The organism is Anoxybacteroides tepidamans (assembly GCF_014201465.1).
GTDB classification, from domain to species: Bacteria; Bacillota; Bacilli; order Bacillales; family Anoxybacillaceae; genus Anoxybacteroides; species Anoxybacteroides tepidamans.
Map to the genome: position 1 here is coordinate 1 of NZ_JACHEP010000005.1, position 115343 is coordinate 115343.

126 protein-coding genes, 1 tRNA gene, 1 other RNA gene, 1 pseudogene and 1 riboswitch (1 of these 130 running past the window's edge) are annotated in these 115343 nt (G+C 44.1%); of the genes and pseudogenes, 107 read left to right on the forward strand and 22 right to left on the reverse strand.

The window, feature by feature from the left end; translation table 11 throughout:
- Positions 1-384: 384 nt before the first annotated feature.
- Both HNQ34_RS06680 and HNQ34_RS06685 read left to right on the forward strand, forming a co-directional pair.
- Entirely contained in the window at positions 385-1050 is a 666-nt protein-coding gene (locus HNQ34_RS06680; RefSeq protein ID WP_183252876.1) for a phosphatase PAP2 family protein, read from the forward strand.
- A gap of 380 nt (positions 1051-1430) precedes the next feature.
- Complete coding sequence (locus HNQ34_RS06685) at positions 1431-2879, forward strand: S41 family peptidase (RefSeq protein WP_183252879.1); 1449 nt, start codon at positions 1431-1433, stop codon at positions 2877-2879.
- A 53-nt stretch (positions 2880-2932) separates the two neighbouring features.
- Here the strand turns inward: HNQ34_RS06685 and HNQ34_RS06690 are convergent, their stop codons facing one another.
- From HNQ34_RS06690 to HNQ34_RS06700, 3 genes are all read right to left on the reverse strand, one after another.
- Positions 2933-3913, reverse strand: a complete 981-nt coding sequence (locus tag HNQ34_RS06690) for a glycosyltransferase family 2 protein (protein ID WP_183252881.1) — start codon at positions 3911-3913, stop codon at positions 2933-2935.
- 14 nt (positions 3914-3927) lie between these two features.
- On the reverse strand, positions 3928-5616 hold the full coding sequence (locus HNQ34_RS06695) for a DUF6044 family protein (protein ID WP_183252883.1): 1689 nt from the start codon (positions 5614-5616) through the stop codon (positions 3928-3930).
- 164 nt (positions 5617-5780) lie between these two features.
- Entirely contained in the window at positions 5781-6281 is a 501-nt protein-coding gene (locus tag HNQ34_RS06700; protein WP_183252885.1) for a MerR family transcriptional regulator, read from the reverse strand.
- Between the two features lie 211 nt (positions 6282-6492).
- On the opposite strand from HNQ34_RS06700, the gene HNQ34_RS06705 reads away from it, so the two are divergent.
- The 27 genes from HNQ34_RS06705 to HNQ34_RS06835 all read left to right on the forward strand — a co-directional run bounded on the left by HNQ34_RS06705 (position 6493) and on the right by HNQ34_RS06835 (position 30897).
- The gene (locus HNQ34_RS06705; protein WP_183252888.1) at positions 6493-7686 is read left to right on the forward strand and encodes a PDZ domain-containing protein; all 1194 of its coding nucleotides are present in this window, start codon (positions 6493-6495) and stop codon (positions 7684-7686) included.
- A gap of 16 nt (positions 7687-7702) precedes the next feature.
- Positions 7703-7924, forward strand: a complete 222-nt coding sequence (locus tag HNQ34_RS06710; protein ID WP_183252890.1) for a CsbA family protein — start codon at positions 7703-7705, stop codon at positions 7922-7924.
- Between the two features lie 129 nt (positions 7925-8053).
- Positions 8054-10033 carry an excinuclease ABC subunit UvrB gene (gene uvrB / locus HNQ34_RS06715; protein ID WP_183252892.1) on the forward strand — a complete coding sequence of 660 codons (1980 nt, stop codon included), beginning with the start codon at positions 8054-8056 and terminating at the stop codon, positions 10031-10033.
- Between the two features lie 10 nt (positions 10034-10043).
- Positions 10044-12908 (forward strand): excinuclease ABC subunit UvrA, encoded by a 2865-nt coding sequence (gene uvrA, locus HNQ34_RS06720; RefSeq protein ID WP_183252894.1) that lies wholly within the window; start codon positions 10044-10046, stop codon positions 12906-12908.
- Positions 12909-12996: 88 nt separating this feature from the next.
- On the forward strand, positions 12997-13326 hold the full coding sequence (locus tag HNQ34_RS06725) for a DUF4870 domain-containing protein (protein WP_183252896.1): 330 nt from the start codon (positions 12997-12999) through the stop codon (positions 13324-13326).
- Positions 13323-13520 carry a PspC domain-containing protein gene (locus tag HNQ34_RS06730; RefSeq protein WP_183252898.1) on the forward strand — a complete coding sequence of 66 codons (198 nt, stop codon included), beginning with the start codon at positions 13323-13325 and terminating at the stop codon, positions 13518-13520. The genes HNQ34_RS06725 and HNQ34_RS06730 overlap by 4 nt, the downstream gene beginning before the upstream one ends.
- Positions 13517-13861 carry a phage holin family protein gene (locus HNQ34_RS06735; RefSeq protein WP_183252900.1) on the forward strand — a complete coding sequence of 115 codons (345 nt, stop codon included), beginning with the start codon at positions 13517-13519 and terminating at the stop codon, positions 13859-13861. Before HNQ34_RS06730 ends, HNQ34_RS06735 begins: the two co-directional genes overlap by 4 nt.
- Before the next feature lie 86 nt (positions 13862-13947).
- The gene (hprK, locus tag HNQ34_RS06740) at positions 13948-14883 is read left to right on the forward strand and encodes an HPr(Ser) kinase/phosphatase (RefSeq protein ID WP_183252901.1); all 936 of its coding nucleotides are present in this window, start codon (positions 13948-13950) and stop codon (positions 14881-14883) included.
- 19 nt (positions 14884-14902) lie between these two features.
- The gene (gene lgt / locus HNQ34_RS06745) at positions 14903-15712 is read left to right on the forward strand and encodes a prolipoprotein diacylglyceryl transferase (RefSeq protein WP_221277332.1); all 810 of its coding nucleotides are present in this window, start codon (positions 14903-14905) and stop codon (positions 15710-15712) included.
- Positions 15713-15729: 17 nt separating this feature from the next.
- A complete protein-coding gene (locus tag HNQ34_RS06750) occupies positions 15730-16665 on the forward strand; it encodes a nucleoside recognition domain-containing protein (RefSeq protein ID WP_183252905.1) in 936 nt (311 codons plus the stop codon).
- Complete coding sequence (ppaX, locus tag HNQ34_RS06755) at positions 16665-17306, forward strand: pyrophosphatase PpaX (protein ID WP_183252908.1); 642 nt, start codon at positions 16665-16667, stop codon at positions 17304-17306. Before HNQ34_RS06750 ends, ppaX begins: the two co-directional genes overlap by 1 nt.
- A gap of 3 nt (positions 17307-17309) precedes the next feature.
- Positions 17310-17810 (forward strand): acyltransferase, encoded by a 501-nt coding sequence (locus HNQ34_RS06760; protein ID WP_183252910.1) that lies wholly within the window; start codon positions 17310-17312, stop codon positions 17808-17810.
- Between the two features lie 113 nt (positions 17811-17923).
- Complete coding sequence (locus tag HNQ34_RS06765) at positions 17924-19102, forward strand: ATP phosphoribosyltransferase regulatory subunit (RefSeq protein ID WP_246363912.1); 1179 nt, start codon at positions 17924-17926, stop codon at positions 19100-19102.
- Between the two features lie 3 nt (positions 19103-19105).
- Positions 19106-19741, forward strand: a complete 636-nt coding sequence (hisG, locus tag HNQ34_RS06770; protein WP_183252913.1) for an ATP phosphoribosyltransferase — start codon at positions 19106-19108, stop codon at positions 19739-19741.
- Positions 19738-21003 (forward strand): histidinol dehydrogenase, encoded by a 1266-nt coding sequence (gene hisD / locus HNQ34_RS06775; RefSeq protein ID WP_183252915.1) that lies wholly within the window; start codon positions 19738-19740, stop codon positions 21001-21003. The genes hisG and hisD overlap by 4 nt, the downstream gene beginning before the upstream one ends.
- Positions 21004-21019: 16 nt before the next feature.
- Positions 21020-21604, forward strand: a complete 585-nt coding sequence (gene hisB / locus HNQ34_RS06780; RefSeq protein ID WP_183252917.1) for an imidazoleglycerol-phosphate dehydratase HisB — start codon at positions 21020-21022, stop codon at positions 21602-21604.
- On the forward strand, positions 21605-22240 hold the full coding sequence (gene hisH, locus HNQ34_RS06785) for an imidazole glycerol phosphate synthase subunit HisH (protein ID WP_183252919.1): 636 nt from the start codon (positions 21605-21607) through the stop codon (positions 22238-22240). It begins immediately after the preceding gene.
- A complete protein-coding gene (gene hisA / locus HNQ34_RS06790; RefSeq protein WP_183252921.1) occupies positions 22240-22977 on the forward strand; it encodes a 1-(5-phosphoribosyl)-5-[(5-phosphoribosylamino)methylideneamino]imidazole-4-carboxamide isomerase in 738 nt (245 codons plus the stop codon). Before hisH ends, hisA begins: the two co-directional genes overlap by 1 nt.
- Complete coding sequence (gene hisF, locus HNQ34_RS06795; protein WP_183252924.1) at positions 22974-23732, forward strand: imidazole glycerol phosphate synthase subunit HisF; 759 nt, start codon at positions 22974-22976, stop codon at positions 23730-23732. Before hisA ends, hisF begins: the two co-directional genes overlap by 4 nt.
- On the forward strand, positions 23729-24358 hold the full coding sequence (gene hisIE / locus HNQ34_RS06800) for a bifunctional phosphoribosyl-AMP cyclohydrolase/phosphoribosyl-ATP diphosphatase HisIE (protein WP_183252926.1): 630 nt from the start codon (positions 23729-23731) through the stop codon (positions 24356-24358). Before hisF ends, hisIE begins: the two co-directional genes overlap by 4 nt.
- Before the next feature lie 131 nt (positions 24359-24489).
- On the forward strand, positions 24490-25953 hold the full coding sequence (locus tag HNQ34_RS06805) for a tetratricopeptide repeat protein (RefSeq protein WP_183252928.1): 1464 nt from the start codon (positions 24490-24492) through the stop codon (positions 25951-25953).
- A 122-nt stretch (positions 25954-26075) separates the two neighbouring features.
- A complete protein-coding gene (gene trxB, locus HNQ34_RS06810; RefSeq protein ID WP_183252930.1) occupies positions 26076-27023 on the forward strand; it encodes a thioredoxin-disulfide reductase in 948 nt (315 codons plus the stop codon).
- Positions 27024-27271: 248 nt separating this feature from the next.
- A complete protein-coding gene (locus HNQ34_RS06815; RefSeq protein WP_183253127.1) occupies positions 27272-27730 on the forward strand; it encodes an 8-oxo-dGTP diphosphatase in 459 nt (152 codons plus the stop codon).
- Between the two features lie 16 nt (positions 27731-27746).
- Entirely contained in the window at positions 27747-28640 is an 894-nt protein-coding gene (gene rapZ, locus HNQ34_RS06820) for an RNase adapter RapZ (RefSeq protein ID WP_183252932.1), read from the forward strand.
- The gene (locus HNQ34_RS06825) at positions 28637-29596 is read left to right on the forward strand and encodes a gluconeogenesis factor YvcK family protein (protein WP_183252933.1); all 960 of its coding nucleotides are present in this window, start codon (positions 28637-28639) and stop codon (positions 29594-29596) included. Before rapZ ends, HNQ34_RS06825 begins: the two co-directional genes overlap by 4 nt.
- A gap of 60 nt (positions 29597-29656) precedes the next feature.
- Entirely contained in the window at positions 29657-30619 is a 963-nt protein-coding gene (gene whiA / locus HNQ34_RS06830) for a DNA-binding protein WhiA (protein ID WP_183252935.1), read from the forward strand.
- Between the two features lie 20 nt (positions 30620-30639).
- On the forward strand, positions 30640-30897 hold the full coding sequence (locus HNQ34_RS06835) for an HPr family phosphocarrier protein (protein WP_183252937.1): 258 nt from the start codon (positions 30640-30642) through the stop codon (positions 30895-30897).
- 96 nt (positions 30898-30993) lie between these two features.
- Here HNQ34_RS06835 and clpP read toward each other — a convergent pair whose 3' ends face one another.
- Entirely contained in the window at positions 30994-31584 is a 591-nt protein-coding gene (clpP, locus tag HNQ34_RS06840) for an ATP-dependent Clp endopeptidase proteolytic subunit ClpP (protein ID WP_004892507.1), read from the reverse strand.
- A 228-nt stretch (positions 31585-31812) separates the two neighbouring features.
- Between clpP and HNQ34_RS06845 the strand changes: the two genes are divergently transcribed.
- From HNQ34_RS06845 to HNQ34_RS06970, 26 genes and pseudogenes are all read left to right on the forward strand, one after another.
- Positions 31813-31884 (forward strand) — tRNA-Arg (locus HNQ34_RS06845).
- A 359-nt stretch (positions 31885-32243) separates the two neighbouring features.
- On the forward strand, positions 32244-33548 hold the full coding sequence (gene rpoN, locus HNQ34_RS06850) for an RNA polymerase factor sigma-54 (protein ID WP_183252940.1): 1305 nt from the start codon (positions 32244-32246) through the stop codon (positions 33546-33548).
- 13 nt (positions 33549-33561) lie between these two features.
- On the forward strand, positions 33562-33807 hold the full coding sequence (locus tag HNQ34_RS06855; RefSeq protein WP_183253129.1) for a glutaredoxin family protein: 246 nt from the start codon (positions 33562-33564) through the stop codon (positions 33805-33807).
- Between the two features lie 138 nt (positions 33808-33945).
- Positions 33946-34965: a sugar-binding transcriptional regulator gene (locus tag HNQ34_RS06860; protein WP_183252942.1), complete on the forward strand. Its 1020-nt coding sequence runs from the start codon at positions 33946-33948 to the stop codon at positions 34963-34965.
- 44 nt (positions 34966-35009) lie between these two features.
- Positions 35010-36017 (forward strand): type I glyceraldehyde-3-phosphate dehydrogenase, encoded by a 1008-nt coding sequence (gap, locus tag HNQ34_RS06865; protein ID WP_183252945.1) that lies wholly within the window; start codon positions 35010-35012, stop codon positions 36015-36017.
- A gap of 119 nt (positions 36018-36136) precedes the next feature.
- Complete coding sequence (locus tag HNQ34_RS06870) at positions 36137-37321, forward strand: phosphoglycerate kinase (RefSeq protein ID WP_183252947.1); 1185 nt, start codon at positions 36137-36139, stop codon at positions 37319-37321.
- A gap of 16 nt (positions 37322-37337) precedes the next feature.
- Complete coding sequence (gene tpiA / locus HNQ34_RS06875) at positions 37338-38093, forward strand: triose-phosphate isomerase (RefSeq protein ID WP_183252949.1); 756 nt, start codon at positions 37338-37340, stop codon at positions 38091-38093.
- Positions 38090-39625: a 2,3-bisphosphoglycerate-independent phosphoglycerate mutase gene (gpmI, locus tag HNQ34_RS06880; protein WP_183252952.1), complete on the forward strand. Its 1536-nt coding sequence runs from the start codon at positions 38090-38092 to the stop codon at positions 39623-39625. The genes tpiA and gpmI overlap by 4 nt, the downstream gene beginning before the upstream one ends.
- 14 nt (positions 39626-39639) lie before the next feature.
- A complete protein-coding gene (gene eno, locus HNQ34_RS06885; RefSeq protein WP_183252955.1) occupies positions 39640-40932 on the forward strand; it encodes a phosphopyruvate hydratase in 1293 nt (430 codons plus the stop codon).
- Positions 40933-41475: 543 nt separating this feature from the next.
- Positions 41476-41709, forward strand: a complete 234-nt coding sequence (gene secG / locus HNQ34_RS06890; protein ID WP_183252957.1) for a preprotein translocase subunit SecG — start codon at positions 41476-41478, stop codon at positions 41707-41709.
- A 74-nt stretch (positions 41710-41783) separates the two neighbouring features.
- Positions 41784-42521 (forward strand): alpha/beta hydrolase, encoded by a 738-nt coding sequence (locus tag HNQ34_RS06895; protein WP_183252959.1) that lies wholly within the window; start codon positions 41784-41786, stop codon positions 42519-42521.
- Positions 42522-42543: 22 nt separating this feature from the next.
- Entirely contained in the window at positions 42544-44832 is a 2289-nt protein-coding gene (gene rnr, locus HNQ34_RS06900; protein ID WP_183252961.1) for a ribonuclease R, read from the forward strand.
- A gap of 81 nt (positions 44833-44913) precedes the next feature.
- The gene (smpB, locus tag HNQ34_RS06905) at positions 44914-45381 is read left to right on the forward strand and encodes an SsrA-binding protein SmpB (protein WP_183252964.1); all 468 of its coding nucleotides are present in this window, start codon (positions 44914-44916) and stop codon (positions 45379-45381) included.
- 96 nt (positions 45382-45477) lie between these two features.
- Positions 45478-45830: a transfer-messenger RNA gene (ssrA, locus tag HNQ34_RS06910) on the forward strand.
- A 512-nt stretch (positions 45831-46342) separates the two neighbouring features.
- Positions 46343-46768, forward strand: coding sequence for a MerR family transcriptional regulator (locus HNQ34_RS06915; protein WP_221277334.1), 426 nt, complete (start codon positions 46343-46345; stop codon positions 46766-46768).
- Positions 46769-46797: 29 nt separating this feature from the next.
- The gene (locus HNQ34_RS06920) at positions 46798-47487 is read left to right on the forward strand and encodes a zinc metallopeptidase (RefSeq protein WP_183252966.1); all 690 of its coding nucleotides are present in this window, start codon (positions 46798-46800) and stop codon (positions 47485-47487) included.
- A 67-nt stretch (positions 47488-47554) separates the two neighbouring features.
- Entirely contained in the window at positions 47555-48889 is a 1335-nt protein-coding gene (locus HNQ34_RS06925; protein ID WP_183252968.1) for a hemolysin family protein, read from the forward strand.
- 621 nt (positions 48890-49510) lie between these two features.
- Positions 49511-50302, forward strand: coding sequence for a TerC family protein (locus tag HNQ34_RS06930; RefSeq protein WP_183252971.1), 792 nt, complete (start codon positions 49511-49513; stop codon positions 50300-50302).
- 151 nt (positions 50303-50453) lie between these two features.
- Positions 50454-51059 carry a DedA family protein gene (locus HNQ34_RS06935; RefSeq protein WP_183252973.1) on the forward strand — a complete coding sequence of 202 codons (606 nt, stop codon included), beginning with the start codon at positions 50454-50456 and terminating at the stop codon, positions 51057-51059.
- An 817-nt stretch (positions 51060-51876) separates the two neighbouring features.
- Positions 51877-52008 (forward strand): annotated as a pseudogene (locus HNQ34_RS06940) (CNNM domain-containing protein); the annotation flags it as partial.
- 329 nt (positions 52009-52337) lie between these two features.
- On the forward strand, positions 52338-54161 hold the full coding sequence (locus tag HNQ34_RS06945) for a pyruvate kinase (RefSeq protein ID WP_183252975.1): 1824 nt from the start codon (positions 52338-52340) through the stop codon (positions 54159-54161).
- A gap of 66 nt (positions 54162-54227) precedes the next feature.
- Positions 54228-55412: an HD-GYP domain-containing protein gene (locus tag HNQ34_RS06950; RefSeq protein WP_246363917.1), complete on the forward strand. Its 1185-nt coding sequence runs from the start codon at positions 54228-54230 to the stop codon at positions 55410-55412.
- Between the two features lie 126 nt (positions 55413-55538).
- Positions 55539-56252: a dethiobiotin synthase gene (gene bioD, locus HNQ34_RS06955; RefSeq protein ID WP_183252978.1), complete on the forward strand. Its 714-nt coding sequence runs from the start codon at positions 55539-55541 to the stop codon at positions 56250-56252.
- Entirely contained in the window at positions 56242-57612 is a 1371-nt protein-coding gene (gene bioA, locus HNQ34_RS06960; RefSeq protein WP_183252981.1) for an adenosylmethionine--8-amino-7-oxononanoate transaminase, read from the forward strand. Before bioD ends, bioA begins: the two co-directional genes overlap by 11 nt.
- 134 nt (positions 57613-57746) lie before the next feature.
- Entirely contained in the window at positions 57747-57974 is a 228-nt protein-coding gene (locus HNQ34_RS06965) for a hypothetical protein (RefSeq protein ID WP_183252983.1), read from the forward strand.
- 36 nt (positions 57975-58010) lie between these two features.
- Positions 58011-58181 (forward strand): hypothetical protein, encoded by a 171-nt coding sequence (locus tag HNQ34_RS06970; RefSeq protein ID WP_183252985.1) that lies wholly within the window; start codon positions 58011-58013, stop codon positions 58179-58181.
- A 41-nt stretch (positions 58182-58222) separates the two neighbouring features.
- Here HNQ34_RS06970 and HNQ34_RS06975 read toward each other — a convergent pair whose 3' ends face one another.
- The 3 genes from HNQ34_RS06975 to HNQ34_RS06985 all read right to left on the reverse strand — a co-directional run bounded on the left by HNQ34_RS06975 (position 58223) and on the right by HNQ34_RS06985 (position 59300).
- Positions 58223-58555 carry a spore coat protein gene (locus HNQ34_RS06975; RefSeq protein WP_183252987.1) on the reverse strand — a complete coding sequence of 111 codons (333 nt, stop codon included), beginning with the start codon at positions 58553-58555 and terminating at the stop codon, positions 58223-58225.
- A gap of 15 nt (positions 58556-58570) precedes the next feature.
- Positions 58571-58831 (reverse strand): hypothetical protein, encoded by a 261-nt coding sequence (locus tag HNQ34_RS06980; protein WP_183253135.1) that lies wholly within the window; start codon positions 58829-58831, stop codon positions 58571-58573.
- A 322-nt stretch (positions 58832-59153) separates the two neighbouring features.
- Positions 59154-59300 (reverse strand): YuzL family protein, encoded by a 147-nt coding sequence (locus HNQ34_RS06985; RefSeq protein WP_183252989.1) that lies wholly within the window; start codon positions 59298-59300, stop codon positions 59154-59156.
- Between the two features lie 188 nt (positions 59301-59488).
- Between HNQ34_RS06985 and HNQ34_RS06990 the strand changes: the two genes are divergently transcribed.
- The 23 genes from HNQ34_RS06990 (at position 59489) to HNQ34_RS07100 (ending at position 81900) form a co-directional block, all read left to right on the forward strand.
- A complete protein-coding gene (locus HNQ34_RS06990; protein WP_183252991.1) occupies positions 59489-61873 on the forward strand; it encodes a 3-hydroxyacyl-CoA dehydrogenase/enoyl-CoA hydratase family protein in 2385 nt (794 codons plus the stop codon).
- 38 nt (positions 61874-61911) lie between these two features.
- Positions 61912-63087: an acetyl-CoA C-acetyltransferase gene (locus HNQ34_RS06995; RefSeq protein ID WP_183252994.1), complete on the forward strand. Its 1176-nt coding sequence runs from the start codon at positions 61912-61914 to the stop codon at positions 63085-63087.
- A gap of 61 nt (positions 63088-63148) precedes the next feature.
- Entirely contained in the window at positions 63149-64933 is a 1785-nt protein-coding gene (locus HNQ34_RS07000) for an acyl-CoA dehydrogenase family protein (protein WP_183252995.1), read from the forward strand.
- 52 nt (positions 64934-64985) lie between these two features.
- Positions 64986-65345 carry an arsenate reductase family protein gene (locus HNQ34_RS07005; protein ID WP_183252997.1) on the forward strand — a complete coding sequence of 120 codons (360 nt, stop codon included), beginning with the start codon at positions 64986-64988 and terminating at the stop codon, positions 65343-65345.
- Positions 65346-65419: 74 nt separating this feature from the next.
- A complete protein-coding gene (gene gcvH, locus HNQ34_RS07010; RefSeq protein WP_183252999.1) occupies positions 65420-65803 on the forward strand; it encodes a glycine cleavage system protein GcvH in 384 nt (127 codons plus the stop codon).
- A 116-nt stretch (positions 65804-65919) separates the two neighbouring features.
- Positions 65920-66261: a toprim domain-containing protein gene (locus HNQ34_RS07015; RefSeq protein ID WP_183253001.1), complete on the forward strand. Its 342-nt coding sequence runs from the start codon at positions 65920-65922 to the stop codon at positions 66259-66261.
- A gap of 20 nt (positions 66262-66281) precedes the next feature.
- Entirely contained in the window at positions 66282-66587 is a 306-nt protein-coding gene (locus tag HNQ34_RS07020; protein WP_183253004.1) for a thioredoxin family protein, read from the forward strand.
- Between the two features lie 181 nt (positions 66588-66768).
- Positions 66769-67116, forward strand: a complete 348-nt coding sequence (locus HNQ34_RS07025; protein WP_183253006.1) for an SCP2 sterol-binding domain-containing protein — start codon at positions 66769-66771, stop codon at positions 67114-67116.
- Between the two features lie 363 nt (positions 67117-67479).
- A riboswitch (SAM riboswitch) is annotated at positions 67480-67586 on the forward strand.
- An 81-nt stretch (positions 67587-67667) separates the two neighbouring features.
- Positions 67668-68693 carry a methionine ABC transporter ATP-binding protein gene (locus tag HNQ34_RS07030; protein WP_183253007.1) on the forward strand — a complete coding sequence of 342 codons (1026 nt, stop codon included), beginning with the start codon at positions 67668-67670 and terminating at the stop codon, positions 68691-68693.
- Positions 68686-69351, forward strand: a complete 666-nt coding sequence (locus HNQ34_RS07035) for a methionine ABC transporter permease (RefSeq protein ID WP_183253009.1) — start codon at positions 68686-68688, stop codon at positions 69349-69351. The genes HNQ34_RS07030 and HNQ34_RS07035 overlap by 8 nt, the downstream gene beginning before the upstream one ends.
- Positions 69352-69370: 19 nt before the next feature.
- Positions 69371-70198, forward strand: coding sequence for a MetQ/NlpA family ABC transporter substrate-binding protein (locus tag HNQ34_RS07040; protein ID WP_183253011.1), 828 nt, complete (start codon positions 69371-69373; stop codon positions 70196-70198).
- A 321-nt stretch (positions 70199-70519) separates the two neighbouring features.
- Positions 70520-71299 (forward strand): Fe-S cluster assembly ATPase SufC, encoded by a 780-nt coding sequence (gene sufC / locus HNQ34_RS07045; protein ID WP_183253013.1) that lies wholly within the window; start codon positions 70520-70522, stop codon positions 71297-71299.
- Positions 71300-71319: 20 nt separating this feature from the next.
- Positions 71320-72630: a Fe-S cluster assembly protein SufD gene (gene sufD, locus HNQ34_RS07050; RefSeq protein WP_183253016.1), complete on the forward strand. Its 1311-nt coding sequence runs from the start codon at positions 71320-71322 to the stop codon at positions 72628-72630.
- The gene (locus HNQ34_RS07055) at positions 72630-73850 is read left to right on the forward strand and encodes a cysteine desulfurase (protein ID WP_183253018.1); all 1221 of its coding nucleotides are present in this window, start codon (positions 72630-72632) and stop codon (positions 73848-73850) included. The genes sufD and HNQ34_RS07055 overlap by 1 nt, the downstream gene beginning before the upstream one ends.
- Complete coding sequence (gene sufU / locus HNQ34_RS07060; RefSeq protein ID WP_183253020.1) at positions 73840-74277, forward strand: Fe-S cluster assembly sulfur transfer protein SufU; 438 nt, start codon at positions 73840-73842, stop codon at positions 74275-74277. Before HNQ34_RS07055 ends, sufU begins: the two co-directional genes overlap by 11 nt.
- A 29-nt stretch (positions 74278-74306) precedes the next feature.
- On the forward strand, positions 74307-75704 hold the full coding sequence (gene sufB, locus HNQ34_RS07065; protein ID WP_066322855.1) for a Fe-S cluster assembly protein SufB: 1398 nt from the start codon (positions 74307-74309) through the stop codon (positions 75702-75704).
- A gap of 80 nt (positions 75705-75784) precedes the next feature.
- A complete protein-coding gene (locus tag HNQ34_RS07070) occupies positions 75785-76633 on the forward strand; it encodes a DUF72 domain-containing protein (RefSeq protein WP_183253022.1) in 849 nt (282 codons plus the stop codon).
- Positions 76634-76647: 14 nt separating this feature from the next.
- The gene (locus HNQ34_RS07075; protein ID WP_183253024.1) at positions 76648-77466 is read left to right on the forward strand and encodes a sulfite exporter TauE/SafE family protein; all 819 of its coding nucleotides are present in this window, start codon (positions 76648-76650) and stop codon (positions 77464-77466) included.
- Between the two features lie 15 nt (positions 77467-77481).
- Entirely contained in the window at positions 77482-78861 is a 1380-nt protein-coding gene (locus HNQ34_RS07080) for a bifunctional metallophosphatase/5'-nucleotidase (RefSeq protein WP_183253026.1), read from the forward strand.
- Positions 78862-78917: 56 nt separating this feature from the next.
- The gene (locus HNQ34_RS07085; protein WP_183253137.1) at positions 78918-79220 is read left to right on the forward strand and encodes a YunC family protein; all 303 of its coding nucleotides are present in this window, start codon (positions 78918-78920) and stop codon (positions 79218-79220) included.
- A gap of 60 nt (positions 79221-79280) precedes the next feature.
- A complete protein-coding gene (yunB, locus tag HNQ34_RS07090) occupies positions 79281-80024 on the forward strand; it encodes a sporulation protein YunB (RefSeq protein ID WP_183253028.1) in 744 nt (247 codons plus the stop codon).
- Between the two features lie 255 nt (positions 80025-80279).
- A complete protein-coding gene (locus tag HNQ34_RS07095; protein WP_183253030.1) occupies positions 80280-81788 on the forward strand; it encodes a sodium-dependent transporter in 1509 nt (502 codons plus the stop codon).
- Positions 81789-81792: 4 nt separating this feature from the next.
- Positions 81793-81900: a methionine/alanine import family NSS transporter small subunit gene (locus HNQ34_RS07100; protein WP_183253031.1), complete on the forward strand. Its 108-nt coding sequence runs from the start codon at positions 81793-81795 to the stop codon at positions 81898-81900.
- A gap of 20 nt (positions 81901-81920) precedes the next feature.
- On the opposite strand, the gene HNQ34_RS07105 is transcribed toward HNQ34_RS07100, so the two are convergent.
- On the reverse strand, positions 81921-82898 hold the full coding sequence (locus HNQ34_RS07105) for a M23 family metallopeptidase (RefSeq protein ID WP_312856106.1): 978 nt from the start codon (positions 82896-82898) through the stop codon (positions 81921-81923).
- 197 nt (positions 82899-83095) lie between these two features.
- Here HNQ34_RS07105 and lipA point away from each other — a divergent pair, with 197 nt between their 5' ends.
- Positions 83096-83992 carry a lipoyl synthase gene (lipA, locus tag HNQ34_RS07110; protein WP_183253034.1) on the forward strand — a complete coding sequence of 299 codons (897 nt, stop codon included), beginning with the start codon at positions 83096-83098 and terminating at the stop codon, positions 83990-83992.
- Positions 83993-84287: 295 nt separating this feature from the next.
- Here the strand turns inward: lipA and HNQ34_RS07115 are convergent, their stop codons facing one another.
- Positions 84288-84959: a YhcN/YlaJ family sporulation lipoprotein gene (locus tag HNQ34_RS07115; RefSeq protein WP_183253036.1), complete on the reverse strand. Its 672-nt coding sequence runs from the start codon at positions 84957-84959 to the stop codon at positions 84288-84290.
- Positions 84960-85062: 103 nt separating this feature from the next.
- Between HNQ34_RS07115 and HNQ34_RS07120 the strand changes: the two genes are divergently transcribed.
- Positions 85063-85338 (forward strand): YutD family protein, encoded by a 276-nt coding sequence (locus HNQ34_RS07120; RefSeq protein ID WP_181556433.1) that lies wholly within the window; start codon positions 85063-85065, stop codon positions 85336-85338.
- Positions 85339-85382: 44 nt separating this feature from the next.
- Here HNQ34_RS07120 and HNQ34_RS07125 read toward each other — a convergent pair whose 3' ends face one another.
- On the reverse strand, positions 85383-85634 hold the full coding sequence (locus HNQ34_RS07125) for a cytosolic protein (protein ID WP_183253038.1): 252 nt from the start codon (positions 85632-85634) through the stop codon (positions 85383-85385).
- A gap of 59 nt (positions 85635-85693) precedes the next feature.
- Entirely contained in the window at positions 85694-85963 is a 270-nt protein-coding gene (locus HNQ34_RS07130; protein ID WP_183253040.1) for a DUF3055 domain-containing protein, read from the reverse strand.
- 115 nt (positions 85964-86078) lie between these two features.
- Between HNQ34_RS07130 and HNQ34_RS07135 the strand changes: the two genes are divergently transcribed.
- The 3 genes from HNQ34_RS07135 (at position 86079) to HNQ34_RS07145 (ending at position 88101) form a co-directional block, all read left to right on the forward strand.
- The gene (locus tag HNQ34_RS07135) at positions 86079-86516 is read left to right on the forward strand and encodes a DUF86 domain-containing protein (protein ID WP_183253042.1); all 438 of its coding nucleotides are present in this window, start codon (positions 86079-86081) and stop codon (positions 86514-86516) included.
- A 76-nt stretch (positions 86517-86592) separates the two neighbouring features.
- Positions 86593-87228, forward strand: coding sequence for a helix-turn-helix transcriptional regulator (locus tag HNQ34_RS07140; protein WP_246363933.1), 636 nt, complete (start codon positions 86593-86595; stop codon positions 87226-87228).
- A gap of 102 nt (positions 87229-87330) precedes the next feature.
- Positions 87331-88101 (forward strand): TIGR01457 family HAD-type hydrolase, encoded by a 771-nt coding sequence (locus HNQ34_RS07145; protein ID WP_183253046.1) that lies wholly within the window; start codon positions 87331-87333, stop codon positions 88099-88101.
- Between the two features lie 109 nt (positions 88102-88210).
- Here HNQ34_RS07145 and HNQ34_RS07150 read toward each other — a convergent pair whose 3' ends face one another.
- Complete coding sequence (locus HNQ34_RS07150; RefSeq protein WP_183253048.1) at positions 88211-88708, reverse strand: phosphatidylglycerophosphatase A family protein; 498 nt, start codon at positions 88706-88708, stop codon at positions 88211-88213.
- A gap of 218 nt (positions 88709-88926) precedes the next feature.
- Here HNQ34_RS07150 and yutH point away from each other — a divergent pair, with 218 nt between their 5' ends.
- The 5 genes from yutH (at position 88927) to thrB (ending at position 94463) form a co-directional block, all read left to right on the forward strand.
- The gene (yutH, locus tag HNQ34_RS07155; RefSeq protein WP_183253050.1) at positions 88927-89931 is read left to right on the forward strand and encodes a spore coat putative kinase YutH; all 1005 of its coding nucleotides are present in this window, start codon (positions 88927-88929) and stop codon (positions 89929-89931) included.
- Positions 89932-90020: 89 nt separating this feature from the next.
- Positions 90021-91013 carry a 2-hydroxyacid dehydrogenase gene (locus HNQ34_RS07160; protein WP_183253053.1) on the forward strand — a complete coding sequence of 331 codons (993 nt, stop codon included), beginning with the start codon at positions 90021-90023 and terminating at the stop codon, positions 91011-91013.
- Between the two features lie 179 nt (positions 91014-91192).
- On the forward strand, positions 91193-92491 hold the full coding sequence (locus HNQ34_RS07165) for a homoserine dehydrogenase (RefSeq protein ID WP_183253055.1): 1299 nt from the start codon (positions 91193-91195) through the stop codon (positions 92489-92491).
- Positions 92491-93552 carry a threonine synthase gene (gene thrC / locus HNQ34_RS07170; protein WP_183253142.1) on the forward strand — a complete coding sequence of 354 codons (1062 nt, stop codon included), beginning with the start codon at positions 92491-92493 and terminating at the stop codon, positions 93550-93552. The genes HNQ34_RS07165 and thrC overlap by 1 nt, the downstream gene beginning before the upstream one ends.
- Positions 93549-94463: a homoserine kinase gene (gene thrB, locus HNQ34_RS07175; protein ID WP_183253057.1), complete on the forward strand. Its 915-nt coding sequence runs from the start codon at positions 93549-93551 to the stop codon at positions 94461-94463. The genes thrC and thrB overlap by 4 nt, the downstream gene beginning before the upstream one ends.
- Before the next feature lie 249 nt (positions 94464-94712).
- Here thrB and HNQ34_RS07180 read toward each other — a convergent pair whose 3' ends face one another.
- Positions 94713-94949, reverse strand: coding sequence for a NifU family protein (locus HNQ34_RS07180; RefSeq protein WP_183253059.1), 237 nt, complete (start codon positions 94947-94949; stop codon positions 94713-94715).
- 94 nt (positions 94950-95043) lie between these two features.
- On the opposite strand from HNQ34_RS07180, the gene HNQ34_RS07185 reads away from it, so the two are divergent.
- Positions 95044-95379 (forward strand): YuzD family protein, encoded by a 336-nt coding sequence (locus HNQ34_RS07185; RefSeq protein WP_183253062.1) that lies wholly within the window; start codon positions 95044-95046, stop codon positions 95377-95379.
- 141 nt (positions 95380-95520) lie between these two features.
- Here the strand turns inward: HNQ34_RS07185 and HNQ34_RS07190 are convergent, their stop codons facing one another.
- Positions 95521-96591: an NAD(P)/FAD-dependent oxidoreductase gene (locus tag HNQ34_RS07190; protein ID WP_183253064.1), complete on the reverse strand. Its 1071-nt coding sequence runs from the start codon at positions 96589-96591 to the stop codon at positions 95521-95523.
- Between the two features lie 335 nt (positions 96592-96926).
- Between HNQ34_RS07190 and HNQ34_RS07195 the strand changes: the two genes are divergently transcribed.
- A complete protein-coding gene (locus tag HNQ34_RS07195) occupies positions 96927-97166 on the forward strand; it encodes a YuzB family protein (RefSeq protein WP_183253065.1) in 240 nt (79 codons plus the stop codon).
- A 32-nt stretch (positions 97167-97198) separates the two neighbouring features.
- On the opposite strand, the gene HNQ34_RS07200 is transcribed toward HNQ34_RS07195, so the two are convergent.
- Positions 97199-97894 carry a DUF2225 domain-containing protein gene (locus HNQ34_RS07200; protein WP_221277336.1) on the reverse strand — a complete coding sequence of 232 codons (696 nt, stop codon included), beginning with the start codon at positions 97892-97894 and terminating at the stop codon, positions 97199-97201.
- A gap of 193 nt (positions 97895-98087) precedes the next feature.
- On the opposite strand from HNQ34_RS07200, the gene dapF reads away from it, so the two are divergent.
- The 3 genes from dapF to HNQ34_RS07215 all read left to right on the forward strand — a co-directional run bounded on the left by dapF (position 98088) and on the right by HNQ34_RS07215 (position 99867).
- On the forward strand, positions 98088-98942 hold the full coding sequence (gene dapF / locus HNQ34_RS07205) for a diaminopimelate epimerase (RefSeq protein WP_183253067.1): 855 nt from the start codon (positions 98088-98090) through the stop codon (positions 98940-98942).
- Between the two features lie 176 nt (positions 98943-99118).
- The gene (locus HNQ34_RS07210; RefSeq protein ID WP_183253069.1) at positions 99119-99481 is read left to right on the forward strand and encodes a HesB/IscA family protein; all 363 of its coding nucleotides are present in this window, start codon (positions 99119-99121) and stop codon (positions 99479-99481) included.
- A gap of 86 nt (positions 99482-99567) precedes the next feature.
- Positions 99568-99867, forward strand: a complete 300-nt coding sequence (locus HNQ34_RS07215) for a lipopolysaccharide assembly protein LapA domain-containing protein (protein ID WP_183253071.1) — start codon at positions 99568-99570, stop codon at positions 99865-99867.
- A gap of 40 nt (positions 99868-99907) precedes the next feature.
- Here HNQ34_RS07215 and HNQ34_RS07220 read toward each other — a convergent pair whose 3' ends face one another.
- On the reverse strand, positions 99908-100900 hold the full coding sequence (locus HNQ34_RS07220) for an NAD(P)/FAD-dependent oxidoreductase (protein ID WP_183253073.1): 993 nt from the start codon (positions 100898-100900) through the stop codon (positions 99908-99910).
- Positions 100901-101164: 264 nt separating this feature from the next.
- Here HNQ34_RS07220 and HNQ34_RS07225 point away from each other — a divergent pair, with 264 nt between their 5' ends.
- The 4 genes from HNQ34_RS07225 to HNQ34_RS07240 all read left to right on the forward strand — a co-directional run bounded on the left by HNQ34_RS07225 (position 101165) and on the right by HNQ34_RS07240 (position 103927).
- Complete coding sequence (locus tag HNQ34_RS07225) at positions 101165-102388, forward strand: NAD(P)/FAD-dependent oxidoreductase (RefSeq protein ID WP_183253075.1); 1224 nt, start codon at positions 101165-101167, stop codon at positions 102386-102388.
- A gap of 214 nt (positions 102389-102602) precedes the next feature.
- A complete protein-coding gene (locus tag HNQ34_RS07230; protein WP_183253077.1) occupies positions 102603-102725 on the forward strand; it encodes a YuiA family protein in 123 nt (40 codons plus the stop codon).
- Between the two features lie 70 nt (positions 102726-102795).
- Positions 102796-103119: a YuiB family protein gene (locus HNQ34_RS07235; protein WP_183253079.1), complete on the forward strand. Its 324-nt coding sequence runs from the start codon at positions 102796-102798 to the stop codon at positions 103117-103119.
- 106 nt (positions 103120-103225) lie between these two features.
- Positions 103226-103927 (forward strand): 3D domain-containing protein, encoded by a 702-nt coding sequence (locus HNQ34_RS07240; protein ID WP_183253080.1) that lies wholly within the window; start codon positions 103226-103228, stop codon positions 103925-103927.
- Between the two features lie 33 nt (positions 103928-103960).
- On the opposite strand, the gene HNQ34_RS07245 is transcribed toward HNQ34_RS07240, so the two are convergent.
- Positions 103961-104773, reverse strand: a complete 813-nt coding sequence (locus HNQ34_RS07245) for a cobalamin-binding protein (RefSeq protein ID WP_183253082.1) — start codon at positions 104771-104773, stop codon at positions 103961-103963.
- A gap of 78 nt (positions 104774-104851) precedes the next feature.
- Between HNQ34_RS07245 and HNQ34_RS07250 the strand changes: the two genes are divergently transcribed.
- From HNQ34_RS07250 to HNQ34_RS07265, 4 genes are all read left to right on the forward strand, one after another.
- Entirely contained in the window at positions 104852-105223 is a 372-nt protein-coding gene (locus tag HNQ34_RS07250) for a DUF309 domain-containing protein (protein WP_183253084.1), read from the forward strand.
- Between the two features lie 67 nt (positions 105224-105290).
- Entirely contained in the window at positions 105291-106784 is a 1494-nt protein-coding gene (locus tag HNQ34_RS07255) for a leucyl aminopeptidase (protein ID WP_183253086.1), read from the forward strand.
- A 175-nt stretch (positions 106785-106959) separates the two neighbouring features.
- Positions 106960-107580 (forward strand): DUF47 domain-containing protein, encoded by a 621-nt coding sequence (locus HNQ34_RS07260; protein ID WP_183253089.1) that lies wholly within the window; start codon positions 106960-106962, stop codon positions 107578-107580.
- A 17-nt stretch (positions 107581-107597) separates the two neighbouring features.
- Entirely contained in the window at positions 107598-108596 is a 999-nt protein-coding gene (locus HNQ34_RS07265; protein ID WP_183253091.1) for an inorganic phosphate transporter, read from the forward strand.
- Between the two features lie 28 nt (positions 108597-108624).
- Here HNQ34_RS07265 and HNQ34_RS07270 read toward each other — a convergent pair whose 3' ends face one another.
- Entirely contained in the window at positions 108625-109218 is a 594-nt protein-coding gene (locus tag HNQ34_RS07270; RefSeq protein WP_183253092.1) for a biotin transporter BioY, read from the reverse strand.
- Positions 109219-109353: 135 nt separating this feature from the next.
- Between HNQ34_RS07270 and HNQ34_RS07275 the strand changes: the two genes are divergently transcribed.
- On the forward strand, positions 109354-109500 hold the full coding sequence (locus HNQ34_RS07275) for a hypothetical protein (protein ID WP_183253093.1): 147 nt from the start codon (positions 109354-109356) through the stop codon (positions 109498-109500).
- 21 nt (positions 109501-109521) lie between these two features.
- On the opposite strand, the gene HNQ34_RS07280 is transcribed toward HNQ34_RS07275, so the two are convergent.
- The 3 genes from HNQ34_RS07280 to HNQ34_RS07290 form a co-directional block, all read right to left on the reverse strand.
- Positions 109522-109869, reverse strand: a complete 348-nt coding sequence (locus HNQ34_RS07280) for a hypothetical protein (RefSeq protein ID WP_183253094.1) — start codon at positions 109867-109869, stop codon at positions 109522-109524.
- A 94-nt stretch (positions 109870-109963) separates the two neighbouring features.
- Positions 109964-111259 (reverse strand): ArsB/NhaD family transporter, encoded by a 1296-nt coding sequence (locus HNQ34_RS07285; protein WP_183253144.1) that lies wholly within the window; start codon positions 111257-111259, stop codon positions 109964-109966.
- Between the two features lie 47 nt (positions 111260-111306).
- Positions 111307-111729 carry a hypothetical protein gene (locus tag HNQ34_RS07290; protein ID WP_183253095.1) on the reverse strand — a complete coding sequence of 141 codons (423 nt, stop codon included), beginning with the start codon at positions 111727-111729 and terminating at the stop codon, positions 111307-111309.
- A 262-nt stretch (positions 111730-111991) separates the two neighbouring features.
- Here HNQ34_RS07290 and kapD point away from each other — a divergent pair, with 262 nt between their 5' ends.
- The 3 genes from kapD to HNQ34_RS07305 all read left to right on the forward strand — a co-directional run bounded on the left by kapD (position 111992) and on the right by HNQ34_RS07305 (position 113443).
- A complete protein-coding gene (gene kapD, locus HNQ34_RS07295; RefSeq protein ID WP_409978360.1) occupies positions 111992-112567 on the forward strand; it encodes a 3'-5' exonuclease KapD in 576 nt (191 codons plus the stop codon).
- Between the two features lie 92 nt (positions 112568-112659).
- Positions 112660-112866 carry a hypothetical protein gene (locus HNQ34_RS07300; protein ID WP_183253097.1) on the forward strand — a complete coding sequence of 69 codons (207 nt, stop codon included), beginning with the start codon at positions 112660-112662 and terminating at the stop codon, positions 112864-112866.
- 61 nt (positions 112867-112927) lie between these two features.
- Positions 112928-113443, forward strand: coding sequence for a superoxide dismutase family protein (locus tag HNQ34_RS07305; protein WP_183253098.1), 516 nt, complete (start codon positions 112928-112930; stop codon positions 113441-113443).
- 34 nt (positions 113444-113477) lie between these two features.
- Here HNQ34_RS07305 and HNQ34_RS07310 read toward each other — a convergent pair whose 3' ends face one another.
- Positions 113478-114644 carry a MalY/PatB family protein gene (locus HNQ34_RS07310; protein WP_183253099.1) on the reverse strand — a complete coding sequence of 389 codons (1167 nt, stop codon included), beginning with the start codon at positions 114642-114644 and terminating at the stop codon, positions 113478-113480.
- Positions 114645-114726: 82 nt separating this feature from the next.
- On the opposite strand from HNQ34_RS07310, the gene HNQ34_RS07315 reads away from it, so the two are divergent.
- Positions 114727-114987, forward strand: coding sequence for a DUF1871 family protein (locus HNQ34_RS07315; RefSeq protein WP_183253100.1), 261 nt, complete (start codon positions 114727-114729; stop codon positions 114985-114987).
- A gap of 78 nt (positions 114988-115065) precedes the next feature.
- Positions 115066-115343 carry the 5' portion of an Lrp/AsnC family transcriptional regulator gene (locus tag HNQ34_RS07320; protein WP_183253101.1) on the forward strand. Its footprint extends 223 nt past the window's final position, so the window shows 278 of its 501 coding nt (coding positions 1-278); its start codon is at positions 115066-115068; its stop codon lies off the right edge, out of view.

Consider the following 115343-nt stretch of genomic DNA (forward strand, 5'->3'; position numbering starts at 1 on the left):
AGGAAAACTGTCTAAACAACCAGATGACACGGAGAAGCTGGCACGATTTTCACCATTCGACCTCGAGTCCCTAAAAGAGCTTAGCCGGCCTCTGCCTGGTGAAGAGACCGAACGAAGGAATGTTGGCACACGGATGCCCAGAGACATGGGAGGGTTCGTCCTCATCAGCTATGCAGAGATCCAAGGTGCATCGCATACACATTCCCCCCACTGGTATAAAAAATACAAAAATACCCAGTGGCCGCGAAGCGCACCCATGGACTGTTAGATATCAACAAAAATTCAAAAGTATGTGATGAGCTTTGTCGAAAAATATTTTTTTGGCACCCCTAAGATGCCAAGAAACCTTGATATATCAACATTTCTAGAGGGAGGTGGAATCAAATGAACTTAAAACTTGAACTTACACGAGCTTTTTTCTTGAGTCTATTTTCAGCAATTGTTTTCGGCTTGACGGCTTTTCTTGTCAGTGGTAGTCAGGTGGATCATTTTGACGGAGTTGTCATATCTTTCATTCAAAGATTTGAATCGCCTGCCTTAACTTCAGTGATGAAATTTTTTAGTTGGATCGGATCAGGAAGAATCGTAACTATAATTTCATTGATTGCCCTGTTTGTTCTATACAAAGCATGGAAGTATCGTTCTGAGTTGGTGTTATTCGTTACTGTCGTTGCGGGATCATCGATCTTGAATCAGCTGTTAAAAAGCCTGTTTCATCGTGCCCGTCCGAGTTTGCATCGCCTTGCTGAAGCGAGTGGATTTAGTTTTCCAAGTGGACATTCAATGGAGGCGGTTGCCTTATATGGTATTCTAGCGTTTCTTCTATGGCGTCGTATAGATCATCGTTTCGGAAGAGTTTTTCTTATTTTTATTAGTTTTTTCATGATTATGGGTATCGGTGTCAGCCGTATTTATTTAGGTGTCCATTATCCAAGCGACGTTATTGGCGGGTACTTTGCCAGCAGTTTTTGGCTCTTTGCAGCTATCTGGTTTTATCAGCGTTACAAGGAGAGAAGTTTTGAGAAAACCCAGTTTGAGAAAACCCACTAATTGTTTTCGTGTGTTCGTAAAAAATTATTATTTCCATCATTTACCTGTTCCGTAAGAACGACACGGAAGTCTATTGATTCCTTACGGCAGCTTGTGGAAACTCTCCGTTGATTTGGCATTTATAATCGTATTGGCGAACTTCCTAGAGGTTCTCTCTATGCATAATCTGCCATACTTTCGCATCAAAAAATTGTCTCAGAGGAAGAACGACTGAGTTAAATCGATCATATCAGTTGAGAAAATGATCGCAACCGTGTAAACTGATATTGCATACACGTGATCATACTTTGTACAAGCCATTCATATAATGATGATAAAAGGCATCGCACGGCACGTTGTGTGGTGCCTTTCCTTGCATGGTGTAGGTGAGGAGGAGAAAAATGAAGAAGCAAACGATAGCGCTACTTATGGCTTTATCGATGTTGATCGGAGCAGGTGGAACGTACGCTGGCATGCAATTTGCCGAGCGAAATGCGGACAGCACGCTGATCATTCCATCGGAACAAGCGACAAAAGAAACGACGAAAAGCGGGGAAGAAGAGTTAAAGAAAGTAGAGCAAGCCTATAAACTTATCAAAAATCGGTACGTGCAAAAAGTGGATGACAAAAAATTAATCGAAGGTGCCATTCAAGGGATGATTAGTACGTTAAACGATCCGTATTCCGTCTACATGGATGAAGAAACGGCTTACCAATTTAACGAGTCATTAAATTCTTCGTTTGAAGGGATCGGCGCTGAGGTGAGCATGGTGAATGGCAAAGTGACGATTGTCGCTCCGTTTAAAAATTCGCCAGCGGAAAAAGCAGGATTAAAGCCAAATGATCAAATATTGAAAGTGGACGGTCAAAGTCTTGAAGGACTTGATTTGTATGAAGCCGTATTGAAAATTCGTGGAAAAAAAGGAACGACTGTTCGTTTAGACATTCTCCGTCCCGGTGTGAAAGATGTCATTAAAGTGAGCGTCGTTCGCGATGAAATTCCGCTTGAAACCGTCTATGATTCGGTGAAAACGTACAACGGCAAAAAAGTAGGGTATTTAGAAATCACGTCGTTCTCGGAAAATACGGCACAAGATTTTAAAAAGAAACTCGCGAAATTGGAAGCTGAAAAAATTGATGGGCTGATTCTTGATGTGCGTGGTAATCCAGGCGGATATTTACAGAGCGTCGAAGAGATTTTGAAACAGTTCATTCCGAAAAATAAACCGTATGTGCAAATTGAAGAACGCAACGGCCATAAGCAGCAATTTTACTCCGATTTAGCGGTGAAAAAACCGTATCCGATCGTCGTGCTCATTGATAAAGGAAGCGCTTCGGCATCGGAAATTTTAGCAGGTGCGATGAAAGAAGCGGGCGGTTACAAGCTTGTCGGTGAAACATCGTTCGGGAAAGGAACGGTGCAACAAGCGATCCCGATGGGGGATGGCAGCAACATTAAACTTACGCTTTATAAATGGTTGACTCCTGACGGACATTGGATTCATAAAAAAGGAATTAAACCGGATGTAACGGTACAGCAGCCGGAATACTTCCGCGCCACTCCGATTGATATCGACAAAGAGCTTGTATACGATATGAATAATGAACAAATTAAAAGTGCGCAACAAATGTTAAAAGGGCTCGGATTTGATCCAGGACGCGAAGACGGATATTTCAGCAAACAAACGGTCGCGGCTGTGAAGGAGTTTCAAAAAGCAAACAAGCTACCGGTAACCGGAAAAATTGATAAACAAACGGCCGAATTGCTCGAAACAAAAGTGCTTCAAGCCGTTCGTGATGACAGCAACGACGCACAATTAAAAGCAGCGATGAAAGTATTGTTTCAATGAACAATAAAGGGCCTATCCAATCGGATAGAGCCCTTTGTTGCAAAAGAAAGCATTCATACGTTCACCCGTTCTTTCTGCTGCGTATTATTGTATAGATTTTCTTCAATCGTAAACCGTGGCCGCCGCTTCACTTCTTGATAAATTTTACCGATATATTCTCCAATTAAACCCATACTCATTAATAAAAGCCCCCCGATCAACCAAATCGAGATCATCAACGATGTCCATCCTGATTGGGCATGTCCTAATAGTTTGACGATTAACGCATAAATGCCGGCGACACTGCTGAGAAGGAATGAAAGGAAGCCGATGAGCGTAATGAAACGAATCGGCGCCACGCTAAACGATGTCATTCCATCAAAGGCAAAAGCCAACATTTTTTTCAGCGGGTATTTCGACTCGCCGGCGAAGCGTTCTTTCCGGTCATAGAACACTTCCGTCGAACGGAACCCGAGCAATGGAACGATACCGCGCAAAAACACATTTGCTTCGCCGTAGCGGCTTAATTCTTCTAGGGCCCGTTTGCTCATTAAACGAAAATCGGCGTGGTTGTAAACAAGGTGAATTCCGATTTTTTTCATCAAACGGTAAAAGCCTTGTGCAGTTGCCCGTTTGAAAAATGTATCGGTTTCCCGGCTGCGGCGTACACCGTACACAATATCGAAGCCTTCCCAATATTTCACGACAAACTCTCGAATGACGCGAACATCGTCTTGTAAATCCGCATCAATCGAAATGACGCAATCGGAATATTCTTTTGCTGCTTCAAGCCCAGCAAGAAGCGCCCGTTGATGTCCGAAATTGCGCGATAGTTTTACGCCGGTTACAAACGGGTTTTTTTTGCTCTCTTCCACAATGAGTGACCATGTTCGGTCACGGCTTCCATCGTCGACAAACAGAAGCTTGCTTTCCGGCGCAATAAGGTGTTCTGTTTGCAAATTTTGTAACACTGCTGTTAGTTGTCTTGCCGTTTCTTGAAACACATCTTCCTCGTTATAACATGGTACAACGATCGTTAACACAGGTTTTTTCACAAGATCTCCCCCCTTTACTCGACTTGATATAAATAAATTTTCCAGACAGATTGTGAGTCTTCAAACGTTTTCAGCAAGCGAAGATGGTTTTCTTTTGCATTCATAATTGGCACGGACGAAAAGAGGTAGCGTCCTCCCATTTTTTTAAATACGGCTGTATTCAATTCTAAATGGCGAATTTTTTTATGGGACGTTTTGCGAAAATCGTAATGTTTTCCTAACTCAGCCGAAAAAATGTATACGCGATTCCCCCAATGATCGAAGTAGTCTTTCAGCTCTGGACTTTTATCCAGTTCTTTTGCAATGATTTTGCGAAATTCATGTTTGTAAGACAACGGGTAAAAGTTGTTATACGTATCAAGCGTATAAAAGCCATTATATTGCGCAATGACCGGATGCAGCCCGATGCTGGCGACACGATAAGAACTTTGCGGTTTTCCAATATACTGTTTGATTTCACGCAACAAATGTTCGGCATAAAATTGTTTAAACGACGGAGTGCCGATGATTCGATAGCGAATTTCTTCGTTAAACGCCCCAAGCAGCACCGTTTGCAAAATAAGGGCAACAATGGCAATCTTCCGCCATTTTTCTTTTCGCTGCCAAAGAATTTGCAATGCCAACGCAAAATCTAAATAGATGACGAGCGGACGCAGAAAGTGAAAACGCGCAAAATTAAACGTATTTAACAACGCAAACCGCTCTTTCAGCGGCTGCCATCCTTTATAAAACCAAAACGCATACCAGACCGATAAGACGAAATTCAAAATAAATAAAAATAAGAACCGTTTTTCCAGTGTTCCTTTTTGACTTTTGATGACAAAAGCGAAAGCAATAAACAGAATAGGCAAAATGATAAAAGTGTGCAACGTCATCACATGAGTATGTCCGAGCAAATAGTTTTTAAAGACGAGGCGGATCGTACGCCAAAAATCGAGTTTGGAAGAAACGAATTCATTTCGGCTTGTTGGTTCTTCCCCAAACAGCAAGGAATGAACAAGGCGATATTCAATCGCTAAAAACACCCCTGTCATGAATGCGATGCTGCCGAGAAACGGGAAATTCCATTGCTTTTTGACAACCGCATCACGCAACCAAAGAAGAAACATCGCTGTTAAAAAGAAGAAAAAGCCAAGCACAAAACTCGCATAAAACGGAAGAAGGGCAAGAACGAGCCATTCTTTCCATGATGCTTGCCGCTGCCGAATGGTTAGAAACGCCCAAAGCGCAAGCGGCATGCCGAGCGTACTTAACATGCCGGACGGCCAAAAAGGGGTCAGAGCGAACGTCAATGCTACTCCGACACGAATGAGATACGACTCTTTTTCCGGCAAGAAATGACGTCTTAATAACCAATACATGCCGAAAAATGCGAACACGCGCGTAATCGTTTGACTTAAAGCGTACGCGACCATGGATGGAAATAGCGCATGGAGCCAGACGATGCCGCTAAATTCGGTTCCGTAAGCGTTACGTGGCAATCCGTTGATGACTTGCGGAATTTTTGCATCGATAGGTCCGAACAACTCCCCGCTTCGTGTGAGCACCTTATACCAAGCAATATTGGAATCTAAATTATCGTGAACGCGAATGTGAGCATTTTCCCCAAGAATATAAAGTGGAGAAAGATAAAGAGCTAAAAGGAAGATTGCGATCCATATGGTCATTCGTTCTTTTCTTTCGAGTGGGTAGTTGTCTTGCATGAACGTTCTCCACCCCTTTCTGCGTTATATTAGTTTTTCACAGAGCGGGATTCATTATAAATAAAAATGATTAAAAAAAAATAAGAAATGTATGAGAAAAAAAGAAGAACCCTCTCAATTTTTTGTGAAAAGATTGTGAGGGCATATGGGTGAGAAGTGATCGTTTAAACAAACATGTTCATAATGCGGCTCATGCCGCGGCGTTTTTGTTTTTTTGACAAGGTGTCATCAGTTTCTTGCTTTTGATTCATTTGTTCTAACAGAGCAAGACGTTGTTCTAATTGACGAATGTAAGCGTTGAGTTCTTCAATTTCTTGGCGGTGCTGCAAAATCTGGAACGAAACGACTTCGTCTGCTTTTTGGTCCATCTGTCGTTCGACGCGTTGCAGGCGTGAGGTGAATTTGTCAAGGTGCGGTTGGATATAGGTGGAGAAAAATGTTTCTGGACATAGAACTTTTTCCTTTTCTTCTTCGATCTCAAATTCTTCGAGAACGGCACCGTGTTCAAATTTAATTTGTTCGAGCAATGCGATCGTTTCGGCATCAAATACGTAATGGCCGGCCTCATTTTTTTGGCACGGAATGTTATACCTTTTCACCCAGCGCTGAACGGTTTTTGGCGACACCCCAAGACGTTTGGCGACATTGCTTGTTTTCAATTCCATTGTTCTTTCCTCCTCTTTATTTTCTTGTTTATATCATTTTTTCATCGGAATGATATTTCCTTTCAGCTTGACAAAACTAGTGTTCATTCGGCAAAGAAAGTGGGAATGCGAAACGATTCGCCAATATATTGAAAAAAATATGCAGGCTGTTATCGGATTTGATAGAATGGATAGTAGTTGAGAGAAGCGTTTACTTATAGGGGGTGAAACAATGGCGTCTGAATGGTTGTGGGAGCTGCTTACGGGCATCGGTCGGGTATTGACGCAGCCGTTGTTGTATTATGGAATGTTGCTTGCGGGTTTTGTCGGATGGCGTCGGGTGAAAACGGAACGCCGCCATTTTCATATTCGCGTGTATGATTGGTTTCATGAGAGCAAGTTTTTTTGGCGGAGCGGACTTGGAATCGGTCTTCTTCTTTCGTTTGCGACTGTTGCAGCAGGAGTGATCGTTTCGCCTGATTGGGTAATGTTGCTTTTTTATGTGACGGTTTTGCTTAGTTTCACGTTGCATATGCGGTTGTTGTCGCCGGCCTATACGATCGGCCTAACGATTTTGCTTGTGGCTGTTTTGGCCAAATACGAAAAAACAAAGCCATTTTTTGCGACGTATTTTCCGAAGCTACAGGAAACGAACAGTTCGGCTTTAACGTTATTGCTTGCGCTACTTTTGCTGGCAGAAGCGTTTCTCATTTTGCGAAACGGAGCGGAAGGGACGTCGCCGCAATTGGCGAAAAGTAAGCGAGGATTTGTTGTCGGTGAACATTGGACGGAAAGGCTTTGGCTTATTCCGGTGCTGCTTCCAATTCCAAGCGGCGCCATCACTTCTCCGTTTTCGTGGTGGCCGCTATTTCCGGCAGGCGATGATTCGTATTCGTTCATGCTTGTTCCGTTTTTGCTCGGTTTTTCGCAGCGCATTCAAGGAATGCATCCGCATGTTTCGATCCGGCTTACCGGTCGGCGGGTGATGTGGCTGGCAATCGTGGTCGGAGGTCTGGCGGTGGCGAGCTATTGGTACAATTTGCTTGCGATTGTTGCGGCCGCGCTTTCATTGATCGCACGAGAATGGCTGGCGTTTTGGCAACATGTGCAAGATCGGTCGCAGCCGCCGTATTTTTCAAAGCGTGCGCACGGGCTTATCATTTTAGGGATTCTTCCTAATTCCAAAGCCGAAAAAATGGAGTTGAAAATTGGCGAGGTCATTGTGAAAGTGAACGGAATGACAGTGAAAACGGAAGAGGAGTTTTACGAGGCGTTGCAGCACAACCGTGCCTATTGCAAGCTGGAAGTGTTGGATGAAAATGGGGAAATTCGGTTTGTTCAAGGGGCGCTATATGAAGATGAACATCATGAATTAGGCTTACTGTTCGTGCAAGAGCGGAAAAAATGGACAACAGAAGCTGTTTAGATAAGGGGTTTTGTTTATGTGGTTTATCATTGCGTTAATCGTGCCGTGTTTGTTAGTGCTGTTATTTACGCGCGTCACGTATAATCGTTATGTCGGGACGCTGCTTACGGTCGCTTTATTAGTTGCCTCTTATGTGAAAGGGTATACGAACGAACTTCATGAAATTTTAGCCGACATCGTGTCTACGACCGTAGGGTTTTTGTATGCGAAAAAAATGGTAAAGAACTTCAAGAAATAAGGTGCTTTCCGGTTTGGAAGGCGCTTTTTTTGGAAGAGAAAACGAATATCAGTTCGTATTTTTGTGCATCTTTCAGTTTGATGTGATACAATGAAAAATAGGATGAATGCGGATAGGGGGCTTTTTGCAATGGGAGATCGTTTTGAGTTAGTGTCAGCCTATGAGCCGCGGGGCGATCAGCCGAAAGCGATCGCCAAGCTTGTCGAGGGGATTCGACGCGGAGTAAAGCACCAAACGTTATTAGGAGCAACGGGAACAGGAAAGACGTTTACAATTTCCAACGTCATTCAGCAAGTGAACAAACCGACGCTCGTCATTGCCCATAACAAAACGTTAGCCGGCCAGCTTTACAGCGAGTTAAAAGAATTTTTCCCGCACAATGCGGTTGAATATTTTGTCAGCTATTATGACTATTATCAGCCGGAAGCGTATGTACCGCAGACGGATACATACATCGAAAAAGATGCAAGCATTAACGATGAAATTGACAAATTGCGGCATTCGGCGACATCGGCTTTGTTTGAACGGCGCGATGTCATTATTGTTGCCAGCGTTTCCTGCATTTACGGATTAGGTTCTCCGGAAGAATATCGCGAGCTTGTCGTATCGTTGCGCGTCGGGATGGAGATTGAGCGGAACGAACTGTTGCGCCGTTTAGTGGACGTGCAATATACGCGAAATGACATTGACTTTCACCGCGGAACGTTTCGCGTGCGCGGCGATGTCGTCGAAATTTTTCCGGCTTCGCGCGATGAGCATTGTATTCGCGTCGAATTTTTCGGCGATGAGATTGACCGGATTCGCGAAGTGGACGCGCTGACGGGAGAAATCATCGGTGAGCGGGAGCATGTGGCGATTTTTCCGGCGTCCCACTTCGTTACGCGCGATGAAAAAATGCAGCTGGCGATTCAAAGCATCGAAAAAGAACTGGAACAACGGCTGCAAGAACTGCGGGAGCAAGGAAAGCTGTTAGAAGCGCAGCGGCTTGAGCAGCGGACGCGTTACGATCTTGAAATGATGCGGGAAATGGGATTTTGTTCTGGTATTGAAAACTACTCCCGTCATTTAGCATTGCGTCCGCCCGGTTCGACGCCGTATACGTTGTTAGATTATTTTCCAGACGACTTTCTCATCGTCATTGATGAGTCGCACGTGACAGTGCCGCAAATTCGCGGCATGTATAACGGGGATAAGGCGCGCAAGCAAGTGCTCGTCGACCACGGCTTCCGCTTGCCGTCGGCGCTCGATAACCGCCCGCTCACATTTGAAGAGTTTGAGAAAAAAATTAATCAAGTCATTTACGTATCGGCAACGCCGGGCCCATATGAATTAGAGCATAGCCCGGAAGTCGTCGAGCAAATTATCCGTCCAACCGGACTGCTTGATCCGACGATTGATGTTCGTCCAATTCAAGGGCAAATCGACAATTTAATCGGGGAAATTCATGAGCGCATTAAGCGGAACGAACGGACGCTTGTAACGACGCTCACGAAAAAAATGGCTGAAGATTTAACCGATTACTTCAAAGAAATTGGAATGAAAGTAGCGTATTTGCATTCGGAAGTAAAAACGCTCGAGCGCATTGAAATTATCCGCGATTTACGCTTAGGCAAATACGATGTGCTCGTCGGCATTAACTTGTTGCGGGAAGGATTGGACATTCCTGAAGTGTCGCTTGTGGCGATTTTAGATGCCGACAAAGAAGGGTTTTTGCGTTCGGAGCGATCGCTCATCCAAACGATCGGCCGCGCCGCTCGCAATGCGAACGGCCACGTGATCATGTATGCCGATATGTTGACGAAATCGATGGAAATCGCCATTAACGAAACGAAGCGGCGCCGGGCGATTCAAGAAGCGTATAACCGCGAACACGGCATCGTGCCGCAAACGATCAAAAAAGACATTCGCGATGTCATTCGCGCTACACACGCAGCCGAGCAGCAAGAAACGTACGAATCGAAACAAAACTACAGCAAACTGACGAAACAAGAACGGGAAAAACTCATTGCAAGCTTGGAAAAAGAGATGAAAGAAGCGGCCAAAGCGCTTGATTTTGAGCGTGCGGCTGAACTGCGCGATTTAATTTTTGAGCTTAAAGCGGAAGGATGATCGAAAACGTATGGCAATGGACAAAATTATCATTAAAGGAGCACGGGCGCATAACTTAAAAAATATGGACGTCGAAATTCCGCGCGATCAGCTTGTTGTGTTGACAGGCTTATCCGGTTCGGGAAAATCGTCGCTCGCATTTGATACGATTTACGCCGAAGGACAGCGCCGCTATGTCGAATCGCTGTCAGCATACGCCCGCCAGTTTTTAGGGCAAATGGACAAACCGGATGTCGATGCGATTGAAGGGTTGTCGCCAGCGATTTCGATCGATCAAAAAACGACAAGCCGCAACCCGCGCTCGACGGTCGGAACGGTCACCGAGATTTATGACTATTTGCGTTTACTGTTTGCCCGCATCGGCCGCCCGGTTTGTCCGGAGCACGGGATTGAAATTACGTCGCAAACGATCGAGCAAATGGTCGACCGCATTTTAGCGTATCCAGAGCGGACGAAAATCCAAGTGCTGGCGCCGGTCGTATCGGGGCGAAAAGGAACGCATGCGAAAACGCTCGACGACATCAAAAAACAAGGCTATGTGCGCGTACGCATCGACGGTGAAATGCGCGAACTGTCTGAAGACATTGAACTGGAAAAAAACAAAAAACATTCGATTGAAGTTGTCGTTGACCGCATTGTCGTGAAAGAAGGGATCGCGTCGCGTCTTTCGGATTCGCTCGAAACAGCGCTGAAACTGGCTGACGGCAAAGCGATCATTGATGTCGTCGGCGAAGAAGAACTGCTGTTTAGCGAACGCCATGCGTGTCCGTATTGCGGCTTTTCGATCGGTGAGCTAGAGCCGCGCCTGTTTTCGTTCAACAGTCCGTACGGAGCATGTCCGGAATGCGATGGATTGGGCGCAAAATTGGAAGTTGACCGCGATTTAGTGATTCCAAACGATGAATTAACATTGCGCGAGCATGCGATCGCCCCGTGGGAGCCGCAAAGCTCGCAATATTATCCGCAGCTCTTGGAAGCGGTGTGCCGGCATTACGGCATCGATATGGATGTTCCGGTCAAAGAGCTGCCGAAGGAGCAATTGGATCGCCTTTTATACGGTAGCAACGGCGAAAAAATTTATTTCCGTTATGAAAACGACTTTGGTCAAATTCGCGAAAATGTCATCGAATTTGAAGGGGTCATTCCGAATGTTGAGCGGCGCTATCGCGAAACAAGTTCCGACTATATTCGCGAACAAATGGAAAAATATATGGCCGAACAGCCATGTCCGACATGCAAAGGCAACCGGTTGAAAAAAGAAAGTTTAGCTGTATTAGTCGGCGGCAAGCATATCGGAGAAGTGACGGCGCTTTCCGTCACGGAAGCGCTCGAGTTTTTCCGAACGCTAAAGCTGAGCGAAAAAGAGAAAAAAATCGCCCACATGATTTTGCGTGAAATTATGGAGCGGCTCGGCTTTTTGCAAAACGTCGGCCTTGATTATTTGACGTTAAACCGTTCAGCGGGCACGCTGTCAGGCGGAGAGGCGCAGCGCATCCGCTTAGCTACGCAAATCGGCTCGCGCTTAACCGGCGTGCTGTACATTTTGGATGAGCCGTCGATTGGCCTTCATCAGCGCGATAATGACCGCTTGATTGCGACATTAAAAAGCATGAGAGATATCGGCAATACGCTCATCGTCGTCGAGCATGACGAAGATACGATGCTGGCGGCTGATTATCTTATTGACATCGGCCCGGGCGCTGGCATTCACGGCGGTCAAGTGGTCGCAGCTGGAACGCCGCAAGAAGTGATGAACAACCCGAATTCGCTGACAGGGCAATATTTATCAGGGAAAAAATTTATTCCGCTTCCGCCGGAGCGCCGCAAGCCGGACGGGCGCTGGATCGAAATCATCGGTGCAAAGGAAAACAATTTAAAAAACGTATCCGTCAAAATTCCGCTCGGCATGTTTGTAGCTGTTACCGGCGTGTCTGGTTCCGGGAAAAGCACGCTTGTGAATGAAATTTTGCATAAAGCATTGGCGCAAAAGCTGCAGCGCGCAAAAGCAAAACCGGGTGAACATAAAGAAATCCGCGGCATCGAGCATTTAGATAAAGTCATCGATATCGACCAGTCGCCGATCGGCCGCACGCCGCGTTCGAATCCGGCCACTTACACCGGCGTGTTTGACGACATTCGCGAAATGTTTGCGTCCACGAACGAAGCGAAAGTGCGCGGGTATCAAAAAGGGCGCTTCAGTTTTAACGTCAAAGGCGGCCGATGTGAAGCGTGCCGCGGCGACGGGATTATTAAAATTGAAATGCACTTTTTGCCAGATGTGTACGTACCGTGCGAAGTGTGCCACGGCAAGCGGTATAACCGCGAAACGTTGGAAGTGAAATATAAAGATAAAAACATCGCAGAAGTGCTGGAGATGACGGTCGAAGATGCGCTTTGCTTTTTTGAAAACATCCCGAAAATTAAGCGGAAATTGCAAACGATTTATGATGTCGGATTAGGATATATTCAACTCGGCCAGCCGGCGACGACGTTGTCAGGCGGGGAAGCGCAGCGGGTGAAGCTGGCGTCTGAACTGCACCGCCGTTCGACAGGCCGGACGCTCTACATTTTAGATGAGCCGACAACCGGATTGCACATTGATGACATTGCCCGATTGCTAAAAGTGTTGCAGCGGCTCGTCGACAACGGCGATACGGTGCTTGTCATCGAGCATAATCTCGATGTCATTAAAGCGGCGGACTATATTATTGATCTCGGTCCGGAAGGCGGCGATGGCGGCGGGCAAATTGTCGCGGCCGGAACGCCGGAAGAAGTCGCACAAGTGGAAAGTTCTTATACCGGCCAATATTTAAAGCCAATTTTAGAGCGCGACCGGAAGCGGATGAGCGCGATGTACGAAGTGCCGAGCAGATAACGCTCGGCATTTTTTCTAATTTCGAAAGGTTTGAAACTTTTATAAATGCGCGTCGTATGTATTAGTAACGAAGAAAGGAGATGGAATGATGGAAGGAAATAAAATAGTAGCAGCGTTATGTTATTTCAGCGTGCTGTTTGCCCCATTTTTATTCCCCATTATCGTCTATTTTGTCACAAAACATGAGCGAGTGAAGCGACACGCCAGAACATCATTGCTTTCGCATTGCATTCCAATCGCCTTGTTTGTCTTTAGTGCGATTATGGTCATCGTCCTTGGAATGAGCGAAAACGACGCCTTTTTCGCTTGGTGGCTTTTTGGTATGATCGGCGGAGGAATTGCGCACGTCATCGTCGCAATTTGGAACATTATAAAAGGAATTAAAGTATTGCAAGAGCCAGGAGGAAATTACCAATGAAAAAATTAGTTCGTCCGTTGCATGACCGGATGTTCGCCGGAGTATTAAGCGGCATCGCTAAATATGTTCAAATGGACGCTACGGTTGTAAGGCTCATTTTTATTGGGCTGCTTCTTATTACCGGCGTTATGCCGTTTGCGTTGCTATATGTGCTTGCCATTTTCGTTATTCCAAATGAGGAGATTCACACATGAGATGGGTTGCTTCGATTGTGGTGAATGCTGTTTTATTATTGGCTCTTGCCGGATATTTTGATTCGATTCATCTGTCCGGCATCGGCGCTGCTCTTTTTGCGAGTCTATTGTTATCGCTGTTAAACACGTTTGTGAAGCCGATCGTGATTTTAATGACGCTTCCGGTAACGGTGTTAACGTTCGGGCTGTTTTTGTTTGTGATCAATGCCTTCACCCTTTTGATGACGTCATGGCTGATGGGAGAAGCCTTTACGATCGACGGATTCGGCGCCGCCTTGCTAGCGTCCCTTGTGCTTTCTTTTTTCCATCTCGTGATCGAGGCGATTCGCAACAACGAATGAAACGTTCTGCTGCCGAGCGAGCGTTTTTCTTTTTTCACATGCGCCTTGAAAAGTGTTACAATGAAAAAAGCAAAGGAGGGATTTGCATGCCAAAAGTGCGGACAAAAGATTTGATCGAAGCATTCCAACTAGAGTTAATTAGCGGGGCAGAAGGAGTGCATCGGCCGATTACAACGAGCGATTTGTCGCGCCCGGGCATTGAAATGGCGGGGTATTTTGCCTACTATCCGGCGGAGCGGATTCAATTGTTAGGAAAAACGGAGCTTTCTTTTTTTGAAAAGTTAAATCCGAGGGAAAAGAAAATTCGCATGGAAAAGCTTTGTACCGATATTACACCAGGCATTATTGTATCGCGCGGCCTTGATGTTCCTCAAGAATTAGTCGAGGCATCAGAGCGCCATTCGGTTCCTGTTATGCGTTCGATGATGAAAACAACGCGCCTTTCAAGCCGGCTCACGAACTTTTTAGAAAGCAAGCTCGCGCCAACGACCGCTGTGCACGGTGTATTAGTTGACGTGTACGGGGTCGGTGTATTGATTACCGGAAAAAGCGGAGTTGGGAAAAGTGAAACGGCGCTTGAATTAGTCAAACGCGGGCACCGGCTTGTCGCGGATGACTGTGTAGAAATTCGCCAGGAAGATGAAGGGGTTCTCGTCGGAAGTGCGCCAGAACTCATTGAACATCTGCTGGAAATTCGTGGGTTAGGCATTATTAACATGATGACATTGTTTGGTGCGGGGGCTGTCCGGACGCATAAACGCATTTCGCTAGTTGTCGATTTAGAGCTATGGGATCCGAACAAGCAATACGACCGTTTAGGTTTGGAAGAAGAAAAAGTAAAAATCATTGACACGGAAATTACAAAGCTTACGATTCCGGTAAGACCTGGGAGGAATTTAGCGGTCATCATTGAAGTAGCAGCGATGAACTTCCGATTGAAGCGAATGGGAGTCAACGCAGCAGAAGAATTTTCTGCGCGTTTAACCGATGCGATCGAAGACGGAGAGCACGATTACGAATAAGAGCGAGGAGGAGATATTATTGGATACATCCATTCAGCCATTAGATCGCGTATTTTTACATCTCGGCCCGATTACGATTTATTGGTATGGGGTGATTATCGGAACAGGAGTGTTGCTCGGATTGTGGCTTGCCACAAGAGAAGCTGTCAAGCGAGGGCTATCCAAAGAAACGTTCGTTGATCTTGTTTTGTTGGCAGTGCCGATTGCGATTGTATGCGCACGTACGTATTACGTCATTTTTGAATGGGATTACTATTCGAAACATCTTTCTGAAATTCCAAAAATTTGGGAAGGTGGACTGGCGATTCACGGCGGATTAATCGGCGCAATCGTCACGGGCATTGTGTTTGCGAAGCGACGCGGATTGTCGTTTTGGAAGCTGGCCGACATTGCTGCACCGAGCATTATTTTAGGGCAGGCGATCGGCCGCTGGGGAAACTTTATGAACCAAGAGGCGCACGGCGGACCGGTGACGAGGGAGTTTCTTGAAAGCTTGCGTTTGCCGGAATTTATTATTAATCAAATGTATATTAACGGCCAATATTATCATCCGACGTTTTTATACGAATCGATTTGGAATTTTATTGGGTTTTTGTTGCTTTTGATGCTCCGGCGCATCAATTTACGGCGCGGGGAACTGTTTCTCAGCTATGTAATTTGGTATTCAATCGGCCGCTTTTTTATCGAAGGTATGCGGACGGATAGCTTAATGTTAACGGACACTCTTCGCATCGCCCAAGTGATGTCGATTTTGTTGATTTTGCTTGCGGTAAGCATTTGGATTGTCCGGAGAGCAAAAGGATTAGCAGAGGAGCGTTATTTAGACTAGAAAAGGAGAGAACGAGGTTGTTGGGGACGATCAAAAAAGGGTTGGCTGTGGGGGCCAAAACGACGTGGACGCTCGGTAAAATCATTTTCCCAGTTACGTTAATCGTATCGCTGTTGCAGCATACACCAATTTTGCAATGGCTCATAAAACTTGTAGCGCCATTGATGGGATGGATCGGGTTGCCCGGCGATGCGGCGATTCCGCTTGTGCTTGGGAATTTTTTGAATTTATATGCCGGAATCGGCGCGATCTTGACGCTCCATTTGACGGTGAAAGAAGTGTTAATTTTAGCTGTCATGCTTTCGTTTTCGCACAACTTGCTTGTTGAAGTGACTGTTGCGGGGAAAGTCGGGGTCAATGTCGTGTTAGCAGTAGCTGTTCGTGTAAGCTTAGCGATCGTCTCCGCTTTTTTCATTCATCTTGTTTGGCAGGGTGGAAATGACATCGCCCAGTATGGTTTGATTTCTAATTCAGGTGAACAATTCACGAGTTGGAGCGATGCCATTCTCGCTGGTGTTCAAAAAGCGTTTGTTGGTATCGTTCAATTAGCGATGATCGTCATTCCGTTAATGGTCGGCATTCAAGTGCTAAAAGATTTGAAATGGCTTGACGTATTCTCCCGCTGGATGGCTCCAGTTACGAAAGCGCTTGGAATGAAAGAAAATACATCAATGACGCTGGCGGCAGGGCTTTTATTTGGGCTGGCGTACGGGGCAGGCGTAATGATTCAAGCGGTAAAAGAAGACGGCGTGTCGAAAAAAGATGTCACGCTCGCGTTTCTTTTTCTTTCCGCTTGTCATGCTGTTGTCGAAGACACGTTATTGTTTGTGCCGCTCGGCATTCCGGTATGGCCGCTGTTGCTCATTCGCCTCACAACGGCTATTATACTGACTCTTGCCGTTAGCTTCACTTGGAACCGCATTGTACAAACGAGAAGAAAGGAAGCTGTCTGATGAAGATCCGCACGATTTTATTTGATTTAGATGGCACGTTAATCGACACAAATGAACTCATTATTCAATCGTTTTTACATACGTTAGAAACGTACTATCCGGGAAAATATAAGCGGGAAGACGTGCTGCCGTTTATCGGTCCGCCGCTTTATGATACGTTTGCCGCACTGGATGAGGCGCGCGTGCAAGAAATGATTGCAACGTATCGCGCCTTTAATCATGCGCAGCATGATGCGCTCGTTCGGGAATATGAAACGGTGTATGAAACGATTGCCGCTTTGCATGAACACGGGTTTCGCCTAGGGGTCGTGACGACGAAAATCAACGCGACGGCGATCATGGGATTGAAGCGGACGAAGCTCGATCCGTTTTTTCATTGCATCGTCGGACTCGATGATGTGAAAAACGCCAAGCCGCATCCAGAGCCGATTTTAAAGGCGCTTGAATTGCTCGATTCTAAACCGGAAGAAGCGCTCATGGTCGGCGATAATTACCATGATATTTTAGCTGGGAAACAATCGGGAACAAAAACGGCTGGGGTCGCATGGGCGATTAAAGGACGGGAATATTTAGAGAAGTACGAACCGGATTTTATGCTCGAAAAAATGAGCGATTTACTGCGCATTGTAGGGGTGGAATAAATTTTGAGACGAACGACGAAATATCCAGTATCCGGCGCGAATTCGCTTTGGCAAATTTACCGGACGGTTTCCTTTTGGAAAGTGTTTAAAAATGTGATCGTCATTCAAATCGGGCGCTATACGCCGTTTATGTCATTAAAAAATTGGCTATACCGCACGTTTCTAGGTATGGACATTGGCGAAAAAACAGCGCTTGCTTTTATGGTCATGCCAGATATTATGTTTCCGGAAAAAATCAAAATCGGAAACAATTCGATTATTGGCTACAATACGACGATTTTAGCGCACGAATATTTAATTGACGAGTATCGGCTCGGTCCGGTCGTCATCGGCGATGAAGTGATGATCGGCGCGAATACGACGATTTTGCCCGGCGTGACGATCGGGGACCGGGCGGTTGTCGGCGCTGGCACGCTCGTTCATAAAGACGTACCGGCCGGCGCTTTCGTAGCCGGCAATCCGATGCGCGTCATCCGCCAGCAAGAGATGCATTCTGACCAATAGGTAGAATGCATTTTTTGTAGTTGACGTGCGAGTAATGGAGGAGTAAACTACAAGTAACTTCACTTCTCTACCATATTAGCAAACTAAAGTAATTTGATAAAGGACGTGTGGACATGTCAAAGTTGTTTATGTTTGAAAAACCGCTCGGCATGCGCGATACATTGCCGTTTTTATATAAAGTCAAAAAGCGTGTCCGTCAAGCGATGACGAACGAAATTGAACAATGGGGGTACGAGTTTATTGAAACGCCGACATTAGAATATTACGAAACGGTTGGTTCGGCTTCAGCCATTGCCGACCATCGATTGTTTAAACTGTTAGATCAGCAAGGTCATACACTTGTGTTGCGCCCTGATATGACCGCACCGATTGCCCGATTAGCAGCATCAAGACTTTATCAAAACGGAAACCCGCTTCGCCTTGCATACCATGCGAACGTGTTTCGCGCTCAGCAACGTGAAGGCGGCCGTCCGGCAGAGTTTGAACAAATCGGCGTTGAGTGCATCGGTGATGGCACCGTGACCGCTGATGCGGAAGTGATTCGTTTAATGATTGCCGCTTTAGAACAAACGGGATTACAGCGTTTTACAGTAGCGGTCGGCCACATTGGCTATGTGAACGCTTTGTTTTTGGAGATTTTAGGGAACGAAGAACGTGCCAACGTGCTGCGCCGGTTTTTATATGAAAAAAATTACGTCGGTTATCGCAACCATGTCAAATCGTTGCCGCTTTCATCGATCGATCAGCAGCGCCTCCTAAAACTTCTTGACTTGCGCGGAGACGATACAGTGCTTTCGAGCGCTCGCGAACTCGTTCATACCGAAGAAGGAATCAATGCGGTGGAGGAGCTTTCTGCGCTGTGGCATGCACTCCGGTTGTTTGGTGTGGCCGATACCGTGAAAATGGATATGACGCTCGTCAGCCATATGAGCTACTATACGGGCATTTTGTTTGAAGTATATGCAGACGGTGTCGGCTTCCCGCTTGGAAACGGCGGGCGTTATGATGAATTGTTAGAAAAATTTTCGTGCAAAGCGCCGGCAACAGGTTTTAGCATCCGCCTTGACCGCTTAATCGAAGCGCTTCAGGAGATGGACGTCGAAGAGAACATCGAATGCATCATTTTCAGCCAAGAGCGATTTGCCGAGGCGATTCAGTTGGCGAACGAAAAACGACGCGAAGGAAAAAAAGTCGTGCTGCAACATATTGCCGGCATTCGCGATATTGACGCCTACAGCAAGCGGTACGAACCGATTACGTATTTGCTTGGAAGCAATGGAAGGGAGGAATAGGCGATGCTGACGATTGCTATGCCGAAAGGACGCATCTTTGAAGAGGCGCTCGAATTGTTGCGAAAAGCAGGATATGCGCTTCCGCCTGAATTTGCCGAGTCGCGCAAACTCATGATTGATGTTCCAGAAGAAGGAATGCGCTTTATCCTCGCCAAACCGATGGATGTTGTCACATATGTCGAACATGGCGTCGCTGATTTAGGGATTGCTGGAAAAGATGTGTTGCTTGAAGAAGAGCGTGATGTATACGAACTGTTAGATTTACACATTAGCAAATGCCATTTAGCGGTGGCTGGCCTTCCGAACAGCCGTTTGAACGACATCGCTCCGCGCGTTGCGACAAAATATCCGAACATCGCTTCGAGCTATTTTCGCGAACAAGGAGAGCAAGTCGAGATCATTCCGTTAAACGGGTCGATCGAGCTTGCGCCACTGATCGGTTTAGCGGATCGAATTGTCGATATTGTCTCAACCGGTCGAACGTTAAAAGAAAACGGTCTGGTCGAATTTGAAAAAATTTCCGATGTTACTTCCCGCCTTATCGTCAATCCTGTCAGCTACCGGATGAAAGATGACAAAATCGATGAAATGGTCGAACGGTTATCAGCGGTGATTACGAACGAGGAGGATGAATCATGAAAATTGAACGAGTAACGGGACGTCTCTCATTGCGGCGGACGATTGAAACAGGTACGGAAGAGCAAAGACGTGCCGTTCAAAACATCATTCACGATGTTCGCACACATGGAGACACCGCATTAAAAATGTATACCGAGAAATTTGACCAAGTAACATTGGATTCTTTGCTTGTATCGGAGTCGGAAATCGAAGCAGCTTACAAAGAAATAAGCGCGGAGATGCTGGCGATCCTTCGCGAAGCAGCAGCGAATATTCGTGATTATCACGAGCGGCAAAAGCGCGAATCATGGATGACGACAAAAGAAGATGGAACGATTCTTGGGCAAAAAATCACGCCGTTGGATGCGGTTGGACTGTACGTTCCGGGGGGAACGGCAGCGTATCCGTCGTCGGTCTTGATGAACGTCATTCCGGCACAAGTTGCGGGAGTGAAGCGGATTGTCATCGTTTCTCCGCCGAACAAGCAAGGTACGTTGCCAGCCGGCGTATTAGTGGCCGCTCATGAATTAGGTGTAAAAGAAATTTATAAAGTGGGCGGCGCCCAAGCGATTGCGGCGCTTGCTTACGGAACGGAAACGATTCAGCCGGTTGATAAAATTTTTGGTCCAGGCAACATTTATGTGGCGCTCGCGAAGCGGGAAGTGTTCGGGCAAGTAGCGATTGATATGATCGCAGGGCCAAGTGAAATTGTCGTATTAGCCGATGAAACCGCGAAAGCGAATGAAATTGCAGCGGACCTTTTGTCACAAGCGGAACACGACGAGCGCGCTTCAAGCATTTTGGTCACGCCGTCGATGAAATTGGCGATCGAAGTGGCAAATGAAGTGCAAAAACAGCTTGAAACGTTGCCGCGAAAAGCGATTGCGGCAGCTTCCATTGCGCAATACGGAGCGATTTATGTGACGGATACACTCGAAGAAGCGATTGCGGTCGTCAACGAGCTGGCGCCAGAGCATTTAGAAATTATGGCGAGCGAGCCGATGCATCTTCTCGGACAAATTCGCCATGCCGGAGCGATTTTTTTAGGCCGCTTCAGTTCCGAACCTGTCGGCGATTATTTCGCAGGGCCGAACCACGTATTGCCAACGAATGGAACAGCACGATTTTCGAGCGGCTTAAGCGTCGATGAGTTTGTCAAAAAATCAAGCATCATTTTATACAGCGAACAGGCATTGCAGGAACATGGAGCAAAAATCGCGGCATTTGCGCGGTTAGAAGGACTTGAAGCTCACGCGCGGGCGGTCGAAGAACGTTTTAAATAAGGAGAGGACCTTTACAATGAGAAAAGCAACCATTTCACGCACGACAAACGAAACGGACATTCAGCTCGAACTGACGATTGATGGTGAAGGAAACGCTCAACTAGAAACAGGAGTGCCGTTTTTAACCCATATGCTCGATTTATTTACAAAGCATGGGCAGTTCGACTTGAAAGTTCGAGCGCACGGCGACATTGAAATCGACGACCACCATACGACAGAAGATATCGGCATTTGTTTAGGACAAGCGCTTCGCGAAGCGCTCGGCGATAAAAAAGGAATTAAACGTTACGGCAATGCGTTTGTGCCGATGGATGAGGCGCTGGCGCAAGTCGTGATCGACTTAAGCAACCGGCCGCACTTCGAGTTTCGCGGCGAATTTCCAAGCGGAAAAGTCGGAACGTTTGATGTCGAGTTAGTGCATGAATTTTTATGGAAATTGGCCCTTGAGGCGCGCATGAATTTGCATGTCATCGTTCATTACGGCCGCAACACGCACCATATGATTGAAGCGGTGTTTAAGGCGTTAGGGCGCGCCTTAGACGAAGCTACGATGATCGACCCGCGCGTTAAAGGAGTTCCATCAACGAAAGGAATGTTGTAAATGATCGGCATTATTGACTACGGGATGGGCAACTTATACAGCGTCAGCAAAGCGCTTGAACGTTTAAACTATGAATATGTAATTTCTGCTGATCCTAAGCGGCTGAAAGAAACGAAGGGCTTGATTTTACCGGGCGTCGGCTCGTTTCGCGACGCGATGCACATTTTAAACGAAACCGGGTTGGCGGACTTTATCCGCGCCGCTGTCGGCGAAGGAACACCGTTGCTTGGCATTTGCCTTGGCATGCAGCTGTTGTTTGAAGAAAGCGAAGAAAACGGACTGACGGAAGGATTAAATCTGTTAAAGGGGCGCGTCGTTCGCTTTCCAGGCATCACCGCAAATGGTGAAACGTATAAAGTGCCGCATATGGGATGGAATCGCCTTCAGTTCCGCCACCCATCCCCGCTGCTAACGAACGTCGAAGAAGGATACGTGTATTTCGTTCATTCGTACTATGTCGATACCGATGAAGAATCAGTTGTTTTAGCGAGCAGCATGTATGATGTCGAAGTCCCAGCCGTTGTCGGCAAAGGACATGTGTTTGGCACGCAATTTCATCCTGAAAAAAGCAGCTATATTGGGATGAAGATATTACAAAACTATGCGAACATCGTAGAAGGGAAAGGGGAGGCGTGATGGCGGCGTTTACGATTTATCCGGCGATTGATATGCGCGGCGGCAAATGTGTCCGCCTGTTGCAAGGTGATTATAATAAAGAAACGGTGTACGGCGATTCACCGTTTGAAATGGCCCGCTTGTTTGCAGAACAAGGGGCGCAATGGATTCATATGGTCGATCTTGATGGGGCGAAAGAAGGAAAGCGAGTCAATGACCGCTTTGTGCTCGAAGTTGTTGAACATTTAAACGTGAATGTACAAATTGGCGGCGGCATCCGCACGGAAGAAGATGTCGCCTATTATTTAGAAAATGGGGTTGCTCGTGTCATTTTAGGAAGCGCTGCGATCTCGAATCCGGCGTTTGTAAAAAAAATGCTTTCGACATACGGCGGGCGAATTGCGATTGGCATTGATGCGAAAAACGGGTTTGTTGCGACGGAAGGGTGGCTGAACACATCGAACGTGAAGGCGATAGAACTAGGAAAAGAGCTGGCGAACGCGGGTGCCGAAACATTCATTTTTACAGACATCGCAACCGATGGGATGCTGTCGGGACCGAATGTAAAAGCGGTAGTCGAAATGGCGCGCGCGACGGGAAAACACGTCATTGCCTCTGGCGGGGTAAGTTCGCTTGAAGATTTGCGGGCGTTGACGGAATGCACCGCAGATGGCGTCGTTGGCGCGATTGTCGGAAAAGCGCTGTATACGAAGCAATTTACGCTTGTGGAGGCGTTGAAGGTGGTGCAGGGCGGATGATTACAAAGCGCATTATTCCTTGCTTAGATGTGAAAGACGGCCGCGTCGTTAAAGGCGTGCAATTTGTGCAATTGCGCGATGCCGGCGATCCTGTCGAGCTGGCGAAGTTTTATGATGAGCAAGGCGCGGATGAATTAGTTTTTTTAGATATTTCTGCTTCTCATGAAGGGCGCAAAACGATGGTTGAAGTCGTGGAACAGGTGGCCGCGCAGCTAGCGATTCCTTTTACCGTTGGCGGCGGCATTAACTCGCTTGACGATATGAAAAAGATTTTACGTGCGGGAGCGGACAAAGTGTCATTAAATACAGCGGCCGTGAAAAATCCGCAGCTCATTAATGAAGGGGCTGATTTTTTTGGTTCGCAATGTATTGTTGTGGCAATTGATGCTAAATATGATGAAGCAATCGGTTCATGGCGTGTCTATACGCACGGCGGACGCAACGCCACGGAACGTGAAGTGATAGAATGGGCGAAGGAAGCGGTTGAGCGCGGAGCTGGCGAAATTTTACTAACGAGCATGGATTGTGATGGCGGGAAAAATGGCTTTGATATCGCGCTCACAAAAAAGGTGAGCGAAGCGGTTTCCGTTCCGGTCATTGCTTCTGGCGGAGCAGGAAGCGCGGAACATTTTCTAGCAGCGTTTGTCGAAGGAAAAGCGGATGCCGCTTTGGCCGCGTCGATTTTCCACTATAAAGAAACGTCTGTGAAAGAAGTTAAAGCGTATTTAAAAGAAAGAGGGGTAAATATTCGATGAACCTCGAAATGATTAAATTTGATGAAAAAGGGCTTGTTCCCGCGATCGTCCAAGACGCGCAAAGCAAAGAAGTATTAACATTAGCCTATATGAACGAAGAATCATTGAAAAAATCGTTAGAAACTGGAGAAACGTGGTTTTACAGCCGCTCGCGCCAAGAACTGTGGCATAAAGGGGCTACTTCCGGACATACGCAACGAATTGTAGATATGCGCTATGATTGCGATAGCGATGCGGTTCTCGTTCTTGTCGAACCTGCGGGCCCAGCCTGCCATACGGGAAGCTATTCGTGCTTTTCCAACCGGCTGAATGGAGAAAACATTCAGCGATCGGCTCAGCGATTTGCGATCATCAATGAACTAGAGCATACGATCGCTGCAAGGGAAGCGGAACGTCCGGAAGGGTCTTATACGACGTATTTGTTTGAAAAAGGTGTGGATAAGATTTTAAAGAAGGTTGGGGAAGAAGCGGCAGAAGTGATTATTGCGGCGAAAAATCGCAACCCGGAAGAGCTGAAGTGGGAAGTGGCGGATTTATTGTATCACTTGCTCGTTTTGTTGCGCGAACAGAAACTTCCGCTTGATGCGGTGCTAGACGTATTAAACGAACGACATGCGGCGAAATGATTGGCAAGCTGGCTCGTAATCGAATGGCGATTGTGGGCCAGCTTCTGTTATTTTTTTTGGAAACGTTCCAGTTTGACAAAAGAATGTGATATACTTCTTTTCGGTGAATTCAATGTAACATGGAGGGTTAGATGGGAAAACAACTAAAACCGAAGCGATCAACAGCGAAAATTATTCCGTTTATACAGAGCGGAGATTATTATTTTCAAAAAGGATTGAATGCCTACCGTCGCCGTGATTTATATAAAGCAAAAAAATATTTAGAACGAGCCGTACATTTGGATGCAGATGAAGCGGTGTTCGCCTGTCAGCTCGCTGTTGTGTTAGCAGAGTTAGGAGAATATCAAGCTTCGAACGAGCTGCTTTTAAAAATCATTCGCGAACTTGATCCGGAAATGAATGAATGTTTTTATTTTTTGGCGAATAACTATGCGCATCTTGGCTTATTTCGTGAGGCGATGAACTACGCACAAATGTATTTAGATCGTGAACCGGACGGTGGATTTGCTGAAGATGTCGAAGATTTAATGGATCTTTTAAGCATTGAGCATGCAGACGGTGAGATCGAGAACCAAGATGATTTGATTGTGAAACAAGAAAAAGCGCGCGCTTTGCTTGAAAAAGGGGAGTTTTTGGCGGCGGTTGACGTGCTGGAAACGATCATTGCTGAATATCCCGAATTTTGGTCGGCTTATAACAACTTAGCGCTTGCCCATTTTTACATGGGAAATGCTGAAAGAGCGCAGCATATCATTTATGAAGTGCTTGAAAAAAACCCTGGGAATTTGCATGCGCTTTGCAATCGTCTTGTGTTTGCGCATTATTTGCAGGACGAAGAGAGCGTTCGTCGCTTAGCGGATGAACTGGCGTGCGTTCATCCGTTTTTAATCGAGCATCGTTATAAATTAGGAGCGACGTTTGCGCTTGTCGGTCGGTTTGAGCTTGCTTTTAAATGGTTGCGCCATTTATATAAAACCCGTTTTGACGGCGATTATTCGTTTTATTACTGGCTTTCATATTCTGCTTACTATACAGGGCATGAGCAATTGGCGAAAACGGCGTGGGAGAAAGTAGTGGAATTAAGCCCTAATAAGAGGGGACAGGAGCCTTGGGCCATTTCTTTTGAAGGGAAAATGGCGCGGTGGCTCGCAAGCCGAGACATCGCAGAGGTGCTATACGGACTGTATATGATCAGCAAATCGCTTACCGATGATGAATTAGCCACCTACAGCGATCTGAAAAGCGAGATACCGGCACATCCTCTCGTCCGGCAGTTTGCTGATTACGTTCTTTTGCCGTCTTTGGAAGCAGCGCCGCTATATATTACGGACGGTTATCGTGTCATGGATGAATTATGGCAGAAAAATTTGCTTGCAGATGAAAAGATGCATATGGCATGGTTTCACGTGTTCGTTCATGCGCTGGAAACCGAGAGGGACTTTTCCAACCATAAAGCGTGGGCAGCGGCGATCGAATATGTATGGCGGCAAAAGCAAGGCGAGCGAACTACACAAAAGCTGATGGCTGAAAAATACAGCATTTCGCCATCGACTGTTCAGAAATATGTAAAAAAAGTGAAATCTTTTTTAAAATAAAATCTTAGGTTGCCTCTGCTTTTCTTATCGTGAGCAAATTAATAGACGTTTTATTTACGTTTATATACGATAAGGGTAAGGTAATAATAAGCAGGTAAGCAGAGTGTAAAGGAGTGGAAATGGTGTCAGAAGAAAAAATTTATGATGTGATTATCATCGGAGCCGGACCTGCGGGAATGACAGCAGCGGTTTATACGTCTCGGGCGAACATGTCGACACTGATGATTGAGCGTGGCGTTCCGGGGGGACAAATGGCGAATACGGAAGATGTGGAAAACTACCCGGGATATGAGCATATTTTAGGTCCGGAATTGGCGACGAAAATGTTTGAGCATGCGAAAAAATTCGGAGCGGAATATGCGTACGGTGATGTGAAAGAAGTGATCGACGGCGAAGAGTATAAAACGGTTGTCGTCGGCAATAAACAATATAAAGCACGCGCCATTATTATTGCGACAGGAGCGGAATACAAAAAGCTAGGTGTTCCAGGTGAAGCGGAGTTAAGCGGCCGTGGTGTTTCTTATTGCGCAGTTTGCGACGGTGCCTTTTTCAAAGGAAAAGATCTTGTCGTCGTTGGCGGCGGAGATTCTGCGGTAGAAGAAGGTGTGTATTTAACTCGCTTTGCCAATAAAGTGACGATCGTTCATCGCCGCGATAAGCTACGGGCACAAAAAATTTTACAAGACCGCGCATTCGCAAACGAGAAAATTGATTTTATTTGGAATCATACGGTCAAGAAAATTAATGAAAAAGACGGAAAAGTGGGTAGCGTCACGCTTGTGAACACCGAAACAGGGGAAGAGCGGGAATTTCCTTGTGATGGCGTCTTTATCTATATCGGCATGGTGCCGCTTTCGAAACCGTTTGCCCCCCTCGGCATTACGAACGAAAACGGCTATATCGTCACTAACGAGCAAATGGAAACGAAAGTATCTGGTATTTTCGCTGCGGGGGATGTTCGTGAAAAATCATTGCGCCAAATCGTGACAGCAACGGGCGATGGGAGCATTGCTGCTCAAAGCGCACAACACTATGTCGAAGAACTAAAGGAAGCGCTAAAAGTGAAATAATCATTTAACGAAAACGTAATACATGCTTAACTCGATTGTAACACGAATGAAATAGTTTTCCTGTATTCTAAAGATAAGTAATTGACCCCCTTTTATATATAAATTCCATTTTGCAGCGCACGGGTACCCTTTCCCGTGCTTCTTTTTATGATTGGCAAGGATGCATCTGATGAGATCCAACTAGCACCATATCGGCAGAAATAGTATAATAAAATAAACTGTACTGAAGTGATGTTGAGGTGAGCTTGTTGCAACGCGTGACAAATTGCGTCTTACTAAAAGATGGAAAAGTATTGTTGCTACAAAAACCGCGGCGCGGCTGGTGGGTCGCTCCCGGCGGAAAAATGGAACAAGGGGAAACGGTTCGTGAAGCATGTATCCGAGAATATCGCGAAGAAACAGGGATTTATTTAAAAAATCCCGAGTTAAAAGGCGTATTTACAATGGTCATCAAAGCTAAGGAACAAATTGTTTCCGAATGGATGATGTTTACGTTTCTTGCCCAGCAATTTGATGGGGAACATGTGCCTTATAGTGAAGAAGGGAAGCTGGAGTGGCATCCTTTGGAAACGCTTCATGAACTCCCGATGGCACCGGGGGATTATCATATTTTAGAATACGTGCTGAAAGGTTCTGGAATGATGTATGGCACTTTTGTCTATACAGAAGATTTTCAGCTGCTTTCGTATCGATTAGACCCAAGTTAAGGGGAGAGGATTAGGGATGAGCACAGGCTCAACAAGCGATATTCAAATGGTTATTATTACCGGAATGTCTGGTGCAGGAAAAACGGTCGCGATTCAAAGTTTTGAAGATTTAGGATTTTTTTGTGTTGATAACTTGCCTCCGACGTTGCTGCCGAAATTTTTAGAGTTGATGAAAGAATCCGGGAATAAAATGAATAAAGTAGCGCTTGTGATGGATTTGCGCAGCCGTGACTTTTTTGACAGCTTGTTTACAGCGCTTGATGATTTGGCAGAACGGTCGTGGGTGACGCCGCAAATTTTATTTTTGGATGCGAAAGATTCAACATTAGTGGCACGTTATAAAGAAACGCGGCGCACTCATCCGCTTGCTCAGAACGGATTGCCGCTTGAAGGTATTCGTTTAGAAAGGGAGCTGTTGGAGGAGCTCAAAGGCAGGGCGCAAATTATTTATGATACGTCGGACTTAAAGCCGCGGGAATTGCGGGAAAAAATTTTACAACAATTTTCCTCCCACGCGCATCAAACGTTTACGGTGAACGTCGTTTCGTTCGGTTTTAAATATGGGCTGCCAATTGATGCCGATTTAGTATTTGATGTGCGCTTTTTGCCAAATCCGCATTATATTGAACATATGCGGCCGAAAACAGGATTGGATGAAGAAGTATCTTCCTATGTTCTCAAATGGAACGAAACGCAAAAGTTTTTAGAAAAGGTGATCGACTTATTGACGTTTATGTTGCCGCATTATAAACGCGAAGGGAAAAGCCAGCTCGTCATCGCCATCGGTTGCACAGGCGGGCAGCATCGATCTGTAGCGCTCGCGGAATATATTGCGAAGCATTTTTCTGAGGACTACAAAACACACGTATCCCATCGCGATATGGAAAAAAGAAAGGAAAAGCATTCATGAGTACGAAACTGCATCCGAAGATTGTCATCATTGGCGGCGGAACGGGATTGCCCGTTTTGCTTAGAGGACTCAAACAATATGATGTTGATATTACAGCGATTGTAACGGTCGCAGATGATGGGGGGAGTTCAGGAAGATTGCGGGATGAGCTGGATATTCCGCCGCCGGGCGATATTCGCAACGTATTAGCTGCCCTTTCGGATGTCGAACCGCTCATAGTCGAATTGTTTCAGCATCGGTTTGAAAATGGAAACGGATTATCAGGCCATTCATTAGGAAACTTAATTTTAGCGGCGATGACTTCGATCACTGGCGACTTTGTTCACGCGATCCGCGAAATGAGCAAAGTGCTGAACGTCCGCGGCAAAGTGCTGCCGGCAGCTAATAAAAGTGTCGTTCTTCATGCGGAAATGGAAGATGGGACGGTCGTTTCTGGAGAATCGAAAATTCCGTATTCGGGAAAAAAAATAAAAAAAGTATTTTTAACTCCAGAACATGTTGAACCGCTTCCAGAGGCGCTCGATGAAATTCGCCAAGCCAGTTTGATCGTCATTGGGCCGGGAAGCCTGTATACGAGCATTTTGCCCAACCTTTTAGTTCCGAAAATCGGCCAAGAAGTATGTCGAGCGAAAGCGAAAAAAATTTATGTATGTAATGTCATGACCCAAGCTGGGGAAACATTACATTATACAGCGAGCGACCATGTGAAAGCGCTGTATGATCATATGGAATGCGCGTTTTTAGATATGATCCTCGTCAATAGCGGGCACATTCCTGAGGACATTCAACAGCGCTACGCAGAAGAGCGATCCGAACCGGTCAAGGAAGATCTTGAAAAGTTAGCTGAGTTAGGGTTGACGGTCGTTCGCGATCATATTGTTAGCTACGAAGATCGTGTCATTCGTCATGATACACAAAAGGTAGCCGCGTTGCTCGTTTCGCTTTTAGAAATGTGAGCGTAGAAATAGCACCTCCTTTTCCTTTGATCAATGACGAATTACGGAGGTGAGAATGAGATGTCGTTTGCATCGGAAACAAAAAAGGAGTTAACGAATTTAGAAGTCAAGCCTTGCTGCTTAAAAGCGGAGCTATCTGCGCTTTTGCGAATGAACGGTTCTCTTTCTTTTTCCAATCGTAAACTTACAGTTGATGTGCAAACGGAAAACGCAGCGATTGCGCGACGGATTTATACGTTGATGAAAAAAGGGTATACCGTCACGGTTGAACTGCTTGTTCGCAAAAAAATGCGCTTAAAGAAAAATAATGTGTATATCGTTCGAGTGATAGAAGGTGCTCGCGAGCTGCTAGAAGACTTAAAAATATTAGAAGAGCCATTTTCGTTTATTCGAGTCATTTCTCCTGAGCTAGTGAAGAAAAAGTGCTGCAAACGCTCTTATTTACGCGGTGCCTTTCTCGCTGGCGGCTCGGTGAATAATCCAGAGACTTCCTCATACCATTTAGAGATTTTTTCGCTTTATAAAGAACATAACGATTCGTTATGTGAATTGATGAACAGCCATTTTTTCTTACATGCGAAAACGCTGGAGAGAAAAAAAGGGTTTATTACGTATTTAAAAGAAGCGGAAAAAATTTCGGAATTTCTCAATATTATCGGGGCGCATCAGGCGCTGCTCCGCTTTGAAGATGTCCGCATCGTCCGCGATATGAGAAATTCTGTCAATCGCTTGGTCAACTGCGAAACCGCCAATCTAAACAAAACGATCGGTGCGGCGATCCGGCAAGTGGAAAACATTCGCTATATCGATGAAACGATCGGTTTGAGCGCGCTGCCTGACAAATTGCGGGAAATTGCCGAACTGCGCGTGACTTATCAAGACGTAACTTTGAAAGAATTAGGGGAAATGGTGTCCGGAGGGAAAATCAGCAAATCCGGCATTAATCACCGATTGCGAAAAATTGATGAGATTGCCGAGAAACTTCGGGCAGGCCAACCAATTGATTTTCATAAATCACTTTAAAAATAAAGGGGAGAAGGAATATGGTGGAAAAACAAGTGGAAGTGTTATTGAAAACAGGATTGCAAGCGCGCCCAGCTGCGCTATTTGTTCAAGAGGCGAACCGTTTTTCGTCCGATATTTACCTCGAGAAAGACGGGAAAAAAGTGAACGCAAAAAGCATTATGGGATTGATGAGCTTAGCGGTCAGTTCCGGTTCGGTCATTACGCTCATCGCCGACGGCTCGGATGAAAAAGAGGCGCTCGAAGCGTTAACGAAATATGTACAAAGAGAAGAATAATGATCAAGAGGCTGTTCTCTTTTTAGAGAACAGCCTCTTGATGTGTGCGTCTGCTTTTGGAACGAAACAAACCATTCCATGCAATTGCTATTTTCCTTATTTCTCATCCACGCGCGTTAAGACGCGGTCGATTAATCCGTATTCTTTTGCTTTTTCCGCTGTCATAAAGTTATCGCGGTCTGTATCGCGCTCGATTACTTCAATTGGCTGGCCAGTGTTTTCAGAAAGGATGCGGTTCAATTTATCGCGCAAGAATAAAATGCGTTTTGCTGCGATTTCGATTTCGGTTGCTTGACCTTGCACGCCGCCAAGCGGTTGGTGAATCATAATTTCGCTGTTTGGAAGCGCAAAGCGTTTTCCTTTTGCACCTGCCGCAAGCAAGAACGCACCCATCGATGCGGCCATTCCGATGCAAATCGTTGATACGTCCGGCTTAATAAATTGCATCGTGTCGTAAATCGCCATTCCCGCTGTGATCGAGCCGCCAGGGCTGTTAATGTAAAGGGAAATGTCCTTTTCCGGATCTTCCGCTGCTAAAAATAATAGCTGGGAAACGATCGAGTTGGCCACATGATCATCGATCGGGCTACCTAAAATAATAATGCGGTCTTTTAATAAACGGGAGTAAATGTCATATGCGCGTTCACCGCGGCTTGTTTGCTCAATGACTGTAGGGATTAAATTCATAAAGCTTCCTCCTTTGCCAATTCGGCTAAAATCATATGTATTTTTATGATACATAATTGGTCAATGAAGGTCAAACAAAAAGCGTTTTTTCCTTCTCTTAAATATTATTCGCTCTTTTCCTTTGACATCCCTTTTTTCATCATATCCCCTTTTCCATTTTTTAAACACATTTTTCTCTTGCCAAATGAAGCAATCTTCACTATAATTGAATGTGCAACTGAACACGATGCCCTCGTAGTGTAGTGGATAGCACGAGAGATTCCGGTTCTCTTAGCGTGGGTTCGAATCCTGCCGAGGGCGTACAACACGACTTGTCATAATGGAGTGACAAGTCTTTTTTTTTGAAATACGCGAATAACAAAATGGCATTTATCATGAGTGTTTATTATCCATTATTTTACTAAAAAATATAGAAGGCTGAACACAAGCTTTTCTACATCTTCCCTCGAACAAGAAAAGTGTTCATTGTTCGAGGAGGGCATGCGCACAGCATGTCCAGTCGGCAAGCGAACCGCTTGCCGACTACGACAGAAAAGCTAGGAATAGAGCGATGCCGACTGTTTTTTAATGGTTAATCAACACGCCTGAGCATTTATAATTTATTTCTATACACGGGATTTTGCTGTTGTTGTACAATAAGGGAAAGGGGGGACGTGATCATGAGGGCTGAATTATTGCAGGAACAACGACTGAAGCTCGCGTTGACAAAAGAGTTGACGCAAGCTATTGAGCTGCTTCAGTACTCTGCGCTTGAATTACGTTCGATTTTATACGAGCAGTCGCTTGAAAATCCTTTTTTAGAAATTAAAGACAGTAAATTGACAACCCCATATAAATATAAATCGTCGTTCAACAAAGATGAGCGAAATTGGATTGAAAACGTCAGCAAACCGTCGGAAACGTTAGCTTCCCATTTAACGGCGCAGCTGCATACGATGTTTTTGCACCCTAAAATGCGGCAAATGGTCGAATATTTAATCGCTTCGCTTGATGAGGACGGATATTTGCGAACCGATCTGAAGGAAATAGCTGCTTTTTTAGCTGTATCAGAAGGTGAGTTGGAAGAGGCAGTACGGCTATTGCAGTCGCTTGAGCCTGCTGGGGTTGGTGCGCGAACTTTGCAGGAATGTTTATTGCTTCAGCTTCAACGGTTGCCTGTGCAGAACGAGCTGGCAGTCCGGGTTATTAGCTGCCATTTTACGATGTTTGTTGAAAAATCTTGGAAGGCGCTGGCGAAACAGCTGCAAGTGGAAGTGGCCGAGTTGCAGCAAGTGTGGGATTTGATTCGCACGCTTGAACCGCGCCCTGGCAGCCATTATACGGCGATAGAACCACATTTTATCGTGCCGGATTTAATTGTTGAGCGACGTGGCGATGAAATTTGCGTGTTGTTGAATGATGAGTTTCTTCCGGAAATTATATGGAATTACGGATATGAGAAGAAAATGGCCGGCCGGTGCGACGAACAGACGGCATCGTTTATTAAAGAAAAATATCGGCAGTTTATGTGGCTGACGAAAAGTTTAGAGCAACGAAAGCAAACACTCGTTCACGTTGCCAAAGAAGTAATGGAACGCCAAAAACAATGTTTGGAAGAAGGAATGGCAGCGTTGAAGCCGTTGACGATGCGCGAAGTGGCAGAGGTGCTCAACATTCATGAATCGACAGTCAGCCGCGCTGTCAAAAATAAATATGTGCAAACGCCGTTTGGCACGGTAGAACTTCGCCGCTTTTTTACAAGTTCTCTTTCATCCATAAGCAATGACGAGGAAGCATCGGCAACAAAAACGAAAGCGATCATTAAGCAACTTATTGAAGTGGAAAACAAACGTGAACCTTTGTCTGATCAAAAAATTGCGGACGTATTAAGCGAAGAGCATGGGATTGCGATTTCGCGAAGGACGGTTGCCAAATATCGCGAGCAGCTTCATATCCCATCGTCGGCGAAACGAAAACGGTATTAGGATGTGAATGATGATGATTGTCAACCTTTATTCGAAAATCGACTGCCCGCTATGTGAGAAAGCGAAAGCAGTTTTGCGTGAATTGCAGCATGAATGGAAGTTTGAAATCAACGAAATCGACATTTATCAAGATGATGCATTATTAGAGAAATATCAGTTGACGATTCCAGTTGTTGAAGTCGATGGAGAGGAACTGGCCTACGGGCTTATTCATAAAGATTTCATAAGAAAACGTTTACTTGAACGGATGAATAGTTGAACATCGAAATAACTCCTGTTACAATAAGAATGTAAGGCAGGAGTATTTTTTTTTCACACGAGCGGGACATAATAAGTCACAGAGGGACGGTTTAAGTCCATATATATTGTTACATAATACAAGGGGAAGGGGAATGAATTGCAACCATTGATTGATGCACAAAAAAAATTATTGCCTGATCTACTCGAAGTGATGCAAAAGCGTTATCGCATTTTGCAGTACATTCGACTGATGCAACCGATTGGCAGAAGGGCGCTGTCAGGAAGCATAGGAATGAGTGAACGTGTTCTCCGGGCTGAAGTGCAGTTTTTAAAAGAACAAGATTTAATTACAATCAGCTCAGCGGGAATGCATGTCACGCCTGTCGGAGACGAACTGTTGCGAACTCTTGAAGACGTGATGAAAGAAGTGTTAGGCTTAAAAGGTTTAGAAACGAAAATCAAGCGCATACTTCATATTGATGATGTCATCGTTGTAGCTGGCGATAGCGACCTTTCTCCTTGGGTGAAAAAAGAAATGGGAAGAGCTTGTGTGGCCTGCATGAAAGAAAGATTGAAAGATAATAGCATTGTTGCTGTTACAGGTGGAACAACACTTGCAGCGGTGGCGGACATGATGACCCCAGATCCGAAACAAAGCGATATTTTGTTCGTTCCTGCTCGGGGCGGTTTAGGGGAACATGTCGAAAATCAAGCAAACACGATTTGCGCCAAAATGGCAGAAAAAGCGATGGGAAATTATCGCCTTCTTCATGTGCCGGATTATTTAAGCAATGAAGCGTATCAGTCGCTTATTGAAGAGCCGGCTGTGAAAGAGATGCTCCAGCTGATCAAATCATCTAATATGGTCGTACATGGAATTGGTGATGCGATCACGATGGCGGAACGACGCAAAACGTCTGAAGAAGAGATGGCGAAAATTAAAAATGGCCATGCGGTCGCGGAAGCGTTCGGGTATTACTTTAATCAAGAAGGAGAAGTTGTTCATAAAGTGCGGACGATCGGCATTCAGTTGGAGGACATCAAGCATGTTGAACATGTCATCGCAGTGGCCGGCGGCGCTTCGAAAGCAAAAGCGATTAAAGCATATATGAAACAAGCTCCTCGTTCGATTTTAATTACGGATGAAGGAGCAGCAAAGGCGTTAATAAGGGAGTAACATCCCTCAACATAAAACTTTATTTTTTGAAGGAGGAACTATACATGGCAGTGAAAATTGGTATTAACGGTTTTGGTCGTATCGGTCGTAACGTATTCCGCGCAGCATTAAAAAATCCAAACATCGAAGTGGTAGCCGTCAACGACTTAACAGACGCAAAGACATTGGCACATCTTTTAAAATATGACTCTGTACACGGTGCGCTAGATGCAGAAGTTTCTGTGAACGGCAATAACCTTGTAGTGAACGGAAAAGAAATTATCGTTAAAGCCGAGCGCGATCCAGCGCAACTAGGATGGGGCGAGCTTGGTGTTGACATCGTCGTCGAATCAACAGGCCGCTTCACAAAACGCGAAGATGCCGCGAAACATTTAGAAGCAGGTGCGAAAAAAGTCATTATCTCTGCTCCAGCAACAAATGAAGACATTACGATCGTGATGGGAGTAAACCAAGACAAATATGACCCAGCAAACCATCATGTTATCTCGAACGCATCTTGTACAACAAACTGTTTGGCGCCATTTGCGAAAGTGTTGCATGAAAAATTCGGCATCATCCGCGGCATGATGACAACCGTTCACTCGTATACAAACGACCAGCAAATTCTTGACTTGCCGCATAAAGATTTACGCCGTGCGCGTGCTGCAGCGGAATCAATCATCCCAACAAGCACAGGTGCGGCAAAAGCGGTAGCGTTAGTTCTTCCGGAATTAAAAGGAAAATTGAACGGAATGGCGATGCGCGTGCCAACGCCAAACGTATCGGTTGTCGATCTTGTCGCTGAACTTGAAAAAGAAGTAACAGTCGAAGAAGTCAATGCAGCGTTAAAAGAAGCGGCAGAAGGCGAATTAAAAGGCATCCTTGCTTACAACGAAGAGCCGCTTGTATCTCGCGACTACAACGGAAATCCAGTGTCTTCGACGATCGACGCTCTTTCGACAATGGTCATGGAAGGAAAAATGGTGAAAGTCATTTCTTGGTACGACAACGAAACAGGTTATTCTCACCGTGTCGTTGACCTTGCAGAATACATCGCATCAAAAGGTTTATAATTTTTTGGATTGTTTGCCCAAAACGGTTTATAATAAATAGTTGGAAATACCGAAAAGGGGAGCGGGGGGTGATCCCCACTCCCTTTCGCATGCCAAAACAATGAGAAGGAGGCCGTTCCATGAACAAAAAAACCGTCCGTGACATCGATGTCAAAGGGAAACGCGTCTTTTGCCGCGTGGATTTTAACGTGCCGATGCAAGATGGTAACGTAACTGATGACACGCGCATCCGGGCAGCGCTGCCAACGATTCAATATTTAGCAGAGCAAGGCGCAAAAGTCATTTTGGCGAGTCACCTCGGCCGTCCGAAAGGAAAAGTAGTCGAAGAAATGCGTTTAACTGCGGTGGCGGAGCGTTTAAGCGAATTGCTCGGCAAAAAGGTAGTGAAAACAGATGAAGCATATGGCGATGCAGTAAAAGCGGCCATTGCCGAAATGAACGAAGGGGACGTTTTGCTGCTTGAAAATGTTCGCTTCTATCCGGGCGAAGAAAAGAACGATCCAGAGTTAGCAAAAGCATTTGCGGAATTAGCTGACGTTTATGTGAATGATGCGTTTGGTGCGGCTCACCGCGCCCATGCATCGACAGAAGGAATCGCGCACTATTTGCCAGCGGTTGCCGGATTTTTAATGGAAAAAGAAATTGAAGTGTTAGGAAAAGCTCTTTCCAACCCAGACCGGCCGTTTACCGCGATTATCGGCGGCGCAAAAGTAAAAGATAAAATCGGCGTCATTGAAAATCTTTTGGATAAAGTCGACAACTTAATTATCGGTGGCGGGTTGGCATACACGTTCGTGAAAGCGCTCGGTCATGAAATTGGCAAATCGTTGTTAGAAGAAGATAAAATTGAATTAGCGAAATCGTTTATGGAAAAAGCAAAAGAAAAAGGCGTTAATTTTTATATGCCAGTCGATGCGGTCGTAGCCGATGCTTTTTCGAACGATGCCAATACAAAAGTTGTCAACATTGATGAAATTCCAAGCGACTGGGAAGGACTTGACATCGGTCCGAAAACGCGTGAATTGTACCGCGATGTCATTTTGAAATCAAAATTAGTCATTTGGAACGGCCCGATGGGAGTATTTGAAATGGATACGTTTGCGAAAGGAACAAAAGCAGTCGCTCAAGCACTCGCTGATGCGAACGATACATATACGGTCATCGGCGGTGGTGATTCAGCAGCAGCAGTAGAAAAATTCGGATTGGCGGACAAAATGGATCACATCTCTACAGGTGGCGGTGCGTCACTTGAATTTATGGAAGGAAAACAGCTTCCGGGTGTGGTGGCGTTAAACGATAAATAAGAAAGGGGAAAAGGCAATGCGAAAGCTGATTATTGCCGGAAACTGGAAAATGCATAAAACACTTGCTGAAGCGCTGCAATTCGTTACGGAAGTCAAACACGCAATCCCTTCTGCCGAGCAAGTCGATTCGGTCGTTTGTGCTCCAGCACTTTTCTTAGAGCGATTGGTGGAAGCAACGAAAGGGACGGACTTGAAAATCGGGGCGCAAAATATGCATTTTGCCGATCAAGGAGCATTTACTGGTGAAATTAGTCCAGTCGCGCTAAAAGATCTCGGCGTCGAATATGTGATTATCGGTCATTCCGAGCGCCGCGAAATGTTTGCGGAAACCGATGAAACGGTCAATCAAAAAGTGCTCGCGGCCTTTAAACACGGACTTGTTCCGATTGTTTGCTGCGGGGAAACGTTAGCAGAACGGGAAAGCGGCCAAACAAATGGAGTAGTGGCGGCGCAAGTAGACAAAGCGTTGGACGGCCTCTCATCAGAACAGGTGAAACAAGTCGTCATCGCTTATGAACCAATTTGGGCGATTGGTACAGGAAAATCTTCTACAGCTGAAGATGCGAACGAAGTGTGCGGCCATATTCGTCAAGTGATTGCGAACAAATTTTCCCAACAAGCAGCGGATGCTGTTCGCATTCAATATGGTGGCAGCGTCAAACCTACCAATATCCAAGAGTTTTTAGCACAAGAACATATTGACGGCGCACTAGTTGGCGGCGCCAGCCTAGAACCACAATCGTTTTTACAACTCGTGGAGGCAGGAAAATGAGCAAACAACCAGTAGCACTAATTATTTTAGACGGGTTTGCGCTTCGGGAGGAAACGTTCGGAAATGCCGTTGCGCAGGCGAAAAAGCCGAACTTTGACCGCTATTGGAACGAATATCCACATGCGACGTTAACAGCATGCGGCGAAGCGGTTGGGCTTCCAGAAGGACAAATGGGAAACTCGGAAGTCGGCCACTTAAACATCGGGGCAGGACGCATTGTCTACCAAAGCTTAACGCGTGTCAACATCGCGATTCGTGAAGGCGAATTTGAGCGGAACGAAACGTTTTTAGCAGCGATGAACCATGTGAAAGAAAAAGGAACGAACTTGCATATTTTCGGCCTTCTTTCCGATGGCGGCGTACATAGCCATATTAACCATTTGTACGCCTTGTTAAAACTAGCGGCAAAAGAAGGTGTGAAAAACGTCTACATTCACGGCTTTTTGGACGGGCGCGACGTCGGTCCGCAAACGGCGAAAAAGTACATTAACGAATTAAATGAACAAATCGCGCAAATCGGCGTCGGCGAAATTGCGACATTGTCCGGCCGCTATTATTCAATGGACCGTGACAAACGGTGGGAGCGCGTCGAAAAAGCGTACCGCGCGATGGTATATGGCGAAGGGCCAACGTATCGCGACCCGATTGAATGTATTGATGATTCGTATGCCCACGGCATTTACGACGAGTTCGTCCTGCCATCGGTCATCGTTCGCGAAGACGGAACGCCGGTCGCGACGATTCAAGATAAAGATGCGATCATTTTTTACAACTTCCGTCCAGACCGGGCGATTCAAATTTCGAACACGTTTACAAACGATGATTTCCGTTCGTTCGACCGCGGACCGAAACATCCGAAAAACTTGTTTTTCGTATGCTTGACGCATTTTAGTGAAACAGTAAAAGGGTACGTGGCGTTTAAGCCAACAAACCTTGACAATACGCTTGGCGAAGTATTGTCGCAAAACGGCTTAACGCAGCTTCGCATTGCCGAAACGGAAAAATATCCGCACGTGACGTTCTTTATGAGCGGCGGCCGCGAAGAAAAATTCTCTGGCGAAGAGCGCATTTTAATCGATTCGCCAAAAGTAGCGACGTACGATTTAAAACCAGAGATGAGCGCATATGAAGTAACAGACGCGCTATTAAAAGAAATTGAAGCAGATAAGTTTGATGCGATCATTTTAAACTATGCGAACCCGGACATGGTCGGCCACTCTGGAAAGCTTGAGCCGACGATTAAAGCGGTCGAAGCAGTCGATGAATGTTTAGGAAAAGTCGTCGATGCGATTGTTGCGAAAGGCGGCGTTGCCATTATAACCGCCGACCACGGCAATGCGGATGAAGTGACGAATCCGGACGGCAGCCCGAATACGGCACATACGACAAACCCAGTGCCAGTTATTGTAACGAAAAAAGGCATTGCGCTTCGCGAAGGCGGCATTTTAGGCGACTTAGCGCCAACGATGCTTGATTTATTAGGGCTGAACCAACCAAAAGAAATGACAGGAAAAACGTTAATTATAAAATAAAGGAGAGATGGACCATGCCAACAATCGTTGATGTATATGCTCGTGAAGTATTAGATTCACGCGGGAATCCGACGGTAGAGGTAGAAGTTTACACAGAATCCGGCGCATTTGGCCGCGCGTTAGTGCCAAGCGGTGCATCGACTGGGGAATATGAAGCGGTCGAATTGCGCGATGGCGACAAAAATCGTTATCTTGGTAAAGGTGTATTAAAAGCGGTTGAAAACGTGAACGAAATCATTGCTCCGGCGATTATCGGTTTTGATGTAACAGATCAAGTCGGCATCGACAAAACGTTAATTGAACTTGATGGCACAGAAAACAAAGGAAAACTAGGGGCAAACGCGATTTTAGGCGTTTCGATGGCGGTGGCTCGCGCAGCAGCTGACTACTTAGAAGTTCCTTTATATCAATATCTTGGCGGATTTAACGCAAAAACGCTTCCTGTTCCAATGATGAACATTTTAAACGGCGGGGCGCATGCAGATAACAACGTCGACATTCAAGAATTTATGATTATGCCAGTTGGCGCACCGACTTTCCGTGAAGCGCTTCGCATGGGAGCAGAAATTTTCCATAGCTTAAAATCAGTATTAAAAGCGAAAGGTTACAATACAGCAGTGGGTGACGAAGGTGGCTTTGCGCCAAACTTAAAATCAAACGAAGAAGCGCTTGAAACGATCATTGAAGCGATTGAAAAAGCAGGCTACAAACCAGGTACAGAAGTGATGCTTGCGATGGACGTGGCGTCTTCTGAGCTTTACAACAAAGAAACAGGCAAATACCATCTTGAAGGAGAGGGCGTTGTCAAAACGTCGGAAGAAATGGTTGCTTGGTATGAAGAGCTTGTCAATAAATATCCGATCATTTCGATCGAAGACGGCTTAGACGAAAATGACTGGGCTGGTCATAAGTTATTAACAGAGCGCCTAGGCAAAAAAGTGCAGCTTGTTGGTGACGACTTGTTCGTAACGAACACGAAAAAATTAGCACAAGGCATTGAACAAGGTGTCGGTAACTCGATCTTAATTAAAGTAAACCAAATCGGTACGTTAACAGAAACATTCGAAGCGATTGAAATGGCGAAACGAGCAGGCTACACAGCTGTTATTTCTCACCGTTCTGGTGAAACAGAAGATAGCACAATCGCAGACATCGCGGTCGCAACAAACGCTGGCCAAATTAAAACAGGTGCGCCATCACGCACAGACCGCGTCGCGAAATACAACCAATTGCTTCGCATTGAAGACCAATTAGGCGAAACAGCGGTTTACCAAGGCATTAAATCATTCTATAACTTGAAAAAATAATGGTGGAAGAATTTTAAACAAGGAACCTGACCGAATCATTCGGTTGGGTTCTTTTCTTTGTACTTTGTTTCCAACGGAGAATTTTATAGATACCGTTTATACTTATACAGCACAAGGATAACAAGTGAATCGATTTTATCTGATACCATGAGCTATTTATTCGACATATGGATCATTTTTACTTATGGAAGAATTAGTTTTAAAATAATACATTTGCATGGAAAGCTAAATTGAATTCTTTGAGTCATATGCAAGTTGACGTATATTATATAATATAGTAACCTGTGGTGCTGGTTGAATGTCATAATCTTGTTACTTTCAAGCGTTTTCCGTATTTGCTGTGTAATCACGACCTGTGGAAAATACATGATCAATTAGCGTCCATCGCCATCTAGCACCATGAGTATTAGTTAAGTAAAAAGTTGGTCATAATTTTGAAGTCTGCAAAACGAGTTTGAAGAGCTTTTGTGCGGTTGTATCATTAGCCGATTTATGATACATTAGAATTATTGCAGTGTGCGTTTTTGAGAAGGAGGAGTAGACATGCATACTCTGCTTGTTACGTTATTGGTGATTGTATCGATTGCAATGATTGTTGTTGTGCTGCTGCAATCGGGAAGAAGTGCTGGACTGTCCGGAGCGATTACGGGCGGGGCCGAGCAGCTATTCGGGAAGCAAAAAGCGCGCGGGTTAGATGCCGTGCTGCATCGAATTACCGTTGTTTTAGCCGTTTTATTTTTTGCTTTAGCGATTGCCGTAACGTATTTTCAACTGTAAAATATGGAAAAAGGGGCGGTCCATTAATGAAGGGCTGCCTTTTCTGTTTGAAAAAAAGAAAGGAGAGATGCATCATGAGAATCGTTTCACCAAAACCGTTTACGTTTGAAGCGGGCGAACGTGCTGTATTGTTGCTGCACGGATTTACTGGCAACTCCGCCGATGTGCGGATGCTTGGTCGCTTTTTACAAGCGAAAGGTTATACGTGCCATGCCCCGATTTATAAAGGTCATGGCGTGCCACCAGAAGAGCTCGTTCATACCGGTCCAGAAGATTGGTGGCAAGATGTGATGAACGCTTACGAATTTTTAAAACAAAACCATGACAAAATCGCCGTTGTCGGGTTATCGCTTGGCGGTGTGTTTTCATTGAAACTTGGCTATACTGTTCCTGTTGTGGGCATCGTGCCGATGTGTGCGCCGATGTATATTAAAAGCGAACAGACGATGTATGAAGGAGTTTTAGCGTACGCTCGCGAATATAAAAAGCGAGAAGGAAAAGATGAGGAACAAATCGAGCGGGAAATGGCGGAATTTGCGAAAACACCGATGCAAACGCTCAAAGCGCTGCAACAGCTTATCGCCGATGTGCGCGATCGTCTCGATTTTATTTATGCGCCTGTATTTGTTGTGCAAGCGCGTCATGATGACATGATTAACCCAGATAGTGCAAATATTATTTATAACGGCGTTGAGTCTCCAGTGAAACAAATGAAATGGTATGAGGAGTCAGGGCACGTCATTACGCTTGATAAAGAAAAAGAACAGCTTTACGAAGACATTTATGCGTTTTTAGAGTCATTAGATTGGTAATCCTCGAAAGGAGGAAAATAGGATGGAACAGTTAAAAGAACGACTGCTTACGTTTATGCGCGATGAAGCGTATAAGCCGCTCACCGTTCAAGAATTGGAAGAAGCGTTTCAAATTACAGACGCAACGGAATTTAAAGAATTTGTCAAAGCGCTTGTCGCTTTAGAAGAGGATGGACTTGTCGTTCGCACAAGAAGCAACCGCTACGGCGTGCCGGAAAAAATGAATTTAATTCGCGGCAAAGTGACCGGTCATGCGAAAGGGTTTGCCTTTGTCGTCCCAGAAGATGCGACGCTCGATGATATTTTCATTCCCCCTTCGGAATTAAAAAATGCGATGCATGGCGATACGGTGCTCGTGCGTGTCAATGCGCACCCGACAGGCGCCCGCAAAGAAGGAGCGGTTGTCCGCATTATTGAGCGCGGTGTCACGGAAATCGTCGGAACATATACGGAAAGCAAAAACTTCGGCTTTGTCATTCCAGACGATAAAAAAATCGTCAACGACATTTTCATTCCGAAGCATGCGGCTAACGGGGCGGTCGAAGGGCATAAAGTCGTCGTCCGCTTAACGACGTATCCAGAAGGCCGCATTAGCGCAGAAGGGGAAGTTATTAAAATTTTAGGACATAAAAACGACCCTGGCGTCGATATTTTATCGATTATCCATAAACATGGCTTGCCGCTGCAATTTCCGGAAGACGTCATCGCCCACGCCAACAGCGTTCCCGATACGATTTCCGACGAAGATTTAGAAGGGCGGCGCGATTTGCGCAATGAAATGATCGTCACCATTGACGGGGAAGATGCGAAAGACTTAGACGACGCGGTGACGGTGACGAAGCTCGAGAATGGGCATTATAAGCTTGGCGTTCATATTGCCGATGTGAGCCATTATGTGACGGAAGGCTCGCCGATTGACCGCGAAGCGTACGAACGAGGGACGAGCGTCTATTTAGTGGATCGCGTTATTCCGATGATTCCGCATCGTTTATCAAATGGCATTTGCTCGCTCAACCCGAAAGTGGATCGCCTAACGTTATCGTGCGAAATGGAAATTGACGACCGTGGCGAAGTCGTCCACCATGAAATTTTTCAAAGTGTTATTCGCACGACGGAGCGGATGACGTATTCCGACGTCAACCGCATTCTCGTCGACAAAGACGAAGCGTTACGGGAAAAATATGCGCCACTTGTGCCGATGTTTGAGTTAATGGCAGAGTTGGCTGCTATTTTACGTAACAAGCGCATGAAGCGCGGCGCGATTGATTTCGATTTTAAAGAGGCGAAAGTGCTCGTTGATGAAAACGGCAAACCGTATGACGTCGTCTTGCGGGAACGTTCCGTGGCCGAACGTTTAATCGAAGAATTTATGCTTGCGGCAAACGAAACGATTGCGGAACATTTTCATTGGATGAATGTGCCGTTTATATATCGGGTTCACGAAGATCCGAAGCCGGAAAAACTACAGCGTTTTTTAGAGTTTATTACAAACTTCGGCTATATCGTCAAAGGAACGGGCAACCAAATTCATCCGCGCGCGTTGCAAGAAGTGCTAGAAGCGGTGCGCGGCGAGCCGGAAGAAATGGTCGTTTCGACCGTCATGCTTCGGTCGATGAAGCAAGCGCGTTATGACGCAGAAAGCCTTGGCCATTACGGATTATCAACCGAATTTTATACGCACTTTACGTCACCGATTCGCCGTTATCCAGATTTAATTGTTCATCGATTAATTCGCACATATTTAATTAACGGACAGCTCGATGGGCAAACACAGCAAAAATGGGCGGAAAAATTGCCGGAGATTGCCGAGCATTCGTCAAACATGGAGCGCCGTGCGGTGGAAGCCGAGCGTGAAACGGATGATTTGAAGAAAACGGAGTTTATGGAAGATAAAATTGGCATGGAGTTTGACGGCATTATTAGTTCGGTGACGAATTTCGGCCTATTTGTTGAACTGCCGAATACGATTGAAGGATTGGTGCATGTCAGCTATTTAACGGACGATTACTATCATTACGATGAACAGCATTATGCGATGATTGGCGAGCGGACAGGGAAAGTATATCGCATCGGTGACGAAATTACGGTTCGCGTCATTAACGTCAATAAAGAGGAGCGCATCGTTGACTTTGAAATTGTCGGCATGAAAGGTCGTCGCAACCAAAAAGCAAAAGTCGCGCCTGTCGTCATTGAAGGAAAGCGGAAAAAGAAAAAAAGCGAAGACGGGATGAAAAAACCGAAAAAAAATAAAAAATTTTACGAAGACATTCCGCAACTGAAAGCGAAAAAGAAGAAAAAGAAAAAGCGGTAGGGAAAGCTTCGTCAGCTGAGGCTTTTCCTTTCTTCTCTTTTTTGCTAAAATAATAACGGTTTGAAGGGGAGGAAAAGCGCGATGCCAAAAGGTGAAGGAAAACTGATTGCTCAAAACAAAAAAGCGCATCACGATTATTTTATTGAAGAAACGTACGAAGCAGGGCTTGTTCTCCAAGGTACAGAAATTAAATCAATCCGCGCTGGCAAAGTGAACTTAAAAGATTCATTTGCGAAAGTGGAAAAGGGAGAAGTGTTTTTGCATAATATGCATATTAGTCCGTACGAACAAGGAAACCGCTACAATCACGACCCGCTCCGGACGAGAAAACTGCTGCTTCACCGCCGCGAAATTAATAAACTGATCGGTTATACGAAAGAGCAAGGCTATACGCTCGTTCCGTTAAAGCTGTACATTAAAGACGGCTTTGCAAAATTGTTATTGGGCGTCGGCAAAGGGAAGAAAAAATACGATAAGCGCGAAGATATGAAAAAGAAAGAAGCGCAGCGCGAAGTCGAGCGCGCTTTCCGCGAACGGCAAAAGCTGTAGTGACAATATGTTACAATTGCAAACGAGCGGAATTGTGCTATAATAAATGATGTCAGCCAGTTATGAAAGCTTAAGCTATTTCGTACGTTTCTCTACGGGGACGTTACGGATTCGACAGGGGTAGATCGAGCTTAAGCTGCGAGCCGAGGGGATCGTCCTCGTCAAAACGTCACCTAAAGATAACTGGCAAAGAAAACTACGCTTTAGCTGCTTAATTAACGCGGCTAGCTCCTACCGCCATCGCCCATGTGGCGGCGTAGGGGTTCATAACAAGTGGGCTACGCCCAAGTCCGCCGTCTGAGGATGCGGGAAGAGACCAATCAGACTAGCTGCTCGGAGGCCTGTCGGTAGGCGGAAGAAGCGGCGAAAGTGAAATATACCGACTACGCTCGTAGATGCTTAAGTGGCGATATCTCTGGACGTGGGTTCGACTCCCACCGTCTCCACCATACATAAAGAATACAACGTTATTGAATAAATATTCATTACTAAGAAGCATAACTTTGCATACAATGTAAAGTTATGCTTTTTTATTTTATCTTAATACGTACATATGTTTTACTACACTAGGTTTTTTATTTTATTGTATGAACCCAAAATTAGAAGATGTTCGTATATATAAAATACAACTGGGAGGTTTAACTTATGGCTGACGAAAAAGCAGACACCCTATTTTTTTCGGCTGACGAAGGCAAGTGTGTGACTTGCCTTCGTTACGCCTTCGCCTGACAGCGGACCGAATAATCAACCGCTTCACAGACAAATGCATTTGTCTAGAAGCGGTGTTGGTCGGTCACCCGACAGTCGAAAAATACCAATTACTCCATAAAAGACGAAAATGTTAAAGTTCCAAATAATTTGTAATAAAAAATTAACACTATAACGTTTTACTGTATAGTTTTTTGTTATATAATTTCATTAGATACCGAATAATTAGATAGGGAGTGAGTTCATTGGGAAGTTGCTTAAAATTGGTGAACTTGCAGGATTAACAGGCGTTTCCAAACGAACGGTTGATTATTATACGCAGTTAGGGTTGCTCGAACCTGTTCGCTCTGAAACAAATTATCGCTATTATCCTGAAGAAAGTATTAAACATTTACAGTTAATCCTTGCATTAAAGAAACAGCATTTAACTCTCGAGGAAATAAAGGAACGTCTGCAGCTGATGAAAAATCAGCCTGCTCCGATGAATGAAATTATCGATAAAATCGAGCACCTTCAAGAACAAATGCAGCATATTCAAGAAGAAGTACTGGAATTAAATCCATTGCTTAAACAATTAAATAAACAACAGATCAGATTGATGATAAAGCCGTTGACCCAGCAAAGTTACGCATTGTTACATTCATTAGCTATATTACTTGGGGAAAATCCTTTTATTTAATACTAATAATGATAAGGGGGAGAATGTAAATGTTGTTTCATCCGATGGATATTCTCATCTTTTTGGCATTCGGACTGTCGCTTTGGGCACAATTTAAAGTAAAAGGTACATTTAATAAATGGGCGGAAGTCGATGCTAATTCGTCTCTCACTGGAGCTGAGGTAGCAAGAAAAATTTTAGATTCCAATGGCTTATATCACGTTCCCGTTGAATTAGTCCCTGGTACGTTGACTGACCATTACGATCCATTGTCCCGTACCGTTCGATTGTCTGAACCTGTTTATTATGGACGTTCTATCGCTGCAGTATCGGTAGCGGCCCACGAGGTTGGTCATGCAATCCAGCACCAGCAATCATATGGTGCACTCGTTTTACGGCATCGTATGTTTCCGGTAGTGAATTTTTCTTCTGGTATTGCGCCATTTCTATTGTTAGGCGGATTTTTTCTGCAGCAAACTTCGCTCATTGGGCTTGGCATTATTCTCTTTTCAGCAGCCGTAGCGTTCCAATTAGTGACGTTGCCGGTAGAATTTAATGCAAGCTCTCGTGCGAAAAAGCTTCTTTTAGCTGAAGGATTTATCCACAATGATGAAGTACGCGGAGTAAATGGAGTCTTAAATGCAGCGGCATTAACATACGTAGCAGCGGCATTAATCTCTGTTTTAGAGCTAATCAAATTTGTTATGATTTTCTTTCAAGGAAATAGTGAAGAAGAATAATATAAAAAATGATACAATGAGCAGGAGGTGGATTCTCTAGCTGTCTGCATACAGTTAGAGAACTTAATTGGAGATAGTTAATTTACTGATGGTTGGCATTTTAATTGCCTTGACGGCGTTTTTTGTTGCATCAGAATTTGCCATTGTCAAAGTGCGCAGTACCCGGATTGATCAACTTGTGGCAGAAGGAAATCGAAACGCGATGACTGCCAAACGGGTCATCAGCAATTTAGATGAATATTTATCGGCTTGCCAGCTCGGAATTACCATTACGGCATTAGGGCTGGGTTGGCTCGGGGAACCAACGGTGGAACATTTGCTTCACCCTGTATTTGAGCAAATGAATTTGAATGAGTCTGTAGCACCTCTTCTTTCTTTTGCAATTGCGTTTGCGGCGATTACATTTTTGCATGTCGTCGTTGGAGAACTGGCTCCGAAAACATTAGCGATTCAAAAAGCAGAAACCGTTACGCTGCTATGTTCAAGACCTTTAATCTTTTTCTATAAACTGATGTATCCATTTATTTGGACATTAAATGGTTCAGCGCGTGTGATTACTGGATTATTTGGGCTAAAACCGGCATCCGAACATGAAATCGCCCATTCAGAAGAAGAATTGCGTTTGATTTTATCAGAAAGTTATAAGAGCGGAGAAATTAATCCGTCGGAATATAAATACGTAAACAATATTTTTGAGTTTGACAATCGGATCGCCAAAGAAATTATGGTACCGCGCACAGAAATTGTCGCATTAGATAAAAACGATTCAATCGCGGACATTTTGGAAATTATGAAGAAAGAAAAATATACACGCTATCCTGTTATGGACGGCGATAAAGACCATATCGTTGGGATGGTGAACATAAAGGAAATATTAACGGATTGCATTCAAAATCCACAAGCGGTTAAAAAAAAGTTAGATGGTTATATTCGTCCAATCATACAATTAATCGAATCCATCCCTATTCATGACTTGCTTGTCAAAATGCAGAGAGAACGAGTCCATATGGCGATTTTAGTCGATGAATACGGCGGGACGGCCGGTCTTGTGACGGTTGAAGATATATTGGAGGAAATTGTCGGTGAAATTCAAGATGAGTTTGATATTGATGAAGTTCCAATGATTCGCAAAGTGAACGAACATACTACCATTGTTGATGGAAAAGTCTTAATTGAAGAGATAAACGATTTACTTGGAACGGATATCGATGATACGGATGTTGACACGATTGGTGGTTGGATTTTAACGGAGAAATTTGATATTCAACAGGGCGAGATTCTCTCTCACGGTGATTATGAATTTAAGGTATTAAAAATGGAAGGTCGTCATATCCAATTAGTTGAAATTACAAAACGTGTGCAATCTCCTTTACTTGCCTTACAAGAAGCGATAACAGAATAAGCAGTGAAAGAGAAGTTGTCTCAAACGTCCATGCCTTACTTAGCAAAGGATAATGTTTAAAAACATGATTCATACCCTAGTGACTAACAAAAAATAAAAATAATAATTGACAGATTCATATAGGTTATTTTATGATTAAATTGGACAGTTGGATAGTTCTCCTAAAGGGGAGTAGCTTTTACAACAAAGTCGTCATTTCGGAGTTTTGCCGCTCCCGGCTTTGTTGGCAACGCAACGTTGTTAGCGAGACCTTTACCATATTTGGCAAGGGTCTTTATTGTATGTTAAACCTTTACCAAATATGGTAAAGGTTTTTTGTTTGATAATCTTAATGGGAGGAAAGCATATGGAAAGTAGACAGCATTCACTCGATGTTATATCAAAGCCCATGTTAAATCAAATGGGCCAAATGGCGGGGAAACGCTCATGCCAATTTGGAAATATAATTGGCGCCCATAAAAGAGAAGCATTGATATAATAACCATTTTGTCATCAAAACTTATTCGCTGATAAAAAGGATCAAATTCAAAAGGATGTTGGATCTCCTAAACAAAAATATGTTCTTCTTTAGAAAGTGCAATATCAAACTACATTAGAATACTAAAGGAGGGTTCAGATTATATGGAACTTTCGGTTTTATTAGAATACAGCTGGGTATTACTACTTCTAATTGTGCTTGAAGGGCTTTTGTCAGCTGATAATGCGCTTGTTTTAGCTATTATGGTCAAGCATCTTCCGGAAGAACAAAGAAAGAAAGCGTTGTTTTATGGGCTTGCAGGTGCATTCGTTTTCCGTTTTGCTTCATTATTTGTGATTTCATTTCTTGTCAATGTATGGCAGATTCAGGCGATAGGTGCTCTTTATCTTTTATTCATCGCAATCAATCATATTTTTAGAAAAGTAGCTGTAAATAAAGGAAAAGAAAAAAATAAAGAAATACAGGAAAAGAAACAATCCGGATTTTGGGGAACTGTTTTCAAAGTAGAATTGGCCGATATCGCATTTGCGGTCGATTCCATTCTTGCAGCAGTAGCATTAGCAGTTACGCTTCCGAATACAAATCTTCCGCAAATCGGCGGACTGGATGGAGGTAAGTTTCTCGTTATCTTTGCTGGAGGAGTAATAGGATTACTTATTATGCGCTTTGCTGCTAATTTCTTTGTAAAATTGCTTCATTCGAAACCTGGTTTGGAAATCGCTGCGTTTCTCATTGTTGGCTGGGTTGGGGTAAAGCTATCTGTTTATACGTTATCACATCCTCAGCTGGCAATATTACCTGAAGGGTTTGCAAAATCACCTGAATGGAAAATAACATTCTATGCCGTACTCGTTCTGATCGCATTAGGTGGCTGGTTTTTATCAAAGGAGAAAAAAGAACTGCCTTCTGCAGAAAAATCCAATGAAAATGTTTAGTTCCAAAGATTTTGTCCTTTAGAAACATCGCTTGAGCCGCCCTTGATTGGGGCGGCTCAGGCTCGAGTTGGCAAACTAAGAGAGAATGTATTATAATTTCTCAGTAGAACTTAGTTGTTTGAAAAGGAGTGATTTGAAAAGGAGTAAAGTAATGGAAAATTGGATAATAGAGATAATTGAAAAATTCGGATATATAGGGATTCTTTTATTAATTGCACTGGAAAATATATTCCCGCCAATTCCATCGGAGGTAATACTAACGTTAGGCGGTTTTATGACTACCACCACAAATTTAACGGTAATAGGAGTCATCACGTTTTCCACTATTGGTTCAGTGGTTGGAGCCATTATTCTTTATGGCATTGGCTTACTTATCGATGTGAATAGAATGGGGAAAATTGTCGATAAATGGGGCCATATTCTTAAAATAACTAGGAAAGATATCGATAATGCTAATGCTTGGTTTTCAAAGTATGGTGTATGGACTGTATTTTTCTGTCGTTTTATCCCGTTAATAAGAAGTTTAATCTCTATACCAGCTGGTATGTCACGTATGAACTTTGGCCTATTTTTATTGTTGACAACTCTTGGTACCTTAATTTGGAATGCTACTCTTGTGAAAATAGGTGCTGTAGTTGGGGAATCATGGGAAAGTATTGTGTATTACATGGATATTTATTCCAATGTCGTTTATATATCGTTAGCATTGCTCCTTATTTTATTTATAGTGATGTTTATGAAAAGAAAGAGGGATTGAAATTTAAGAAGAATTAGGCAGTGTCAAGGAGAATAGTTAGCTGACTTTTTTGGATTTTGTCTGTGTCGCTCCTTCTCCGCCTTACACAAGAATGCAATCACCGTGTTGCAAGAAGAGGGTGTCCCAAAAGTGATGGGGCACCCTTCGTGCTAATCGCATATGCGCATTGAACAATACGAGGAAAAGAGTATTCTTGCTTACGGTCAAACAACCTTTTGAGCCCGTCTCTTTTCTTTTTAAGGATGCATAACATATGCTTTACTATTTGCTTGGGAGTCCCAAAAACGTTGAGTTCGTTTTTTTAGTTTTTTATTGCATGAATCCAAAATTAAAATATATTCGTATACTCATGGTGCTAGATGACGATAGACGCTAATTGATCATGTATTTTCCACAGGTCGTGATTATACAGCAAATACGGAAAATGTATTTGCTAATTGAATTTTGAGCCACTCCGATTACATCCTTGTGAGCCACTTAAAAATTGACAAATGGTAAATCTGGGGCGTCTTGACATGGAGCCTCTAGAGGCATGATTTCACTCGAAAGGCGACACATCAAGGTGTTTCGATAGGCAACAAGCCTATCATGCCTCTCACTCCATATCAAGACGGTGTTTTCGCTGGAAATGGAGTGGCTCACGTTTTTACGAGCGAAGTGGCTCAATTTTATGTTAGCAAAAACAGAAAACGCTTGAAAGTAACAAGATTATGACATTCAACCAGCACCACAGGTTATTATACAATTAATTAGGAGGTCGATTCTCTGGCTGTTTCCATACAGTTAGAGAACTTAATTGGAGATAGTTAATTTACGGATGGTTGGCATTTTAATTGCCTTGACAGCATTCTTTGTTGCATCGGAAATCGCCCTTGTTAAAGTGTGCAGTACACGTATTGATCAGCTGATAGCCGAAGGAAATCGAGACGCAGTGGCGGCAAAACAGCTTCCGTTCATTTTCTTACTGAACTGCGAATATATATAAACAGACGTGTTGATTAACCATTAAAAACCAATTGACATCACTCTATTTCTAGTTTTTTTGCCGGAGTCGGATAAGCTCAGCTTGCCGACTGGGCATGCTGTACGCATGCCCTCCTCGAACAATGAACGCTTTGCGAGCAAATGACATTTGCCGGCCGGCGTTTCTTGTTCGAGGGAAGAGGTAGAAAAGCTTGTGTTCAGCTATATGATTCTGTGTTTTTAGTAAAATAATGGATAATCAACACTCATGATATATAAATATATTTTCTACTTCACGAACAGAGGTGAAGATTTGTGGGCGAGTTTTACAACAATGAACAGTCATTAGGTGAAACATTGTTCCGCATTTATCAATCGATCGTTAAGTGGATCGAGCAAAAAATAAAACAATTTCCAATGCCGCACCATGAAGAAAGCCGTGACAATTTAATCGCATATTTGTATGCAAAAGAAATGATATCAAAGTCTCTCGCCCAAGCACTTGAAGATGAAGGGCTTTCATCACTTTCTGGATACGAATCGCATGTTCTTTCAAGACTCGAGCTTTTATTAAAACAGCTGCGTATTTTATCTCTTCTTGAAACAACTGTTCAAAAAATCACCCGCCAACAAGCGGAGCAACTGATTAGTGAACGAGCGAAAATGGCATTAGGAGAAGCGCGGAACGGAAGACGCACGCGCATTATGGTGACGTTAGACGAGCAAATCATACATCAGCCGGAAAAGATTGAACAACTGTTATTGCGCGGTATGGACATTGCCCGAATTAATTGTGCCTACCATACTCCTGACGTTTGGAAGCAAATGATCGAGAGCGTTCGCCAAGCAGAAGCGCGTCTACAAAACAAACAGTATTGGGAAAAAAAGTGCCGCATTTACATGGATTTGCCGGGGCCAAAAATTCGCATCAAGCACATCGTCCACGAAGAACGTCCGTTAAAACTGGCCGTACGAAAAGACGAGCACGGCCGTGTCATTGAGCCGCTTGTCGGTTTGCTTTCCATTGGCAAGCCGTCGCATATTGACGAACGAGGGTTATCGTTTGCTATTGAAGCAACAGCAAAAGAGGAAGTTATGTTGACAGCCGGAGACGAACTATCATTTAAAGATATGCGTGGGCGGCGAAGAACGTTACAAGTTGTTGAAATCATCAGCCCGACATGTGCGAAAGTGGTGTTGCCAAAGACAGCGTATATTCAAGAGCGAACCGTTTTGAAGCACTCACGCTATCAACTATTTGTGCAAACGATCGTACCTATTCCGATTAAAATTCTTGTTCAAAAAGGAACTCATCTCAAAATTTATTTTCATGAATCAAGTTTGCAAATCGCAAACACAGATTTTTCTATAAAAATGACAACAACCCTCCCGAAAGCATTTCATAACGTTTGCGCAGGTCACCGTCTTTACATCGATGACGGGAAAATATTTGCGGTGATTCAAAAAGCAACGAACGAATATGTCGAAGCGAAAGTGGTGTCGACCGGAAGAAAGCCGCGGATGCTGAAGGAAGGAGCAGGAATTAATCTCCCGGATTCATTCATTCACTTGAACGTTTCTTCCATGACCGATCAGGATCTGGAGTATATCCCGTTTATTAACCGGCATGCGGATATGATCGGACTGTCATTCGTTCACACCCCGCAAGATGTGGCGAAACTTCATGCCATTTTAACCGAGCAAGGCGCGCGGCATATGACAGTGGTTGCTAAAATCGAAACGCGGGCGGCTCTTCATAACCTCGCCCGCATTTTATTGGAAGGGTTGAAGCTGCCGTCGTTTGCCGTCATGATTGCGCGGGGCGATTTGGCGATTGAAGTTGGTTTTGAGCATATGTCAATTGTGCAGCAAGAAATTTTAACGCTTTGTCGTGCTGCTCATATCCCAGTTATTTGGGCGACACAAGTGTTAGAAAGTTTAGCGAAAAAAGGGTTGCCTGCGCGAGCAGAAATTTCCGACGTATCGCTAGGACAAACCGCCCATTGCATCATGCTCAACAAAGGCGCTTATATTACCGAGGCGGTAGAGATGCTTTCGAAAATACTCGAAAAAGAAGAAGCGTATGAAAAGAGGCAACAAGCCATCGCCCGCTACATGTCCCAACAAGGGATGATGTAGTTTTCTTTCCCACATCCATCCGTTATAATAAATGACAAACGGTTCGTTGATAAGGAGACAGTGATGATGGCAAACGACCTTGTTTATCAAGTAAAAACGATGCGCGAACTGCGCGTCGATGATATTGTCTTGCATCCGATTTACCGTCCGGATGGGCTGCTTTTTGTAAAAAAATACAAAAAACTAACAGAATCGGTCATCAAACACATAAAAAAACATTTTCCGCTTGACTATCCGCTGTTAGTCGTCGAGTCAGAAGAGCAGCTGCAACAATTTCTGCAGTTCAAACAGGAAAATGAGGAAGAGATTTATGAGCAATTTCAAAAACTTTTAACCGTTCATCAAAAATATATGCATATTCCATTATCAATGGAAATGTATGATGAACAGCTTGTCAAACGAAAAAAGGAAACAAAAGACAAACAAGAAGAGTTTTTTAAGCGGATCCATCCGAATGTGTTTATGCCGATGTGGCGCATTTTCGAGCAGACGTTTGATTCACTAAGAATGTTGCAGCGGATGAAGCGGCTAAACGAGCAACTAAATGATATCATTTCGAAAGATGAAGCAATTTTTGCGTTGTTTAACCGAATGTATCATTATCACGACGTGCTCGTTGTTCACAGCTTAAATACGATGTGTCTTTCTTTAATGATTGGCGTGGCGCTTGAGTTAAGCGATGAAGAGATCATCGACTTAGCGTTAGCGGCGCTTTTTGCCGATATCGGGTTTACAGAAGTTCCGAAAGAAGAGTTTGTTCATTATTTGAATAGCGGCAAGCGGAATCAAGAGCTGATTAAAGAACATTTGCGCCTATCAGTAGAAGTGATTTCTACGTCCCCTCACTGCCGGCGCAAAAGCATCGTTTACGGCATTCTCGATCATCATGAAGAATATGGAGGAACGGGATTCCCAAACAAAAAACAAAAAGAACAAATTCATTTATTTGGCCGCATTATTGCGATCGCTCAGCTTTACGATGAACTTGTCGGCGGCTATGTGAAAGAAGAAAGCCGGTTGTCGTTTGAAGCGCTTGAAGAAGTGTGGAAACAAGGCGGTGCGAAAATGGATCCGAACATTATTCGCATCTTTGTTGATAAATCGCGAATTTATAAAGTAGGAGAATGGGTTCGTTTACCGAATAATGAGCTGGCGCAGGTGATCGGGTTTAAAGATTATATGCGTTATCCGCTTCATCCGATTGTAAAAAAACGAAATGGAGAGATTTACGATTTTTCCATACGGTTATGACATGTCAATCCGCTGAACGACTTCAGCGGGTTTTTATTTATGTCAACCATTATTAAAAAATAGTTGACAATTATATATGCCTCCCTCACAATAGAAATCAAACAACAAGGGAAAGGGGATTTTGCCGTGGGAAAAGCGGTATTTATTACTGGAACGGGAACGGACATCGGGAAAACGGTCGTGACATCTTTTTTGGCGTTTGCTTTTGAGCAAATGGGATGGAAAACAGCGATCTATAAACCGATCCAAACCGGATTGGCAGAAGATGGACGCTCATTTGCGGAGCAATATTGGTATGAAACGAGGATGGAACAGAAAGCAGCGGGTTTGTATTGCATGGAACCAGCTGTTTCTCCGCATTTTGCTGCACGATTAACGAACACAACAATCGAACCGAAAATGATTCAACAGAAGCTTTCCGAACTGAAACATCAATATGATTTCGTTTTCGTTGAAGGAGCAGGAGGGCTCGCGGTTCCTCTCATCGAAACGGAGGCAGGATTTTATATGACGAAAGATTTGATTCGTGATGGCGAACTCCCTATCATTATCGTTTCACTGGCAGGATTAGGAGCTATTCATCATGCCGTCACTACCGTTTCGTATGCTAAACAACATTCACTAGACGTAATAGGACTTGTCATCAATCAATTTGACAACCAAAACGCCATTCATGTTGATAACGTGCGGACGATTCAGCGCCTGCTTGATTTGCCGGTTCTTGCCAAAATTCCAGTACTGCCGAATGCATCGAAACAAGCTCTCAAAGAACTTGCACAAACGTGGATCGAGCGCGGAGAGCAAACATTATTGTTAGGGGGATTGTCCGTTGAAGTATAGCTACGAACAACTAGAACAATGGGATAAACAATATGTATGGCATCCGTTTACGCAAATGAAAACGTACGTGCAGGAAAAGCCGCTCATTATTGAACGGGGACAAGGCAGCTATTTGTTTGACGTGGAAGGAAACCGATATTTAGACGGCTATGCTTCGCTCTGGGTGAACGTTCACGGCCATAACGACCCCGAGCTCAATGCCGCCTTGCACCAACAAGTCGAAACGATCGCCCATTCGACATTGCTCGGCTCGGCAAATGTCCCGTCCATTTTGCTGGCGAAAAAATTGGTTGAGCTTTGGCCGGGGCTTTCGAAAGTATTTTATTCTGATACAGGAGCCGCGGCCGTTGAGATTGCATTAAAAATCGCGTATCAATATTGGCAAAATATCGATCCGGTTAAGTATGCGAAGAAAACGAAATTTGTGTCGCTGAAAGAAGCGTATCACGGCGATACGGTCGGCGCTGTTAGCGTCGGCGGAATGGACTTATTTCACCGCATTTTTGAACCGCTATTATTTGAACGAATCGAAGTACTGGCACCGTACGTATATCGCATGGATGAATACGGCAGCGAAGAAGAGGTCGTTCGCTATTGCTTAGAACAGCTTGAAAACGTATTGGCAGAGCAACATGAACACATTGCCGGCATGATCGTCGAACCGCTTGTGCAAGGAGCGGCTGGAATCATTACGCATCCGACCGGCTTTTTAAAAGGAGTCGAAACGCTTTGCCGAAAATACGGGGTATTGCTCATTTGCGATGAAGTGGCGGTCGGGTTTGGCCGGACTGGAACGATGTTTGCGTGCGAGCAGGAAGAAGTGCGCCCTGATATCGTCTGCTTAGGAAAAGGCATCACCGGCGGGTATATGCCGCTGGCAGCAACGCTCACAACCGAAGCCATTTATGAAGCGTTTTTAGGAGACATCACCGAAAATAAAACGTTTTATCATGGCCATACGTATACGGGAAATCAGCTGTCTTGTTCGGTGGCGTTAAAAAATATTGAACTAATGGAAAAACGGAATCTCGTATCGGATGTGCAGCGAAAAGCCATTATATTGTCGCAAAAATTGCAAAAGCTTTACGAATTGCCGATCGTTGGCGACGTGCGCCAAAAAGGCTTGATGGTCGGCATTGAAATCGTGAAAGACCGAAAAACGAAAGAAACGTTTGATCGTTCAGAGCAATTTGAACATCGCACGATTTTAGAGGCAAGAAAACGCGGGTTGATCATTCGGCCGCTCGGACCGGTATTGACGTTTATTCCGGTGCTTGCGATGACGGACGAACAATTGGAAACAGCCGTCGATATTCTTTTTGATTCCATTGCGTTTATGACGAAGGAAATTTCGCGCTAGTTTCAGGCGCTGTCTAGTTCATCTAGGCAGCGTTTTTTTATTTGTTGTGACTGGACATTCGCCCACTCTCTCCACGTTTATCCTACATATGTATAGAATGTAGCGATCGAAATCATTAAGGGAGGATGAATGCGATGAATGATGTGAATTTACAAGATACAAGAATATGGGGCTTTGGTCGTCCGTTCTTTGGCGGTCCATTCTTTGGAGGCTTTGGTCGTCCGTTCTTTGGCGGTCCATTCTTTGGAGGTTTTGGTCGCCCATTCTTTGGCGGATTTTTAGGTGGATTGTTAGGTAGTGCCTTAATCCCACCGTTTTACGGATATCCATATTACGGTTATCCGTACGGCCCAATTTGGTAATCATTTTAAAAATTCCGTTGTGAGAGGAGAATCATGATGATTCGGCACTATCCATATGAGGAACGATGGTTTTTTGGCGGCCCGTTTTTTGGCGGGTTATTAGGCGGTTTGCTTGGCAGCGCCTTAATCCCATCACTTTTTTACGGGTATCCAAGACCGTATCCTCTGTATCCTCCTTATTTTCCTTATGGAGGATATTGGTATTAATTGACATGCCTCCCCGTACGACATGTACGGGGACAGGTGTTTTATTGAACGTTGTTTTGATATGGGAATTGACTTGTGTATCCTTGAAATTGTTGATACGATTGTTGCAGTTTTTGCTGGTTAGCGACTTCGAGTTTGTACCACCCTTTTTTAAACATTAAGTTATACAGTTCGCGCTGACAACTTTGCGTTTCCGTAAAAATATTGAGCATATCTTGATACAACTGTTCATGACTCGCTTCATGTAAAAACGTGCTATATGAAGAGGTCATATACTTTTCTGTTGTTAACATATCATTCAAAAAATCGCGATCGTTCATTTGCGGCGTTTTTGGTACTTGTGTTTCACGATTTTGGATTGTTTGCTGGTTCATTGTGTTTCCTCCTTGCTATTGTAACGGTGTTTTCGGCTGATTCGGATTTTGCAAATGCTGCAGCATGCGTTGGTAATGGCGCTGGTGCATTTGTCCTGCCCGTTCGATGGCGGCAACGACTTCTTGATCTTGACATTGCGATGCAAAAAAATGTGCTTTTTTCATCGCGAGTAAATTCCATGACATCATGTCTGTTAAATATAGAGCATCTTTTGTCGAAATAACTTGCGGCGGCTGTGGCATTCCTGCCTGTTGCGTCATTGTTTGTTGTTGCATTTGCATATGGCAGACTCCTTTCTTGATAGATCGTTCGGTTGTAGATTATCCGTTTCAGGGCAATTTATACATAGGACGAGTTTTGTCAAAAAAAGATATTTATGAGGTCGGCGTGTTGATTAACCAATAAAAAACTGTTGAGATGGTTCTATTTCTAGCTTTTCTGCCGCAGTCGGCAAGCAATTCTCTTGCCGACTGATACGGCTACTTTATGTGTCGCTTCGCGGAGATAACGTAGTTTTCATCCTAAAAGGAATGGTGTGCAAATACAATAAATAAAGGAAAAGGAGCCGACTAATGAAAACGTCATCCTTTCATTTTCCTATCCTTCCATGTTTTGTTTTTTATACTGCTGGTTTTGGCTCGTTTTCTTTCCGCCGCCGTCCATTTCAACCGTCGGGCCTGCATTTCCTTTCACGCTTGCGGCACTCACTGCGGTTTTCGATGGGTTTTTTTGCATTTTTGCCATGTTTGCCACCTCCGTTATTAGCATCGCCAGCAAAAATCTTTCATACTCTAGACAAAAAATGTTAAGTTTATATATTGCGAAAATTTGCAACATATTTTATATTTAAATATAGAGGAACGTTGATGCGAAATTTTTTTTCGACAAAAAATGAATGACTATTCATTCAATAGAGGCGAGGGGGAACTTTCATGGTTAAACGAATCAAAAGAGCCGCTGTCCTTGGTTCTGGGGTGATGGGTTCCGGGATTGCGGCGCATTTAGCCAATGTCGGGATTCCAACATTGCTGCTCGACATCGTGCCGCGTGAATTGACAAAAGAGGAGGAAGCAAAAGGGCTAACGCTCGAGCATAAAGAAGTACGCAACCGCTTGGTCAATCAAGCACTTCAAAAGCTGTTAAAACAAAAGCCGGCACCGCTCATGTCTAAGGAGAAGCTCGCACTCATTGAAGTCGGGAACTTTGAAGACGATTTCCATCGTTTGTCGGAAGCGGATTGGATTATCGAAGTCGTCGTCGAACGATTGGATGTCAAAAAGAGCGTCTTCGCCAAAGTCGATGAGGTGAGAAAACCGGGAAGCATTGTCAGCTCCAATACGTCAGGAATTTCGGTTGAAGCGATGGCAGAAGGCCGTTCTGAAGATTTTAAAAAACATTTTTTAGGCACTCATTTCTTCAACCCGCCGCGCTATTTGAAATTGCTTGAAGTGATTCCGACAAAGGATACTGATCCGGAAGTCGTTTCGTTTATGAAAACGTTCGGTGAAGATGTCCTCGGCAAAGGCGTTGTCATGGCGAAAGATACGCCGAACTTTATCGCCAACCGCATCGGTACGTACGGATTGTTAGTGACGGTAAGAGAGATGATGAAAGGCGGCTACAGTGTCGGCGAAGTCGATTCCGTCACCGGTCCGCTCATCGGACGGCCGAAGAGTGCCACCTTCCGCACGCTCGATGTCGTCGGATTGGATACGTTTACCCACGTAGCGAATAACGTATTTGAAAAAGTCGAAGGGGAAGAAAAAGAAGCATTTCACGTCCCTGATTTTATGAAAGCAATGCTTGAAAAAGGCTGGCTCGGCAGCAAATCTGGTCAAGGCTTTTTCTTAAAAAAAGGAAAAGACATTTTAGAACTGAACTACGAAACGCTGGAATACGAGCCGAGCAAAAAATTAAAAACGCCAGCTATAGAAATGAGCAAACAAGCGAAAGGCTTAGCCAATAAATTGAAAGCGCTTGTATATGCAGATGACCGTGCTGGCACGTTGCTTTGGAATATTTTTAGTTCCGTTCTGCTTTATTCGGCAAAATTGCTCGGAGAAATCGCCGACGATATCGTGGCGATCGACCGCGCAATGAAATGGGGGTTTGGCTGGGAACTCGGTCCGTTTGAAACGTGGGATGCGATCGGTCTCGAGCAATCGGTTCGCAAAATGCAGGCGGAAGGACGGAATATCCCGGATTGGATCACTGAAATGCTGGCAAACGGACACACATCGTTCTACAAAACGGAAAACGGCAACGTGCTCTTTTACGATCGCGGCAAATACAAAGCGGTAGAGGAAAACGTCAAAGTCATTCATATTCAACGTCTGAAAGAAGCAAAAGGCATTATTAAGAAAAATAGCGGTGCAAGTCTCATTGACCTCGGCGATGATGTCGCGCTATTAGAGTTTCATTCGCCAAACAACGCAATCGGTTTAGATATTGTGCAAATGATCAACTATGCGCTCGAAGAAGTCGATCGCAACTACAAAGGACTTGTCATCGGTAACCAAGGCAAAAATTTCTGCGTCGGCGCCAACCTTGCGATGATTTTAATGGAAGCGCAAGACGACAACTATTTGGAAATTGAGCTTGTCGTCCGTCAATTCCAGCAGGCGATGATGAACATTAAATACAGTCCAAAACCAGTAGTGGCGGCACCATTTGCGATGACACTCGGCGGTGGAACGGAAATTTGCTTGCCGTCTGCCCGCATTCAAGCAGCAGCTGAAACGTACATGGGGCTTGTCGAAGTCGGTGTCGGCCTCATTCCGGGCGGCGGCGGAAACAAAGAACTGTACATTAAACATTTAAATAGCTTGCCAAACGGTGTTGAATTTGATCTACAAAAAGTTGCGAACAAAGTATTTGAAACGATTGCGATGGCGAAAGTGTCGACGTCGGCGATCGAAGCGCGTGAATTAAACTTTTTAAACAATACAGACGGCATTTCGATGAATGGCGATCATTTGTTACACGATGCAAAACAGGCAGTCCTCACGCTCTATGACAACGGCTATCAGCCACCCGTGCGCAAAAAAGTGCCAGTGGTCGGCGAAACTGGGTATGCGACGCTATTATTGGCAGCACAGTCGATGCATCTTTCCGGCTATATTACCGACCACGACTTAACGATTGCGAAAAAGCTCGCATACGTCATTGCTGGAGGAAAAGTGCCGTACGGAACGGAAGTCGATGAACAATATTTATTAGATTTAGAGCGGGAAGCGTTTTTAAGTTTAGTAGGCGAACCGAAATCACAAGCGAGAATGCAGCATATGCTTGTCAAAGGGAAACCGTTGCGTAACTAAAATGGGAAGAAAAGCTCATAAAAACAGGGGGGAAGATTGTGAGAGAAGCGGTCATTGTAGCGGGGGCGCGTACGCCTGTCGGAAAAGCGAAAAAAGGAACGCTTGCCTATGTGCGTCCGGATGATTTAGGGGCACTTGTCGTGAAAGAAACGTTAAAACGGGCAGGAAACTATGAAGGGAATATTGACGATTTAATTATCGGTTGTGCGATGCCGGAAGCGGAACAAGGATTAAACATCGCCCGCAACATCGGAGCGTTAGCTGGACTTCCGTACACCGTTCCAGCGATTACGATCAATCGTTATTGCTCATCAGGATTACAAGCGATTGCTTACGCTGCGGAGCGGATTATGCTTGGGCATTCGGATACAGTAATTGCCGGCGGCGTCGAATCAATGAGCCTTGTACCAATGATGGGGCACGTCGTACGTCCAAACGTGAAAATCGCTGAAAACGCGCCGGAATATTACATGTCGATGGGGCATACGGCTGAGCAAGTGGCGATGAAATACGGCGTTACGCGCGAAGATCAAGATGCGTTTGCCGTACGCAGCCATCAACGGGCGGCAAAAGCAATTCGCGAAGGAAAATTTGTCGATGAAATCGTTCCGGTTGAAGTAACGATTCGCAAAATCGAGAACAACAAAGTTATTGAAAAAACGGTATTGTTTTCTGAAGATGAAGGCGTGCGCCCAGATACGAACATGGAAACGCTCGCGAAACTGCGTCCGGCGTTTGCTGTCGACGGAACGGTCACGGCTGGAAACGCTTCGCAAACGAGCGACGGCGCCGCAGCGGTCATGGTCATGGATCGTGAAAAAGCGGAATCGTTAGGCTTAAAACCGCTCGGGAAGTTCCGTTCGTTCGCGGTGGCTGGGGTACCGCCGGAAGTGATGGGCATTGGTCCGGTCGCAGCCATCCCGAAAGCGTTGAAGCTTGCGGGGTTGGAACTTTCTGACATTGGGTTATTTGAACTCAACGAAGCGTTTGCTTCCCAATCGATCCAAGTCATTCGCGAGCTTGGCTTAGACGAAGAAAAAGTGAATGTCAACGGCGGAGCGATTGCGCTCGGTCATCCGCTTGGCTGTACTGGCGCGAAATTGACGTTATCGCTTCTTTATGAAATGCGCCGCCGCAACGAACAGTTTGGCATCGTTACGATGTGCATCGGCGGCGGCATGGGCGCAGCAGGTGTGTTTGAATTAATCGACTAACAAGCGGTGCGGGCGGTATTTTTCCGCCCCATCTGTTCAACAATAAGGGGGAGGAATAACGATGACAAAAGCAGCAGAGCAAGTAGTAAAAGGCGGCAGCTTTTTGATTGAAGATGTTTCTTGTGAGCGTGTGTTTACGCCAGAAGATTTTACGGATGAACAAAAAATGATTGCGAAAACGACCGAAGAGTTCGTTGTGAACGAAGTTCTTCCGCAGTTGGAGCATTTGGAAAACCATGAATTTGACCGTTCTGTGAAACTATTAAAACAAGCAGGTGAGCTTGGATTGTTAGGAGCGGACGTTCCAGAAGAGTACGGTGGATTAGGGCTTGATAAAATCAGCTCCGCGCTCATTGCCGAAAAAATGTCACGCGCCGGCGGTTTTTCGATTTCTCATGGAGCGCATGTCGGGATCGGTTCGCTTCCGATCGTTCTATTCGGTACGGAAGAACAAAAACAAAAATATTTACCGGCATTAGCGACAGGAGAAAAAATTGCCGCATATGCGTTAACGGAGCCTGGATCCGGTTCGGACGCATTAGGAGCGAAAACGACAGCAAAACTGAACGCTGAAGGCACGCACTACATTTTAAACGGAGAAAAACAATGGATTACGAACGCTGGATTTGCCGATGTATTTGTCGTTTATGCGAAAGTGGACGGCGAACATTTCTCAGCGTTTATCGTCGAACGTGACTTCCCAGGCGTATCGACAGGTGCAGAAGAAAAGAAAATGGGCATTAAAAGCTCTTCGACGCGTACATTAATTTTACAGGATGCGCTCGTTCCGAAAGAAAACTTGCTTGGCGAAATCGGCAAAGGCCATGTCATCGCTTTCAATATTTTAAACATCGGCCGCTATAAATTAGGGGTTGGTGCGGTCGGCGGCGCGAAACGCGCGCTAGAAATTACGATTCAATACGCGAACCAACGTCAACAATTTAAAACGCCAATTTCAAAATTTACGTTAACACAAGAAAAGTTTGCGACCATGGCGTCGAAATTGTACGCAGCGGAAAGCTCCGTCTACCGCACGGTTGGCTTATTTGAAGAGCGGATGAGCCAACTAGACGCGGAACAAGCAAAAGACGGCAAAGAAATCGCGAAATCGATTGCCGAATATGCCATCGAATGCTCGCTCAACAAATTCTTTGCGACGGAAGTATTAGATTACATCGTCGATGAAGGCGTGCAAATTCATGGCGGTTACGGCTTTATGCAAGAGTATGAAATCGAGCGCGCGTACCGTGACTCGCGCATTAACCGCATTTTCGAAGGAACGAACGAAATTAACCGTCTCCTTGTGCCAGGTACGTATTTGCGTAAAGCGATGAAAGGAGAATTGCCGCTCCTTCAAAAAGCGCAACAATTGCAAGAAGAATTGATGATGTTAATGCCGGAAGAAGTGGGCGACGGCGTGCTTGAGCAAGAGAAATATTTAGTGCGCAATGCGAAGAAAATTGCGTTGCTAACGGCTGGGTTAGCTGCACAAAAATTCGGTCCGAAATTAGAAAAAGAGCAAGAGATTTTAGTAAATATCGCCGACATCGTCAGCAACATTTATGCAATGGAGTCCGCTCTTCTTCGCACCGAAAAAGCAATCCAAACATCCGGTGTCGAGAAAAACAAACAAAAAGTTCTTTACACTGAAATTTTCTGCCAAGAAGCGTTTAATGAAATTGAAGCACATGCAAAAGAAACGATTGTTGCGGTGGAACAAGGTGATATGTTGCGCATGATGTTATCGGCATTGCGTAAACTTACTCGCCATACGCCAATTAATGTGATCGCGAAAAAACGCGAAGCAGCAGCGGCGTTAATTGAAGCGGAGCGTTATATTGTGTAATAATGGAAGTACCAGACTATGGTCTGGTACTTTCGTTATTTGAGGTGATGAGATGGTAACGTTTTATTGGTACCCAAAGTGCGGCACGTGCCGGAAAGCGAAAAAATGGCTCGATGAACACGGTGTTGCGGTGAATGAAGTACATATTGCCGAATACCCGCCGGCAAAAGAAGAATTAAAAGAACTTTATCAAAAAAGCGGCCTGCCGTTAAAAAAATTTTTTAACACAAGCGGACAGAAATACCGTGAACTTGGATTGAAAGATCGGATCCGTACCGCTTCGGACGAGGAATTGTTGGATCTTTTAGCGTCGGACGGCATGTTAATCAAACGGCCGGTTTTAACGGATGGGACGCGTGTCGTCATCGGCTTTGACGAGCAACTGTACGAAAAATTTTTTGGACAAGCTTAAGGAAGGACAGTCGAGTTTTTCGAAAAAATCAGTTATGATTAAAAAGAATACATTTGCAGTTGGAGGGACTTGAAATGAACACGCCAAAAGAATTACGTTATTCTGAAGAACATGAATGGGTACGTGTAGAAGGAGACAAAGTTCGAGTAGGTATTACGGATTTTGCTCAATCCGAATTGGGAGATATCGTTTTTGTTGAACTTCCGGAAGTCGGAACGGAAGTAACAGCAAACGAACCGTTCGGCAGCGTGGAATCAGTAAAAACGGTTTCGGAACTATACGCGCCGATCAGTGGAAAAGTGGTGGAAGTGAATGAAGAGTTAAACGATAACCCTGAATTTGTGAACGAATCTCCGTATGAAAAAGCATGGATGATCATCATCGAGCCGTCTGATGTAAGCGAACTTGACAATTTATTGACAGCCGAGCAATACGAAGCAATGATTAACGAAGAATAAATAGGTGTGCACGAAGCAATGGCCGTCTGCGTCATTGCTTTGTTTAATAATGGAGGAGAAACAAGCAAACGTATAGAATACTATAATAAGGTGATCTTTGTTATTAGGTGATGATTATGACGGAAATTGAAAAAGTAATTATTGTCGAAGGACGCTCCGATAAGAAAAAAATCGAAAGTTTAGTAAAAGAACCGGTAGAAATTATTTGCACGAACGGGACGATTAGCCGCGCCAAATTAGACGAATGGATTGAAGCGCTTTATAATAAAGAGGTGTTTATCTTAGTGGATGCCGATGAAGCTGGAGAGAGATTAAGGAAACAATTGCGCCGCGAATTTCCGGAAGCGGAGCATTTATATATTGATCGTATGTACCGTGAAGTCGCCGCTGCGCCAAGGCGGCATATTGCGGCCGTATTGCTAGGGGCGAATATTGATGTGTATGCGGATGATTTGTAAAAAGTTTGGACGGTGCGAAGATGAAAGAAGTAACAGCTAAGCGGCTAGACGAACTGATTCAACAGGAGACCTTCGTCTGTTTATATGTATATACACCGATGTGCGGAACATGTCAGTTGGCTCAGCGCATGGTCGACATTGTGGAGCAACTATTTCCTCATATCACATTTTGCAAAACGGATATTAATTATATGCCTGAACGTGCGGCTTTATGGGAAATCGAAAGCGTTCCTTGTTTGCTTTTGTTTCAAAATGGAAGTCAAAAGAAAAAGATATATGCATTTCATTCCGTGCCTCACTTATACGAGGTCATCCAACAAGTGTGAAAACATCGTCATCGTTGGCGATGTTTTTTTGCATGAATAGACGCTTTTTGACATATTTCTCGGGAAATGTGAAGAATTTTGTTTGTTTTGCTTGTGATTTGTCGAGAAGTTTATAAAGGATTAGCGCCTCTTTTGATGGAAATCAATGAGAGAAAAGGAAAATGGAGAGGCGGGGGGAATAATGAGTATTCATGAATTAGTGAAACAGTTTATCGAACGGGTAAACGCGTTGAACCATTTGTTACCGATTTTACCGGAAGAGTCGCTATATGTTTGTGTGGAATGTGAGGAGGAAACGATTACTTTTTCACTTTCCAAATACGGGATTCAGCACGATATGGAGAGGGAAGAACAAAAAACCGTCACAGTTTGCGGATCAAAAGAAGTGCTAAAAAGCTTGTTTTATGGAGAACTCAAGTTGCAGCAGCTGCTCCGTCTAAAAGAGGTAGCGGTTTTCGGAAGTTTCCGCCATATGTTGTTATTAGAATCACTTCTTCATTTAGCCAAACCATACCGATATGCCTCTTAAAAGAAGCAAAATTATTGTCATGGATGAAATGATAGTTTTATTATTCTGAAAAATAATATAATTTCATAACTTTTATCAAGGATGACTGAGGGGTGGCTCGATGAAGCCCTGCAACCGGTTTGTTACGGTGTTGATTATAGCAGATTTGGTTGCTCTAAAAGAGAAGAAAAGCTACAGAAACTCGATGATCTCACATCTTTTGTACTTGAGTTGCGATGTTTCATTCCAAAATATAACATATATATTAGAAAAATTTTTTGTTGACACTTTCCTTATAACGATGATAAAATCACATTCGTAATTTAATTAAAAATGACTCTTGAATGCATTAAAGCTTTAATTGAATAAATGAGCGTGTTGCTGCTCTTATCAAGAGAGGTGGAGGGATGTGCCCAATGAAACCCGGCAACCGTCAGCAGGAGCTGAAATGGTGCCAATTCACACAAAGCAGTTGCTTTGAGAGATAAGAGACAGAAATGGGGAAATATGACCTTTCTGTTCTCTTAAGCAGAAAGGTTTTTTATTTGTCGTAAAAGGAAGGTGAGATGTGATTGATCACATTAGAACATGTGACGAAAGTGTATCCGTCGAACCGCGGAGAAGTGACAGCGGTTAATGACGTCAGTTTGCATATTCAAGAAGGAGAAATTTTCGGAATCATTGGTTACAGCGGTGCGGGAAAAAGCTCGCTTATTCGCCTGTTAAACGGATTAGAAAAGCCGACGAAAGGAAATGTGATCGTCGCTGGTCGGAATATCGCCAATATTAAGGGGAAAGAACTGCGCCAAGCCCGCCAAGAAATCGGCATGATCTTTCAGCATTTCAATTTACTTTGGTCGCGGACGGTGCGTGAAAATATTGCGTTTCCGTTAGAAATTGCCGGCGTTCCGAAAGAAGAGCGATTGAAACGGGTGGATGAGTTGATTCAGCTTGTCGGTCTTGAAGGCCGGGAGCATGCTTATCCATCGCAGTTAAGTGGGGGACAAAAACAGCGTGTCGGCATTGCGCGGGCGCTGGCGAACAATCCGAAAGTGTTATTGTGTGATGAAGCGACTTCCGCCTTGGATCCGCAAACAACCGATTCGATTTTAGATTTATTAGTGGATATTAATAAGCGTCTAGGATTAACGATTGTGTTAATTACGCATGAAATGCACGTCATTCGCAAAATTTGCGATCGGGTGGCGGTGATGGAAAACGGGAAAATTGTCGAAGAAGGAGAAGTATTGCACGTCTTTCGCCAGCCGCAGCAAACGATCACAAAACGGTTTGTTCAACAAATCACAGAACCGGAAGAAACGAAAGAAACGATTGCTCATTTGCTTCAGCAATATTCGACTGGGAAAGTCGTTCAATTAACATTTGTCGGTGAAGCCGCCGAGCAACCGCTCATGACCAAGCTTATTCGTCAATTTCAGCTAAACATTAACATTTTGCAAGGAAAAATTTCGCAAACGCATCACGGTTCATATGGCGTGTTGTTTATCCATATGGATGGATCAGACGAAGACATCGAGCGAGCGCTCGCTTTCATTCGTCAGCAACAAGTCGAAGTGGAGGTGGTGACGAATGAATAACTTGTTTCCAAACGTTCAGTGGGAAACGATTTGGGCGGCGACATCTGAAACGCTTTATATGACAGGAGTTGCAGTTGCTGCGACGTTTGTGCTCGGCCTCATTCTTGGGTTGCTGCTGTTTTTAACATCGAAAGGGAACATTTGGGAAAATAAAATCGCCAATACCGTCATTTCGGCATTCGTCAATATTTTTCGTTCGATTCCGTTCATCATTTTAATTATTTTGCTGATTCCATTTACAAAACTCATTGTCGGCACAATTCTCGGGGCGAATGCGGCGTTGCCAGCGCTCATTATCGGGGCCGCACCGTTTTATGCGCGCATGGTAGAAATCGCCTTGCGAGAAATCGATAAAGGTGTCATTGAAGCGGCGAAAGCGATGGGGGCGACGACAGCACAAATTATTTGGAAAGTGCTTATCCCAGAATCACTGCCAGCGCTTATTTCTGGTATTACGGTCACCGCGATTGCCCTTGTTGGGTATACGGCAATGGCGGGAGTTGTCGGTGCGGGCGGTCTTGGAAACTTAGCATATTTAGAAGGATTTCAGCGCAACCATAACGACGTAACATTTGTCGCGACTGTGCTCATTTTAGTCATCGTGTTTATCATTCAGTTTATTGGTGACTTTGTCACTTCTAAAATAGATAAAAGATAAAAAAGAGGAGGAAAACAGCATGAAAAAATGGATTGCATTATTGACGGTTGCGTTTGTGTTGGTGCTTGCGGCGTGCGGCGGCAAAAACAATGCCGGCGGCGAAAAAGAAACAGGAAAACTCGTTGTTGGCGCCTCAAACGTACCTCATGCGGAAATTTTAGAGAAAGCAAAACCGATTTTAAAAGAAAAAGGAATTGATTTAAAAATTGTGACATTCCAAGATTACATTTTGCCAAACAAAGCATTGGCGGACAAAGAAATTGATGCAAACTATTTCCAGCACATTCCTTATTTAGAATCCCAGAAAAAGGAATACGGCTATGATTTCGTCAATGCAGGCGGCATTCATATCGAGCCGATCGGCATTTATTCAAAAAAATATAAAAGCCTTGAAGAACTTCCAGAAGGCGCAACGATTATTATGAGCAACTCGGTTGCCGATCACGGCCGCATTTTATCGATGTTGCAAGAAAAGGGTCTCATTAAATTAAAAGACGGTGTCGATAAAACGAAAGCAACCGTTCAAGACATTGTAGAAAATCCGAAAAAATTAAAATTTAAAACAGATGTAGACGCAGGTCTTTTACCGCAAATTTATAAAAACAACGAAGGCGATGCCGTCGTTATTAACGCGAACTATGCGCTCGATGCCGGCTTAAATCCGGCAAAAGACCCAATTGCAGTGGAATCGCCAAAAGATAATCCGTATGTGAATATCATCGCTGTACGCAAAGGCGACGAAAACCGAAAAGAAATTAAAACGCTTGTCGAAGTGTTGCAATCAAAAGAAATTCAAGACTTTATTAAAGAAAAATATAAAGGTGCTGTCATTCCAGCAGCGCAATAAAAAAAGAGAACGGAAGCACGAGTGCTTCCGTTCTTTTTTAACGACAGTATAATCCAAGGAAAGAACTATTCACAAGCGCGCGCAATTCAGATGTTTAATCGCATTTTTGTGAAACATACTAACATTGATGGAAAAGAGTCATGTTTTGCTTACATACTTTCAAAACTTTTTTATTTAAAAAGTATCGTAATAAGGTTAAATGGTTGATAATACATTTCATTTGTTATAAGATTGTAATGAGAATAAAATGAGAATAAAATAAGTGTGTGAAATCAGTCAATGAGATATGCAAATTTTTTGTGAAAATTGGAGGTATTTTTCATGGCAGTGTTGACGATTCGAGATCTCCACGTATCGGTGGAAGGAAAAGAAATTTTAAAAGGGGTCAATTTAGAGGTAAAAGGCGGCGAGATCCACGCCATCATGGGACCGAACGGAACCGGTAAATCGACGTTATCTTCGGCCATTATGGGCCATCCAAAATATGAAGTAACAAAAGGAAGCATCACGTTAGACGGACAAGACGTATTGGAAATGGAAGTAGATGAGCGTGCCCGCGCAGGCCTTTTCTTAGCGATGCAATATCCGAGCGAAATTAGCGGAGTAACGAACGCCGATTTCTTGCGGACAGCGATTAATGCTCGTCTTGGGGAAGGAAACGAAATTTCCTTAATGAAGTTCATCCGCAAATTGGACGAGAAAATGTCATTTCTCGAAATGAATCCGGACATGGCGCACCGCTACTTAAACGAAGGATTTTCCGGCGGTGAAAAAAAGCGTAACGAAATTTTGCAACTGCTGATGTTGGAACCGAAAATCGCCATTTTGGACGAAATCGACTCCGGTCTTGATATTGATGCATTAAAAATCGTTTCTAAAGGCGTAAACGAAATGCGCAGCAGCGACTTCGGCTGTTTGATCATTACCCACTATCAACGTTTGCTAAACTACATTACACCAGACTACGTGCATGTGATGATGCAGGGGCGCATTGTGAAATCAGGAGGGCCGGAGTTGGCACAACGCTTGGAAGCAGAAGGATATGACTGGATTAAGAAAGAACTCGGCATCGAAGACGAAACGGTTGAGCAAGAAGTGTAAGCGTTAGGAGGATTATTTATATGGCGATTGAAACAAAACTACCATTCGACCAACAGTATGTGCGCACTTTTTCCGAAGGGCGCGGTGAACCTAGCTGGCTTTTAGATCTTCGCTTACAAGCTCTTGCCAAAGCTGAAGAATTACCATTGCCAAAGCCAGACAAAACGAAAATTGATAAATGGAATTTCACTCAGTTTGCCAACCATGTTGTGCAAAGCGCACCGCTTTCTTCATTAGAGGAGCTTCCGGAAGCGGTGAAAGCGCTCATCGATTTAAATGAAGAAGCGAAAAATTTATATGTGCAGCGCGACCATACGCCGGCGTACCTTTCATTGTCCGAAGACTTAAAGCAAAAAGGCGTGATTTTTACCGATATTTTTACAGCGGTTCGTGAACACGGAGAGCTCGTCCAAAAATACTTCATGAAAGACGGGGTGCAAGTCGATGAGCATCGTTTAACGGCGCTCCATGCGGCATTGCTGAACGGCGGGGTGTTTGTATATGTGCCGAAAAATGTGGAAGTTCAAACTCCGCTTCAAGCCGTGTATATTCAAGAAAAGGAAGATACGGCGCTATTTAACCACATTATTGTGGTGGCGGAAGACAATAGCAAAGTTGCATATGTAGAAAACTACATTTCGCTCGCTGAAGAGGCCAATGCGGTTGTGAATATCGTGGCGGAAGTGTTTGCCAATACGAATGCACGCGTATTTTTTGCAGCGGTTGACCATTTGGCGAAAGGGATTACGGCATATGTCAACCGCCGCGGCATCGCAGGGCGCGACGGCCGCATTGAATGGGCGTTAGGATTAATGAATGATGGGGATACGGTTTCAGAAAATATTACGCGCCTGATCGGCGACGGCTCATACGGCGATACGAAAACGGTCGTTGTCGGCCGCGGCAAGCAAACGCAAAACTTTACAACGAGTGTCATTCATTACGGCAAACATACGGAAGGCTATATTTTAAAACACGGTGTCGTGAAAGACAGCGCGACTTCGATTTTTAATGGCATCGGCAAAATTGAGCACGGCGCATCGAAATCAAACGCCGAACAAGAATCGCGTGTGTTAATGTTAAACGAAAAAGCGCGCGGCGATGCGAACCCGATTCTTTTGATTGATGAAGATGATGTAACAGCAGGCCACGCTGCTTCAGTCGGCCGCGTCGATCCGACACAGCTGTACTATTTAATGAGCCGTGGCATTCCGAAGGCGGAAGCAGAACGTTTAATTATTCACGGCTTTTTAGCGCCGGTTGTGAACGAAATTCCGCTTGAAAGCGTGAAAAAACAATTAATTGAAATCATCGAAAGGAAAGTTAAATAATGGATGCAAAAGAGGTTCGTCAGCTATTTCCGATTTTAGCTCAAGAAGTGAATGGTAAGCCATTAGTATATCTTGACAGCGCAGCCACTTCTCAGAAACCTCTTCCTGTGATTGAAGCGCTTGACAAGTATTATCGCGAATACAATTCAAACGTTCACCGCGGCGTGCATACGCTTGGCACAAAGGCGACCGATGCGTACGAAGGTGCGCGTGAAAAAGTGCGAAAATTTATTAATGCGAAGTCGACGCAAGAAATTATTTTTACGCGCGGAACGACAACGGCATTAAATACGGTTGCGGCAAGCTATGGGCGCACCAATTTGCGCGAAGGCGATGAAATTGTTATCACTTACATGGAACACCATAGCAACATCATCCCGTGGCAGCAAGTCGCCAAATACACAGGGGCGACGTTAAAATATATCCCGCTGCAAGCAGACGGCTCCATCAGCTTAGATGATGTGGAAAAAACGGTCACTCCGAACACAAAAATCGTTTCCGTGATGCAAGTGTCGAACGTACTCGGCGCCATTAACCCGATTAAACAAATCGCGCAAATCGCTCATAAAAACGGAGCGGTGATGGTGGTCGATGCCGCACAAAGCGCACCGCATATGAAAATTGACGTTCAAGATTTAGATTGCGATTTTTTAGCGTTTTCTGGGCATAAGATGTGCGGTCCGACAGGGATTGGCGTATTATATGGGAAACGGGCGTTGCTCGAGCAGATGGAGCCTGTCGAATTTGGCGGGGAAATGATCGATTTTGTCGGCCTTTATGAATCAACATGGAAAGAGCTTCCTTGGAAGTTTGAAGGCGGTACGCCAATCATTGCGGGGGCGATCGGTTTAGGTGTAGCGATCGATTTTCTGGAGCAAATTGGATTAGACAGCATCTCTGCTCATGAGCATAAGCTCGCGCAATATGCGCTTGAGCAGCTTTCCGCTATTGAAGGGTTGACAATTTACGGCCCGAAAGAGCGCTCTGGACTTGTAACATTTAATATCGACGAGGTCCATCCGCACGATGTCGCGACCGTTTTGGATGCGGAAGGAATTGCCGTTCGTGCAGGGCATCATTGCGCGCAGCCGCTTATGAAATGGCTGAACGTCACGGCGACGGCCCGCGCAAGCTTTTATCTTTACAATACAGAAGAAGACATTGACCGATTAGTTGCGGCATTAAAGAAAACGAAGGAGTATTTCAGCCATGTCTTTTGATAACCATTTAGACACGCTATATCGGCAAGTGATTATGGATCATTATAAAAATCCAAGAAATCGCGGTGTTCTTGAGGACGAAAATATCGATATTAATATGAATAATCCAACATGCGGAGATCGTGTTCATTTAACGATGAAAGTCGAAGACGGAAAAATTGTCGATGCGAAATTTGAAGGGGAAGGCTGTTCGATTTCGATGTCGTCCGCTTCGATGATGACGCAGGCGATTAAAGGAAAAACGGTCGAAGAAGCGCTCGCGCTATCCAAAATTTTTTCAGATATGATGCAAGGAAAAGAGTACGACGATTCGGCCGATTTAGGGGATATTGAAGCGCTTCAGGGCGTTTCGAAATTCCCAGCCCGCATTAAATGCGCCACATTGGCGTGGAAAGCAATGGAAAAAGGTTTGCATTCACAAAAATGAGTGGCTTGTAAAAAAGGAGGCGAATAGTAATGGCGAAAAAAATGCCGGAAATCGGTGAATATAAGTATGGCTTTGCGGATAAAGACGTTTCTGTATTCCGCGCCGAACGCGGTTTGACGCGAGAAATTGTCGAAGAAATTTCGCGCATGAAAAACGAGCCGCAATGGATGCTCGAATTCCGCTTGAAAGCGTTAGATATTTTCTACAGCATGCCGATGCCGCAATGGGGCGGCGATTTGTCGAGCCTAAATTTCGATGAAATTACGTATTATGTAAAGCCGTCGGAAAAATCAGGCCGTTCTTGGGATGAAGTGCCGGAAGAAATTAAAGCAACATTTGACAAACTAGGAATTCCAGAGGCGGAACAAAAATATTTAGCAGGGGTATCAGCGCAATACGAATCTGAGGTCGTCTACCACAACATGAAAGAGGACCTTGAAAAATTAGGGGTTATTTTCAAAGATACGGATTCGGCGTTAAAAGAAAATGAAGATATTTTTCGTGAGCATTGGGCAAAAGTTGTACCGCCAACGGATAACAAATTTGCGGCGCTTAACTCGGCTGTCTGGTCGGGCGGATCGTTCATTTACGTGCCAAAAGGCGTGAAAGTCGATACGCCATTGCAAGCGTATTTCCGCATTAACTCGGAAAATATGGGGCAATTTGAACGGACATTGATTATCGTCGATGAAGGGGCGCACGTCCATTATGTTGAGGGCTGTACAGCGCCGGTGTATACGACGAACTCGCTTCATAGCGCCGTCGTTGAAATTATCGTGAAAAAAGGTGCTTACTGCCGTTATACAACGATTCAAAACTGGGCGAACAACGTCTTTAACCTTGTGACAAAGCGCGCCGTTTGTGAAGAAAATGCGACGATGGAATGGATTGACGGCAACATCGGTTCGAAGTTAACGATGAAATATCCGGCCGTGATTTTAAAAGGAGAAGGCGCACGCGGTTTGACGCTTTCGATCGCAATTGCCGGCAAAGGACAGCATCAAGACGCGGGTGCGAAAATGATTCACCTTGCGCCAAATACATCTTCCACGATTGTTTCCAAATCGATTTCAAAACAAGGCGGTAAAGTCACGTACCGCGGCATCGTCCACTTCGGGCGCAAAGCGTCTGGTTCGCGTTCAAACATTGAATGTGACACATTAATTATGGATAATCAATCGACGTCCGATACGATTCCATACAACGAAATTTTAAACGACAATATTTCGCTTGAGCACGAAGCGAAAGTGTCGAAAGTATCGGAAGAGCAATTGTTCTACCTCATGAGCCGCGGCATTTCCGAACAGGAAGCGACAGAAATGATCGTTATGGGCTTCATCGAGCCGTTTACAAGAGAGCTTCCGATGGAATATGCAGTAGAAATGAACCGTCTCATTAAGTTCGAAATGGAGGGTAGTATTGGGTAATAAAAAGCCGATTGTTCGCCACGAGCGAATAATCGGCTTTTTGTCGTAAGGTTGTGGTAAGATAGTAGTAGGTGATGATGATGATTTATGTCGGTTTAACGGGATGGGGGGATCATCCGAGTCTGTATCCATCGCATGCGGCATCGAAAGATAAATTGCTCGCCTATGCAGCGCATTTTCCAACGGTAGAAGTTGATGCGTATTTTTATGCGATTCAGCCGCAAAAAAACGTTGAAAAGTGGGTGATGGAAACGCCCCCTTCGTTTCAATTTATCATTAAAGCCTATCAAGGAATGACGGGACACCAACGCGGCGACATTCCGTACAAAAGTAAAGATGAGATGTTTGCTGCCTTTTTACAGTCGATTCAACCGTTTATGGAAACAAACAAGCTCGCGATGGTGTTATTTCAATTTCCGCCGTGGTTTGATTGTAAAAAAGAGCATGTGCGTTACTTAAGATGGTGTCGAGAAAAAATGGGGGAAGTTCCGGTCGCGCTTGAATTTCGCCATCGATCCTGGTTTTCGCCAATGTTTTACGACAAGACGTTGCAGTTTATGGAAGAAGAGCGGTGGATTCACAGCATTTGCGATGAGCCGCAAGCAGGGGAAGGATCCATTCCGACCGTTTTGTATCCGACGAACCGAGAAAAAACGCTCATTCGCTTTCATGGCCGCAATGTGCACGGATGGAATAAGGCGACAAACGGAGAAAATTGGCGAGCGGTTCGCTATTTATATCGTTACGGTAAAGAAGAATTGCTTGAATGGGTTGAGCATATTCGAAAACTTGAGGCGAAAACGAACAATATTTACGTATTATTTAATAATAATTCTGGTGGTGATGCGGCGGATAATGCCAAACAGTTTATTGGCTTACTTGGTATTGAATATATCGACTTAGCACCGAGGCAATTAGACTTATTTTAATGGAGATGGGGATTATGGAATACGGATTGCTTATATTGGTCGGTTTTGTAGCAGGCACGATCGGCAGTTTAGTCGGCTTAGGCGGAGGTGTCATTATCGTACCGTCGCTTTTATTTTTGGGGGCATCGCATTGGCTGCCGTCCGTTTCACCGCAAATGGCGGTTGGAACGTCGCTTGTTGTCATTATTTTTAACGGTCTTTCTTCGACATTGTCTTACATGAAAGATAAAATGGTCGATTATCGAAGCGGGTTGCTTTTTTTTATCGGGAGCGGACCGGGGGCGATCTTCGGTGCATGGGTAAATCAAGCGTTAAGCTTCTCGCATTTCTCTCTTTATTTTGGTCTTTTTCTGATTTCCGTTTCGTTTTTGTTAATGTTGATGAAAAATTCGTCTGAACGAGCAAAACAAAAGAATTTTGCCATTACTCGTACATATATAACGAATGAAGGAGAAACGGTGACGTACGGTTACCATCCTGTAACTGCCATCGCCATTGCATTTATTGTCGGCTTTTTTGGCGGGCTTTTCGGCATTGGAGGCGGCTCGCTCATGGTTCCGGCGATGATTTTATTATTTTTGTTTCCGCCACATGTGGCAGTCGCTACATCGATGTTCATCGTCTTTTTATCATCGCTTGTTAGCTCTGTCACGCATATGGCGATGGGCAACGTACAATGGTCGTTCGCTCTTGCGCTTATTCCGGGCGTTTGGTTTGGCGCGAAAACGGGGGCGTGGATGAACAAAAAATTAAAAAGCAAAACAATTGTACTTGTATTACGGATTGTGCTTATTCTTCTCGGCGTTCGCCTCATGATTCAAGGCATTTCGTAAAAGAGGTGTTGATCGTTGAAGCAAATGATTTATATTTATCATACGAACGATGTGCATAGCCATTTTGAAAATTGGCCGAAAATCGCTGCATTTTTGCAAGAAAAAAGAAACGAGCATGAACGAAAGAACGAAACGATACTTTTGTTCGATATCGGAGATTTTATCGATCGCTTTCATCCGATTACTGAGGCGACGAGAGGAAAAGCAAACGTACAGCTTCTAAACGATTTGCGCTATAATGCCGTGACGATCGGCAATAACGAAGGCATTACGCTCGATCATGAAGAGTTAAACTCTCTTTACCAAGACGCGCAGTTTCCAGTTTTGGTTGCCAATTTGTTTCAAAAAAATGGCCAGCAGCCTGATTGGCTCCAACCATATACCATCATTCCGATTTCTGATACATTTCGCATCGGTGTGATCGGGGTCACGGTTCATTTTATAAAATTTTATGAATTGCTCGGTTGGATGATTGTTTCTGCGTTTGACATATTAAAGGAGCTTGTAGCGGAAGTGCGAAAACAAGCCGATTTTGTGATTTTGTTATCTCATTTAGGAGTTAGTGACGATGAGCTGCTTGCCGAGACGATACCTGGCATTGATCTCATTATCGGGGGGCATACGCATCACATATTGCCAAATGGCAAATGGGTGAACGGCACGCTATTATGTGGTGCCGGAAAATACGGACAATACGTGGGCGCTGTAGCGGTCGATATCGATGGAAAAGCGATCGAAGCTTCGTTAGTTGATGTATCTACATTTCCAGAGTGCGAACGAACAAAGCAAAAATTAATGGAACTTGAGCAGAAAAGTTTACACCAGCTTGAGAAAGAAGTCGTTGTCGAACTTCATGAAGATTTGCCGTTGCAATGGTTTGCACCTTCTCCGTTCGCACAATTATTAGCGTCTGCTTTAAAAGAGTGGTGCGATGGCGACATCGGCATGGTCAATGCCGGGGTGCTGTTAGAACCGCTTTATAAAGGAGTCGTCACGAAAAAAGATTTGCATCGCATTTGTCCGCATCCGATCAATCCGTGCAAAGTGTATTTGCGAGGCGATGAATTAAAGGAAGTTATTTTGCAAGCCCATACAGAAAAGATGAAACATCTTTCTGTTCGGGGATTCGGATTTCGCGGGAAGGTAATGGGACAGATGGTGTACGAAGGCGTTGAGTTAGAAATAGAAATTATGTCCGATGGCTCGGAACATATTCGCCGCATTTTAATTCACGGCAAAGAGATCGATGCGAATGAAACGTATGCGGTGGCAACGATCGATATGTTTACGTTTGGGCATTTTTATCCAGAAATTCACCGTGCACCGAACAAAATTTACTACATGCCGGAATTTTTGCGCGATCTATTGGCGTGGAAGCTAGCGCAGTGCCAATAAGCACACTTTTTTCCCTTTTTCATACATTAAATAGGGGAAGGAGTGTGGTCAGTTCAATGATTACGGTAAAGCCTATTATCATCGATAACTATCCATTTATGGCGATTTCTGTTCAATTGCCCAAAACGAATTTGCTGGCGGTGGCAAGCGATAAAGGATATATTATGTGCGGGGCGCTAGATGTGATGTTATTGAACGAAAAGTTGCAAGACCGCGGAATTATTGCGGGAAGGGCGGTTGGTGTCCGCACGATCGAGCAATTGTTAGAAGCTCCGCTTGAATCGGTGACGATTGCGGCGGAAGAAGCAGGAATTACCGTTGGAATGACAGGAAAAGAAGCTTTACTGAAAATGCGATAAAAAAATAACAAAAGTCCCTTCTTTACAGCATACATATAGCTTGTAAAGGGGGGATTTTGTTTGGGGCGTTGGCCGAAAAGGGGACCGCTTCCTTTTCGTTATTTATTTTTATTGACGTTTGTACTTTTTATGATGTCAACAGCAGTGAGCCTTTGGATTATTAATAAAGGGATTGAACCGACATTAATGCGGATTGCTGAAAAAGAAACGAAACGAATCGCAAATCTTGTCATCAACAGTGCAATTAATCAACAAATTACGGAAGACGATTTAGATGTCAAAGATTTAATTACCGTCCAGCAAGACACGTATGGAAATATTTCTTCCATTGATTTCAACGGTGCGGTTGTAAGCCGAATTCTTGCGAAAACAACTAACCGTGTGCAAAAAAATTTAAAAGCCGCATCACAAGGAAAATTGCACGAACTTGAAGTTCCTGATATAGAAATTGAAACAAATGGACTAAAAAACGACGGAATTATTTATTATATTCCAATTGGCCAGGCGACAAATAATGCGTTGCTCGGCAACCTTGGTCCACGTGTCCCAGTTCGTTTTTATGTCATTGGTGACGTCATTTCCGATGTCAAAAAAACGATTCAACCATTTGGTATTAACAATGCGCTCGTTGAAATTGCTGTTCATATTGAAGTAAACGTTCAAGTCGTTATTCCGTTTGCGACAAAGCCAGCGACCGTATCGACCGATATTCCGATTGCGATGCGCATCATTCAAGGAGAAGTGCCGAATTTTTATAATAACGGCGGCAACTCTGATCCGTCATTTGAAATCCCTCTCAACTAAATAAAAAATAAATGCATGAATGAGTGTATTTACAACAGAAAAAGTTGTTATATTACAATCGGGTTCAAAAATTTTTTGATATTATGTTAGCTTCCTCTAAACAGAGGAAGAGGATTTTTTGTTTAAAATATTAAAAAAGTATTAAAATTTGAAAATATTATTTTGACATTTAAAAAAAGGGTTATTATACTCGTAGTATATATAGAAAATTCAAAATATCATTTTTTATCATTTTTGCTTCATGGAGGGATTGACATGGAAAATCGACAGCAGTGGGGAACGCGTGCCGGTTTTATTTTAGCAGCAGCCGGTTCAGCGATCGGTTTAGGAAACATTTGGCGATTTCCTGCGGTTGCTTATGAAAACGGTGGAGGTGCCTTCTTTTTTCCGTATTTATTTGCGTTATTAACCGCAGGAATTCCGCTTTTAGTATTGGAATTTATCATCGGTCATAAATATCGCGGCTCAGCGCCGTGGTCGTTTTCGCGCATTCATAAAAAAGCGGAGTGGCTTGGCTGGTGGCAAGTAGCCATTTCATTTATTATTTCAACGTACTATTCTGTCGTCATTGCGTGGGCGCTATCGTACACAGTGTTTGCATTTAACTTGAAGTGGGGAAACGATACGGAGAAATTTTTATTCGGCCATTATTTAAAGCTAGCTGAAACACCTGGACAGTTCGGTGGCATCGTGCTAAGTGTGTTCATTCCGTTAGCACTTATTTGGATTATTAATTTAAGCGTGTTGTATAAAGGTGTTAAAAAAGGGATAGAAGCGGCGAATAAAATTTTCTTACCAACGCTTGTTGTTTTGTTTTTAATTATTGTGATTCGTGCAGTCACTTTAGATGGAGCGGTAGAAGGTTTGAACGCCTTCTTCAAACCGGATTGGGATAAAATTGCCGATGGAAAAGTATGGATCGCAGCATACAGCCAAATTTTCTTCAGTTTATCGATCGCGTTTGCGATTATGATTACGTATTCAAGTTATTTACCAAAAAAATCAGATTTAACGAACAACGCATTTATTACCGGTTTTGCGAACTCTGGATTTGAATTGCTAGCCGGGATCGGTGTATTTAGCGTATTAGGATTTCTTGCTCAGCAAGAAGGTGTTCCGGTAAGCGAAGTTGTTAAAGGCGGCGTTGGGTTGGCGTTTGTCGTGTTTCCAAAAATTATTAACGAATTTCCAGCATTTAATGCATTTTTTGGAGTATTATTTTTCTTATCGTTAACATTGGCCGGATTAACGTCGCTCATTTCGATTTCAGAAACGTATGTGGCAGGTATTCAGGATAAATTTGGAATAAAACGGGAAAAAGCGGTATTTATTGGCGGCGGCATAGCGGCGCTTTTATCGCTCATTTTCGCTTCAAACGGCGGATTATATTTCTTAGATGTTGTCGACTATTTTATTAACAGTTTCGGTGTTGCGCTCGCCGGATTAGCAGAAGTAGTTATAATTGCATGGATTGTTCGTGAATTAAACCAATTCCAATCTCATGCCAACAGCGTATCCGACATTATGCTCGGTGCATGGTGGAAAATTTGCCTGAGCATCATTACGCCGCTTGTATTAGGATATATGATGATTGATAACATTCGCACGAATTTAAAACAAAATTACGGTGGATATGAAACTTGGTTTGTCACGTCATTCGGTTGGGCGGTTGCGGCGCTTGTCATTTTCATTGGCATTGCGTTCTCATTGAAGCGTTGGAACACGCCGGCAGGGTCTACTCAAGAAAGCAGCAAGGGGGTTTAAAATAATGGAAACAAGCGCACTTGTGATGATGGTTGTCGGCATGGTCGTAATCTGGGGCGGGCTTGTTGCGAGCATCGCCCATGCAATAATGAAAACAAAACAAAGAGCGTAAGCGAAAAGAAGGGGGGCGGATTAGTTCCGCCCTCCTTGTTTTTTCTTCATCTTTTCTGCGCGTTCCCACATTTTTAAGTGGGGGTATGGATCAAACGACCACTCGGTATAACCGTTGTCTTTGTACATGCCGTAATGGAGGTGTGGGGGGAATTTTCCGGCCGTACCGGGTGGACCGTATCCGGAGCTGCCAACCGATCCGATGATCGTACCAGGTTCCACGATTTGGCCTTGCCGCAAGTTGCTAGTAAATCCATTTAAATGAGCAAAATAGTGGTACGTATTGTTAATATCGCGAATGCCGACACGCCATCCCCCATATTTATTCCATCCTTTGAGCTCAACGATTCCGTAGCACGTCGAACGTACAGGAACCCCATAATGGGCAAAAATATCGGTTCCTTCATGAATCCTTCTTCCTCCCCATCCTCTCGCATCGCCCCATGTGTTTTTATAACTGTAATTCGCGTAAAGCGGGAGCGGAAATACGTGATCATCAAGTTGAAGCGTCCCGTATTTTTTATAAATTTTTATTTTCCCTAAAATGAGATCGACCGTTTTGCTTCGTTGGTAATAATCCCATAAGGCGATTTTTAGATGTTTATGATCGGTTCCGTACGTTTGCAGATAACGGGCCATCGCAAAAATGACGTCTTCATCGTTATTCCGATCTGCTACTCCATCTCCGTTTCCATCGATGCCAAATCCGCCAAATTGTGAAATGGTGAGCGGGTTCGTATCATTTTGATTTCGATTGAGCGGTCCCGCCCATATTTCCGGCTTGATGTAAATGCCAAGCACTCCTTGTGCTTCCGGAAGATCGCGGCGCACAAGACGTACATTTCGTTCGTACTGATCGATTGCTGCAAAATAATACCAAGGGATCAACGAAACCGCTTCTGCTTTTTTATACAGTTCCATGCGCCGCTCATATATATCTTCGTCTTTTAGTATTTCTTTTCCAAAAACATGTAAGGATGTGGCGGCGAAAAATAAAATGGTTGCTATCAAACAAATGAGTGTACGCACATTTTTTACTCCTTTCCGCGAATCTCATATCATTAGTTTGAGAAGATGGAGGATTTTCATAAATGTTAAAAATCGGTAGGTCGAGCGGTTGTGACAATTTTCTTTGAGTTCATTCCATCTTTTTTTTATAATAATAAGTGTGTAAATAAAATACTGGAGTGTGGAAAATGGCTACGAATGAAGAACGCGTTCGAAAACCGGAGTGGTTAAAAATAAAGTTAAATACAAACGCGAATTATACCGGATTAAAAAAAATGATGCGCGAAAAGCAATTGCATACCGTCTGTGAAGAAGCGAAATGTCCGAACATTCACGAATGTTGGGCGGTGAGAAGAACAGCGACGTTTATGATTTTAGGCGATATTTGTACGCGCGCTTGCCGTTTTTGCGCAGTAAAGACAGGATTGCCGACAGAGTTGGATTGGCAAGAGCCAGAGCGCGTAGCTGATTCGGTGCGCATCATGAATTTAAAGCATGTCGTGGTAACAGCGGTCGCCCGCGATGATTTAAAAGATGGGGGCGCTGCTATATTTGCGGAAACGGTGCGGGCGATTCGCCGCAAAAATCCGTTGACGACGATTGAAGTGCTTCCTTCCGATATGGGCGGCATATATGAAAATTTAAAAACATTGATGGATGCACGCCCTGATATTTTAAATCACAATATTGAAACGGTTCGCCGCCTCACTCCGAGAGTGCGCGCCCGCGCCACATATGAACGTTCTCTCGAATTTTTGCGCCGTGCGAAAGAATTGCAGCCGGATATCCCGACAAAATCAAGCATCATGATCGGATTAGGTGAAACGAAAGAAGAAATTATCGAAGCGATGGACGATTTGCGGGCGAATCACGTCGATATTTTAACGATCGGCCAATATTTGCAGCCGACAAAAAAACATTTAAAAGTTGAGAAATATTACCACCCGCATGAATTTATGGAGCTGAAAGAAATTGCCTTAAGCAAAGGATTTAGCCATTGCGAAGCTGGTCCACTTGTACGCTCGTCTTATCATGCTGATGAACAAGTGAATGCGGCCGTTCAGCAAATGGGCAAAGAAGCGTAAATTTGAAGGTCCTGTTTTTAGAAAACAGGACCTTTGTCGTCACAGGCGTGTTGGTTAACCAATAAAAACTAGTTTAGATAGCTTTATTCCCGGCGTTGCTGCCGGAGTCGGCTAAGCTCAACTTGCCAACTCGGCATGCGTATAGCATGCCCTCCTCGAACAATGAACGCTTTGCGGATAAATAAATTTGCCCGCTGGCGTTCTTGTTCGAGGGATGTGGCAGAAAAGCTTGTGTTCAGCCATACGATTCTGTATTTTTAAGTAAAATAATGGATAATTAACACTCGTGTTGTCGTCATCGTTTTGGCGTACCGTCGTTAAAATCGCGATCTAAATGGTCATTTATTTCGTTAATCATTTCCCCGTTCGCATTTTCGCCATCGCTTAATTTCCGGCCTTGCGGATATTTCAACATCTCTTTAATCGTTGTATCAATGATTTGGTCAATGTTGCGGCTGTTGGAATCTAATCGGCCAAAGCGCTCGATTTCTTTCATCATGCGCGGATCATCTGCCACGTAAACGTGGTAATAGCGCGGTACGACGGAAAGAGCGGTTTTTTTCACTTGATCGGCAGTTTCAAACCGGTTTTTCGTATCGGTATCGTACGCAATGAGCACTTCTTCGTCAGTAACGAGCGTTGCAACATCATTTACGTGTGGCAACTGAACGCACAATTTGCTAATTAAATCCGCGACACGCTCGCGGTTTAACGTCGGTAAAACGCCATAGTTATTCACATCTCCCGCAACCGGGCTTTTTTGATGCCGGACGTAACCGAAATTGTTCATTCGCGAATCGGTGCCGTTCGGAAGTCCTTGGACATTATATAAATCGTTCCGGTCGGTCACGTTGATTGTATTTCCACTGCGCGGATACAGAGCATCGCGGTTATTTTCCGTCATTTGCGCACAGCCGACTAGAGAAATCGTTATGCCGGTTGATAAAGCAAGCAACGTTTTTTTCAATGTCAACACCCCCTCGCTTACATCATTCCTTTCTTTCGAATGCTTTATAACAGTAATTGATTGGGAGCGTTTCATCGTTTATGATAAAGGTGAGGTGAGAGAAATGATTTGTATCAACAATACGTGCTATGAGTTAATTGAAAATGTAAAAAATGGATTTAATGAAGAAGCTTTTCGGGCGCGCTATGCCGATATTTTAAATAAATATGATTACATCGTTGGCGACTGGGGATATAATCAGCTGCGGTTGCGCGGTTTTTTTGACGATCATAATCAAAAGGCGACATATGATACGAAAATCAGTACATTATCGGAATATTTGTATGAATATTGCAATTTTGGCTGCGCTTATTTTGTATTGCGGAAAGTTAAAAGGTAAAAAACGGCTATCTCATTAAAAAATGGTGAGATAGCCGTTTTTGCTTACTGTTCCCTTTCATTCGGATCGTCATGCGGAGGATGTGCGCCGGGATCTTGGCGCGGAATGTTTTGATGAAACGCTTTATCTTCATAGTTAAAGGCGCTGTAATAGCGCTGTCCCCCTTTCCACGGGGTACTTTTATTTTGAACGGGCCCGCCTTTTCTGTTTGGTGAGCCGTATGGTCCCTCGGGAAACTCTTCCGCCGTCAAAAAATCCCGTTGCTTCTCGACGCTTGAAAAATCGTGGTACCGCATCGTGTTCACCTTCCTTCATGTAAGGGGGCTATTTATAATGTCCCCGACATAAGGAAAGGTTATGAAATAAACTCATTTAAAAATGAGCGCAAATCGTTGGCATCTTCTTCATTTAAACGGTAAGCATATTCTAAATATCCCGGTTCTTCTAAATCATCGGGGCCGATGATCGCAAAACGGTTGCTTTGCATATCGAGCACTAAGTATTTTCCGTAAAAACGGTCGGTTTTTACAATCGCCAAATCAAACCGCTGCCGCTCACCGAGGAAACTGACAAACCGTGTTTTCGTTTCCGTTGTATCGTCATATAAGAAAAAGCGTTCACTCATCATTTACACCTCCCAAAAATCGCTATATCCATCTTATCAAACGTTCGTGCAAATGTCTGTTTTCATTTGTTATGATACAATAAAAAATGACATTGATCATAAGGGGGCGAAAACGATGTACTTTGTCGATCGAAATAAAATCGAGGAAACGCTGCGTTATATGGAAAAATTGCTGGATCTATACGCGAAGCAATCATCATGGGAAGAGGAAACGGCACAACTTGCTTTCGAACGAATTGTCCACGTCTGCATTGAAGCGGTGTTAGATGTCGGCAATGCGATGATTGACGGGTTTATTATGCGCGACCCGGGCAGTTATGAAGATATTATTGACATTTTAACGGATGAAAAAGTCATTACCGAAACGGATGCACAAGGGTTAAAAGCGATTATTCATTATCGGAAAATGCTTGTCCAACAGTACGCGAATACGAATCATTTGGAACTGTTCGAGGCGTTCAAGCGTTCTCTCGCCGCCTTACAGGCGTATCCAACGGCCATTCGCGCGTATTTAGAAAATGAGCTCGGGCCTGTCTCGGCGTTTCGTAACTAATTTTCGCAACTTTTTTGTTTAAAAATTGTATAAATGAGGGAAATAGCGTACAATGAGGAAGAGGACGGTGAATGAGATGGATTATCAATCCTCTTCCACAAAACAAGAGCTATTAAAATTATTAAAACTGAAAAAGCGATTAACAGCGAGCGAACTAGCGAAACGGCTAGAAATTAGCGAAATGGCAGTGCGCCGCCATCTACATACATTACAACGCGATGGGCTGATCCGAACGACGCTCGTCCGTCAAGCGATGGGGAGACCGACAAATGTATATGAACTGTCGGAAAAAGGAGAAGAACAATTCCCGCAACACTATAAACAATTGGCAGTAGAACTGTTGAAAGAGCTTGAAGCGGTAGCGGGAAAAGAAATGGTAGTGGCGCTTCTTCAAGCGAGAACCGAGCGGATGAAAGAACGGTATGCCCGCGATTTTCAAGAAAAAACGCTAGAAGAAAAAATGAAAAAGCTGTTTGAATTACAAAACGAGCAAGGATATATGACACAGTTGCGGAAAGATGAACAAGGGGTATATCATTTAATCGCTCATCATTGCCCGATTTCTGAGATTGCCAAACAATACCGCTCGATTTGTTCATGTGAATTGCAGCTATTTAAACAGCTGCTCAATTCAGAAGTGGCGTTGCAAGCTTGCATGACGGAAGGCGACGATGTTTGCCATTATCAAATTAAAGAACAGACGCACAAATAACAAAAGCGCTTCTGTTGCATCGAGAAGCGTTTTTGTTTTGACATCTTTTATTTTGTGCGATAAAGTGTGTTACATAAAACAGAACATAAGGGAGTGCGGCATGTGAAAACGTACGAAGGATATTTAATTGATTTAGACGGCACGATGTATCGTGGAACGGAGTGCATTGCGGAAGCGCGCGAGTTTGTCAAAGAGCTGCACCGCCGTGATATTCCGTATTTGTTTGTCACGAACAATTCCTCCCGTACGCCGGCGCAAGTAGCAGAGAAGCTGCAATCGTTCGACATCCCGGCGACCGAACAGCAAGTATTTACGACAAGCCAAGCAACAGCAAACTATATTTTTGAACAAAAACCGGATGCAACAGTTTATGTGATTGGGGAAGATGGAATTCGGGAAGCGCTGAAAGAAAAAGGGTTCACGTTTGCGGGGGAAGATGCAGACTTTGTCGTCATGGGCATCGACCGCACGATTACATATGAAAAGCTGGCGATTGCTTGCTTAGCTGTCCGCAACGGGGCAACGTTTATTTCGACAAACGGCGATATCGCCATTCCGACAGAGCGGGGATTATTGCCAGGTAACGGATCGTTAACGGCTGTTGTCGCTGTCTCTACACAAGTGCAGCCGATTTTTATCGGCAAGCCGGAAAAAATTATAATGGAGCAAGCATTAAAAGTGCTCGGCGTTCCAAGAGAGGAAACGTTGATGATCGGAGATTACTATGACACCGACATTAAGGCGGGAATGAACGCAGGAATTGATACGCTGCTTGTTCATACGGGCGTCACAACGAAAGAATTGTTGAAGCAGTATGAACAACAGCCGACATATACCGTTGACTCGTTAAAAGAGTGGATGGAGAGAATTTAAATAAAACACGTTGACTCCAATATGTAACATATCGCTTTCTGATCGCTGTTGTGTGTGTGCATATATAATGCCGAAGAAGGGTGCCCAATTTTTTGGGACACCTTCCTTTTTATTCGGTATGGGAAGCGCGGTGTGCCAAGCGGCTTGACGCAGCGGCAGCAATCGCTCCGACAATGTCATCTAAAAATGTATTGCATTTTCCTGTCGATTTATCGTTTAAGTATTGTAAAATGCCTGGTTTTTGTTTGTCGATGTAGCCGTAGTTCGTAAAGCCGATTGAACCGTATACGTTGACGATCGACAGCGCTAAAATTTCATCGACGCCATACAGCCCTTCATCGCGGCTAATGATCGTTTGCAACGGTTCATCTAACATTCCTTTTTCCGCCAATATATCAAGTTGAATGCCTGTAAGAATTGCATTTTGTACTTCGCGTTTCGAAATGACGCGATTGACGTTTTCGATACATTCCTCCATTTGTAAGTTCGGATGGTATTTCGACTGCAAATAATAGACGAGCTCGGCAATGTCCTCAATTTTTACCCCTCGTTTTTCGAGCCATTGACGTGCCACTTGCTCTAGATTGTTCATAATATATTTTTCCATGTTGCTTCACCTATTTCTTTACGTGTTTTGTATTGTATATGTGGGAATGGAGAGAAGCGTGTCACTTTTCTACGTTTGAATGGCGATGGACGAACGCTTTTTCCACGTTGAACTTATTATAATCAAAAAATGGAAGGTTGTACAAATATTTTGCGCGTTCGTTGTGAAATCGTATACGGCCTATTTCCAGCATATATTGGATAGAAAGGAGGGGGATTATGCTTGGTTTTATTGATCAAGAATACGGATTGAAAGCAGAACAGATTGAAAAGTTAGGGCACTATGATACATTTGTGTGCCAAAATGAGCGGTATATTATTGTCCCGGCTCGGCATCGGACGGAAGTGGAACTAAATGAACTATATCAAATGGGTCTTTATTTAGCGGCAAAAGGGAATTTATCAGTTGCCACTATCGTTCCGACGAAAAAAGGGAAGATGATGGCAGATGGAAACGGGCAACCGTTTGCGGTTTTTCGTATTTATCCACAACTATATACAAGAACTGTACCGATTGGAAAAGAGTTGGCAAAACTTCATGCACACGGTCGGCTTTTTCCGGCACCGGTCGTCCATTGCAAGCGAATTGGACAATGGAAAGAACTATGGGGACATCGTTTAGACCAAATGGAGTTATTTTGGAAAGAAAAGGTGCAAACGAAACGGAAGGAAGAATTTGATAATTTGTTCATCGAATCGTTCCCGTATTATGCCGGCTTAACTGAAAATGCGATTCAATATGTGGCTGACACAGAGCTTGATGAACAGCCGTATGTGGTGGATGCCGCTACGATTTGTCACGAGCGGCTGCCTCAGGCGCTATGGGTCGAAGGAAAAGAAATTAAGTTGCCGACGGACTGGGTATATGACCATTGCGCCCGCGATTTGGCGGAATGGGTGCGGGCATTGTATATGAGAAACGGTGCGGCCGCTGATGAACAAATGCGCCGTTTTTTTCGCGAATATGAGCGCGTGACGCCGTTGTCCGCGTTTTCATGGCGGCTCATTTATGCGCGTTTATTGTTCCCGCTTCACTATTTCGAGTGCGTGGAAGGGTATTATTTGACCGAGAGCGAACAAGAAAAACAAACATATGCGCAAATGCTTCGCTCACTTGTCACCCATTCGCGAGAGTACGAGTCTTTTTTAGCTTCTTTTTACGAGCGGTTGGAGTTGGCAAAACGGTTTCAATTACCGATTATTCGTTGGCTTTCTTACGCGTGACAGAAGAGCGGCGCTGCGCCGCTTTCTGTATCGTGGCAAGCCGCAGATTGTGATAAGATGGAGAGAGATCACTGAAAGGGGAGAAGGAAATGGAAAAGCCATACATTTTTATTACGCGAAAACTACCGGAAGAAGTGATTGCGCCGCTTACGGAAATAGGGCAAGTGACGATGTGGCCGCACGAAGATGTGCCGGTGGCGCGGGAAGTGTTGCTTGCGGAGGCAAAAAAAGCGGATGCGTTGCTAACGATGTTATCCGATTGCATTGACCGTGAAGTGATGGAGGCGGGAACGAACTTGAAAGTGGTCGCTAATATGGCGGTTGGATTTGATAATATTGATGTTCCGGTTGCAACGGAATATGGCGTTGCGGTTTGCAATACGCCGGACGTGCTGAACAATACGACGGCGGATTTGACGTTTGCGTTATTGCTGGCGACGGCACGACGCTTAGTGGAAGCGGCAGAATATATGAAAGCGGGCGAATGGAAAAGCTGGAGTCCGTTTTTGTTGGCGGGCACTGATGTGCACCATAAGACGATCGGTATTGTCGGGCTTGGGAAAATTGGACAGGCGGTGGCGAAGCGGGCGAAAGGCTTTGAGATGAGCATTTTATACCATAACCGCACGAGAAATGAAGAAGCAGAACGGCAATTAGGAGCTGTTTATTGTACGTTTCCAGAGCTGTTGCAAGCCTCTGATTTTGTCGTATGTTTAACGCCGCTCACCGCGGAAACGCGGCATTTGTTTAACCGTCAAGCTTTTCAATTGATGAAGCGCTCTGCGATTTTTATTAACGCCTCAAGAGGAGCAGTTGTCGATGAAGAAGCGTTATATGAGGCGCTTGTCAACGGTGAAATAGCTGGGGCTGGCTTGGACGTATTCGCCGAAGAGCCGGTGGATCCGTCTCACCCGCTTTTATCATTGAAAAATGTAGTGGCATTACCACATATCGGAAGCGCTAGTAAAGAAACACGCGTGAAGATGATGGAGCGAAGCTGTCGGAATATTATCGCGGTGTTAAAAGGAGAAACACCGGAAGCGCTAGTCAACACCGAATGGCTTCAACACAAACGCGCATAACGCGAGCCTCTTTCAAAAGAGGCTATTTTAAAAAAAATTATCTGAATTTACTTGATGTTAAGCGCTTCCGAAATATAAGATAAGAAAATAATGATTGTAAAAGAAAGGAACATCTTTTATAATGTCTACTATACAAAAACAAATGTACATACGGGAAATACAAAAAAGAGGTGGAGATCATGACAAAACCAATTGCAGTTGGCTTGTTAGGATTAGGAACAGTAGGCAGCGGGGTTGTGAAGATTATCGAAAACCATCAAGATCAACTCGTACATCAAGTAGGTTGCCCAGTTGTGGTGAAAAAAATTCTCGTTCGAGATTTATATAAAGAACGCGATGTTAAAGTAGATGTATCTTTATTGACAACGAGTGTTGATGACGTGATCAATGACCCAGAGATTGATGTCATTATTGAAGTGATGGGCGGAGTCGAAGAAACGAAAAAACATCTTTTACAGGCATTAAAACAAGGAAAACATGTCGTTACGGCGAATAAAGATTTAATGGCGTTATATGGATCGGAGTTGTTGGCGGTAGCGACAGAGAACGGCTGTGATTTATTTTATGAAGCGAGCGTCGCCGGCGGCATCCCGATTTTGCGCAGTCTTGTCGACGGATTAGCGTCCGACCGCATTACGAAAATGATGGGGATCGTTAACGGAACAACGAACTTTATTTTAACGAAAATGTGTAAATACGGAAGTCCTTATGAAGAAGTGCTGGCGGAAGCGCAAGCGCTCGGTTATGCAGAAGCAGATCCGACCGCGGATGTCGAAGGGTTGGATGCGGCGAGAAAAATGGCGATTTTAGCGCGGTTGGGCTTTTCGATGAACATTGATTTAGATGATGTACAAGTTAAAGGCATTACCGGCATTACAGAAGAAGATTTAGATTACAGCAAACGTCTCGGATATACGATGAAGCTGATCGGAATTGCCCATCGTGACGGGGAGAAGGTAGAAGTGAGCGTTCAGCCAACGTTATTGCCTGATTCGCATCCGTTAGCGTCAGTGAGCGATGAATATAACGCCGTGTATGTGTACGGGGAAGCGGTCGGAGAAACGATGTTTTACGGTCCGGGCGCCGGAAGCCTTCCGACAGCGACGGCGGTGGTGTCGGATTTAGTGGCGGTCATGAAAAATATGCGGCTCGGGGTAAATGGTCGAAGCGCTGTTGCACCACAATATGAGAAAAAATTAAAATCGCCGTCAGAAATTTTTTCGAAATATTTTCTCCGCATTCATGTGAAGGATGAAGTTGGAGCGTTTGCCAAAATTACAGCGATTTTCTCAGAGCGGGGAGTTAGTTTTGAGAAAATTTTACAGCTCCCATTAAAAGAAAAAGGATTTGCAGAAATTGTCATTGTGACTCACAAAGCGTCGCAACAAGATTATGAAGACATTTTACAACAGTTGCGTGATCTTGAAATTGTTCATGATGTCAAAAGTTCGTACCGCGTAGAAGGGAATGGAAAATGATGATGTGGAGAGGATTGTTATACGAATATCGCGAATTTTTACCAGTGACGGAAAACACGCCGCTTCTTTCGCTTCATGAAGGAAACACGCCGCTCATACGATTAGAGCGCTTATCGAAACAGCTTGGGATTGAGCTGCATGTTAAAGTCGAAGGGGCAAATCCAACCGGTTCTTTTAAAGATCGCGGGATGGTGATGGCGGTAGCGAAGGCGAAAGAAGAAGGGAGCCATACGATCATTTGCGCTTCCACCGGAAATACATCGGCGGCGGCGGCAGCGTATGCGGCTCGGGCAGGAATGCGCTGCATTGTCGTCATTCCTCACGGCAAAATTGCGATGGGAAAATTGGCGCAAGCGGTGATGTATGGAGCAGAAATTTTTGCGATTGAAGGAAACTTTGACGAGGCGCTCAAAATGGTGCGCCGCCTGAGCGAAATCGCCCCGATTACGCTCGTCAACTCTGTCAACCCATATCGCATTGAAGGGCAAAAAACGGCGGCGTTCGAAATTTGCGATCAGCTTGGGAAAGCGCCAGACGTATTGGCGATTCCGGTCGGCAACGCTGGAAACATTACCGCATATTGGAAAGGATTTAAAGAGTATCATGAAGTCAAGCAGACCGGTCTTCCGGAAATGCGCGGCTTTGAAGCGGAGGGAGCAGCCGCAATCGTTCGCAATCAGGTGATTGAACAGCCGGAAACGATTGCCACCGCAATCCGCATCGGCAATCCGGCGAGCTGGGACAAAGCGGTGCAAGCTGCTAATGAATCGAAAGGAAAAATCGATGAAGTATCGGATGCAGAAATTTTGGAAGCATATAAGTTGCTTGCGAGAGAGGAAGGAATTTTTGCAGAGCCGGCTTCATGCGCATCGATTGCCGGAGTCATAAAACAGCGGAAGCGCGGTGAGATCAAAGAAGGAAGCACGGTAGTAGCTGTGCTCACCGGAAACGGATTAAAAGATCCAACGATTGCGATGGATGTGGCAGATATTAAGCCGCTTGTGCTACCAAATGATGAACGTGTCGTGTTTGAACATATTCAAGGGGCTGTTCACCAATGAAAGAAGATGAGATGTTAAAGATTGTTGTTCCAGCGAGTACCGCGAATTTAGGGCCGGGATTTGATTCGCTCGGCCTAGCGGTTTCCCGCTATTTAGTATTAGAAGTGCGCCGGGCGAATGAATGGGCATTTATCCCGCGCTCGGCGGAGGTACAATCTATTCCGAGCGGAACAGATAATTTAATTTTTCGAGTGGCTGACCATGTTTCCAGCACTTATGGACGGACATTACCGCCTTGCGCGGTTGATGTGTACAGCGAAATTCCATTTACCCGTGGATTAGGGAGCAGCGCTGCGGCGGTTGTCGCAGGGATTGAATTAGCGAATGAGCTTGCGGGCTTGTCGCTTACAATTGAAGAGAAAGCGCGGTTGGCAAGTTGCTATGAAGGGCATCCGGATAATGTTGGCGCCTCGTTGTACGGAGGGTTGGTCATTGGATGCCATCGTCAGGAGGAAACGACAATTATTCATGTTCCTAATATAGAATTAGACCTTGTCGCTGTGATTCCAAGCTATGAGCTCGAAACGAAAAAAGCGCGCGGCGTTCTGCCTAATTCGTTTTCGCGAGAGATAGCCGTAGAAGCTAGCGCCGTCAGCAACGTATTAGTGGCGGCCTTGCTGACGAAAAATTGGGAGCTGGCAGGGAAAATGATGGCCGGTGACTTGTTTCATCAACCGTATCGAAAAACATTGATTCCGGAACTATCAAACGTGCAGTCGCTAGCGAAAGAATATGGTGCGTTTGGTGTGGCGTTGAGCGGAGCAGGGCCAACTGTTCTTTGCTTTGCGGAGCGAGGAAAAGGAGAAATGTTAAAAGAAAAGCTATCTCCTCATTTTCAACATTGCGCTGTTGAACTTTTAACTGTTGAACAAAAAGGCAGTCACGTATATAAATTGGCGTTAGAAACATAAGAGCGGTTTCCATTCGGAAACCGCTCTTATGTTTCGTTGTCTAGCTTCGGCTCCTAGCTCTCTTGTGCCAAACAACCTTCCTCCGTCGAAGCAAAAAGCGCTTCTCGTCGGAAGAACGTTTGGCTTCGAGAGCTAACCAGTCGCTTCGGCTCCTAGCCCCTCAGGACGCTTCGGTCCTGCTGTGGCGGCGACAGCCTCCTCGCAGGCCCTCCAGCGCCTGTCGGGGCTGAGCAGTCGCCACCGCTTTTCTTAGAACACTTGCTCTACTTCAACGATGCCTGGCACTTCTTCTAAAAGTGCGCGCTCAATGCCGGCTTTTAATGTGATTGTCGAGCTCGGGCAGCTGCCGCAAGCGCCAAGCAAACGCAATTTGACTACGCCATCTTCGACATCGACGAGTTCACAGTCACCGCCGTCACGAAGTAAAAATGGACGCAGTTTATCTAAAACTTCTTGAACTTGTTCTTTAATTTCTAAATCGCTCATTCTTACCATCGACTCCTTTCTTTAACTTTATTATAATCGTTATAGTGAAAAAAATCTAATAACTTTTTTGCCATGGAGAGGAAGATGGAAACGTATGTCATTTAAACAAGTCGAAATATGTGTATACGGTGCAGAGGTCGTTTGTCCCTCCTGTGTCAATTTGCCCTCTTCGAAAGAAACGTATGAGTGGTTAGAAGCAGCTATTAAACGGAAATATCCGAACCAGCCGTTCGTCATTTCATACATTGATATTTTCAATCCACCAGATGATGAGGAAAAGAAAGCCTTTGCAGCAAAGGTGATCGAAGAAGATTTGTTTTACCCGGTCGTTCTTATCGAAGGGACGATTGTCGGCGAAGGCAATCCGAAACTAAAAGTCATTTATGAGGAAATGGAGAAATACGGATATCAAGCGGCTAAGCAAATTTAAAGAAAACGGGTGATCTAAGTTAGGTCACCCGTTTTTTATCACGAAAGGAGAAGCGATCATATTCGCCTTTTATAGCACATAAAAACCGCTCAAAACCCGCCCGATTTTTGTTTTGCGGCCGGGTTTTTGGGGGATGATTATTTAATAGCCGTTATGGTATTTATACATCCAAAGCACGCCGGATTTTAAAAGGCGCGGCACTCTTCCCGTTAAAGCGCGGTCGGCGACAAGGCCGAATCCATGTTTTTTGCCGAGTGAGCCGAGAACTCCTTTTAATTTTATCGGCGGAAATTCGTGTGGCGGCTCTTCACCATGCCAACGTTTTTGCAACACTTGCACAATTTGTTCCGCCTGCCCTTCTGCTAGCTGTGCGCTTGGGGAATGCGGCAAGCTTGCGCAATCACCGACAACATACACATTTTCATAGCCAGGGATATAGTGCTGGTTCGTTAAAACGACGCGACCTTGCGCATCTTTTTCAACGTTCAATTCACGAACAACGCGGTTTGGCTGAATGCCCGCTGTCCATACGATTGCATCACAATGAATCGGTTCATCATGGTTATACAATACGCCCTCTTCCACTTTTGTAATATTAGAACGTCGAATAATATCGATGTCATGTTCATGAAACCAGCCTTCGACATATTCGCTCAGCCGTTCTGGAAACATTGGTAAAATCCGTTCCCCGCGATCAAATAGCATAACATGCAAGTCAGGGCGGCTTTCGGCCAGCTCGCTTGCTAATTCCACGCCGCTTAATCCCGCGCCGACGATGCCGACGACGGAGCGAGGCGGTAAATTGTTTAATGCTTGATACGTCATCCGAGCTTTATCAATCGATTGAATGCTGTACGTAAATTGTTCAGCGCCTGGAACCCCGTGGTATTTATCTTCACATCCTAATCCGATCACTAAATCATCGTATGAAACGGTTGTGTCGTCTTGTAAAAAGACAGTTTGAGCATCTAAATCAATACGGACGACTTCCCCAAAGCGATACGTGAGGCGAGGATGTTCCGGAAACGGCACACGAATGTCGTGATCGCTAATCGTTCCAGCAGCTAATGCGTAATATTCCGTTTTTAAACAGTGGTATGGGACACGGTCAATGAGCGTGATGTGAACGTTATCAGGTAAATGGTTCGGGAGAAGGCGAAGCAAAATTCGCATGTTTCCGTATCCCCCACCAAGCAGAACGAGGTGTCTCATGCTAAAATTCCCCTTTGCGTTGTCTTTTTCAATTGAATGTGTTGAATCGCTATCTCAACACCGCCTAGTTCTCTTGTGCTAAAAAAGCCGTTATCAAAATAACAAGCACTTTTACTTAGAGGCTAGTTGATGTCTTTTTATACGCAAAATGTTTACCAAATGCCATTAAAAGTATAGCGAAATTGTGACAAAATCACAACAATTTTTCGAAAAAATGATAAAGATATGAGATGATCGAACAATAAATGATGGTGAATATCTCAAAATGGAGTATCACAAATTGACGTTTGCTGAAAAAATCGTTACGATGTTAAACAGTAGAGAGGTGACGAATAATGATTCAGCCCATTATTGAATTTTGCATCAGTAATTTAGCCAATGGTTCACAAAAAGCGTTGGAAATTTTGCAGAAGGATCCGAATTTGGATATTATCGAGTACGGCTGTTTAAGCTATTGCGGAAAATGCGCCCATTCACTGTTTGCATTAGTAAACGGAGAAATTGTCACAGGGGAAACGCCGGAGCAACTAGTCGAAAATATTTACAAATTTCTTGAAGAAAATCCGATGTTTTGAGAAAAAAGCGGCGTTGGATCACCGCTTTTTCTTTATGATGTAGGAGGAGATTGTTGGCTGCTGCGAATATCTTGCCAACGTTCGTGTGCCATACGGACAATTCCTTTTTCGATCGTTTCCTTTTTTTTTGCAATCACTTTGGAAAAATATAAAACTGCTTGTTTTGGTTGATTTAATCGTCTATGTAATTCGCCAATTAAGTAAAGAAGCCGCACTTCCGACATATGCGTACCGACGAAGTCGTCTTTGTTGTAGGAAGCGGTATATTCTTCTAGCGCCAGCCGCATAAAACGCACTTCTTGGTCGGGAACTTGGTATGTTCGATATAGCCACGCTAGCCGCATATATAAGCCGGCAAGGACAATATGTTTTTCACGCTTTAACGTGGCAGAATAAATGCCGAGTTTGTAGGTATTGACCGCTTCTTGAAACGTTCGCTTTCCGCTGTAATTGTTTCCTTTCCACAATTGGCAAATATTTTTTTGAATCGCCTCCAGCGTATTTGGCGGAAAATAGGAAGAAAACTCTTCCGTGACGGAAAAGCCGCAATGAGGGCAGACGCTGACATAATAAAATAACGGGTTTAAGTCTTCAGGCTCATAATATGTGCAAAAATCAGTATCGTGTCTGACGGGACGAAGAAAATGGGAACGAATTTTTTTCGTCGTATATGATTGATGACAAACAAGACAGCGAACATTTCGGTCATATAATGGATCGATTTGCATGATATTTCCCCCGTATCGTTTTAAGAATAAAGACCTATTACAAGCCGATTATACAGTGAGTTCCGTAAAAAAAGAAGATGCCAAAAAGACATCTTCTTTTAAGGTGTATATGAAAAAACGGGGGATATTTTCATTGTTTCCAAAGCCTATTGCCTTTATACTTATATACAAAAAATTTTTTAGGAGGACCATGATGCAAAAGTTTTCATTTACGAAAATGCACGGCTTAGGGAATAGTTACATATATGTGAACATGTTTGAAGAAACGATTCCGGAGTCGCTTTTTTCGGAATTGGCGGTGAAAGTATCAAATGTGAATACGGGAATCGGTGCAGACGGCATGATTTTGATTTGCCCGTCAGATGTTGCCCCGGTGAAGATGCGAATTTTTAACAGCGATGGATCGGAAGGGAAAAATTGCGGCAACGGGCTTCGTTGTGTGGCGAAATATGCTTACGAACATCGGTTAGTGACAGAGCCCTCATTTTTGATTGAAACATTATCGGGGCTTGTGAAGGCGGAAGTGTTTGACGAAAACGGTGTCGTCACGAACGTCACGATCGATATGGGGAAACCTCGACTCAAGCGGAGTGAAGTGCCGATGGTCGGTGAAGAAGCGGACCAAGTCGTTGCCGAAAAAATCGATATTGCTGGTAAAGCGCATGAAATTACCGCTGTTTCGATGGGGAACCCGCATGTGATCTTTTATGTGGATGACATCGAGAAAGCGCCGGTGACATCGCTCGGTCCGGTTGTCGAAAAAGATGCGCGATTCCCAGAAGGAGTCAACGTTGAATTTGTGGAAGTGGTCAATGACTGCGAACTCCATTTTCGCGTGTGGGAGCGCGGATCAGGAGTGACGCAAGCATGCGGTACAGGCGCTTGCGCAGCGGTCGTCGCTTCGGTGCTGAATGGCAAAACAGCCCGCAACAAAGAAACGGTCGTCCATCTCGCCGGCGGCGATTTAGTCATTACATGGACGGACGAAGGGAATGTGCTTATGACCGGTCCGGCCGAGACGATTTGTACAGGTGTATATTATTATTAATCATTTGAACGAATTATTATGATATGAATTTTCGAGCAAAAGATAAAACAACACTCATGTTTTAAACAAAAAATAGTTCCATCTTTTTGTGTTTGGTATAATTAAAAGTACAAAGGTGCGAAAGAAGTCTTTTCGCAAAAAACACAACAGAAGCCTGATCCAAAGGAGGAAAAGCGATGAGTGATGTCATTATTCTTACAGAAGCGGCTGCGTTTCAAATTCAAGATATGATGAAAGAGCACGGTGAAGAAGGTGCGTATCTTCGCGTTGGCGTGAAAGGCGGCGGCTGTAGCGGATTATCGTACGGAATGGGATTTGAGCATGAGCGTCATGACGACGATTATGAACTAGAGCAACATGGGATTAAAATATTGGTGGATAAAGAAAGTGCCCCGATTTTAAAAGGAACGGTTATTGACTATAAGCAATCGCTAATGGGCGGCGGTTTTACGATCAACAACCCGAACGCGATTGCCACATGCGGTTGCGGTTCATCATTTCGCACGGCAACGAATGCAGGTACGCCGGAGGAATGCTAACGCTAATGTTTTCAAGGATTGTTTCATTAAGAGGGGGGGAAAACAGGGATATAATAAGCTTGTTTTGATGAAAGGTAGGGTGGGGCATGAAAATGCAGTGGAATTTGATATTAGCGATGTTATTTGCACTAATTATCGCCGTTTTTGCGGTTGTTAATGTGAATGCTGTTTCGGTGAATTATTTATTTGGAAAAACGGAATGGCCATTAATTCTCATTATTTTAGGATCGACGGCAATGGGAGGAATCATCGTGGCGTCATTCGGATGGTTCCGTATGTTTAAACTGCAGAGGCAAATCAAAATATTGTCGAAGGAAAAGGAAGAACTGAAGAAAAAAATAAGCGCATTAGAAGAGAACGAACTTTTGGAACAAGAGCAATCATGATGAATGGAGGGATGTCTGTTTGTCGGACATCCCTTTTTGATTAGAACATGGAAGAAGAGTGCATCGGTTGCACTTTCGCATTCGGATCAATGTATGCTTTTGCGTTGTTGACAGCGGTTGGCGCTTCGCCGAAGCCGCAAGCAATTAATTTGACTTTTCCTTCGTACGTGCAAATATCGCCAGCTGCATACACGCCAGGAATGTTTGTTTCCATTTTGGAATTCACTTTAATCGAGTTTTTCTCGATTTCAAGTCCCCATTCTTTAATTGGGCCGAGCGATGAAACGAACCCGTAGTTGACGATGACTGCATCGACATCGATCGTTTCACGCGATCCGTCTTTCACACTTTCTAATATGACTTGGCTGATTTTGCTTCCGTCACCGATTAAATCTACCGGCACAAATGGCGTTTTAATGTCTACTTTCGAATTCATTAAGTTTTCAACGCTATGTTCATGGGCGCGAAACTTATCGCGGCGATGTACGATCATTACTTTTTCAGCGATCGGCTCAAGCATTAACGCCCAGTCTACGGCAGAGTCACCGCCGCCGCAAACAAGCACTTTTTGGCCGGCAAATTTATTTAAATCGTCAATGAAGTAATGAAGATTTTTTCCTTCATATTGGGCAGCACTATCCAACTCTAGACGACGAGGTTGGAACGCTCCGTTTCCTGCGGTAATGATCACCGTTTTCGAGTAGTGAATTTCTTTGTTTGTCGTGAGCTTGAAAATGCCGTTATCTTGTTTTTCTAGCTTTTCTACCGATTGTTCCAAACAAATAGTCGGATTAAATTTCGCCATTTGTTCCTTTAAGTTGTTAATGAGTTCTTGAGCACGAATTTTTGGGAATCCAGCGACGTCGTATATGTACTTTTCTGGATAAAGAGCGGATAGCTGGCCGCCCAATTGCGGAAGACTTTCGATAATTTTCACGCTTGCTTGGCGCATTCCACCATAAAACGCGGTAAACAACCCTGTTGGTCCGCCACCAATGATTGTAATATCGTATACTTTTTGGTCTTCTTTCATGATCCCTTCCCCCTCAATATCTAAAAATACAGACACTTACATCATAGCATATATAGTTCCTTTGTAAAAAAGAAAAAAATCACTTGAAAACAATCGAAAAAAAGAATAATATGTTTTTGGATAGATTGTTAAGATTTTTTGACAATTGTTCGGCATTTTTTTGTCTATTTTCGTGAATTTATTCACAAACTTTTTTTCAATAAAATGCAACAAAGCGGCAAACGCTAGTTGTAGATCATCGTAAATAAAAATAAAAGGGTGGAAGTGATTCATTTGAAAAAGCCAAATGTTGTAATTTTAGGTGCAGGTTATGGCGGTTTGATGACAGCAGTTCGTTTGCAAAAATTGGTTGGTGTGAACGAAGCGAACATTACGTTAGTGAACAAAAACGATTATCACTACGAAACAACGTGGCTTCATGAAGCGTCAGCAGGAACGCTCCATCATGACCGCGTGCGCTATCCGATCACAGATGTGATCGACCGCAACAAAGTACAATTTGTGAAAGATACAGTTGTCAAAATTGTTCCACAAGAACAACGCGTCATTTTACAAAATGGCGAGCTTTCTTACGATTACTTAGTTGTAGCGCTTGGCTTTGAATCCGAGACGTTCGGCATTAAAGGATTAAAAGAATACGCATTTTCGATTGCAAACATTAATGCGGCCCGCCAAATTCGCGAGCATATTGAATATCAGTTTGCAACGTACAATAACGAGGTAGAAAAACGCGATGAGCGTTTAACGATCGTTGTCGGCGGTGCCGGATTTACAGGCATTGAGTTTCTTGGCGAACTAGCGAATCGTGTTCCAGAGCTTTGCCGTGAATACGATATCGATCCGAAAAAAGTGCGCATTATTTGCGTCGAAGCTGCTCCGACGGCACTTCCTGGCTTTGATCCGGAGCTAGTGGAATATGCGGTTGGGTTGTTAGAGCGCAAAGGGGTAGAGTTTAAAATCGGAACGGCGATTAAAGAATGCACGCCAGAAGGCATTATTGTTGCTAAAGGAGACGAAACCGAGGAAATTAAAGCGGGTACAGTTGTGTGGGCTGCCGGCGTGCGCGGAAGCTATGTTATCGATGAATCTGGTTTTGAAGCGATGCGCGGCCGCGTGAAAGTTGATCCGTTCTTACGCGCTCCTAGTTACGACAACGTGTTTATTGTTGGTGACTGCTCGTTAATCATTAACGAAGAGACGAATCGTCCGTACCCGCCGACAGCACAAATTGCGATGCAGCAAGGGGAAGTATGTGCGAAAAATATTGCGGTCTTAATTCGCGAGCAAGGCGAATTGCAACCATTTAAACCGGATATTAAAGGAACGGTATGTTCACTTGGTCACGATGATGCGATCGGTGTCGTATTCGGCAAAAAAATGTGGGGCTCTAAAGCAAGCTTTATGAAAAAAATGGTCGACAACCGTGCCCTCTATTTAATCGGTGGTCCATCGCTTGTCATGAAAAAAGGAAAATTCAATTTCTTCTAAAATTATGCACGGGGCAAACAAACATTTGTTTGCCCTTTTTATGGTTTGTTTTTAAAAAATTCAAAAAAATAAGATAAATAAAGAAAAAAAGAGCATTCGCTTGATGTATCCGTTTACATGGATACAAATCGCCCGAAATCCCCCTTTTCTTTTTTGACGAACATTTGATATGATATATTATCAGAAAATTAAGAAAAGTTAAGAGGGATGAGAAATGAAACATGCAGAACAAACAGTTTGCCCATATTGTTCGGGAAACGGATATGTACAGCTGCTTTTAGGCGGTTCAGAAACGTGTTATTGTTGTTTAGGGAAAGGAACAGAAACAAAAAAATAACGAATGGCTTTCGTTGACTCTCTGTCATCGATTCAGTACACTTAAGAAGGATGTACTGGAGGTGATGGGGATGGAAATGAGTATACCCGTTTTGCTCATATCGATGCTGTTATTTTTTGTTTTATTTTTCGGCATCGGTTTTTTATTAAACATGATTTTAAGAATGTCGTGGCTTCCGGCCATTTTAAGCCCGATTGTCTTCATTTTCATAATTGATGATGTGAGATGGATTGAGTATTTTACGGCACCAAGCGCTTCGTTTGCAGCGCTAAAACATAAAATTATTTCATTGGCGCCGGCTGATTTAATGATTCTCAGCAGCGGGCTTGTCGGAGCGATTTTCTCCGGCATTGCGATTCGTGCATTAAGGGCTAAAGGATATCAAATGTTTTAAGACTTTCGTCAATGAAGCGAAAGTCTTTTTTTATTTTCTCTTTTCTCCCCGATGAATATTTATTTTTTTCTTTGGAAATAAATAGAACCGTGGGAGGAGTGAGAAAATGAATGTGTTTAGACGAATAGTGATGTCGATTTTATTTGTTGGAGCGTTCTTTACTACATTTCAATCGATTTCTGGAGTAGAAGCGCGAACGATTACGGATTGGCTTTATGATTCACCCTTTTCTCTTTTTCATCGTAGCTATTATTTTTTTCATAATTTTGATATAGAACAATACACATCAGCTGACGATCAATGGATTCAATATGAGGAACGGGTGCAGCCGCAAATTTCATCGGAACAAACGAAAAACGATTCGTTGAGCTTGGAAGAAGCGGTTGATTGGTCCCAATACCCGTCGGCTACTGTTGTCGCAACCGGCTATACAGCGGGAGTGGAATCAACAGGGAAAACACCGGATCATCCAGGATACGGCATTACGTACTCAGGGGTGCGAGTAAAGCGAGATTTATATTCGACGATCGCTGCGGACTTAAACATTTTCCCTATCGGTACGGTTTTGTTCATCCCAGGATACGGGTATGGTGTCGTGGCAGACAAAGGCGGGGCGATTAAAGGACACCGCATCGATTTATATTACGATACGGTAGAAGATGTATATAAATATTGGGGCAAGAAAACGGTGGAAGTATACATCGTGAAAAAAGGAAATGGAACGCTATCAGAAGATGAACTGACAAAGCTGAACGAAAATGAAACGATGCAAGTATTTCGCGAGCAGTATTTGAAATCGAAAAGCTAGAAATAGAGAAGGGCAGATTATTCTAGCCCTTCTTTATTGATGCAACAAAGGATCTGTGCCGTCGTAAGCAGGAAACGTATCGGGATGAAGGAGAGAGGCTATCTTTTTTAAGCCGAGCAACAGCCGTGGAGAAGGACGGCAAAAAAGCGCTTCCTCAAGAACGTAAATTCGATTCGATTTTACCGCTTCGAGTTGTGCCCATTCCGGCCGTTTTTTCACGATATTTGGATCGATTTTTTCGGTATAGACACCGACCCAAACGAGACAAATATGGTGAGGATTTCTTTTTTTAATTTCTTCCCAATCAGTTTGCACATTCGCTTGTTCGAGATCGGCAAAAAGATTGGTTCCACCGGCTAGTTCGCTTATTTCGCTGAGCCAATTCGTTTTTCCCGGGGTAAATACAGGCTTCGGCCACCATTCCCAATAAAGCGTCGTCGGCTGTTTTACTTTTTTAGCTAGCTGAGCATATTGATTAATGATCGCATAATAACGTTCAACCACTGCTTGTGCCCGTTCCTTTTGCTCGAGAGCTTCTCCTAATCGAAGCAAGTCGTTTGCAATGTCTTGCAGCGAATGAGGTTGAAAGACGAGATAAGGAATGTTTCGCTTTTCTAGTTCCGTGACGTTCCGTTCCATTCCAGGCACGCTTAAAGAAGCGAGAACAAGGTCTGGTTTCATCGCTTCGACACTATCCATATCAATGTGTAAATCAGGGCCTACTTTCGGAAGTGTATGGACGGATGAAGGCCAATCGGAATAGTCGTCAACGGCAACCAGTTGCTCTGTCAAGCCTAAATAAGCGAGAAGTTCTGTATTGCTCGGACAAAGGGAAATGATTTTCATTTGCATCACCTCTTTTTTTCTATTCTCTTTCGGTTCGTTCTTTTCCTTGTGATATGATGAAAAAAAGGGGGGAGTTTTTTGTATCCGCTTGAATATTATGAGTTTTTCGTGAAGTTCAATGAAGGGGATTATTATACTTGTCATGACTTATTAGAAGAAATTTGGATGGTTGATAAACGAAATTTTTTTATTAAAGGATTGCTGCAAATGACGGTAGCGCTTTATCATTACAGTTACGGCAACGTCAAAGGAACGCGCACGATGATGCAAGCTGCTTATGACTATTTGCAGCCATATCGCCCGTTTTATTGGGGAATGGATGTTGGGGAAGTATGCGTGTTTATTGAGCGTTGCCTCATGATCATTCCAGCAGATGTTGACAGAGTTGATTTTTCTGAAATCAATCAGTTGCCGCCACTTCCATCGCTCGTTTTATTTTTGCGCGACTAGCCAGATAAGCGAAATATTTTTTGTATAATGAATGGGAGAGATAAAACAAGTAAAAGGGGTGGATTCGATGTTTACGGTCGTTCGGGAAATGCCTGTTAATGCTAAACATGAAGCGTTGGTCGTTGGGTTGTTTGATAAGCAGCCTCCTTTTAACGGAATGGTTGCCGAATGGAACGAAAAGTTAAACGGGCAGCTGCTGGAGTTATTCAAGGAAGGAGATCTTTCCGCGAAGAAAAAGCATGTTTCGAAAGTACATACACTTGGGCAAACAAATGTAAAGCGTCTCTATTTTGTTGGGTTGGGGAAAGAAAGTGAATTGACGTTTGACGCGTTGAGAGAAGTGTTCGGCAAATTGTTTAAAACATTAAAAGGGGTGAAGTGGACAGAAGTTGCCGTTGCTTTAGACACGTTTACAACGGAACGAATTGATGTGAACGACGCGGCCCATGCGCTTGCTGAGGCGTTCGCCTTGGCGACATATCAGTTTGCTGGCTATAAACAAAAATCAAATGAACCGGAAAAAAAGATCGAGCATATCATTGTCTATACAGAGGCAGACAAAGAAGAAGCGGAAGCAAGTCTATTGGTCGGTTCAGTTTACGGAAAAGCGACAAACTCGGCTCGCACGCTCGTCAATACGCCAAGCAACTTATTAAAGGCGACCGATTTAGCCGATTACGCGGTGGAATTAGCGAAAAAATATGATTTTGAATATGAAATACTTGAAAAAGAGGAGATGGAAAAGCTCGGGATGGGGGCATTTTTAGCGGTCAATCAAGGGTCAAGCGAGCCGCCAAAAATGATTGTCTTAAAATATCAAGGAAAAGAAACATGGAACCATGTCATTGGTCTTGTTGGAAAAGGAGTGACATTCGATACAGGCGGTTATTCGATTAAACCGAAAGACGGCATCGTTGGCATGAAAACAGATATGGCCGGTGCAGCGGCTGTTCTTGGAGCGATGGAAATTATCGGTGAACTTCGGCCAGAACAAAATGTAGTGGCGGTCATTCCAGCTACGGATAATATGATTAGTGGCGAAGCATTTAAACCGGATGATGTGATTACATCGATGAGCGGCAAAACGATTGAAGTTACGAATACAGATGCGGAAGGGCGCCTTATTTTAGCGGATGCGATTACATATGCGAAACATCATGGTGCTAATTATTTGATCGATGTGGCGACGTTAACAGGAGGAGTAATCGTTGCACTTGGCGTTCACACAACCGGGGCGATGACGAATAACGAAGCATTGTTTGAACAAGTATTAGAAGCATCTGCAGAAACAGGAGAGTTTATTTGGCGTTTGCCGATTACTGAAAAAGATAAAGAACGTGTGCGCAATAGTCCGATTGCTGATTTAAACAACTCGCCAGGGCGCGAAGGACATGCGATTATGGGCGGAGCGTTTTTGGCTGAATTTGCGGAAGATACGCCGTGGGTTCACCTTGATATCGCAGGAACATCGGTCACATCGAAAGAACACGACCTCGGTCCAGCTGGCGCTACCGGTGTGATGGTGCGCACACTTGCGACATTTATAGAACGTTTTGATTGATTAAGAAAAACGAAGCCGTCATCACTGGCTTCGTTTTATTATTTTATCTGAATTGTAAAGGTAATGTAAAATTTATATTAATTTTTTTTGAACATATTGTAAATTTGAAGATTGTTGATAAAATAAGACAAAGACAGGGCGGCTCACTATTATCACCTAATTGGGGGTTTTTTGCATGTTTTTTTCACCAAAAAAAGATGTGTTTTTCGATTTATTATTTACGATTTCAGAAAATGTTAAAGAAGCGGCCCAATATTTTGTTGAGTACAAAATTCATAACATTAGCGATTTAAAAGAATTTGCCCGCGTCATGAAAGAATATGAAAAGAAAGGCGATTCGTTTATTCATGAACTCGTCGTTGCGCTAAATAAAACATTTATTACGCCGATTGAACGCGAAGACATCCATCAATTAGCGATGAAAATGGACGATGTGTTAGACGGACTGGAACAATGTTCAGCCCGTTTTGAAATGTTCTCGTTTACGGATATCGACGATCATATGGTGAAGTTTTTCAACAATATTTATCAAAGCACGATTGAAATTGCAGAAGCGCTCAAATTATTAGCGAGTAAAAAATTGCTAGACATGCGCACACATGCGATTAAAATTAAAGATTACGAAACAAAATGCGACGAAATTTTGCGCGCCTCAATCAAAAACTTATTTGTCACACAAAAAGATCCAATTAAGCTTATTCAATATAAAGAGTTATACGAGATGTTGGAAGAAATCGCGGACAGCTGTGAGGATGTTGCCAATACGATTGAAACGATTATTATGCGCAACGCGTAAAAGGAGATCACGCGTTTATGGATACAGTATTGATACTTACAGTTTTAGTAGTTATTTTTGCGTTAGCGTTTGACTTTATTAACGGTTTCCACGACACAGCGAACGCGATTGCAACATCTGTTTCAACAAGAGCGTTAACCCCACGCCAAGCGATTATTTTGGCTGCGACGATGAACTTGCTCGGGGCGTTAACATTTACCGGTGTAGCAAAAACGATTACGAAAGACATTGTCGACCCATTTGCATTAGAAAACGGATCGGTTGTCATTTTAGCGGCGTTAATAGCGGCGATTGTTTGGAACATAATTACATGGTATTATGGCATTCCGAGCAGCTCGTCTCATGCGCTTATTGGCTCGGTCGCCGGAACTGCCGTTTCAGCTGGTGGGTTTAACATTTTGAATTATGCAGGGTTCTTAAAAATTTTACAATCATTGATTATTTCTCCGTTCCTTGCCTTCGGGGTAGGATTCGTGATTATGAGCTTGTTTCGATTGATGTTTAAAAATGCAAACCTTTCCAAAACAACGAAAGGATTTCGGTTGTTCCAAGTATTTACGGCAGCTATGCAAGCCTATACGCATGGAACGAATGATGCGCAAAAAGCGATGGGAATTATTACAATGGCTTTAATCGCTGGGAATTATCATACTTCCACAGAAATCCCAGAGTGGGTGCGCATTTCGGCGGCGGTGGCGATGGGACTTGGTACTTCTGTCGGCGGTTGGAAAATTATTAAAACAGTCGGCGGAAAAATTATGAAAATCCGCCCGGTCAACGGAGCGGCAGCTGATTTGTCTTCTGCGCTTGTTATTTTTGCGGCTACAACGTTCTATTTACCAGTTAGTACTACTCACGTCGCTTCATCTTCTGTCATGGGAGTCGGTGCAGCACAGCGCATCAAAGGTGTTAAATGGGATGTTGCCCGGCGCATTGTCATCACATGGATTGTGACATTGCCGGTTTCTGCACTGATCGCGGGATTTGTGTACCAATTATTTAAACTATTTATGTAAAAAGTGCATGCGAAAAGCATGCACTTTTTTACGCTACATAGCGATTAAAGGCAGTGAACTTACGGATCGTTGCGTAAAAACGTGGCGAAATAATGCCGGCAATGATCGATAAAATCACGTCTTTTGGTAGCGGAACGAGCATCCAGCTCCATGCTATGCTATAAGAAAATCCTTTAGGTGCTTCCGCCCAATATTTATAAGCGAAATACATCCAATTTGTACCGACAACATAGTTAATAACCATTCCGACTAACGCTGCCGCAATGAAGCGAGCGATCGAAGGCTGTTCACCGCCCTTTTCAATGATCCATCCTGTTACATAAGCCGCTAAAATGAAGGAAAAAATAAAGCCGAACGTCGGACCGGCAATCATGCCAAACCCACCGGAAAACTTAGCAAAAACAGGCGCACCGAAAAGACCGACTAGCATGTATACGACCATCGAAAGCGCACCAAGGCGGCGTCCTAAAATTGCCCCCGCTAAGACGCAGAAAAATGTTTGCAACGTAATCGGCACGCCGCCAACGACTAAAAACGGCGCCCACGAAGTAATGTTGGCACCAATCGCCATGAGCGCAGCAAACATGCCGACGAGCGTAATGTCAAGCGCACGCAATCGCATATGTAAACCTCCTTTTTTTTATGGTTAACAGAATCGTACCGAACAACGTGTTCAATGTCAATGATGTTTTTGCATATTTTCCCTACTTATCAGGAAAAATAAACGACGTATAGCGTTGAGAAAGGAGGAATCGGAATGGAACGAGAGAACAAAGCAAATGAAATCGAACGTGCCAACCAAATGGGGGCAAAGGAAGATTTTGTGCATGTGAGCGAGCGCAAAGAAAGGGATGATTTACGCAATGCAAGGGAAGTAGGATTGAAGCAATTTCATCAAGAATAAGCTGTTTGGCGTACCAAACAGCTAAAAGATGTTCCAACGAAGTCCAATTACTAATTGACAACATCCTGCGGCAGCAGACGACGGTGACAACGTCAAGCGGATGCCGTCCGGATTGAAATAAATATCGACTTTTGAACGGATACCTAACGATTGGATCATTTGCTGTACTTGTTTCGTTTTTCCTTCTTGGGCGAGCGACATGATGTTTGCGGAAAACGATTTAGATTGGGCGAATTTCGCTAAAATGATGCTCGCGTCTTTCATAAGCAGCTGTGCGGTTGTAGCCGATTGGCTAAATAATGCCGGATCGACCGGCGGATATTGGCGAATGTAGTACGGTGTATGGAATACGGGAAGAATGCCGTACATTTTTTCCATCACTCCTTGTGAACAGTTTTTTATCACTATATGTAAAAAAACAAAAAGAGCGAGCAGGAATTTTTTCCACTCACTCTTTTTTTCGTTACATTAGATAACGGAAAAATAAATAGAAATGTGACAGCAATAAAGCGACCAAAGTTAACGGTGCCCCGATTTTTAAGAAGTCGATGTAGCTGAATGCGTGACCTTCACGCGACGCAAGGCCAGCCACAATGACGTTCGCGGAAGCACCGATCAATGTTCCGTTGCCGCCTAAACACGCTCCAAGCGCCAACGCCCACCATAACACGTCGATTTGTGGCGAATCAGGCGATAATCCCATGCCGACTGCCATATCTTTAATGAGCGGGATCATCGTCGCGACAAACGGAATATTGTCAATCGTCGCTGAAGCAATGCCAGACACCCAAAGGATGAAATACGAAGCGACCGAAATATCGCCGCCTGTGACATCGAGCGCTTTTTCCGCCAAGCTTTTAATGAGTCCGATATCAACAAGCCCGCCGACTAACGTAAATAAGCCGGCAAAAAAGAAAATTGTCACCCATTCGACCGACGCGAACACATCTTCAATTTCATGCTCATGTACACCGATGACCATAAGAATCGTCGCTCCAGTCATTGCAATGACAGCAGCATCGACATGAATGACGGAGTGGAGAATGAATCCTAAAATCGTTAAGATCAATACCGACACCGATTTTTTCAACAAGAGGGGATCTTTAATGTAGTCCCTTTCATTGAGGTTCATCAGCTGCTCGATCAGTTTTGGATCGGATTTTAATTGTCGCCGGTAAAGAAATGCAAGAATCATAACGGTCACGATCATGATGATAAGTACAATCGGTGTTAGATTGATTAAAAAATCGTTAAAATCTAGATGTTTGTTCGCTGATCCGATCATAATGTTTGGCGGGTCGCCGATTAATGTCGCTGTTCCTCCGATATTGGAAAACAGGACTTCGGAAATTAAATAAGGTACAGGATTGACATGCAAAATACGGGTAATCGAAAACGTAACCGGAACAATTAATAGCACGGTTGTTACGTTATCGAGAAAGGCGGACAACACTGCTGTTAACAAAGACAAAATGATTAAAATGCGCAGCGGCTGCCCTTTGGCCAATTTGGCCGCTTTAATGGCTACATATTGGAAAAATCCTGATTTGCTTGTGATGCTGACAAGAATCATCATGCCAATCAGAAGCGTAATCGTTCCCCATTCAATGTGTTGAGTAAACGCTTTTTGCAAATCGACGATGCCGAAAATGACCATGCCTGCAGCCCCAAGCAAGGCGATCACTGCACGATTGATTTTTTCAGAAATAATAATCGCATATGTTCCTAAAAAGATGGCGATCGCTAAATAATATTGCATATTTGATACTTCTGTTGTTACTGTTTCATGCAACGGTCTTCACTCCTTTATTGAATTGTTTTGCTGCAAGAAGGGCAATGTAACTGCGGCGGATTTTGAAGTCCTCTTATGTAAAATGCGAACTGGCAATCCGGACAAGTAAACTCCGTTAACCGGTCGATAAACAATTTATTTGATGCACGTTGCGGAATTGTTGTATCGACGATTTCAACGTGGATATTTTCCCGCGAATCGTCTTCCGCGATAACGAGCCCTTCCGCGTCTTCTTTTATTCGCCAACCTTGGCCAATTAAATGTTGCTGCAGTTGGCTATGTGAAGAATGCTGAAGCATTTCCTCAGCTAGTTTCATATATTGCTCGTTTGTTAATGAAGCAAACGGTACGCCGGTTTTTTTCTTTTCCCAAAACGCTTTCAATTGTTCCTCGGTGAAAACGAATGTTACAATTTTATGAATAATTACGTTTTTCAATCAAAATCCCCCTCGTTGACAGTTTGTTCATAAAATTTATTATATCGTCTTTATCATTTGTACTCAAAAAGATTTTTGCCGACATATACCGCCGCCTTTTTTTAATATTTTCTGAAAAAAGTAAGTAAAATGATGGAATTTCATGATATAATGAAAGTACTAGCACTGGCCGAAATACAAGATGAAAAAAAGTGAAAAGAAAGGAGGGATCGTCGTGCAAGGAAAAGATCATCCGTATTTGTTTCTTGATTTTGAATTTACGATGCCTGAAAACAAAACAAAGCCGAGCGGTTTTTTTCCGGAAATTATTGAAGTCGGTATCGTATCGGTCATCAATGATCAAGTATGCGACCAATTTTCCGCGTACGTTAAACCGACTCACTTCCCGATTTTAACGGAACGATGTAAGTCATTTTTGAACATTACACAAGAACAAATCGATCAAGGAATTTCGTTTACAGAGCTGATTCGTTGGTTAAAAGAATACGATCGATTGCGACCGACCGTGATCACATGGGGAAGCATGGACATGAAAGTGTTGCGGCATAATTGTTTACAGTCTAATCTTCCGTTTCCATTTACAGGTGAGCATCGTGATTTAGCGATGGAATATAAAATGTTTTTCGGGGAACGAAATCAACCGGGGCTGCGTAAAGCTGTTCAAGAATATGGAAAAGAGGGGGTCGGAAAGCCGCATTGTGCACTCGATGATGCATTTACAACATACAATATTTTTAAACTTGTGGAGAAAGATAAAAAGTATTTATCCAAACCGGAGCAGCCGACGATCGGTGAGCGAGTCGATTTTAGCCAACTGTTGAAAAAATTTGCATTATAGCTAGCCAAGTCACGCTGTTTAGTGGTTTGGCTTATTTGTTTTTGCTATAATAAATAGGTAAATATTTTTAAAGGTGAGAGGTTGACGAAGCGATGATTCATTATATATTGAATTTATTTCTATATTTTCCGGAAGATAAAAGAGAATATATTCCTGCCGCAATTACGAGTACGCTTTTTTTAATTGCCGCCATTTTGACGATGCGTCTCATTATAAAAATTTCGAAACGTCAAGAAGAAAAAGCGAAACAGTTTGAAGAGCAGCTGCGGAAAGAAAACATTATTCAAGATGAACAATAGCCGTTTGAATGCCTCCCTTTCTGGCGATACTGGATAAAAAAGTGTTGCGGAAGGGGATTTTATGTTTAGACGAATTGGTGTATTGCTTACGACAGTTGCGCTTGTCAGCGGCTGTAAAGAATCGAATCCGACTGAAATAAATGTCAAAATGATCAATAGCGCTGGTGATGTGCTAGGGACGGCAAAACTGTCGGAGCAGCCAAAAGGGGTTAAAATTGCGTTAGATTTGGAGGGGTTGCCGCCGGGAGAACATGCAATTCATATTCATGAAAAAGCAAGCTGTAAAAAACCGGACTTTCAATCGGCAGGAAGCCATTATAATCCTGATCAGAAAAAGCATGGTTTGCTACATCCGGAAGGTGCACACGCCGGCGATTTGCCCAATATTATTGTCAAAGAAGACGGAACAGCCAAAGCAGAGCTTACCGCTCCACAAGTGACGTTAAAAGAAGGGAAGGGAACGTTGTTGACAAAAGAAGGCACCGCTCTAGTGATTCATGCAGGCAAGGACGACGGAATGACGCAGCCGGCAGGCGATGCTGGAGAGCGCATTGCATGCGGGGAGATTAAACGATAAAAGAAGGCCTCTAAACGAGAGCCTTCTTTATCATTTATAGTCCTTCAAAAGCAACAGCCAACCGGTTTAGTGCGTCTTCCAATGTTTTCCGTGTGCAGGCGATGTTGAGGCGAATAAAACCCCGCCCTTCTTCCCCGAATTTGCTTCCCATTTCTACGGCAATTTTTCCTTTATGAAGAAGCAGTTGTTTAAGCTGCTGTTCCGTTATTCCGAGTTCGCGGCAATCGATCCAGACAAGATATGTCGCTTCTGGGCGGACGGCGCGCAGCTTCTGGATGGACGTGTCGATAAATGAGCACGTCATCTCGATGTTTTTTTGTATATACATGAGGAGAGCATCGAGCCACTCGCCGCCATGACGATAAGCAGCTTCTGCGCCAACAACCGCAAAAGTGTTTAACGTAAAAAAGCCTTGTCGCTGTTGCGCGGCATCAAATTGTTTTTTTAACGATCGGTTTGGAATGATGATGCTTGCACATTGCAAACCCGCTAAATTAAACGTTTTTGTCGGGGCGACGCATGTCACACTCATGTTAGCAAACGCCTCGTCAATGGAGGCAAACGGCGTATGTTGAAAAGGCGGCAGCGTCAAATCGGCATGAATTTCATCCGATACGACGATGACTCCCTTTTCTAGACACATTGTTCCTAACGTTGTGAGTTCTTCTTTTGTCCATACGCGTCCTCCGGGATTATGAGGGCTGCATAGCAGCAGCATTTTGGCCCCTTTCAGCTTTTCTTGCAAATCGTCCCAGTTAATTTCATACCCTTTTTCTGTGAACCGAAGCGGGCATTTGACGAGTTCGCGTCCATTTTTTTGGACAAGCTGGAACAACGGCGGGTACACAGGCGAGAACACGACGATGCGATCATTAGGGGACGTGAACGCTTCAATCGCTGTTGCCAGCGCCGGAACAACGCCTGTAGAAAACGACATCCAATCCGGATGGACCGTCCATTGGTGCCGAGTTGTTAGCCACTCACTAAGCGCTTCTTTTAATGAACGGGGAATCGCTGTATAGCCGAACACTCCATGCTCGACTCGTTTGGTCATCGCTTCGATGACAGCGGGAGGTGCCTGAAAATCCATATCGGCTACCCACATCGGCAAGACATCTTTCACTCCAAAAAATCGTTCCGTTTCATCCCATTTTACTGAATAAGTATGTCTTCGTTCAATAACGTGGTCAAATGAATACATCGTGAGTCTCCTTTCTTTATTTTGTTCAACGCGATCGCTTATAATTTTGCCATATTCTCTTTAAGGAAAGGGAGGAATTGCAATGGATATGACAAAAACGAACGGAACATTGCTTGAGACGGTTCAACGTTGGGATCCGTTTCGCTATGGCGCGGATGCCTATGAGACAGAAGCGGTTGACGTTGTGCAAGCGGTTCATGAATATGACGATATGGATCGGCTAGCTGAAAAAATTCAAGCTATTTATGAATTCTCTTTCGAAGAGGTGATTCCTCTTGATGAATGTAGGAAATTGGCCGATTCGTTATTAATGATCAAGCATGAAGAGGGATGCGCATTATAAAAAAAATGGATGATGGGAAATTTTTTTCGTGCAAATCGATAAAAATTATGTGAAAATTCTTAATAGGGAGGGATTACGATGAAATTAACGGAAAAAGAACTGGAAATCATCGAAATACTAGAGAATAATGCACGAATACCGCTCGAGACGCTAGCGAAAATGACGTCATTGACGGTAGAGGAGACAGCGGACATTTTAAGAAAATTAGAGGAAACGAAAGTGATTGTTCAATATGCCACGATTGTGGACTGGAGAAAAGTCGATGGACATGAAGGGGTGACTGCCATGATTGACGTCAAAGTCACACCGAAGCGCGGTGTAGGATTTGATGAAGTAGCTGAACGTATTTATCGTTT

Excerpts from the sequence above, each read along its gene's own strand:
- HNQ34_RS07055 (WP_183253018.1), top strand. The coding sequence starts at position 72,630 with ATGGATGCAAAAGAGGTTCGTCAGCTATTTCCGATTTTAGCTCAAGAA.
- rapZ (WP_183252932.1), top strand. The coding sequence starts at position 27,747 with ATGAGCACAGGCTCAACAAGCGATATTCAAATGGTTATTATTACCGGA.
- whiA (WP_183252935.1), top strand. The coding sequence starts at position 29,657 with ATGTCGTTTGCATCGGAAACAAAAAAGGAGTTAACGAATTTAGAAGTC.
- HNQ34_RS06765 (WP_246363912.1), top strand. The coding sequence starts at position 17,924 with ATGTCAAAGTTGTTTATGTTTGAAAAACCGCTCGGCATGCGCGATACA.
- HNQ34_RS07130 (WP_183253040.1), bottom strand. The coding sequence starts at position 85,963 with ATGAGTGAACGCTTTTTCTTATATGACGATACAACGGAAACGAAAACA.
- HNQ34_RS07020 (WP_183253004.1), top strand. The coding sequence starts at position 66,282 with ATGAAAGAAGTAACAGCTAAGCGGCTAGACGAACTGATTCAACAGGAG.
- HNQ34_RS06825 (WP_183252933.1), top strand. The coding sequence starts at position 28,637 with ATGAGTACGAAACTGCATCCGAAGATTGTCATCATTGGCGGCGGAACG.
- HNQ34_RS06930 (WP_183252971.1), top strand. The coding sequence starts at position 49,511 with ATGGAACTTTCGGTTTTATTAGAATACAGCTGGGTATTACTACTTCTA.
- HNQ34_RS06950 (WP_246363917.1), top strand. The coding sequence starts at position 54,228 with ATGGCAAACGACCTTGTTTATCAAGTAAAAACGATGCGCGAACTGCGC.
- HNQ34_RS06935 (WP_183252973.1), top strand. The coding sequence starts at position 50,454 with ATGGAAAATTGGATAATAGAGATAATTGAAAAATTCGGATATATAGGG.
- kapD (WP_409978360.1), top strand. The coding sequence starts at position 111,992 with ATGCCTGAAAACAAAACAAAGCCGAGCGGTTTTTTTCCGGAAATTATT.
- HNQ34_RS07015 (WP_183253001.1), top strand. The coding sequence starts at position 65,920 with ATGACGGAAATTGAAAAAGTAATTATTGTCGAAGGACGCTCCGATAAG.
- HNQ34_RS07255 (WP_183253086.1), top strand. The coding sequence starts at position 105,291 with ATGTTTACGGTCGTTCGGGAAATGCCTGTTAATGCTAAACATGAAGCG.
- HNQ34_RS06990 (WP_183252991.1), top strand. The coding sequence starts at position 59,489 with ATGGTTAAACGAATCAAAAGAGCCGCTGTCCTTGGTTCTGGGGTGATG.
- uvrB (WP_183252892.1), top strand. The coding sequence starts at position 8,054 with ATGGGAGATCGTTTTGAGTTAGTGTCAGCCTATGAGCCGCGGGGCGAT.
- HNQ34_RS07150 (WP_183253048.1), bottom strand. The coding sequence starts at position 88,708 with ATGGAAAAATATATTATGAACAATCTAGAGCAAGTGGCACGTCAATGG.
- HNQ34_RS06970 (WP_183252985.1), top strand. The coding sequence starts at position 58,011 with ATGATTCGGCACTATCCATATGAGGAACGATGGTTTTTTGGCGGCCCG.
- HNQ34_RS06855 (WP_183253129.1), top strand. The coding sequence starts at position 33,562 with ATGATTGTCAACCTTTATTCGAAAATCGACTGCCCGCTATGTGAGAAA.
- HNQ34_RS07245 (WP_183253082.1), bottom strand. The coding sequence starts at position 104,773 with ATGAAAATCATTTCCCTTTGTCCGAGCAATACAGAACTTCTCGCTTAT.
- hisF (WP_183252924.1), top strand. The coding sequence starts at position 22,974 with ATGATTACAAAGCGCATTATTCCTTGCTTAGATGTGAAAGACGGCCGC.
- HNQ34_RS06835 (WP_183252937.1), top strand. The coding sequence starts at position 30,640 with ATGGTGGAAAAACAAGTGGAAGTGTTATTGAAAACAGGATTGCAAGCG.
- sufU (WP_183253020.1), top strand. The coding sequence starts at position 73,840 with ATGTCTTTTGATAACCATTTAGACACGCTATATCGGCAAGTGATTATG.
- HNQ34_RS07305 (WP_183253098.1), top strand. The coding sequence starts at position 112,928 with ATGTTTAGACGAATTGGTGTATTGCTTACGACAGTTGCGCTTGTCAGC.
- hisIE (WP_183252926.1), top strand. The coding sequence starts at position 23,729 with ATGAACCTCGAAATGATTAAATTTGATGAAAAAGGGCTTGTTCCCGCG.
- HNQ34_RS07275 (WP_183253093.1), top strand. The coding sequence starts at position 109,354 with ATGGAACGAGAGAACAAAGCAAATGAAATCGAACGTGCCAACCAAATG.
- HNQ34_RS07280 (WP_183253094.1), bottom strand. The coding sequence starts at position 109,869 with ATGTACGGCATTCTTCCCGTATTCCATACACCGTACTACATTCGCCAA.
- HNQ34_RS07040 (WP_183253011.1), top strand. The coding sequence starts at position 69,371 with ATGAAAAAATGGATTGCATTATTGACGGTTGCGTTTGTGTTGGTGCTT.
- HNQ34_RS07265 (WP_183253091.1), top strand. The coding sequence starts at position 107,598 with ATGGATACAGTATTGATACTTACAGTTTTAGTAGTTATTTTTGCGTTA.
- gap (WP_183252945.1), top strand. The coding sequence starts at position 35,010 with ATGGCAGTGAAAATTGGTATTAACGGTTTTGGTCGTATCGGTCGTAAC.
- HNQ34_RS06680 (WP_183252876.1), top strand. The coding sequence starts at position 385 with ATGAACTTAAAACTTGAACTTACACGAGCTTTTTTCTTGAGTCTATTT.
- HNQ34_RS07000 (WP_183252995.1), top strand. The coding sequence starts at position 63,149 with ATGACAAAAGCAGCAGAGCAAGTAGTAAAAGGCGGCAGCTTTTTGATT.
- HNQ34_RS07240 (WP_183253080.1), top strand. The coding sequence starts at position 103,226 with ATGAATGTGTTTAGACGAATAGTGATGTCGATTTTATTTGTTGGAGCG.
- sufD (WP_183253016.1), top strand. The coding sequence starts at position 71,320 with ATGGCGATTGAAACAAAACTACCATTCGACCAACAGTATGTGCGCACT.
- rnr (WP_183252961.1), top strand. The coding sequence starts at position 42,544 with ATGGAACAGTTAAAAGAACGACTGCTTACGTTTATGCGCGATGAAGCG.
- HNQ34_RS07230 (WP_183253077.1), top strand. The coding sequence starts at position 102,603 with ATGAAACATGCAGAACAAACAGTTTGCCCATATTGTTCGGGAAACGGA.
- secG (WP_183252957.1), top strand. The coding sequence starts at position 41,476 with ATGCATACTCTGCTTGTTACGTTATTGGTGATTGTATCGATTGCAATG.
- HNQ34_RS07135 (WP_183253042.1), top strand. The coding sequence starts at position 86,079 with ATGTACTTTGTCGATCGAAATAAAATCGAGGAAACGCTGCGTTATATG.
- HNQ34_RS07260 (WP_183253089.1), top strand. The coding sequence starts at position 106,960 with ATGTTTTTTTCACCAAAAAAAGATGTGTTTTTCGATTTATTATTTACG.
- HNQ34_RS07300 (WP_183253097.1), top strand. The coding sequence starts at position 112,660 with ATGATTCATTATATATTGAATTTATTTCTATATTTTCCGGAAGATAAA.
- HNQ34_RS07075 (WP_183253024.1), top strand. The coding sequence starts at position 76,648 with ATGGAATACGGATTGCTTATATTGGTCGGTTTTGTAGCAGGCACGATC.
- clpP (WP_004892507.1), bottom strand. The coding sequence starts at position 31,584 with ATGAATTTAATCCCTACAGTCATTGAGCAAACAAGCCGCGGTGAACGC.
- gcvH (WP_183252999.1), top strand. The coding sequence starts at position 65,420 with ATGAACACGCCAAAAGAATTACGTTATTCTGAAGAACATGAATGGGTA.
- HNQ34_RS07310 (WP_183253099.1), bottom strand. The coding sequence starts at position 114,644 with ATGTATTCATTTGACCACGTTATTGAACGAAGACATACTTATTCAGTA.
- sufC (WP_183253013.1), top strand. The coding sequence starts at position 70,520 with ATGGCAGTGTTGACGATTCGAGATCTCCACGTATCGGTGGAAGGAAAA.
- HNQ34_RS07190 (WP_183253064.1), bottom strand. The coding sequence starts at position 96,591 with ATGAGACACCTCGTTCTGCTTGGTGGGGGATACGGAAACATGCGAATT.
- HNQ34_RS06980 (WP_183253135.1), bottom strand. The coding sequence starts at position 58,831 with ATGCAACAACAAACAATGACGCAACAGGCAGGAATGCCACAGCCGCCG.
- HNQ34_RS07165 (WP_183253055.1), top strand. The coding sequence starts at position 91,193 with ATGACAAAACCAATTGCAGTTGGCTTGTTAGGATTAGGAACAGTAGGC.
- HNQ34_RS06735 (WP_183252900.1), top strand. The coding sequence starts at position 13,517 with ATGAGATGGGTTGCTTCGATTGTGGTGAATGCTGTTTTATTATTGGCT.
- HNQ34_RS07140 (WP_246363933.1), top strand. The coding sequence starts at position 86,593 with ATGGATTATCAATCCTCTTCCACAAAACAAGAGCTATTAAAATTATTA.
- HNQ34_RS07035 (WP_183253009.1), top strand. The coding sequence starts at position 68,686 with ATGAATAACTTGTTTCCAAACGTTCAGTGGGAAACGATTTGGGCGGCG.
- HNQ34_RS07085 (WP_183253137.1), top strand. The coding sequence starts at position 78,918 with ATGATTACGGTAAAGCCTATTATCATCGATAACTATCCATTTATGGCG.
- HNQ34_RS07270 (WP_183253092.1), bottom strand. The coding sequence starts at position 109,218 with ATGCGATTGCGTGCGCTTGACATTACGCTCGTCGGCATGTTTGCTGCG.
- hisA (WP_183252921.1), top strand. The coding sequence starts at position 22,240 with ATGGCGGCGTTTACGATTTATCCGGCGATTGATATGCGCGGCGGCAAA.
- eno (WP_183252955.1), top strand. The coding sequence starts at position 39,640 with ATGCCAACAATCGTTGATGTATATGCTCGTGAAGTATTAGATTCACGC.
- HNQ34_RS07210 (WP_183253069.1), top strand. The coding sequence starts at position 99,119 with ATGAGTGATGTCATTATTCTTACAGAAGCGGCTGCGTTTCAAATTCAA.
- HNQ34_RS07125 (WP_183253038.1), bottom strand. The coding sequence starts at position 85,634 with ATGCGGTACCACGATTTTTCAAGCGTCGAGAAGCAACGGGATTTTTTG.
- gpmI (WP_183252952.1), top strand. The coding sequence starts at position 38,090 with ATGAGCAAACAACCAGTAGCACTAATTATTTTAGACGGGTTTGCGCTT.
- HNQ34_RS07315 (WP_183253100.1), top strand. The coding sequence starts at position 114,727 with ATGGATATGACAAAAACGAACGGAACATTGCTTGAGACGGTTCAACGT.
- tpiA (WP_183252949.1), top strand. The coding sequence starts at position 37,338 with ATGCGAAAGCTGATTATTGCCGGAAACTGGAAAATGCATAAAACACTT.
- HNQ34_RS07095 (WP_183253030.1), top strand. The coding sequence starts at position 80,280 with ATGGAAAATCGACAGCAGTGGGGAACGCGTGCCGGTTTTATTTTAGCA.
- yutH (WP_183253050.1), top strand. The coding sequence starts at position 88,927 with ATGCTTGGTTTTATTGATCAAGAATACGGATTGAAAGCAGAACAGATT.
- HNQ34_RS06700 (WP_183252885.1), bottom strand. The coding sequence starts at position 6,281 with ATGGAATTGAAAACAAGCAATGTCGCCAAACGTCTTGGGGTGTCGCCA.
- HNQ34_RS07005 (WP_183252997.1), top strand. The coding sequence starts at position 64,986 with ATGGTAACGTTTTATTGGTACCCAAAGTGCGGCACGTGCCGGAAAGCG.
- HNQ34_RS06685 (WP_183252879.1), top strand. The coding sequence starts at position 1,431 with ATGAAGAAGCAAACGATAGCGCTACTTATGGCTTTATCGATGTTGATC.
- smpB (WP_183252964.1), top strand. The coding sequence starts at position 44,914 with ATGCCAAAAGGTGAAGGAAAACTGATTGCTCAAAACAAAAAAGCGCAT.
- hisG (WP_183252913.1), top strand. The coding sequence starts at position 19,106 with ATGCTGACGATTGCTATGCCGAAAGGACGCATCTTTGAAGAGGCGCTC.
- HNQ34_RS07220 (WP_183253073.1), bottom strand. The coding sequence starts at position 100,900 with ATGAAAGAAGACCAAAAAGTATACGATATTACAATCATTGGTGGCGGA.
- HNQ34_RS07195 (WP_183253065.1), top strand. The coding sequence starts at position 96,927 with ATGATTCAGCCCATTATTGAATTTTGCATCAGTAATTTAGCCAATGGT.
- HNQ34_RS07200 (WP_221277336.1), bottom strand. The coding sequence starts at position 97,894 with ATGCAAATCGATCCATTATATGACCGAAATGTTCGCTGTCTTGTTTGT.
- HNQ34_RS06965 (WP_183252983.1), top strand. The coding sequence starts at position 57,747 with ATGAATGATGTGAATTTACAAGATACAAGAATATGGGGCTTTGGTCGT.
- hisB (WP_183252917.1), top strand. The coding sequence starts at position 21,020 with ATGAGAAAAGCAACCATTTCACGCACGACAAACGAAACGGACATTCAG.
- hisH (WP_183252919.1), top strand. The coding sequence starts at position 21,605 with ATGATCGGCATTATTGACTACGGGATGGGCAACTTATACAGCGTCAGC.
- HNQ34_RS06985 (WP_183252989.1), bottom strand. The coding sequence starts at position 59,300 with ATGGCAAAAATGCAAAAAAACCCATCGAAAACCGCAGTGAGTGCCGCA.
- HNQ34_RS06730 (WP_183252898.1), top strand. The coding sequence starts at position 13,323 with ATGAAAAAATTAGTTCGTCCGTTGCATGACCGGATGTTCGCCGGAGTA.
- HNQ34_RS06805 (WP_183252928.1), top strand. The coding sequence starts at position 24,490 with ATGGGAAAACAACTAAAACCGAAGCGATCAACAGCGAAAATTATTCCG.
- HNQ34_RS07285 (WP_183253144.1), bottom strand. The coding sequence starts at position 111,259 with ATGCAATATTATTTAGCGATCGCCATCTTTTTAGGAACATATGCGATT.
- HNQ34_RS07160 (WP_183253053.1), top strand. The coding sequence starts at position 90,021 with ATGGAAAAGCCATACATTTTTATTACGCGAAAACTACCGGAAGAAGTG.
- hprK (WP_183252901.1), top strand. The coding sequence starts at position 13,948 with ATGCCAAAAGTGCGGACAAAAGATTTGATCGAAGCATTCCAACTAGAG.
- thrB (WP_183253057.1), top strand. The coding sequence starts at position 93,549 with ATGAAAGAAGATGAGATGTTAAAGATTGTTGTTCCAGCGAGTACCGCG.
- HNQ34_RS06695 (WP_183252883.1), bottom strand. The coding sequence starts at position 5,616 with ATGCAAGACAACTACCCACTCGAAAGAAAAGAACGAATGACCATATGG.
- thrC (WP_183253142.1), top strand. The coding sequence starts at position 92,491 with ATGATGTGGAGAGGATTGTTATACGAATATCGCGAATTTTTACCAGTG.
- rpoN (WP_183252940.1), top strand. The coding sequence starts at position 32,244 with ATGAGGGCTGAATTATTGCAGGAACAACGACTGAAGCTCGCGTTGACA.
- sufB (WP_066322855.1), top strand. The coding sequence starts at position 74,307 with ATGGCGAAAAAAATGCCGGAAATCGGTGAATATAAGTATGGCTTTGCG.
- ppaX (WP_183252908.1), top strand. The coding sequence starts at position 16,665 with ATGAAGATCCGCACGATTTTATTTGATTTAGATGGCACGTTAATCGAC.
- HNQ34_RS06710 (WP_183252890.1), top strand. The coding sequence starts at position 7,703 with ATGTGGTTTATCATTGCGTTAATCGTGCCGTGTTTGTTAGTGCTGTTA.
- hisD (WP_183252915.1), top strand. The coding sequence starts at position 19,738 with ATGAAAATTGAACGAGTAACGGGACGTCTCTCATTGCGGCGGACGATT.
- HNQ34_RS07235 (WP_183253079.1), top strand. The coding sequence starts at position 102,796 with ATGGAAATGAGTATACCCGTTTTGCTCATATCGATGCTGTTATTTTTT.
- HNQ34_RS06975 (WP_183252987.1), bottom strand. The coding sequence starts at position 58,555 with ATGAACCAGCAAACAATCCAAAATCGTGAAACACAAGTACCAAAAACG.
- HNQ34_RS06870 (WP_183252947.1), top strand. The coding sequence starts at position 36,137 with ATGAACAAAAAAACCGTCCGTGACATCGATGTCAAAGGGAAACGCGTC.
- lipA (WP_183253034.1), top strand. The coding sequence starts at position 83,096 with ATGGCTACGAATGAAGAACGCGTTCGAAAACCGGAGTGGTTAAAAATA.
- uvrA (WP_183252894.1), top strand. The coding sequence starts at position 10,044 with ATGGCAATGGACAAAATTATCATTAAAGGAGCACGGGCGCATAACTTA.
- HNQ34_RS07070 (WP_183253022.1), top strand. The coding sequence starts at position 75,785 with ATGATTTATGTCGGTTTAACGGGATGGGGGGATCATCCGAGTCTGTAT.
- HNQ34_RS07100 (WP_183253031.1), top strand. The coding sequence starts at position 81,793 with ATGGAAACAAGCGCACTTGTGATGATGGTTGTCGGCATGGTCGTAATC.
- HNQ34_RS07025 (WP_183253006.1), top strand. The coding sequence starts at position 66,769 with ATGAGTATTCATGAATTAGTGAAACAGTTTATCGAACGGGTAAACGCG.
- HNQ34_RS06920 (WP_183252966.1), top strand. The coding sequence starts at position 46,798 with ATGTTGTTTCATCCGATGGATATTCTCATCTTTTTGGCATTCGGACTG.
- HNQ34_RS07185 (WP_183253062.1), top strand. The coding sequence starts at position 95,044 with ATGTCATTTAAACAAGTCGAAATATGTGTATACGGTGCAGAGGTCGTT.
- HNQ34_RS06725 (WP_183252896.1), top strand. The coding sequence starts at position 12,997 with ATGGAAGGAAATAAAATAGTAGCAGCGTTATGTTATTTCAGCGTGCTG.
- HNQ34_RS06705 (WP_183252888.1), top strand. The coding sequence starts at position 6,493 with ATGGCGTCTGAATGGTTGTGGGAGCTGCTTACGGGCATCGGTCGGGTA.
- dapF (WP_183253067.1), top strand. The coding sequence starts at position 98,088 with ATGCAAAAGTTTTCATTTACGAAAATGCACGGCTTAGGGAATAGTTAC.
- HNQ34_RS06895 (WP_183252959.1), top strand. The coding sequence starts at position 41,784 with ATGAGAATCGTTTCACCAAAACCGTTTACGTTTGAAGCGGGCGAACGT.
- HNQ34_RS07180 (WP_183253059.1), bottom strand. The coding sequence starts at position 94,949 with ATGAGCGATTTAGAAATTAAAGAACAAGTTCAAGAAGTTTTAGATAAA.
- HNQ34_RS07215 (WP_183253071.1), top strand. The coding sequence starts at position 99,568 with ATGAAAATGCAGTGGAATTTGATATTAGCGATGTTATTTGCACTAATT.
- HNQ34_RS07120 (WP_181556433.1), top strand. The coding sequence starts at position 85,063 with ATGATTTGTATCAACAATACGTGCTATGAGTTAATTGAAAATGTAAAA.